Source organism: Mycoplasma simbae ATCC 49888, assembly GCF_000702705.1.
GTDB lineage: Bacteria > Bacillota_I > Bacilli_A > Mycoplasmatales > Metamycoplasmataceae > Mycoplasmopsis > Mycoplasmopsis simbae.
In genome coordinates, this window is sequence record NZ_JNJG01000005.1 from 1 (window position 1) to 115343 (window position 115343).

General features: G+C 30.6%; 84 protein-coding genes, 1 tRNA gene and 1 pseudogene (1 of these 86 running past the window's edge). 52 read left to right on the top strand and 34 right to left on the bottom strand.

Annotated features, from left to right (window positions below; all coding sequences use genetic code 4):
- A partial coding sequence (locus T329_RS0100975; RefSeq protein ID WP_029608580.1) for an ATP-dependent DNA helicase occupies positions 1-1910 on the bottom strand: 1910 nt, incomplete at its 3' end.
- Positions 1911-2170: 260 nt separating this feature from the next.
- On the opposite strand from T329_RS0100975, the gene dnaA reads away from it, so the two are divergent.
- From dnaA to T329_RS0100995, 4 genes are all read left to right on the top strand, one after another.
- Positions 2171-3589 (top strand): chromosomal replication initiator protein DnaA, encoded by a 1419-nt coding sequence (gene dnaA, locus T329_RS0100980; protein WP_051630113.1) that lies wholly within the window; start codon positions 2171-2173, stop codon positions 3587-3589.
- Positions 3590-3717: 128 nt separating this feature from the next.
- The gene (locus tag T329_RS0100985) at positions 3718-4824 is read left to right on the top strand and encodes a DNA polymerase III subunit beta (RefSeq protein WP_029608581.1); all 1107 of its coding nucleotides are present in this window, start codon (positions 3718-3720) and stop codon (positions 4822-4824) included.
- Positions 4825-5040: an RNA-binding S4 domain-containing protein gene (locus T329_RS0100990; protein ID WP_029608582.1), complete on the top strand. Its 216-nt coding sequence runs from the start codon at positions 4825-4827 to the stop codon at positions 5038-5040.
- An 80-nt stretch (positions 5041-5120) separates the two neighbouring features.
- On the top strand, positions 5121-8210 hold the full coding sequence (locus tag T329_RS0100995; RefSeq protein ID WP_029608583.1) for a GA module-containing protein: 3090 nt from the start codon (positions 5121-5123) through the stop codon (positions 8208-8210).
- A 37-nt stretch (positions 8211-8247) separates the two neighbouring features.
- On the opposite strand, the gene T329_RS0101000 is transcribed toward T329_RS0100995, so the two are convergent.
- The 6 genes from T329_RS0101000 to rpmH form a co-directional block, all read right to left on the bottom strand.
- On the bottom strand, positions 8248-9009 hold the full coding sequence (locus T329_RS0101000; RefSeq protein ID WP_029608584.1) for a PQ-loop domain-containing transporter: 762 nt from the start codon (positions 9007-9009) through the stop codon (positions 8248-8250).
- Positions 9009-9836 (bottom strand): alpha/beta fold hydrolase, encoded by an 828-nt coding sequence (locus T329_RS0101005; RefSeq protein WP_029608585.1) that lies wholly within the window; start codon positions 9834-9836, stop codon positions 9009-9011. Before T329_RS0101005 ends, T329_RS0101000 begins: the two co-directional genes overlap by 1 nt.
- Before the next feature lie 6 nt (positions 9837-9842).
- Positions 9843-10823 (bottom strand): lipoate--protein ligase, encoded by a 981-nt coding sequence (gene lplA / locus T329_RS0101010; protein WP_029608586.1) that lies wholly within the window; start codon positions 10821-10823, stop codon positions 9843-9845.
- Between the two features lie 87 nt (positions 10824-10910).
- Positions 10911-12836 (bottom strand): membrane protein insertase YidC, encoded by a 1926-nt coding sequence (yidC, locus tag T329_RS0101015; RefSeq protein ID WP_051630116.1) that lies wholly within the window; start codon positions 12834-12836, stop codon positions 10911-10913.
- Positions 12826-13152, bottom strand: a complete 327-nt coding sequence (rnpA, locus tag T329_RS0101020; protein ID WP_029608588.1) for a ribonuclease P protein component — start codon at positions 13150-13152, stop codon at positions 12826-12828. Before rnpA ends, yidC begins: the two co-directional genes overlap by 11 nt.
- Positions 13153-13166: 14 nt before the next feature.
- A complete protein-coding gene (rpmH, locus tag T329_RS0101025; protein ID WP_029608589.1) occupies positions 13167-13313 on the bottom strand; it encodes a 50S ribosomal protein L34 in 147 nt (48 codons plus the stop codon).
- 145 nt (positions 13314-13458) lie between these two features.
- Here rpmH and T329_RS0101030 point away from each other — a divergent pair, with 145 nt between their 5' ends.
- Entirely contained in the window at positions 13459-15465 is a 2007-nt protein-coding gene (locus T329_RS0101030) for an MIP family Ig-specific serine endopeptidase (protein ID WP_051630117.1), read from the top strand.
- A gap of 101 nt (positions 15466-15566) precedes the next feature.
- Positions 15567-16832, top strand: coding sequence for a serine--tRNA ligase (gene serS, locus T329_RS0101035; RefSeq protein WP_029608591.1), 1266 nt, complete (start codon positions 15567-15569; stop codon positions 16830-16832).
- A 29-nt stretch (positions 16833-16861) separates the two neighbouring features.
- Here the strand turns inward: serS and nusG are convergent, their stop codons facing one another.
- The 6 genes from nusG to T329_RS0101065 form a co-directional block, all read right to left on the bottom strand.
- Positions 16862-17467 (bottom strand): transcription termination/antitermination protein NusG, encoded by a 606-nt coding sequence (gene nusG / locus T329_RS0101040; RefSeq protein WP_029608592.1) that lies wholly within the window; start codon positions 17465-17467, stop codon positions 16862-16864.
- A 9-nt stretch (positions 17468-17476) separates the two neighbouring features.
- Positions 17477-17677, bottom strand: a complete 201-nt coding sequence (gene secE, locus T329_RS0101045) for a preprotein translocase subunit SecE (RefSeq protein WP_029608593.1) — start codon at positions 17675-17677, stop codon at positions 17477-17479.
- A complete protein-coding gene (gene rpmG / locus T329_RS0101050; protein ID WP_029608594.1) occupies positions 17677-17826 on the bottom strand; it encodes a 50S ribosomal protein L33 in 150 nt (49 codons plus the stop codon). The genes secE and rpmG overlap by 1 nt, the downstream gene beginning before the upstream one ends.
- Before the next feature lie 64 nt (positions 17827-17890).
- Positions 17891-18469 (bottom strand): sigma-70 RNA polymerase sigma factor region 4 domain-containing protein, encoded by a 579-nt coding sequence (locus T329_RS0101055; protein WP_029608595.1) that lies wholly within the window; start codon positions 18467-18469, stop codon positions 17891-17893.
- Position 18470: 1 nt separating this feature from the next.
- Positions 18471-19187, bottom strand: a complete 717-nt coding sequence (gene rlmB / locus T329_RS0101060; protein ID WP_425411726.1) for a 23S rRNA (guanosine(2251)-2'-O)-methyltransferase RlmB — start codon at positions 19185-19187, stop codon at positions 18471-18473.
- A 26-nt stretch (positions 19188-19213) separates the two neighbouring features.
- Positions 19214-20446, bottom strand: a complete 1233-nt coding sequence (locus T329_RS0101065) for a class I tRNA ligase family protein (protein WP_029608597.1) — start codon at positions 20444-20446, stop codon at positions 19214-19216.
- A gap of 95 nt (positions 20447-20541) precedes the next feature.
- Between T329_RS0101065 and parE the strand changes: the two genes are divergently transcribed.
- The 3 genes from parE to T329_RS0101080 all read left to right on the top strand — a co-directional run bounded on the left by parE (position 20542) and on the right by T329_RS0101080 (position 26666).
- Complete coding sequence (gene parE, locus T329_RS0101070) at positions 20542-22458, top strand: DNA topoisomerase IV subunit B (RefSeq protein WP_029608598.1); 1917 nt, start codon at positions 20542-20544, stop codon at positions 22456-22458.
- Positions 22459-22538: 80 nt separating this feature from the next.
- On the top strand, positions 22539-25046 hold the full coding sequence (gene parC, locus T329_RS0101075) for a DNA topoisomerase IV subunit A (protein ID WP_425411727.1): 2508 nt from the start codon (positions 22539-22541) through the stop codon (positions 25044-25046).
- Between the two features lie 270 nt (positions 25047-25316).
- Positions 25317-26666, top strand: coding sequence for a hypothetical protein (locus T329_RS0101080; protein ID WP_029608600.1), 1350 nt, complete (start codon positions 25317-25319; stop codon positions 26664-26666).
- Positions 26667-26711: 45 nt separating this feature from the next.
- Here the strand turns inward: T329_RS0101080 and rbfA are convergent, their stop codons facing one another.
- Positions 26712-27053 (bottom strand): 30S ribosome-binding factor RbfA, encoded by a 342-nt coding sequence (rbfA, locus tag T329_RS0101085; protein WP_029608601.1) that lies wholly within the window; start codon positions 27051-27053, stop codon positions 26712-26714.
- Between the two features lie 130 nt (positions 27054-27183).
- Complete coding sequence (locus tag T329_RS0101090; RefSeq protein ID WP_029608602.1) at positions 27184-27738, bottom strand: inorganic diphosphatase; 555 nt, start codon at positions 27736-27738, stop codon at positions 27184-27186.
- A gap of 136 nt (positions 27739-27874) precedes the next feature.
- On the opposite strand from T329_RS0101090, the gene lpdA reads away from it, so the two are divergent.
- The 16 genes from lpdA to T329_RS0101175 all read left to right on the top strand — a co-directional run bounded on the left by lpdA (position 27875) and on the right by T329_RS0101175 (position 56733).
- Entirely contained in the window at positions 27875-29335 is a 1461-nt protein-coding gene (gene lpdA, locus T329_RS0101095; RefSeq protein ID WP_029608603.1) for a dihydrolipoyl dehydrogenase, read from the top strand.
- 139 nt (positions 29336-29474) lie between these two features.
- A complete protein-coding gene (locus T329_RS0101100) occupies positions 29475-32297 on the top strand; it encodes a GA module-containing protein (RefSeq protein ID WP_029608604.1) in 2823 nt (940 codons plus the stop codon).
- Between the two features lie 122 nt (positions 32298-32419).
- Positions 32420-33082, top strand: coding sequence for a TyrS-associated PheT N-terminal domain-related protein TapR (gene tapR / locus T329_RS03725; RefSeq protein ID WP_156933772.1), 663 nt, complete (start codon positions 32420-32422; stop codon positions 33080-33082).
- A gap of 1 nt (position 33083) precedes the next feature.
- Positions 33084-34322, top strand: coding sequence for a tyrosine--tRNA ligase (gene tyrS / locus T329_RS0101110; RefSeq protein ID WP_029608606.1), 1239 nt, complete (start codon positions 33084-33086; stop codon positions 34320-34322).
- A 7-nt stretch (positions 34323-34329) separates the two neighbouring features.
- Positions 34330-34403, top strand: a tRNA-Thr gene (locus tag T329_RS0101115).
- Between the two features lie 267 nt (positions 34404-34670).
- Positions 34671-37613, top strand: coding sequence for a GA module-containing protein (locus T329_RS0101125; RefSeq protein ID WP_029608608.1), 2943 nt, complete (start codon positions 34671-34673; stop codon positions 37611-37613).
- 67 nt (positions 37614-37680) lie between these two features.
- Positions 37681-40749: a GA module-containing protein gene (locus T329_RS0101130; RefSeq protein WP_029608609.1), complete on the top strand. Its 3069-nt coding sequence runs from the start codon at positions 37681-37683 to the stop codon at positions 40747-40749.
- An 88-nt stretch (positions 40750-40837) separates the two neighbouring features.
- Positions 40838-43765, top strand: coding sequence for a hypothetical protein (locus T329_RS0101135; protein WP_029608610.1), 2928 nt, complete (start codon positions 40838-40840; stop codon positions 43763-43765).
- A 234-nt stretch (positions 43766-43999) separates the two neighbouring features.
- Positions 44000-44650 (top strand): hypothetical protein, encoded by a 651-nt coding sequence (locus tag T329_RS0101140; protein ID WP_029608611.1) that lies wholly within the window; start codon positions 44000-44002, stop codon positions 44648-44650.
- Entirely contained in the window at positions 44629-46320 is a 1692-nt protein-coding gene (locus T329_RS0101145; protein WP_029608612.1) for a GA module-containing protein, read from the top strand. Before T329_RS0101140 ends, T329_RS0101145 begins: the two co-directional genes overlap by 22 nt.
- A 15-nt stretch (positions 46321-46335) precedes the next feature.
- On the top strand, positions 46336-46935 hold the full coding sequence (locus T329_RS0101150) for a hypothetical protein (protein ID WP_029608613.1): 600 nt from the start codon (positions 46336-46338) through the stop codon (positions 46933-46935).
- A gap of 212 nt (positions 46936-47147) precedes the next feature.
- Positions 47148-51011 (top strand): GA module-containing protein, encoded by a 3864-nt coding sequence (locus T329_RS0101155; protein ID WP_029608614.1) that lies wholly within the window; start codon positions 47148-47150, stop codon positions 51009-51011.
- A gap of 410 nt (positions 51012-51421) precedes the next feature.
- Positions 51422-52705, top strand: coding sequence for a type 2 periplasmic-binding domain-containing protein (locus T329_RS0101160; RefSeq protein ID WP_029608615.1), 1284 nt, complete (start codon positions 51422-51424; stop codon positions 52703-52705).
- A 24-nt stretch (positions 52706-52729) separates the two neighbouring features.
- Positions 52730-53656, top strand: a complete 927-nt coding sequence (phnC, locus tag T329_RS03635) for a phosphonate ABC transporter ATP-binding protein (RefSeq protein WP_029608616.1) — start codon at positions 52730-52732, stop codon at positions 53654-53656.
- Complete coding sequence (locus tag T329_RS0101170) at positions 53619-55808, top strand: PhnE/PtxC family ABC transporter permease (RefSeq protein WP_029608617.1); 2190 nt, start codon at positions 53619-53621, stop codon at positions 55806-55808. The genes phnC and T329_RS0101170 overlap by 38 nt, the downstream gene beginning before the upstream one ends.
- Before the next feature lies 1 nt (position 55809).
- Positions 55810-56733: a DHH family phosphoesterase gene (locus T329_RS0101175; RefSeq protein ID WP_029608618.1), complete on the top strand. Its 924-nt coding sequence runs from the start codon at positions 55810-55812 to the stop codon at positions 56731-56733.
- A 67-nt stretch (positions 56734-56800) separates the two neighbouring features.
- Here T329_RS0101175 and T329_RS03730 read toward each other — a convergent pair whose 3' ends face one another.
- From T329_RS03730 to T329_RS0101190, 3 genes are read right to left on the bottom strand one after another with little or no spacing between them, the layout of a single operon-like run.
- Positions 56801-57688 carry a potassium channel family protein gene (locus T329_RS03730; protein WP_029608619.1) on the bottom strand — a complete coding sequence of 296 codons (888 nt, stop codon included), beginning with the start codon at positions 57686-57688 and terminating at the stop codon, positions 56801-56803.
- A 41-nt stretch (positions 57689-57729) separates the two neighbouring features.
- Positions 57730-58920: an acetate/propionate family kinase gene (locus T329_RS0101185; protein ID WP_029608620.1), complete on the bottom strand. Its 1191-nt coding sequence runs from the start codon at positions 58918-58920 to the stop codon at positions 57730-57732.
- A gap of 1 nt (position 58921) precedes the next feature.
- A complete protein-coding gene (locus T329_RS0101190; protein ID WP_029608621.1) occupies positions 58922-59887 on the bottom strand; it encodes a phosphate acyltransferase in 966 nt (321 codons plus the stop codon).
- A 497-nt stretch (positions 59888-60384) separates the two neighbouring features.
- On the opposite strand from T329_RS0101190, the gene T329_RS0101195 reads away from it, so the two are divergent.
- From T329_RS0101195 to T329_RS0101215, 5 genes and pseudogenes are all read left to right on the top strand, one after another.
- Complete coding sequence (locus T329_RS0101195; protein WP_029608622.1) at positions 60385-60606, top strand: hypothetical protein; 222 nt, start codon at positions 60385-60387, stop codon at positions 60604-60606.
- Positions 60607-60642: 36 nt separating this feature from the next.
- Positions 60643-61374: a 2-oxo acid dehydrogenase subunit E2 gene (locus T329_RS0101200; protein ID WP_029608623.1), complete on the top strand. Its 732-nt coding sequence runs from the start codon at positions 60643-60645 to the stop codon at positions 61372-61374.
- 2 nt (positions 61375-61376) lie between these two features.
- Positions 61377-61607, top strand: a pseudogene (locus tag T329_RS0101205) (biotin/lipoyl-containing protein); the annotation flags it as partial.
- Positions 61608-61736: 129 nt separating this feature from the next.
- Positions 61737-69743, top strand: coding sequence for an ABC transporter permease (locus T329_RS0101210; RefSeq protein ID WP_029608625.1), 8007 nt, complete (start codon positions 61737-61739; stop codon positions 69741-69743).
- Positions 69743-70726 (top strand): ABC transporter ATP-binding protein, encoded by a 984-nt coding sequence (locus T329_RS0101215; RefSeq protein ID WP_036461357.1) that lies wholly within the window; start codon positions 69743-69745, stop codon positions 70724-70726. The genes T329_RS0101210 and T329_RS0101215 overlap by 1 nt, the downstream gene beginning before the upstream one ends.
- Before the next feature lie 33 nt (positions 70727-70759).
- Here the strand turns inward: T329_RS0101215 and T329_RS0101220 are convergent, their stop codons facing one another.
- The 9 genes from T329_RS0101220 to mnmG all read right to left on the bottom strand — a co-directional run bounded on the left by T329_RS0101220 (position 70760) and on the right by mnmG (position 78903).
- Entirely contained in the window at positions 70760-71182 is a 423-nt protein-coding gene (locus T329_RS0101220; protein WP_029608627.1) for a hypothetical protein, read from the bottom strand.
- A gap of 7 nt (positions 71183-71189) precedes the next feature.
- Complete coding sequence (gene ylqF, locus T329_RS0101225) at positions 71190-72050, bottom strand: ribosome biogenesis GTPase YlqF (protein ID WP_029608628.1); 861 nt, start codon at positions 72048-72050, stop codon at positions 71190-71192.
- A complete protein-coding gene (locus T329_RS0101230) occupies positions 72050-72289 on the bottom strand; it encodes a hypothetical protein (protein ID WP_029608629.1) in 240 nt (79 codons plus the stop codon). The genes ylqF and T329_RS0101230 overlap by 1 nt, the downstream gene beginning before the upstream one ends.
- The gene (locus T329_RS0101235) at positions 72279-73007 is read right to left on the bottom strand and encodes a TrmH family RNA methyltransferase (RefSeq protein WP_029608630.1); all 729 of its coding nucleotides are present in this window, start codon (positions 73005-73007) and stop codon (positions 72279-72281) included. The genes T329_RS0101230 and T329_RS0101235 overlap by 11 nt, the downstream gene beginning before the upstream one ends.
- Positions 72997-73527: a tRNA (cytidine(34)-2'-O)-methyltransferase gene (locus T329_RS0101240; RefSeq protein ID WP_029608631.1), complete on the bottom strand. Its 531-nt coding sequence runs from the start codon at positions 73525-73527 to the stop codon at positions 72997-72999. Before T329_RS0101240 ends, T329_RS0101235 begins: the two co-directional genes overlap by 11 nt.
- An 83-nt stretch (positions 73528-73610) precedes the next feature.
- Positions 73611-75098, bottom strand: a complete 1488-nt coding sequence (tig, locus tag T329_RS0101245; protein WP_029608632.1) for a trigger factor — start codon at positions 75096-75098, stop codon at positions 73611-73613.
- A gap of 104 nt (positions 75099-75202) precedes the next feature.
- Positions 75203-76519, bottom strand: coding sequence for an HAD family acid phosphatase (locus tag T329_RS0101250; protein ID WP_029608633.1), 1317 nt, complete (start codon positions 76517-76519; stop codon positions 75203-75205).
- Between the two features lie 118 nt (positions 76520-76637).
- Positions 76638-77084: a 23S rRNA (pseudouridine(1915)-N(3))-methyltransferase RlmH gene (locus T329_RS0101255; protein ID WP_029608634.1), complete on the bottom strand. Its 447-nt coding sequence runs from the start codon at positions 77082-77084 to the stop codon at positions 76638-76640.
- On the bottom strand, positions 77071-78903 hold the full coding sequence (gene mnmG / locus T329_RS0101260; protein WP_029608635.1) for a tRNA uridine-5-carboxymethylaminomethyl(34) synthesis enzyme MnmG: 1833 nt from the start codon (positions 78901-78903) through the stop codon (positions 77071-77073). The genes T329_RS0101255 and mnmG overlap by 14 nt, the downstream gene beginning before the upstream one ends.
- 208 nt (positions 78904-79111) lie before the next feature.
- Here mnmG and T329_RS0101265 point away from each other — a divergent pair, with 208 nt between their 5' ends.
- The 6 genes from T329_RS0101265 (at position 79112) to T329_RS0101290 (ending at position 86403) form a co-directional block, all read left to right on the top strand.
- Positions 79112-80329: an ATP-binding cassette domain-containing protein gene (locus T329_RS0101265; RefSeq protein WP_029608636.1), complete on the top strand. Its 1218-nt coding sequence runs from the start codon at positions 79112-79114 to the stop codon at positions 80327-80329.
- Positions 80319-81296, top strand: a complete 978-nt coding sequence (locus T329_RS0101270; protein ID WP_029608637.1) for a carbohydrate ABC transporter permease — start codon at positions 80319-80321, stop codon at positions 81294-81296. Before T329_RS0101265 ends, T329_RS0101270 begins: the two co-directional genes overlap by 11 nt.
- Positions 81286-82092, top strand: coding sequence for an ABC transporter permease family protein (locus T329_RS0101275; RefSeq protein ID WP_029608638.1), 807 nt, complete (start codon positions 81286-81288; stop codon positions 82090-82092). The genes T329_RS0101270 and T329_RS0101275 overlap by 11 nt, the downstream gene beginning before the upstream one ends.
- 241 nt (positions 82093-82333) lie before the next feature.
- Positions 82334-84187, top strand: coding sequence for a P68 family surface lipoprotein (locus tag T329_RS0101280; protein WP_029608639.1), 1854 nt, complete (start codon positions 82334-82336; stop codon positions 84185-84187).
- Between the two features lie 69 nt (positions 84188-84256).
- Positions 84257-85075, top strand: coding sequence for an HAD family hydrolase (locus T329_RS0101285; protein ID WP_029608640.1), 819 nt, complete (start codon positions 84257-84259; stop codon positions 85073-85075).
- 2 nt (positions 85076-85077) lie between these two features.
- The gene (locus T329_RS0101290; protein ID WP_029608641.1) at positions 85078-86403 is read left to right on the top strand and encodes a C1 family peptidase; all 1326 of its coding nucleotides are present in this window, start codon (positions 85078-85080) and stop codon (positions 86401-86403) included.
- A 41-nt stretch (positions 86404-86444) separates the two neighbouring features.
- On the opposite strand, the gene T329_RS0101295 is transcribed toward T329_RS0101290, so the two are convergent.
- Positions 86445-89201, bottom strand: a complete 2757-nt coding sequence (locus T329_RS0101295) for a hypothetical protein (RefSeq protein WP_029608642.1) — start codon at positions 89199-89201, stop codon at positions 86445-86447.
- Positions 89202-89326: 125 nt separating this feature from the next.
- Here T329_RS0101295 and T329_RS0101300 point away from each other — a divergent pair, with 125 nt between their 5' ends.
- The 5 genes from T329_RS0101300 to rplS all read left to right on the top strand — a co-directional run bounded on the left by T329_RS0101300 (position 89327) and on the right by rplS (position 91941).
- A complete protein-coding gene (locus T329_RS0101300; protein ID WP_029608643.1) occupies positions 89327-89560 on the top strand; it encodes a TM2 domain-containing protein in 234 nt (77 codons plus the stop codon).
- A gap of 88 nt (positions 89561-89648) precedes the next feature.
- The gene (locus T329_RS0101305) at positions 89649-90470 is read left to right on the top strand and encodes an HAD-IIB family hydrolase (RefSeq protein WP_051630118.1); all 822 of its coding nucleotides are present in this window, start codon (positions 89649-89651) and stop codon (positions 90468-90470) included.
- A gap of 175 nt (positions 90471-90645) precedes the next feature.
- Positions 90646-90915 carry a 30S ribosomal protein S16 gene (gene rpsP, locus T329_RS0101310; RefSeq protein ID WP_029608645.1) on the top strand — a complete coding sequence of 90 codons (270 nt, stop codon included), beginning with the start codon at positions 90646-90648 and terminating at the stop codon, positions 90913-90915.
- A gap of 2 nt (positions 90916-90917) precedes the next feature.
- Complete coding sequence (gene trmD / locus T329_RS0101315) at positions 90918-91601, top strand: tRNA (guanosine(37)-N1)-methyltransferase TrmD (protein ID WP_029608646.1); 684 nt, start codon at positions 90918-90920, stop codon at positions 91599-91601.
- A complete protein-coding gene (gene rplS, locus T329_RS0101320) occupies positions 91591-91941 on the top strand; it encodes a 50S ribosomal protein L19 (RefSeq protein ID WP_029608647.1) in 351 nt (116 codons plus the stop codon). The genes trmD and rplS overlap by 11 nt, the downstream gene beginning before the upstream one ends.
- A gap of 84 nt (positions 91942-92025) precedes the next feature.
- On the opposite strand, the gene T329_RS0101325 is transcribed toward rplS, so the two are convergent.
- Together T329_RS0101325 and T329_RS0101330 are read right to left on the bottom strand one after the other, a co-directional pair.
- Positions 92026-92790 carry an MAGa3780 family membrane protein gene (locus tag T329_RS0101325; protein ID WP_156933774.1) on the bottom strand — a complete coding sequence of 255 codons (765 nt, stop codon included), beginning with the start codon at positions 92788-92790 and terminating at the stop codon, positions 92026-92028.
- 53 nt (positions 92791-92843) lie between these two features.
- Positions 92844-93431: a hypothetical protein gene (locus T329_RS0101330; RefSeq protein WP_029608649.1), complete on the bottom strand. Its 588-nt coding sequence runs from the start codon at positions 93429-93431 to the stop codon at positions 92844-92846.
- 84 nt (positions 93432-93515) lie between these two features.
- Between T329_RS0101330 and T329_RS0101335 the strand changes: the two genes are divergently transcribed.
- The 5 genes from T329_RS0101335 (at position 93516) to T329_RS0101355 (ending at position 101550) form a co-directional block, all read left to right on the top strand.
- Positions 93516-95747: a HinT-interacting membrane complex protein P80 gene (locus tag T329_RS0101335; RefSeq protein ID WP_029608650.1), complete on the top strand. Its 2232-nt coding sequence runs from the start codon at positions 93516-93518 to the stop codon at positions 95745-95747.
- Between the two features lies 1 nt (position 95748).
- Positions 95749-97041 (top strand): HinT-interacting membrane complex lipoprotein P60, encoded by a 1293-nt coding sequence (locus T329_RS0101340; protein ID WP_029608651.1) that lies wholly within the window; start codon positions 95749-95751, stop codon positions 97039-97041.
- Positions 97041-97358 carry a histidine triad protein HinT gene (gene hinT, locus T329_RS0101345; protein ID WP_029608652.1) on the top strand — a complete coding sequence of 106 codons (318 nt, stop codon included), beginning with the start codon at positions 97041-97043 and terminating at the stop codon, positions 97356-97358. Before T329_RS0101340 ends, hinT begins: the two co-directional genes overlap by 1 nt.
- A gap of 200 nt (positions 97359-97558) precedes the next feature.
- On the top strand, positions 97559-99298 hold the full coding sequence (locus T329_RS0101350) for a site-specific DNA-methyltransferase (RefSeq protein WP_029608653.1): 1740 nt from the start codon (positions 97559-97561) through the stop codon (positions 99296-99298).
- Positions 99292-101550, top strand: a complete 2259-nt coding sequence (locus T329_RS0101355; RefSeq protein ID WP_029608654.1) for a DEAD/DEAH box helicase family protein — start codon at positions 99292-99294, stop codon at positions 101548-101550. Before T329_RS0101350 ends, T329_RS0101355 begins: the two co-directional genes overlap by 7 nt.
- Positions 101551-101659: 109 nt before the next feature.
- On the opposite strand, the gene T329_RS0101360 is transcribed toward T329_RS0101355, so the two are convergent.
- Positions 101660-102220, bottom strand: a complete 561-nt coding sequence (locus T329_RS0101360) for a thymidine kinase (protein ID WP_029608655.1) — start codon at positions 102218-102220, stop codon at positions 101660-101662.
- 88 nt (positions 102221-102308) lie between these two features.
- Between T329_RS0101360 and T329_RS0101365 the strand changes: the two genes are divergently transcribed.
- Together T329_RS0101365 and T329_RS0101370 are read left to right on the top strand one after the other, a co-directional pair.
- Positions 102309-103559 carry an AEC family transporter gene (locus tag T329_RS0101365; RefSeq protein WP_029608656.1) on the top strand — a complete coding sequence of 417 codons (1251 nt, stop codon included), beginning with the start codon at positions 102309-102311 and terminating at the stop codon, positions 103557-103559.
- Between the two features lie 103 nt (positions 103560-103662).
- Entirely contained in the window at positions 103663-105516 is a 1854-nt protein-coding gene (locus T329_RS0101370) for a S41 family peptidase (protein ID WP_029608657.1), read from the top strand.
- A 44-nt stretch (positions 105517-105560) separates the two neighbouring features.
- On the opposite strand, the gene T329_RS0101375 is transcribed toward T329_RS0101370, so the two are convergent.
- From T329_RS0101375 to T329_RS0101385, 3 genes are all read right to left on the bottom strand, one after another.
- A complete protein-coding gene (locus T329_RS0101375; RefSeq protein WP_029608658.1) occupies positions 105561-107015 on the bottom strand; it encodes a nicotinamide mononucleotide transporter in 1455 nt (484 codons plus the stop codon).
- 9 nt (positions 107016-107024) lie between these two features.
- Positions 107025-107399 carry an HNH endonuclease domain-containing protein gene (locus tag T329_RS03735; protein ID WP_051630120.1) on the bottom strand — a complete coding sequence of 125 codons (375 nt, stop codon included), beginning with the start codon at positions 107397-107399 and terminating at the stop codon, positions 107025-107027.
- Between the two features lie 204 nt (positions 107400-107603).
- Positions 107604-108974 carry a M17 family metallopeptidase gene (locus T329_RS0101385; protein WP_029608660.1) on the bottom strand — a complete coding sequence of 457 codons (1371 nt, stop codon included), beginning with the start codon at positions 108972-108974 and terminating at the stop codon, positions 107604-107606.
- Between the two features lie 144 nt (positions 108975-109118).
- Between T329_RS0101385 and T329_RS0101390 the strand changes: the two genes are divergently transcribed.
- The 4 genes from T329_RS0101390 to rlmD form a co-directional block, all read left to right on the top strand.
- The gene (locus tag T329_RS0101390; RefSeq protein ID WP_029608661.1) at positions 109119-110111 is read left to right on the top strand and encodes a folate family ECF transporter S component; all 993 of its coding nucleotides are present in this window, start codon (positions 109119-109121) and stop codon (positions 110109-110111) included.
- A 16-nt stretch (positions 110112-110127) separates the two neighbouring features.
- A complete protein-coding gene (locus tag T329_RS03865) occupies positions 110128-112200 on the top strand; it encodes a S41 family peptidase (RefSeq protein WP_029608662.1) in 2073 nt (690 codons plus the stop codon).
- 29 nt (positions 112201-112229) lie between these two features.
- Entirely contained in the window at positions 112230-114071 is a 1842-nt protein-coding gene (locus T329_RS0101400; RefSeq protein ID WP_029608663.1) for a S41 family peptidase, read from the top strand.
- Between the two features lie 200 nt (positions 114072-114271).
- Positions 114272-115343: the 5' portion of a 23S rRNA (uracil(1939)-C(5))-methyltransferase RlmD gene (gene rlmD / locus T329_RS0101405; protein WP_029608664.1), read on the top strand. 248 nt of this gene lie beyond the right edge of the window; 1072 of the gene's 1320 nt are visible here — the first part of the coding sequence; the start codon lies at positions 114272-114274; its stop codon lies off the right edge, out of view.

The window sequence follows — 115343 nt, forward strand, 5'->3', positions numbered from 1 at the left end:
GAACGGCCGTAATTTACTTTTTTGTAACCAAAATCAACCTCAATTAAGTCTTTGTTGCTTGAAAACGCAGAAATGTAACCTATTTCCCCGTTATAAACGTCTAGATCATAGTCATTTTCATTTTGAACAACCTTGTCACCTAAATAAAATGTTCGCTCGGTAGGGCCTGAACCAAAACTAATAGAATTTTGTTTGTTGTCTATGTCTTTATTTCTAAACAAATTTCATCTTTGCAATATTTCATTAATGTTTTTGATACCGTGTTCAGTTTTGTGCATAGGGACTAAAACCACAACGTTTTCTAGGCCAAATTTTTCTACTTTTTCTGAATAGATTTCAACTAAAGCATCGTTGAATCTTAAACTTGTTACATCCTTTCACTCTACATCGTTTGTTTGTAGACTTGGTTCGATGTTATTTTTGATTGCTAAAAAGTGTTGCGGTATTTCGTTTTTATCTGTTCTAAAAATATCAACTAGCTTTGTAAAAGCAATTTTATTGCTATCCAAAATCCCTTCTATGAAGTTCCCTTGCCCTATACATGGTAATTGGTCATTATCGCCAACAAGAATAATTTTTTCTAGGTTAGGTGATTTTTTAAGCACTAATCAAAAAATATCAGTATTTACCATTGAAAACTCGTCAATAATTACAACTTTATGATTTGAATCTACTAGCGATGAAGTTGAGTTGTTTTTGTAATCTGACTTACCAATTAAAAAATAACTGTGAATAGTTTTAGCTTTATAACCTGATTTTGATGCAATATTTGATGCTGCTCGACCTGTAGGTGCAACAATTGCCACTTCTTTATCAATTTTGTATATTTTTTCAGCCTTGAAATAATCAACTATTGACTTAATCACATATGATTTTCCAGTTCCTGGGAAGCCAGAAATTAAAGAAACACTATTGTTTATTGCATTTTCAAATGCTTGTTGTTGTAGGTCTGATAAGGTTGAATATTTTGCAACTGTTTTGGTTTTGGAATAGGTGTGATTTAGACTTAATAATCTGGCAGCTATGTACATTTCTTTTTGTTGCATTGAATGCGTTGAAACTCTAGAAGTTTCAACATCAAAATACAATGTTTGTTTATTGATCATATCTTTAATTCTTGAAATTATTGATGCTTCCGAATACAATTTATAGTCTTTTAAGCAAAAATCAACAATGTTATCTATTTCAACCAGTGTTGAGTTATTGTTAAAGCTAATTTGCGTCACAGCTTCGTAAATTAAGGCATTTAGTCTTAAATCACTTTCTGATAAATCAAGCAGTGTTGCTAGCTTATCTATAATTTCAAACTCGTAATCTAAATTAAAAACCAGTGAGTATGGATCTATTTCTTTGATTTTGTCAAGCAGGTTATCTTTACCTAACTCAGCAGTTAAAGAGTTATATAAACGTTCTAATCCTTTGGCGATAAAAAAGTTAAGACTTGGATCCGAAAATTCGTCAATAAATTTTCTTAACGCTTCAATTTGTTTATCTTTTAAAACTGTTTTAAATGGTTCATCATCTTGTTTAAATTTATTTAGTCAATCGGTTCCGAATTTTTGTTCCATTTTTTCAACAGTGGTTAAACCTATACCTATGTTAGAACGAATAAGTATTTTTTTGAACTCATCGTTATCTTTAGGTTGGCTAAGTTGCAATGAGATCAAAACCATCGAATTGTATTTTTTACTGTTATTTTTACCTAAAACAACTTCATAAGGTGTCATCAATTTAATTGATTTTGCAGTCATAAAAACAGGGTGTGAAACTCCTGAATCAGTCACAAAAATGGCTAGAGTGTAATCTCAGTTGCTTTTTTCGCCACCGGAAAGAATTTTTTTAAACTGCCCTCTTTCTTCGATAGTTTCGCCTGCGTTTTTATTATTAATTTTTAACTCTTTTAAACTCATAATTAGTATTATTGTAAATTAAAAACGTAAATGTAGTTATGAACTGTGGATAAAGTAGTTTTTTAAGGATTAATAACACAATTTATCCACAATGTTTTTGTGAATGTATATAACGTAGAATTTTTACATATTTACCTATAAAATAGATATTTTTTATGTTAATAATTTTGTTGATAAGTTGTGTATAAGTTTTATATTCATATTATATTAACCATATAATAAAAAATTGAATATGATTTACTAATAAACACGGAGGAAATATGCGTAAAGATGAAATTGAAAAAAGCAGAAATATAGCAATTAATGAAGCATTTTTGAAGTCTATGGCGATTGAAGTCAGTGATAAAATGCTTTTTAAAAGTTTTTTTCTACCTTTGCGTATAGTTGATGTGACAGCAGGGTTTGTTACAATTGAGACTGACCTAAGTAAAGATAGCATTAATATCATCAAGTCTTCGTTTAACGACAAAGTTATAAAAGTTTTAAGCGAAATATTAAATCTTAATGCCTCTTACTCCATTGAACACAAAAAAGCGATTAAAAAAATTGTTTCTCCTGATCCAATAGTTACGCAAAAAGTTCAAGAGGTTAAAAAGCAAATAATTAAGACTTTGCGAAAAAATAACGACACATTTGTGCGTGAATTCACGTTCGAAACTTATGTTGAGGGCGATTTTAACCGCGAAGCAATAAAAATTGGTAGAGAAATAGCTGCAGGAAATTTTAATTTTAATCCGGTTTTTATTTCTGCTAATTCAGGATTGGGTAAAACACACTTACTTAACGCTATCGGTAATGAATTAAATAAGCAAGATAAAAAAGTTATTTATCTGAATCCAGCTGATTTTGTTTCGGATATATCAATGCTTTTGCAAGAAAATAATCAAGCCAAAATAAAAGCTACAACAGATGATTTAAACAATGCAGATGTCGTAATGTTTGATGATTTTCAATATTATGGCCAGGGTAATAAAAAATCAACTTTACAAATAATTAATCAAATTTTGGATCATAGGATAAACACAAACAAATTAACTATTTTTTGTTCAGATAAATCGATTATTTCTTTAAATTCAACATTTGATCAGCGTCTAATTACCAGATTAACAATGGGTTTGCAGGTTCAAATAAAAAACCCAAGACAAGCTGATTTATTGAAAATTCTTGAGTATTTTATTGAAATTAAAAATATGCACCCAGATAATTGAGAAAAAGAAGCTAAAGAATTTATTGCACGTAACTTTCACGATTCCATTAGGAGTTTGCAAGGCGCAATTAACAGATTATTTTTCTATAATGATGGTATTGCAAAAAACGCAAATGGTAGGTATACTGAGGCTATAGTAAATAAAATTCTTTCTTCTATTGCATCAAACAAAGAAAGAATAACACCTGAGTCAATAGTTGAATATGTCGCTAAATATTATCGAGTTAGCAAGAAAGATATTTTGGGCAAATCTAGACTTAAAGATATTGTGCTGGCTAGACATATAGCTATGTTCATAATTCGTGAAGAGATGGGAATATCGCTAGAAAAAATTGGTCAAATTTTTGGGAATAGGGATCACTCAACCATTATTAACGCTATTAAAAAAGTTGAAGCTTCAAGAGAATTAACCGATCAAACCTATAACCGTGCTATTTCCGCTATCTCAGAGGAGATATACAAACTTAAATAGGTTTTATCCACAATGAGTATTTGTGTAAAAAACGGATTTTGTGGTTAAAAAATAGCTAAAAATGTCGTTTTTATACTTATCCACAAATTAACAAAATATATTACTTTTATTTATTAATAAGGAGTTTTATGAAGTTTAAAATTAATAAAAAAATATTGGACGATGCATTAGAGATTGTTTCAAAATATGTAGATCCACTAAGCACATTCTATAGTTTTAGATGTGTATTGGTAAAAATTGAATCGGATTTTATTACATTAAGAGCAGCTAATGATGCAACCAATATTATTAAAAAATTGGTTGTTGATGATGTAAACATTAAAGTTGAAGAAACTGGTGAGTTTTTAGTTCAATCAAATATTTTTAAATCTATTATTAAAAAACTGTCGGGTAATATAACAATTTCAAAAACAGTAAATAATTTATTGGATATAGTTGAAGGTAATTCAAATTATCAAATTTCAACTCTTGATGAAAATACTTTTCCTGTGATCGACAGTTTATTTAATACTAAAAAAATTGAAATTAATACAAACGAACTAAAAAAAGCAATAAAAAATGTTTATCACGCTTCTAGTGAGGATAATAACTTAATATACCGTTGCATTAATATGAGATATAAAAACTCAGCAATCAACTTTACGGCTACTGATTCACACAGATTAGCTGCTTATAAAATGATAATAAATAACATGATTGATGATAAATTTGATATCTCGGTTGATGCAGAAGATTTAAAAGATTTAATTCCTTCTGATGCGCCAAAAATTGTTGAGTTGTTTTACAATGATGTAAAAGTTGGCATAAAATATGAAAACACTATAGTTGTTTCCAGAGTTGTAACAATACCTTTTAGAGATACTGATCCAATATTTAATGACATGAATATACAATACAATATTTCTATAGATAAAAATGTATTCAATAATATACTTAATAAAATTTGAATTTCAAACGGAGACAAGCAAAATAGAATTTCTATATCTGTAAATTCGAGCGAATTTAAAATTGTTAACAACGTAAGCGAAATAGGTTCATTTGTTGATTCTACTTCAGATTTTAAATTTGAAGGTAAACCGTTCCAAATGGATTTAAACTATAACTTTTTGAAAGATGCTATATCGGTGTTTGATGGTGAAATATCTATCTTAATTGACGAACATATCAAAAAAATTCTTATTCTTTCTTCATCAAATAAAAACTCTAAACAGCTTATTACACCTTTAAGGAGATAAATGAATAATATTGTATACATAAATGATGAGTTTATTACCTTGGGTCAATTATTAAAAAAAGTTGGATTGATTGACACTGGTGGACAAGCAAAATATTTTTTACTTGATAATGAAATTTTAATAAATGATAAAAAGCCTGAAGGGCGTAATTCCAAAGTTTTTTTAGGTGACGTCGTTTGAATTAATGGCTCTGCATACTTTATAAAATCAAGATAAGAAGCAACTTTTGTTGCTTTTTTCTTTAAAAATCAGTAAATTTGCGTTGATTTTGTTAAAATTAAATAAAGCGGGGTGTAATGAAATCAAGAAAAAAACAAACAATATCGGTTTTATCAATTATTGCTTCGGTTACGACAACAACAGCGATTATGTTATATGCTCATTCATGGGTGAATAATAAGGTTGAGAATCATGATTTTGATGATATGGATAATCAAATACTCTTAAAACAAATTAATATTATGTACAGAGATATTGATCAAGTTAAGAAAACTTCCATTTCAACAACAGATAAAGATAGAATTAAAAATGACTTGAGCGTGTCAAGTAAAATCTATAATCACATTAATAAGAACCAAAAACCAAAAAATAACGATAATTTAGAAAAATTAAATTCTTTAATTATTGAATTGACAAAAAGTATAAACACTATTGAAGACAAAGAAATAAAACCAGATGACAAAATTGATAAAAACAAAGATAGCGTTGATTTAAGCGAGCTAGAAGCAAAAATAAATAAGGTTTCGCAAGAAATTGATAAAGCTAATTTTAATTTATGGATTGAAAACTTGGATTCAAATTCACAACGAATAGAACAAGTTGATAAACCTCTTTATCAAAGTAAAATTGAGGCTTCAAATAACCAAAAAGATAGAGATTTATTTGATGGATTAATAGCTAAAAACAACGAAAATATCAATAAAATTCTTTTGAAATATAGAGAAAAAGCTAAAAAAGATGTTTTAGACTCTCAATTAGTTGAAGCGAGTGAAAAAGAAGAAATTCTAGATAAAATAAATCAAGCAAAAACGGTTGTTGAAATCAAGAAAATCTTTGAAAAATTCATATTTACTGAGTTTAAAAATAATAATAAAAAGCGTATAAATGAATTAGCAAATATTTCGAATACTCAAAAAGATTTGATCAATTCTTCAATTGAAAATTCAAGTGATTTTACTTCTATTTATTCCATTGTAGACTCTATGGAAATTTTGAATTATTACAAAAATTTTGCAACACAAGAAATAAATCGTTTTAGAAACTCAAAAGACGAACACAAGACGCAATATATATCAAGACTTATTGATTCGCAAACGTTAGAAGAATCTATTCGTATTTTTGAAGAAATTAATGACATCGAGAACTATAAACGAAAAGCGTTAGGTACAATCAAACAACATTTTTTCACCAACAAAACACTAAAAAACAATCTTATTCAAGACATACTTAATGCACGAAACAAAGATGAAGTCAAAAACTATTTTACTAAAGCACTAGATATAGAAGGTATAAGAAATGATATTTATAGGGAATTTTCTGACAACTATAAGATTCTCTCACAACATCAAAAAGAATTCTATAAACGTTTTCTTTTTGATGCTATCGGTAACGATGACTGGACCACAGCACTGAGTGCAGCCAACGAGTTTTGACGTGAACTTAAAAAAGCTCATCAACAACTGCAAAACTTCAACAATTTTTCAGAATCTAAAAATGTAGATATTAAAAGAGAAATTGATAATATTACTTCAACAGAGGAACTTAAATCAACAATCTCGCAATACGCTAGTGAACACCACAACTACACAATTGATTTGAATTCTTTAAAATCGCTAACTGAATTCCATGATCCTGAAGTCATAAATTATTTTTTAAGCACGCTAACCCCTGATGATTCTGAAGATTTAGCACGCGTTTTAAAAAACGCTAGAGATTTAGCTAACAAAAAAAGAGAACAAATAAATATAATAAACAACAACGCGGATATTGGCCAGGATAAAAAAGCTGAACTAATAGCACATATTAAAGCTGTATCTAAGCCTCAAGGGATAGAAAAAAACAAAAAATCTCAAGCGTTAGAAACAAAAAGATATCAGGCTTTAAACACTATTGAAAATACTGAGAATGTTGAAAATAAGCAACAATTTAAAGATCAAATTAGCAACTCTACAACAATTGAAGAAATTGAAGAAGTGTTGTATACATCTCAAACAAACATAAATGAATTAGAATTATCTAAATACAAAGCCAAAACAACAATTTCTAAATTTGATTACATATCAGAACAAGAGAAAATCGAGATGAAATCAGCTGTTGTTCAACTCAATAACAAAACCGCCATTGAGACAAAATTACAAGAATTTATACAAAAAAGTTCCGAAAAAACTGAAAAATTTAATTCAACAATTAACCTAATAACACTGTTTGATAAAGATGTTAAAAACGATATTATTGATGATTTTATTTTTGAAAAAAACACATCAGTATACAATGAGGAAGCTAACAACATCAAGGGATTGGAAGAGTATAAAAAACAAATTAACACACAGATAGAAGCGTTAGTTTCTATATCGGAGCTAGATAAACAATCATTTAAACATGAGCTAACTAGAGAAAAAAGCAGGTTTGGTGTTGAGGTTGTTTTAGGTGATGCTACCATTCGTAATAAATTCAAAGAAGTACATATTAGGAAAGTTCAAAAACTAGAAAGTTTGGATGAATCTACAATTACTAAGTACATTAATGATATGAAAAATACAACTTCAGTAATACAGGTTCAGTTGCTGAAAAAAGATGCTTATTTTCTAAACGAGAAGTCTAAACACAAGTTGGAAATCGATAATTTAAATTATTTAAGCGATGCAGAAAAAGACACGTTTAAACGTTTAGTTGATAGATCTATTAATGACAGCGACTTAACCAGTTTTGCCAACCAAGCAACAGAAATAAATCGCAGAAACCGCTACAACGCTGAAATAATCAAAAAGGTTAAAAACTTTGATAATTTATCTCAAAATCTTAAAGATTTTTACTCTAATTATTCAAATAACAGTATTGATGTTAATGATTTGGCCAATATTGACATTGACTTATCATACATTTATGAAACAAAACTTGTGAATTCGCCACTTAAATCAGACTGGTCAAACCTAAATGCAAATATTTTAGCCAAATTTGACAATGAAATTAAAAATGCTAATTATGTTGATGCAGTTAATGAAATTATCAAAAAATACAAGCACCTAAACGAAAATAAAACCTACTTAATTAATGCTATAAATAATGAGCAAAATATAACCGAACAACAAAAACAAGAACTTTTAAAATTGGTAGATTCAGTTGAAAGTGACGCAGGGATTCAATATATTTTCAGACTAACGCAATAAAAAAACCAACAAAATCAATTGTTGGTTTTTTTTGATGTTATTTATCAGTTTTGCATCTCTTACGTAAAATTCTTTTTCTAATAAGGCATTTATCCATATGAAGCAAGTAGACTTGAGATGAATAGATTAATAATGCAAGTGTTTGCCAAACCATTGCGGTTAATATATCTGATCCTGCATCGCCTCTATTAATAGCAAGTGTAATTCAATATAACATTCAGAAAATGTTTATTGCTAAAAGAGTGTATAGCATACCAGGCGACATTCCCTGGAATTTTTTTTGCTCAAGAGATTTAAAAACTACAGGTAAAAAACTTAATGTTGTTAACAACGGGAACAACACAATCATTACAGACATTAATTTGTCTGGCATGTGTAAATCAGCAACTAGTGCTCAAATTGATAAAGTTGCAGCAAGAGTTGATATTCCAAGAGAAAACATTAAAGCGAGCGGTGCCTTTTTTTGAATATTTTTTTTGTCAGAATATTTATAAGAGAAAAATATTGTATAAGATAGTATAAATGCTGAAACTATATTAGCATAAGCAGCCACAGACATTTTCACTTCGGCAGGGTCTCAAGCACCAATCAACATTCATCCTACAATTCCCGAGAAAAATACTCAAAACGTTACAAAATTTGTACCTTCAGGAGTTTTTTTAGTTTTTAGCAAGTTGACTAGTTGAGGTATACCTACCGAAACAGTACAAATAACTGATCCTAAACCAAATACAAATGCGAACCAAGCCGAAACAGGGTTTGCCTTGTTTAGTGTAAACAAACTTAAAAGAGAGTCCATTAATATAACCCTTCTGATTTTAAAATAAAATAATTAATATGTCTATGAATACGTGGGGTGTTCTTATAGAACATAGCATGACCTGAATCATTCAGTTCACACGTATCAATATTATACAGTTTTATGTATTTTTGGGCACGTGAAAAGTCAAAATAGTTATCGTTTTTGCTAATAAAAGCAGTGAAATTATGTTGTTTTGCATAAAAACGGGAATATAAGTCTTTAACAAAAACAGTATCAAAAATTTGGTTAGCCAATATTTCAAAAGTTTGTTTTCTTTGTTCGAAAAAAGTTGGTGGTGTGTTTAAAATTTTATTTTTAACTGATTCAGTTCTGATTCAATCATCATCGTAAGGACTAAATAAATTTAATTGCGACTCATAAAATTCTTCACCATTACTTGGCAACATCCATTTTGTTCTTATGGCGATTGATTCAGCGTTTTCATCTCTAGGCATAATTGGAGTTACACCAAATATATGTTTTATATTTGGATTAGTTATAGCGTTGTATAAAGCGGGAACAGTGCCCAGTGAGTGTGTAACGATATAAATCGGGCGATTTGGCAATATTTTTTCAATAAATTCATTGACAATATCACAATAATATTGCATTGTCGGTTTAGCAATATTGTTGCTTGATTGACCACAACCTGGCATATCGGGAGCAATAATTGAGTAGACACGGTTTGGTGTTTTAAAAAGGGATAAAGCACGCTGAGCTTCATCCCCAAAACCGTGTAAGAATAAAACAACAATATTACCTAAATCTTCGTCAGTTAAATAGCTTATTGTTTCGTTTGTAAGTTGTACGGTTTTTCTGATCATATCTTATTATCCTAAAATTAATTTAATAACTTCATCTTTGGTTACTGTACCAAAGTATTCTTCAAAGTCAATAGAATCAAAGACTTTTCTGATTTCGTCTTCTTTTAGCGGTAAATTGTTGAATAATGGTTCGATTTCAGCAACATCTTTTTTACTTAAAAAGTCACCTTCAAATCTGATATCTTTGATAATACCTTTTTCAATGTTACCTTTAACGTGAACGATACCACCTTTGAATTTGTCGCCGCTTCTAAAGCTAAATGTAGCTCCTTTATTGAAAATTCAATCTTCTGAGCTAACTTGTTCAGTTATTTTTTGTAGTTGATCTTTATATTTTTCGTAAGGAACTTCTAACAAAACTCCATCATTGTGCTCAACGAAATATTCGATAAGTTTTTGTATAAATGTTTCAACGTCCATTTTTTCACTAAGTTCGTCATAAACATTGGTTACACGAGCTCTAACTGATTGAATACCTTTTGACTCGTATTTAATACGCGCTGGGTTAAGAGCGTTTGAAAGTTTGGTTAAATCAACATTGTATAGAATTGTTCCGTGACTTACTATTCTGTTTTTACTTAAATATTGAGCATTTCCGCTTATTTTGCAACCATTTACGTGTACATCGTTACGGCCGTGAAACTCCGCGTTTAAACCTAATGAGCGTAAAAAACCAATAATTGGGGCTAAAAATCTTTCATAGCCACCTTGTTTGTTGTAATCGGTAATAAAGCTAAAGTTAATATTTCCCATGTCGTGGTAAACAGCGCCACCACCAGATTTACGACGCGCCAATTTGATATCGTTGTCAATTACGTATTGACGGTTAATTTCTTCGTGTGCATTTTGATTGTTACCAATGATAATCGCGTTATCATGTTGATACAAAATAAGTACATCACCAGTAATTTCTGGGTCATTTAAAATTAAATTTTCAATTGGTAAAGTAATATAAGGGCTTGTTTCTTTGATTCTATATATTTTCATATTCACCTCTTTTCTTATGAATAAATTTTATCATTTTTATGTGTAATATGTTTGTTTAGGTTGTAAAAAAACAAGCTTATAGCTTGTTTATGCAATTAGTTTTTTACCATATCTTGCTTTATAGAACTTAGATTTTTTAAAGTAATGAATTGCAATTGCTTGCAGAATTGACCAAACGTTAGTAATTACTCAATAAACTTGCACACCAGCGACAAATATTAACGTGATGAATAAGAATACAGCCATCATAATTCATTGCATTCTGTCGCTTTTACGTAGAGCTTGTTTTTGCTCAATAGTTAAGTGTTTAGTTTTGCGCTTGTTCAAAATTCTTGGCACCAGCATTGATAGAACTTGTGTAACAGTAGCGGCTAAAAGCAAGAATAAATATCATCATTCGCCATGGTTTAATAAACGTCTTCATGACAGAGCCGCAAAATCAAAGCCAAGTCAGTGCGTAGATTTCATTTCAGGTACTGATTGAATAACACGTCACATAGCAATGAAAATTGGGAATGAAATAATTAGAGAAAGAATTGAATCCATTGGACTAATTCCATTTTTTTTGTATAGATCAGCAACTTCTTGTTGTTGTCTTTGACGCATCTCTTTATTATTTTTAAAATCAGCGTATTTAGCATCGATTTTAGCTTTTTTAGCACGTAATTCTTCTTGTAGAGCCTGAGACATTGTTGCTTTTCAAGTAATGGCTAAGGCAACTAAACGTGTAATCACAACAGCTAAAACTAGAACTAAGAATGTACTTCAACCTGCTGCGTTAGGAAGCGGTGTTCTTGTAGCAACAGTTAAGGCAGCAATTGGGTAAATCACAAACGAGAAGAAAGGACCATATGATCATGTTGAAGCAAATGAGTAAAATGGAATTTGTGGTTCAGTAGCAGCAAATGGAATTGCTCCGTCGCCACCAACATTAGGACCACCTAAAACAGATGATTCAGCAGCTATTGTTGAATAAAGTTTTTCTCCAGCGTCCCCATATTTTTGCACACCCTCTTTATCAAGTAGAGGTAAATATGTTCCTGTTTTATCAAGTTTTGTGTTTTCTAAGTATGTTTTCAACACTTTATTGTAGTTGAAAAGCAAGTCGTATTGTTCAGATGTTAAAGATGTTTTTGAACCATCAATTATAGAAGTCATCAATGATTCATATGTATCGCCTGAAGTCATTACTCTTGCATAGTAGTTTTCACTATCCAAGAAAGTTTCACGATACAAGAACTCTAAAACGTCACGAGCAAATTTGCGAGCAGGAATAGAACTTAAGCCATCTTGATCACTATAAATATTGAACAATGAAGCTTTTTTAAGCACTAACCCACTATTTTCTGGGTGAGTTAATTTTAGTGCATCAGGTTTAATTGTGTAGCCACTTTCAGTTTTTTCAAAAAGGTTTTCAAATTTAAAATCAGGGTCAAGAACCTTAATTTGTGTTCATTGATTGTACACAGATTCATATTTTGTTGCTGACGAAGCAATAAATAAGTGTCTAGATTCTTTATCTGCTTTTAAAATTGGTTGGTTTTCATGTACCAATTCGCCTTTTTGGTCTAAATATTGAACAGAAGCTGAAAAACCACCTGATTTACCATATTCTCCCCCGTCGTTAGATGTTTGAGATCTAAGTGATTCAATAACATCTGCGTGGTTTTTGTAAGCTAAATGGTAGTTAGTTTCTGGTGAGTAAAATATTTCATAATACTCGCCAACTAAAAGATTATTGTCATTTTTTGGTGCTTTTGCACGCTTGAATGAAGCAACTGTTGGTGAAATGTGTTCTTTAGATTGGTAATATTCAGTACCGGCTCCAGTGAAATTAGAACTTTTAACCACCATTGTTTGAATACATCCAGCCATGGTCAAAGCAAATAACAATATGTATAAAACAATCTTTACAACAAGTCAGACCTTTTTTCAAATTTCTTTCTTGTTTTTAGATTGCTTAGGATTTTGATTATGTTTGAAATAATCAAAATTTTTCGATCTATTTTCCATATCTTATTTTTTTAATTAACCCTTCGGTTGTCAATAGTTTAGTTTTGAATTTTTGATTTAAAAACTCTTTTCTCAAGATTACTACAAGGTGAAATTTCATATCATAAATGTTTAATGAATGAATGATTGATTTCATTTGCCGTTTGTAATAATTTCTTAATACAGCATTGCAAAATTTTGTTGGAACAGTAATACCGGCTTTAAACTCGGTAGCAGGACGAAAATAAATAATCATGTACTTATTAACAACCTGTTTTTTTGTTTTTATAACAGCGTCGAATTCTCAACTTTTTTGCAATCTAAATATTTTTTTCATTTTGTTCTCTTAAACTATTTAGAACTTACAGTTAATCTTTTTCTACCTTTTGCTCTTCTAGCAGCTAAAACTTTACGTCCGTTAGCTGTTTTCATTCTTGCACGAAAACCGTGAATTTTAACGTGTTTTCTCTTGTTTGGTTGGTATGTTCTTAAACTCATGTGAACCTCCTATGTTGTTGATGTTTTATATATTAATATTTATATTTAATAAAACGTGTTTTAATTATAATAAAAAATGATATAAACGATAGGAAAAGTATAAAATTTAATTAAATAACACTGAATTATTGGAGGTTGAATAGTCATGAATAAAAAAATTCTACTTAATTTAAGCGTTATTGGAGGCATAATATCTACCTCCATTGTTGCTTCGTGTCAACAAGAAGTAAAATACAAAATTACATCTGTTGAGGTAAATAAAGACAACGATTCATATATTTTATCGATTACTTTAGATCAAAAAATATCTGAAGTAGAAATAGTCTTAGATTCTAATCAAAAGTTCAAATCTAAATTACTAAAAGATTCAAACACACTAACATTTATAATTCCAAATGACTTGAAACCCGGCAGACACGAATTTGATCTTTTTGATTCAAAAAGCAATAAAAAGATTGAAATATTATCGAATAACAATTATTTCTTGATTGAAAATACTAAACAAGAAGAACCTAAACCAACACCACAACCAGAGCCTGCTCCTGCTCCTGCTCCAAAACCGGGTGAAGGAGGTAATAATGATGACCCGATTCAACCTGAGCCTGAACCTAATCCAGTACCTCAACCGCCAGTATTTCCGCCAAATTTTCCCGACTTTAGTGAATTAAACAAACAATTACACAGATACCCTCAGTGAGCTGATAAATTTACTAAAATTAGCGAGCAACAAGCTTATGAAGAAATACATAAACGCTCATTCGCAATAAAGTTTGGTGTTGATTTTAATGAAAATCAATTTATTACATCTTCATCTGGTACTGGTTGATTGCTTGATTATCATAAAGCAAGTGAAGACAAATATAAATTGTTTATAGCAACAAATCTTCATGTTATTTCAGATTTATCAAATACATTAAGTGACGAATTAAATACTGAATTGAATTACAAAGACACCAGAGACGCAAATTATAGAGCAACAGCAATTTCAATTGGTAAAGCCGCAAATGTTAATAATAATTTTGAATCCAAAAACAATAATTTTAGATATCAAGATGACCAGGACAATAAGGTGCATTATCTAACTAACGATTCAAGATTCGCTAATCAAAGTGCAAGTGATTTTGAGGCTCTAAACACAACAAAAATCGCTGGCTTAAGCTCACCTAAAATTGTGTTCGCTGGCTATGATTTTATTGATAAAAGTTATATAAATCCAATTCAAGATGAAGTAAAACAACAAATTCGTGAACGTATAAATTACCTAGAAAATAATGAAAGCAATATTGATCCAAGTGATGACCATGCTGAAATAAATATCTTAAAAAGAACGTTAAAAAACAATGATTTTGTTCCATTTTACACCGATTTTGCAGTATTTGAAATAGATGTTGACTTCAGTTTAATGAGTGAGCAAAATGCAAAATTTTTTAAGGATGCAATCAATGGTTTAGATACATACCTAGACCGCTTAAATCGAACTGAGGTTTTACCAAACCAAGATAAATCTGTTTCAAATTATATGCTTACTGCCGATTACATTACCTCATACATTCAAAAAGGGCAAAATCAAAATAATTTATGAAATTCGCAAAATGTTTATATTGGTGGATATCCAGCTAACCCAGATCATAGAAGCGCTTTTTGATCTAGAAATAATCCATTGGAAAGAAATTCTACTGAAAATTGATACAATAGAGAACCGAAAAACGCACAAGCTTTTGGTTTGCCAGCTAATAGATTTGAAGAAAAAGTTACAAACAATAATTACACCCCATACACAAAAGTTTTTGGCAAAACATTGTTACATTATTATGGATTTAGTATGAGTATTCTGTTCTCGTCTCTTTATTATGGAGCATCAGGCTCGTTAGTATACAATGATTTTGGTCAAATGATAGGAGTGTATAGTTCAGTAAGTAGCTCATTGGAATACGGCGATTTAAGTAAAAATGCTGGATTTACTCCTTTGTTATTGTCTAAAGATTATGCAGTGGGTGAAAAAGCGATCAAAGCATACAATTTAATTGATGGCACAAACAAAAACCTTTATCCAGCTCAGACTAGAAGCTATCGTGATAATTTAAGAACTATTTATAAAAACGGTTTTGATAACGGCTCAAAAACAACTGCTTTATTCAAAAATGGATTTTAATTCCAAGTCGCAAAAGCGACTTTTTTTGTTTTGTGTTAGAACCAAATAAATGTTTCAAAAGTGATATAATTAAAAAACTATTTTACGAAGGTGGTAAATCTATGTTAAGTATCAAATTTATTCAAGAAAATACTGAAAAAGTACGCGAAAATTTAAAAAATAGAAATTTTGACATTGCTGTTTATGATCAATTAGTTGAGCTTTTAAATTCAAGAGGTCAACTAATGCACCAAGCCCAAAGCAAAAAAGCAGAGCTAAGTAAATTCAGTAAAGCGTTCGCTGAATTTAAGGATGACAAAGAAAAATTAGCTGAATTAAGATCTCAAGCTGGTGAAATTAAAAAAGAACAAGTTGCACTTGAACAAAAAGCCAATGAAATTGAACAAAAAGCAAATGAATTGTTATGAACTATACCTAATATTACGTTAGATGAAGTTCCTTATGGTGAATCAGACAAGCAAAACATTGTTATAGCTACGCATGATAAATTAGGTAGAGGCTTAATTTCACGTGTTAAACCACACTATGAAGTTGCTAAAGATTTAGATATTATTGATTTTGAACGCGGAGTTAAACTATCTGGAACTCGTTTTGTTGTTTATAAAGGTTTAGGAGCAAGACTAACTCGTGCTATCCAAAATTTCTTATTAGATTTACATACAGCAGATGGCTACACAGAATTTTCTACACCTGTTATTACTAAACCAAATATTTTATTTGGAACTGGTCAATTGCCTAAATTCAAAGAAGACTTGTTCTCAGTTGATGGTAATGATTGATACTTAATTCCAACTGCAGAAGTTACTTTGACCAACTTATTGAATAATGAATTAGTAGATTTATCAACACCGCAAAGATACACTGCATTTACTGAATGTTTTAGATCTGAAGCTGGAAGCGGTGGCAAGGACACTAAAGGAATTATAAGATTGCACCAATTCAAAAAAGTGGAACTAGTAAAAATTACATCTGAAAAAGATGCTTTAGCAGAATTTGACCAAATGCTTGAACAAGCTAAAAAAGTTCTTGAACATTTAGAACTTCCATACCGTGAATTACAATTATGTACTGGCGATACTGGTTTTTCATCAAGAAAAACCATAGATTTAGAGGTATGATTGCCTTCTGAAATTCAATTCAGAGAGATTTCTTCTGTATCATACATGGGTGATTTCCAAGCTCGTAGAGCAATGATAAGATATAAAGATGAAAACGGCGAAAATCAATATGCACATACCATGAATGGTTCAGGATTAGCTATTGATAGATTAGTTGCGGCAATCCTAGAGAACTACCAAAACGAAGATGGCACAGTTACTGTTCCAACAAAACTAATTCCATACATGCAAACTGAAATAATTAAGTAAAAAAGACACGTACGACGTGTCTTTTTCTATTATTTTTCCTGAGATTTAATTACATCATATTCAAAATCTGTAGGGACATTTCTACCGAAGTATTCAACCTCAACAGAAACCATTTTTGTTGTGTCGTTTGCTTCAATAACCTTACCACTTTGACCTTTGAATGGACCGTCAATAATTTCAACGATTTCACCAATAGTGAATTTAGTTTCCATTTTACCTTCATTGAAATCTCTCAACATTTTTTCCTCTGATTTAAAGCATTTTTTGATTTCACGAGCAGTAACTGGGGTAGGTTTTGCACCCTTACCACTTGAACCGATTAAACCTGTAACATATTGTGTGTTACGCACAACAAATCAAGCCTCATCACTCATATACATGTGAATAAAAATATATCCACTGTACATGTTAATCATTTTAACTGTGTATGGTTCACCATTTAATTTTTTCTCAGCTTCTTTAGCTGACAAACTAGGCTTTTTAAAAATTTTGAATGCACCATCGGGTGTAGCGTTGTTATCGAAACAATCATCAACTTGTTCACTAATTATTCTGTTTTTTAATGATTCAACAACAATATCTTCTTTTCCCGATACGGTACTAATCATGTATCATAAGAATTTTTTTTCTTCCATAATTTACTCCTATTTAACTCCTGCTTGACCTCAAATAAATGTTACAAATGTCGCAAAAAGAACAACAACTACTGTAAAAATAACAGTAAAAGCAACAACTTTTATAAAAGAGATTCAGTTTTCACGGTTAGATGGTCATCTAACTCTTTTAAGCTCTTTAAAAAAGCGTCTGACTCTGTATTTTTTAACTTTTGGTTCTTTATTCGCCATTATTTTTCCTCTTTATGCACGGTGTGTGTTCGACATTTTGGGCAATATTTTTTAACTTCAATTCTAGTTAAATTACCAGAGCCTTTATTTGTTGAATAATTCATTGAAAAACAATCTGAACAGCTAAGTGTAACTTTGGTTTTCTTCATAATTATATTTTACTCCTTAATTGAGGTAAATAAAAAAAGTGCCTAGCACTGATTTAATTGTACACTAATTCATAAAAGTGTTTAATTTTTTTACAAATTCTTGCTTAATAGTGTTCTTTTTACTGCTAGTTGCCAAATTATTAAACTTATTATTGCTTAATTTATCTATAAATAAAGCATCAAAATTTGTTTTTGAAAACTTAGTACACCGTAAAAAATTTGAAATATCTACTTTTTCTATTTCGCTATTCAACCCTTTTTCTCATGATGTATCAACCACATCAATATTTTCTATATTTTGCAATGTATTTACAACATGAGAACGCTTGTTGCGGCTTCAATATTTAGCTCTTGTTAAAGCAAAATTTTTCACACTTTTGAATAAATAAGATTCAAAATTTGTATCTTTTTCTACATTAAACAAATCAATTATAGACGGCAACTTGACCAAAAATTCATTATATATATCTGAGCATTCAAGCGGAATTGTTTTGGAACAACCTAGCACTTTATAAATAATAATTTTTAATCTATCCCCATAGCTTTGATCTACAACCTTAATTTGTTGTTGATTATTCAGCTTTTTAAGAAAAATGCCAACTTGTTTTACATCAAGTTGGCAAAATTTTTTGAATAAGTTCATTCTACCCCTTGGTTACTTCATTAATAAGCAAACCAGCAGCAACAGATGCGTTTAAAGATTGCACAGTTCCTTTTTGAGGAATATAAACTATTACATCAGACTCATTTAAAACAGGTTGTGAAACACCATTACCCTCATTACCAATAACTAAAATTGAAGGTTTGTTGTATTCAATTTTGTCAAAATGTTGCGCTTTATCGTTTAAAGCTGATGAATACACTCAATAACCAGCTTTTTTAAGTCTTTTTAAAGCAGCAACAAGGTTGCTTACCTTAATGATCTTAACGCCAACAAAACCACCCGAACTTATTTTTAAAACAGTTGATGTTATGCCGGCACTTCTATCTTTTGTTAAGATAATGTGCGTAATACCAAAAACATTTGCTGTTCGTAAAATAGCTCCTAAGTTTTGTGGATCCTGAATTCGATCTAAAACAAGCACATTTTCAGGTTTTTCCTTTTCAATAATAGACAAATCATAGATAGGAAAATCTCTTAAAACAGCCACAATACCTTGGTGGTTTTCGCTAGTGAGTTGTGTAAAAAATCTTTCATCCTTCACGCTGACTTTTACATTAGTTTGCTCTTTAATTTTTTGTGCAAACGAATCTGAGTTAACAAAAATTTCTAGTATTGGCAATTTAGCTTTAATTGCGTCGTTAACAGAGTTTCGCCCCCACAACATTAATTTTTCCAAATTGTTTGTTTGATTTTTCATAATATTTTCCGTATTAAACCCAGGGGTTAATATAAGCCTTTTTCTTGTAAAATAGATCTAATTTTATCAGCGTTTGTATAGTCTTTTTGTTCTATAAAACGTGTTCATTCGTCAAAAAGTTGAACGCCTTGTACAAAAGCATTTTTGTTTGATAAACTAGGGTGCACGATGTTTAAAACTGTGTGGATTACGGAAGCTGTTTTAAAGTCTTTATTCTTATTAAAGTCTTTAATTGCTTCGTTTAATAATTTATTGTATTGAGCAAAATCGAAATCAGCTAATGCGTTCATTATTTCAATAGTTTGTGATTGATTAGTTTCAAAGTCGGCTTCTAAACCAAAACTTGTGTAAATTTGAAATAAAGTTTTTTTGTATTTGGTTTCAATAGACTTTAAACTTTGAATCAATTCTTCAGTGATATTGATGGGAGCAGTAAATTTAGCGGTAAGTAAAAGAAGCTTATAAACTTCAGCTCCATGCGAAGCAAAAAACTCGTCAGGTAAAATTACATTACCTAAAGATTTAGACATTTTAACGCCCTCAAGATTAATTTGACCACAGCGTGCCCATTTTTTAGATAAAGGCGAATTATAAAGTGCAACGTGTTGAATATTTTCGTTTTCATGGTGTGGGAATGTTAAATCCATCCCACCACCATGCAAGTCAACCCCATCAGCCCCAAAATGCTTATCAATTAATGCACAACATTCAGTGTGTCAACCAGGGCGACCTAAACCAAAATGAGAGTTGTATTTAATACCTATAGTTGTGTCTTTTCAAAGTGCAAAATCAGCTTCAAAATGTTTGTTTTGGTCTGGCTCGTCAAACTCCATTTGATCTAGTTTTTGACCAGACACATCTCCATATGATTTTGCGTGTTTTTTAACATCAAATCATACATTTCCGTTTATATCTTTGTAAGCACTTCCTGAATCAACTAAACGCTTAACGTAGTTTGAAATCAGATCAATATTGTCTGTTACTTTTTCAAAATGTGTTATGGTATCAATATCAAGGGTTTTTAATAATTCAAAATATTTTTGAGTATATTTTTCACTAATTTCTTTTTCAGTTGTATTCAAATCTATTGCTTTTTTGATGATTTTGTCATCAATATCAGTAATATTATGAACAAAATTATAAGGTTTATTCAAAAACCTTAATGCTTTCAATACCAGATCATAAGTGGTTACTGCCCTTAGGTTCCCAATGTGTGGATCTTGGTAAACGGTTGGGCCACATACATAAATTTTTAACATGCTTTTATTATATTAGATCTAAAGCTGAATTGACATGATTATCAATATTTAATGTTTAACATACAAAAACAAGTTAAAAATTGTATTATTTTAATATGCAAAAATATGATGAAAGTAGTATTCAACAATTAAAAGGTCTTGAAGCCGTGCGTAAACGCCCCGGTATGTACATAGGTAGCACTGATGTTAATGGGTTACATCACTTAGTTTGGGAAATAGTTGATAACTCTATTGACGAAGCCTTGGGAGGCTTTGCTAATGAAATTTCAGTCACACTTACAAAATATGGTTCAGTAATTGTTCAAGACAATGGACGCGGTGTGCCGGTTGGTAAAACCGAGACAGGTAAAACTGCAGTAGAAAGAGTCTTTACCGAGCTACACACTGGTGGAAAATTTGATAGCAGTGCATATAAAACTTCAGGTGGATTACACGGAGTGGGTGCTTCAGTAGTTAATGCATTAAGTACAAAGTTGGTAGCAACCGTTTATAAAAATGGTGGCGTTTATGAAACAATTTTTACTGAAGGCGGCGAAAAAATCGAACAAAGAACAAAATTAATTGGAAAAACTAATAAAAACGGAACAACTGTAGAATTTTGGCCAAATTATGAAATCTTTAAACGCGCAAAATTTAGCTATGAAAAAATTTCTGAACGTTTAAGAGAAAGCAGTTTTTTAATCGCTGGATTAAAAATTATTTTAATTGACGAATCTAAAGATTTAAGAAGCGAATTTAAATTTGAAAACGGAATTAGAGCTTTTGTTGAATTTATGAACGATTCTAAAAACGCAATTGGCGAAGTGTATACTTTCTCAGAAACTAAACGTGATATTGAAGTTGAGTGCGGTTTTCAATATACTGATAGCTATAATGAAACTATTTTATCTTTTGTTAATAATGTCAAAACAAAAGATGGTGGAACACATGAAATTGGTCTAAAAACAGCCCTAACAAAAACCTTTAATGAGATTGCTATGGACGAAAAACTTATCAAAGGTAAAAACACTTTTGATGGAGATGATATTCGTGAGGGTTTAACAATTATTGTAAGTGTTAAAATCCCTGAAAAATATCTTGAATTTGTCAGTCAAACTAAAGATAAATTAGGTACGCCGGAAGCTAAGAGTGTTGTTGAGGAAGTCGCCTTAAAACATCTAAAAATTTGATCAATCGAAAACAAGCCATTAGTTAAAAAAATTCTTGACAAAATTAAAAAAGCAGCAGAAGCTAGAGCTAATGCCCGCAAAGCTAGAGCAGAAGCTCGTTCAGCGAAAAACGCTCTTAAAGAAAAACAAATTTTAAGTGGAAAATTAACCCCTGCTCAATCAAAAATCGCTAAGGAAAAAGAACTGTTTTTAGTTGAGGGTGATTCTGCGGGTGGCACAGCTAAAAAAGGGCGCGACAGAAAATTTCAAGCGATTTTACCTTTAAGAGGAAAAGTGCTAAACACTGAAAAAGCAAGGCTTTATGAAATTTTAAAGAACGAAGAAATTGCTACAATAATCAACACAATCGGAGCAGGAGTTGGTGAAGATTTTGATATTAAAAAAGCTCAATACGGCAAAGTTGTGATTATGACCGATGCTGACACTGACGGTGCACATATTCAAATATTATTATTAACATTTTTCTTTAGACACATGCGTGAATTAGTTGATGCTGGAATGGTTTACATTGCTCTTCCTCCTCTATTTAAAATTCAATCTACAAAATCCAAAAAAGAAGTTGTATATGCTTGAGAAGAGGCGGAATTAAAAGATATATTGCAACAATCTAACTTTAAAAACGCTGAGGTTCAGCGTTATAAAGGTCTTGGAGAAATGAATGCAGACCAAATCTGAGAAACTACAATGAATCCTGCCACTAGAACGCTAATTCAAGTAAAAATTAATGATGTTTCATTGGCTGAAAGAAGAGTGTCAACTTTAATGGGTGATAACGCTGAACCTAGAAAAGAGTGAATTAATGCAAATGTAGAATTCACTATGGAAGATGATTACGAAGTGTAGGAGGAATAATGAGCGAAAAAATCAATAAAAAGATTGATATTTTGGTTGATAAAATTGTCGCCGAAAATATTGATTCTATTATGGCTGATCGATTTAGCCGCTATTCTAAATATATTATTCAACAACGTGCTTTACCTGATATTAGAGACGGATTAAAACCTGTGCAAAGAAGAATTTTGTATTCTATGAGCGAGTTAGGCCTTTTTGCTAGCAAACCATTCAAAAAATCTGCAAGGGTTGTTGGTGATGTTATCGGTAAATATCACCCACACGGAGATAGTTCAATTTATGAAGCTATGGTTAGAATGGCTCAAGACTGAAAAATGGGTAAAACTTTGATTGAGATGCATGGAAACGTAGGTAGCATCGATGATGATCCAGCTGCTGCTATGCGTTACACTGAAGTAAGATTGCAAAAAATAAGCGAATATATTCTTGGGGATTTAAAGAAAAACACAGTTAAATATGCACCAAACTTTGATGATAGCGAAAAAGAACCTGTTGTTTTGCCTTCTATTATTCCTAATTTATTGCTTAATGGAGCCAAAGGTATTGCATCAGGTTTTGCTACTGAAATTGCCCCACACAACTTAAACGAAATTATTGATGCCACAATTGAGAAAATCAAAAACCCAGAAATAAATTTAGAAACCTTAATGAAATATATTAAAGGGCCTGATTTTCCCACTGGTGGAGTAATTTATGGACAGCAAGGAATTTTAGATGCTTTTGCAATGGGTAGAGGCAAAATCACATTAGTTTCAAAATATAAAATATCTGAGGATAACAAAAATAAATTTATTGAAATTAGTGAAATTCCTTATGGAGTGATAAAAAGCAAGCTAGTGCGCGACATTGATTTATTAATAAATAGTGAAAATATTAGTGGATTAGTGGATGTAAAAGATATGTCCGATAGAGACGGTATAAGCATTATAATCACTCTTGAAAAAGATGCTAATACTGAAACAATATTGAACTTTTTGTTGCAAAAGACTGAAATGCAAGTTTACTACAATATTAATAATGTTGCCATTGTTGATAATTCGCCACGTTTGTGTAACTTGCAACAGATGTTAGGTGAATATATTTTACATGTTAAAGATGTAAAAACTAAAACACTTAAGTTTGACTTAGCCAAATATAAAGCAAGACTAGAAATAGTCGAGGGATTTATAAAAGTTAGTGAAATTAGTGATGAAGTTATTAAAGTAATTAGAGAAAGCGAAAACGGTAAACAAGGCGTAATAGACAATTTGGTTAAAGAATTTTCATTTACGTTAAATCAAGCAACCGCAATTGCTGAATTAAGATTGTATAGATTATCAAAAACTGATAAACAAGCTTTTGTGGATGAAAAAAACGAACTTGAGAAAATGATTGAAAGATGCAATATTTTACTAAATCACCCTAGTAAGTTTGATCAATGAATTATTGAATTATTAAAAAATATCAAACAAGAATTTGGTACCGAAAGAAAAACAACTATAAATTCGGACGAAATCAAAATTAAATATGATGAAGCTGACTTAGTTGTGGCCGAAGAAATATTCTTAAGCTTAACAAAACACGGGTACATAAAACGCTTTTCATCTAGAGTTAATGAATCAAATTCTTGAGACACTTTTGGTTTAAAAGAAGATGATAAGGTATTGTTTTTTGGCAATGCAAATACAACCAATAATTTATTAGTTTTTACCAATTTTGGTAACTATGCTCTAATACCTATCTATAAAATTTCAGAAAGTAAATGAAAAGAATATGGCTCGCATCTTTCCGAATTTGTAGAACTTCAACCCAGAGAAGAGGTTGTGTCGGTAATTGAAGTAGACAATTTTAACAACAATCTTTATATAGCCTTAATCAGTAAATTTGGTCAAGGAAAAAGAGTTTTATTAAAGGACTTTTTTGTATCTAGAAACAACAAAACTTTTACAGCAATTAATTTAAAAGATTCAGATGAGCTGGTAGGAGCTAAAGTTTCAAATGGATATAAAGATGTTTTGATTGTAACTAACAATGGTTTGTGTTCATTATATTCTGAAAACGACATGCAAATTTATGGTACCAAATCAAATGGTGTCAAGTCTTGCTTTTTAAGTGGCAATGATCTTGTTAGCGCTTTTGTTATGGTTGAAAAAGAAGACGTTATTGGTCTTTTAACTGAGAACGCCCAGTTAAAATTAATTAAAGTCGCTAATGTTGCACCTGTATCTAAAAAACATCTTGGCAAACCTTTGTTCAAGCAACTAAAAACAAAACCATACAAAGTTATTGAAGCTGAAGTGGTTGACCAAAATACTGAAATTATAGCTAGAAACGATAATTTAACTATTCAAATTGAATCAGTAAAAGATTATCGTGAAAGTTCGGTTAATGATGGCTTTAGTAAGCTAAAAGCGGAAAATATTGTTAGTGCAAATTTTTTACAAGCAAAGTCAGTTAAAAATTTTGCGGTCAATTATCAAGTTTCTTACGGCGAATCTACACAGCAAGAGAAAAAAATAATTGAAAACGCAAAACAAGAAATTGATAATGTTTTGGAGATGGATGTTGACGCCATTTTGAAAAAATTCGAAATTAAATAATTAATTAAATTAAAAAAACCAACACAATATAGCCAATATTCAAATGTTGGTTTTTTTAATTTGTTTTAAGGTAAGCAACACATAAAAAACAATAAATTTATGTTAATTAAAGCAAAATCACCAATTTTTTTATAAAAAATGCTTTTTCAAATATTTATGATGCTATAATGCTTTTATCCTTGTTTCAAGCAATATATTATTGAAAATTAAATTGAGGATATTAATATAAAAATGTAAATAGTTTACACAAAAGGGATTTAAAAGGAAAACATGAGAAAACTAAAATTAAAAACTTTATCTTTATCTGCTTTAGCGATGGGTGGGTCGTTATTGCCACTAACAACAGTATCAGCTAGGCTAAATTCTCAACCAGAAGCAACGGAAAATTCAACAGCAAATGCTCACAGATATCAAAAACAAATTTTTGAATACTATAAACGTTTTAAATTTGTTTTGGACCAATTAACAAATAGAATAAAAACTTTATACACAGATGCTGAGTTTATTTCTTTATTAAATGAAGTGGATGCAGAAGTTACCAAACAAATAAGCGCAATTGATCAAAATAAAGAAAATTTAGATTATCTATCTCAAAATCTATCAAGTCTTATTTCTGATTTTAACACTCTTAACACGATTTTGTCGTCATTACAACAATTCCATGTAATAGTTTCTGATAGAAATGACAACAGCTTCGAAACTAAAGCGAAACAAGATCTTTATTCTCAAGCAAAAATCGCAAAAGATAAACAAGGGGCAAAAAGAACTTATGAAAACAACTTAGCTATTATTCAGTCTGCTATAGCCCAGGTTTTAAAGCAAACTGTATCTGATTATAAAACAGCTTCTAGTTCAACAACTCCAGCTACCACATCTTCACTTAATGAAAATTTAAAAAGCCACTATACAACCCTTAAAAACGGTGTCGAAGGTGTAAAAACTTTACTAGCAGAGGTTAAGTCTTCGGGAATTAAAGTTGACTTAATTGAAAAAGTTTTAACCAATTCAGAAACACGTCTAAATGCAACAAAAACGGAATTATTTGAAGAAGGCAATGAAGACAATTTAAAAGCAGACATCAACGTAAGTAAGGCTCTTGAAGAAATGCTCTACACTATGGAAGATGCGGCTGTTGCTTATTCAATGGCCGTCATTATTAAGCCATTTGTAGATGAATTAAGTAAAGATGCAGAATTGCTAAATAGTTTTTATACTGATTTAGACGCTTCAACCGAGGTGCAAGATATATATAAATTTTCAGACGCTTTATTTAAAATGATGAGCAAAAGAAATCAACAATCAGGAACTCAAACATCATCTGACTCAGTTGCTGAAAAAGTTGCTGAAATTCAAAAAATGCTAAAAGATTCTATTTTAGCCAAAGATGCAACTATTCAAAGATTAGAGCAAGAATTAGCTCAAGCCAGAGAACAATTGCAAGCATCTAACTCTAATAAAACCCAGGATAAACCAAGTTCTACACTTGAAACAAGTAAAAACACAACTATAAATCAAATTAGCATTATTTTATTAATTCTTGCAGTAATTACAAGTATTGTAACACTTGCATTATTAATTCATGTTTTATCTAAGAAAACAAAAGATAAAAAGAATAATTAATTTACAAACGAAAAATAGGGAGCAATCCCTATTTTTGTTTATCAATTATTTTTCCTCTTTGATTTGTTCCAAGATTTTTTCAATCTTCATTGCACCGTCAATAACGGTATCCAATTCAAAATGGATTTCTGGTACTTTTCTTCAATTAAGAGAGTGAGCAAGTGTTTTTCTAACAAAACCTGCTGCATTTCTAATTGCTTCAATTCCTTCCTGTGGTTTAGCACCAAAGGTGACAAAAACTTTTGCGTGTGAAGAATCAGCAGAAAGTTCACAATCAATAACTGTTGGATCGATTATGTTTACATTTGTCAACTCTGTTGAAACAATCTGTGCAATCATTGTTTTTAGTTGACTTTCTTTTCTTAAAGCGTTGATACTTTTACTCATAATTCTTCCTTTCTATTTTTTGTTATTTAGGAATTATTTCCTATATTTTAATTATATATTTTTATTCTGATTATTTTGTTACATTAAAGCTATTAAGATTAATAAAAAAATTTGCACAAGACAAATTTAATTAAGCTTCGTATTTTTCTGGGTGTTTTTGCATCATTAATTTAATAAATTCTTTTTTAGGCATTTTTCCATATTCAACCATTAAATGTTTACATTCGTCAAGCTCAGCCAATGCCCATTCAACACCTTCAAAGCCGGTAACTTTTGATGCACCTGGTTTTTTTCAATTTTTGTAGTTATTGAAAAATGTTTCTACATCTATTAGGAATGGTTCTGGTAATTGATCTAATTTTTCAATGTGATCTAATCTATAATCGTCAGCATGAACAGCTATTAATTTAGTGTCTGTTTCACCTGAATCAATCATTTTCATCGCTCCAATAATACGAACATTCATTAAAACACCAGGAATAAATTTTTCTGGTGAATAAACCAAAACATCTAATTCATCACCATCTCAATCTAAAGCATTTGGAATAAATCCATAATTTGCTGGATAAACAAAATCTCCTCTTAATATTCTATCTACGTGAATTTGGCCATCAGCACGGTCGTATTCATATTTAATGTTAGATCCTTTTGGAATCTCAATTTTAATTTCTATTGTATTTGACATACTCTAATTATAAACATAAAGCCTTTTAGATCTAATTAAGATTTTATACACATATTTATATACATTTAGCGAAATGATTTTATAATATATGGAGTATCAACATTAATATTGACGTTGAACGAAAGGGAAATAAATTATGAAAAAAGCTTTTAGCGAACAAGGTGTAGCTTACAACGGCCACATCGATGCTGAATATGAAGTTATCGTTGTTGGGGCTGGTCCTGGTGGTTACTTAGCAGCTGAAGAACTAGGTAAATCAGGTAAAAAAACCTTAATTATTGAAAAAGAATTCTGAGGTGGTGTTTGCTTGAACGTTGGATGTATTCCGACTAAAGCAATGTTAGCTTCAGCTCACGTAATTGACACACTTAAAGATGCGGCTAGCTATGGCGTTGTTGCAAATCTAGAAGATTTAAAAATTGACTTAGATGCAACATGAAGAAAAATGCACGAAAGAAAAGCAGCAGTTGTTAAACAAATTTCAGGCGGCGTAAAAATGCTAATGAAAGGTTCTAAAGTTGCTATTGAAGAAGGTGAAGCTGAATGACTAGGTTCACACGTTGTTAAAGTAAATGGCAAAGTTTACAAAGGACAACACATTATTATGGCTATGGGTAGTCGTGCACGTAGACTTGAACAGCTAAATGGATTTGAACAAGGATACAAAGACTTCAAAGTTCTTTCATCTCGTGAAGCAATTAACTTTGATAAAGAATTACCAAAAACTGTAACTATCGTTGGTGGTGGTGTTATTGGTGTTGAATTTGCTCAAGTTTTTGCAACTGCAGGTTCAAAAGTTACAATTATCCAAAACACAGACAGCCTACTAACAGGTATGGACAAAGATGTAATTAAAGAAATTACAAAACACTTTACAGCACGTGGAATTGAAGTGATTTATGGTGCTACTACAACAGGTTTAAACGAAGCTAAAGAATTAGTTTACGAAGTAAACGGTGAACAAAAAACTATTACTAGCGACATTTACTTAATTGCTGTTGGACGTATTCCTAACTCACACAACCTAGAAAATACAGGTGTTGAATTAGGTCAAAGAAAAGAAGTTCTAGTAGATGAATACCTAAGAACAAATGTTGAAAATGTTTATGCAATTGGTGACTTAACAGCTCAAAACATGTTGGCTCACGTTGCCTACCAACACGCTTTAACAGCTGTTGCGCACATTTTAGGACACGATGTTAAATATGAATTAACAAAACCAGTGCCTGGTTGCATCTACACACATCCAGAAATTTCGGTGATTGGTGTAACAGAAGAAAAAGCTAAAGAATTAGGTTTTGATGCATTTTCATCTAAATATGCATTCTGTTACCTAGGGAAAGCTATCGCAACTAAAGATACATCAGGTTTTTGTAAACTTGTAGTTGATCGTGCAACAGGATTAATTCTAGGTGCTTCAATCATTGGTGCTAACTCAACCGACTACATCGCTGAAATCGGTATGGCAATGCAACACAAACTAACTGTTTCAGACATTACCTACACAACTCACCCACACCCAACATTCAACGAAATCGTTTGAGAAGCAGCAAGAGCAGCACATCTAAAACTAGAATTAGAAAAAGCAAAACACTAATTTATTTATCTAAAACGCCTCATGGCGTTTTTTTATACTAAAATAACTGTAAATACGCCTTTTTCGTGACATCATTTTTATTTTGCTTTAAAATACAAACAAATAAAATACACATATTTGTATTCAAAATGAGGTCAAAATGAGAAAAAGAAGAAACGTGCTTTCGCTTTTAAGTGTTGTCGCGTCAGTAGCAACCACTACAGCTATAATGCTATATGCTTCCAGCTGTGCAAACGTAAATAAAAATCAAAACATTAATTTTGATTCAACCCATTCGAGCCAATACGTGCCAAATTTAGATGAACTTGAGCGAGTAATCAACGAAAATGCAGTTAATTTAACTAAAGCGAATAAATACCACGAATTAGAAAAAATTTACAATCATTCCAATTCATTAAAACAAGATCATTTAGCAAAATTGTTTAAAAATTACTACAATAAGTATCAACAAGGTGTTTTGAATAAGTTAAGTAAACTGGACAATAAAAATAATGATAACTTGTTAGGGGCTTTAAACCAATACAAATCAATCGCTAAAACAGAAGTTGACACTTTTAGTCATTTAAACCAAAATGAGCAAACAAACATCAAAAACGAAATTGACCAGGCAACTGATATTGCAAAAATTAAAGCAATACTTAAAAAACACAAAAAAGAACTAAAGATAAGCAACGCATTACATTCATTGGCTGGATTAGAGTTAATATCTAACGAACACAAACACGAAGTGGAAAATAGCGTCAATAACCCACAAGACATTTACGATGCTTTAAGCTCAATTGAACAGATAGTCAATTTTAACAGCAATAAACGCGTTATAAAAAACGAGATTGATAGTGTAGATTTAATCACAGATAACGAAAAACAAAATTTCATTGATGAATTAATTGAAAGCAAAAACCAAAACTCAGTAGATAAATTGGTTGAAAAATTTACTCAACTTGTTGTGGAGCGTAAAAAAGCAATTAATCACATAAAAAATAGTATTTTGTTGCCTGAAGAAATGGTAAATGAATACATCAAAAGTCTTAAAAAAGCACAACTAAATGAAATTAAACCTGAGTTAGATCAAGAAGAAATTTCACGCGAACGAACCCTTAAAAGTATTCAATCATTGATTGATCTTTCACAAGAGCAAAAAACTCATTTTAGTGAGCGTTTAATTGCAAATAAAACTAAAAATATTGCCAACAATATTTTAGAATCCGCAGCTGATTTAAACACCGCATTGACTCAATACAAAAATAATATTTCTTCATTTGATTACGACAATAGCATTGGCAAGCGTAAATATTTATCTAGACTGGATAATGAGAATAATTTAAACAAGTTAAAATCTCTAATGGAGGGAATTAAAGAAAATTACAGAATTAATCATGAATATCCAAAAAGTTCAATAATTAACGAACACAAAGAACTTGTACTTGATGACACAATTAGACAACAATTGCTTGAACATTTACAAAATAATTATGATCTTTATGCATCGCCTCAAGAGTATTCGAACTGATTTAGTTCTGCTAGGGAGGAGTTGAATAACGTCAATAATTTAGAAGGATTAAACCAGCAAAGAAAGAATGAAATTATTAACCAAATTAAACATTCACTTTCTAGAACAGATATAGATTTTGTAAGATATCAACTGGTTGTGGAAAGAAAAAAAATTGAAGAAATTGCAAAAATTAACAGATCTAACAAATATTCACAAGAAGAAAAAACCAGATTTATTGAGACAATAAACCAAGCTAGCACCATCCCCGGAATTAGTATCGCAACACTGCAAAATAATGAGCTAAATTCTGAATATCATAAAAAATTATTGCTAAAAGAAGAAATAAATAAACTTAAATTCGTTTCGTTAAGTCAGATTGCAGACGTAGAGTCAAATATCAATACATCTACACTTGAACAAGCTTCACAGATAAAAAATGATTTTGTAAGTTTAAATGCTAAAAAAGAAAAACATTTCAACGATCTTAATTTAAGTCAAAATTATTTTGATATTTTTGCGATCAACAAAGTAAAAGAACAATTTATATACTCCACTGATGAAAGTTATTTAAACACAATTGTTCAATCATATAGAGATCTTGTTAATAAAAAGAAAAATGCAGTTAATGAATTGGTGCAATCAAATCTTTTTGCAAATGAGACGATGACTCCATGAATAAACAAAATCAAAACATTTTCAACCAATGAAGAGTTTAATAAATGGAAAACAAATCTTGACGAATTTATTCAAGAAAAACACAATTTCGTCAACATTATTGAAGCTTTAACCAATTTAACACAAGAGCAAAAACAAGAGTTTAAAGCCAAAGTTCAACAAGTTTCATTTCTAGAAGATTTAGCATCAATTAAGATTGAATCTAAAATTGAGGACGTTGTTCAATCAATAGAGGCAAAATTATTGACTGTGTCAAGTGAATCAAATAAAGAATTAGTTGCCAAGTTTATAAGTATTATTAGATCTATTCCTTCACTTTCTGAAGTCATTAAAGTAGGGCTAAAAATAGAAAATTGAATAAATATTCAGTTAGAAATTAAAAAAGTATTGCCAATTGTTCAATCCTTAACCAATGTTAGTGACATTGTTAAAGAGCGCTACATTAATTTATTAAGTCAAGGCCTAAGTGTTGAAGATGTGAATATATTAGCAGACAAAATTAAAAAACTAGACTCATATAAAGCTCAATCATTAAAAACCATAGCTGATCTTAAAGGATTAAGTGGGCCCGATATAAACATTTTTCACGTTAAAACTAAAAATACTTTTGATATAGACGAACAACAAAGGCTAAATCAATACTTTGAAAGATTAAGTGAATCTAAACTGTTGGCACAAAACGAAATCATGAGCAATGATTCGCTTAATGAGTCACAAAAACAAGAAATTATTAAATCTATCCAGCAAACCAGCAACATTAACGATGTATATAGGATTGTGGATACCAACTTTTAATTAACACTCGAAAGGGTGTTTTTGTATTTTATTTTTCATTGAAACTTTTTAAACTTGACAGTATACAAAGCAAAATTGTGCATATTTTAACAATTTGAATCAAATTAAGTATAATAATTATTATGGCTATTTTGATTAATTACGATAAAGAGTTTAAGAATACATTTGAAGTTATATACGATGCCTCCGTGGTGGCAACTGATTATGAGGTTATTGAATCAGGTGATGCAAAATACGTTATCCATTTCCGTGATAGCGATTTTAGCGTTAGTTCAATAATTATTACTGATCCAACAATTAAATTAGCTTCAAAAACTTGAGGGATTTTGCCAGCCAAATTAGGAACGCTAGTTGAAAATTTCATTGTGAGTCAAAGTTCTCGTCATTACCGTTTTAAAGATTATGCAAATATTGAAATTGGTAAAATAATTGAGCGTGAAAATCACCCCAAAAGTGAAAAGTTATTTGTTTTAAGAGTAGATTTTGGCTACAGTACAAAAACAATAATTACAAACACTTTATATACAACAGTTGGTAAATATCTAGCTTGATACGCAAACGGCATTATTACACCAGATGGCACCGTTATTAAAACTGGCGAAGTTATGAATGTGGCTAGTGAAGCAATGTTGTGCAGTGCAACATCTTTAAACTTACCTAAATATGAGGATGAATTTAAAAACGATGTTTTATCTTCAGTTGATTTGAGCAAAAAAGACAAATATTTAGGCTCAACAATTGAATTATTTTATCCTGAATTAATTTTTGAATATAGCGAGGCATAATATGAATATTATTAATGAATTGAAGCAAAGAGGTATTTTAAAACAAATTTCAAATGAAGCAAAATTTAGTTCTTTAGACCCTAAAAACATTAGTATTTATGCAGGTTTTGACCCCACAGCACAAAGTTTACACTTAGGCAATTACATTATCATTTCTACGCTAAAAAGATTCAAAATGGCTGGATATAATGCTGTTGCTCTAATTGGTGGAGCAACCGGAATGATAGGAGATCCTTCTTTTAAAGACTCTGAAAGAGTATTGTTAAAAAATGAACAAGTTATTGCCAACAAAAACAAAATTAAATCTCAACTAGAGTCTCAAGGATTGGAAGTTGTGGATAATTATGACATCTACAAGGATATGAATGTTTTAACATTTTTAAGAGACGCTGGTAAGTTAATAAATATTTCTTATATGCTGGCCAAAGATTCAGTTTCAAGCAGAATTGAGCGTGGGCTTTCGTTTACTGAATTTACCTACCAATTGCTTCAAGGATATGACTTTTTACATTTATACAAAAACAATAATGTCAAGGTCCAAGTGGGTGGATCAGACCAATGAGGCAACATTACGACAGGATTGGATATGATTTCTACAGTTGTGGGCAGCGACAACTCACAAGCGGTGGGGATTACAATTGATTTATTAACTGATGAAAATGGTAAAAAAATTGGTAAGAGCACAGGTGGGGGAGCGTTATGACTTGACAAAAAAATGGTTTCACCCTACAATATGTATCAATACCTAGTAACAACATCAGACGCCATAGTTCATAAATTACTTCTTTGACTAACATTTATTGACTTGGAGCAAATTGAACAAATAATGTTCCAGCATAACCAAAATCCGTCAGCTCAATATGCGCAACAAAAATTAGCTTATGCCGTTGTGAGCGATATTTTTGGCGAAAAGGAAGCTAAAATTTCAGTGAACATCAGTAACATTTTATTTAATAAAAATTTTGATATATCAACATTGCATTCGAGTGAAGTAGAAGCTATGAGTGAATATTTACCAGTAGTTGAACTAGCAAAAGATGCCAACATAATTGAATCTCTGATTGAATCCAAAGTAATTGCATCAAAACGCGAAGCGCGTGAGTTTATTACAAATAAAGCTTTAAAATTAGATGGCTCAATAATTAATGAAGAAACTGTTTTTTCTCCTAAATTATTTGAAGGAAAATTTGCTTTCTTTAAAAAAGGAAAAAAACAAACAATTATTTTAAAAACAAAATAGTTGTTTTGCCGATTTCGCTTAGTGGTAAAGCAGCTGACTCGTAATCAGTAGCCACGAGTTCGATTCTCGTAATCGGCACCATATCAAAAATCGCACCTAGCGGTGTGGTTTTTTGTATTTTAATTGAGTTAATTTGAGTCAAAAAACATTAACAAAATGTAATTTTTTGTCTGAAATTATGTCCATAAACGTATTTCTGTGCATAAAATTGACATTTTTACGCAAAAAAGTGCTTTTTTGCACAAAATATTTTTGAAAAAATAAGTTTTTGTGTTTTAATGTTGAATATATTCATATTATTGCAATTAAAATTGCAAGATTAATCAAAATTAAACACAGAAAGAGACCATGAGTAAGAAATATAACGCACTTGCCGTATTATCTATTATTGCGTCCGTAGGAACTGTAACTGCAATAGTGGTAACTACTGCCGTAACAAAAACACAGCAACCTACAAATACTGCCAACAATATTGAAGCACAAGACGAATTAGAAATTCAAAATCAAATTATAAGTTTGGACTTAAAAGCATTTAAAGATAAGTCTGAACCTTCTCAAGCACAAAAAGACCAATTTAAAGCCGATGTGCAAACAGCCAAACAAATTCATACTAAGTATTCTTCAATGAACGAGTCATTGAGTCAAAACCAAAAAGAACAGTTAACACAGCTAGAGCAAAATATTATATTGCTGGAATCAAAATTAGTGGAAAAACCACAAGACAATAACTCAGCCAATGAATTGCAATTGCAACTAGACGCATTAAAATCAGATATTGACGCACAGTCTAAGTTATTGACAACATCAACTGAATCTAGTCACTATCTTGATGTTTTTAATGAATCAGAAAAGATCTTAGTTAAACGTGTTACTGAGTTAAGCAATCAAATTTCAAGCAGCAATAACGAAGAATTAAAAGCTAATTTTGATTCATTGATTGTGAAAAATAATGCGAATAAATCCAATGCTTTCGCAAAAATTAAAGAAAAAATTAAACCACAATTAGATACATTGATATTAATTTCGCAAGAATACAAAAACCTAATATCTACTGATATTAATAATGCTAATTTACCAGAAGCAGTGTTTAAATTAGTGGCTGATGCTGTGGATTTAAATAACACTAAACAAGCAATTCAAAATGATATTACGAGCAATGAATTATTAAACTCAAAAGAAAAAACTGATTTTAGTTCACAACTTATTTCTTCTAATACATCGGAAAACATCGGAGCGTTAGAACAATTAGTCCACGATAAAGTTGCTCAAAAAGCAAGTGCTATCAATAAAGTTGTTAATATGGATTTATTTGGTTATGAAACACAAAGAAATTTCATTGCACAAATTATTGAACAAGGTCCAATATTTTTAACTGAAACAGTGGATCCTATTTATCAAGCTAAATTGAACACTATTAAGGAATTAAGAAAGCTAGAATTTTTAACAGATGGCGCTTATTCTTCTATTGAACGCGATTTGATAATGTATAGAGACAATATGGACGTGTATAGTGAAGTTTTAGAAAACGCAAAACTTTTAAATGATAGTGTTAAAGAAGCTAAAAAAGAGGTTGAATCACTTACAAACATCTCACAAATTTCTAAAGATGAACACATCAAAAACATATTGTACGCAATAGATGTTTGAAAGGTTGATGAAATACTATCAAGGTTTGTGGGCAGCGATAAAAATAAATCTAATGAAATTGAACAGCTAAAAAGTTCTTTATTGCAAGCACATGTAAACGAACAAATTCGTAATTCCATTACTGAATTAGCGAAGCATTCTTCTATTGATGCAAATCTAAACCATTTCGTACTCGGCAATGTTGAAAGTAAATATAATGATATTAATGGTGCAAATGAATCTGTTCTTACACAGCAGCAAAAAGAAGCGTTATTGTCTAAATTGGCAAATGTAATTACTAACGATGATTTACTAGGTGTCGAATTTGATTTTAAAACTGAAAAAGAAAAAAATGAAGCTAAAACACGTGTTGATCAAAACCAATCCTTAGCATCTAATAAAGACGAAATAAAAAGAAATATTGATGCTGCACAAAATTACTATGACGTAAAAATAGCTGAATGAAATAATTCACAAAATCACGATCTTGAAATTAAAAGAGCAAGAGTCCAATCTGAAATTTCTAAGCTAGAATATATTTCACAAAAATATAAAAACGAGATTAATAAATTTTTAGACGCGCAAAACACTGAAGATGTATTCAATGCTAAAAAAGATGAACTTGTTAACCTTAATGAAAGCAAAAAACAGTCTTGAGCTCAGTTAAATATTAGTGAATCTAATTTCAACAAATACTTTTTCCAGCTTAAGAAATTTGAATTTAATGATGCTAAAACAAATAATGATGCAAACGCTGTAATTTCATTTATTAGTGAATTAAATACTAAAGTTACTGACGCTATTGCTGAAATTAGCAATTTACAAGTAATTTCTGACACATTAAAAAATAACTTTAAAACTGCCATTTTGAATGTTAATAGAATTGAATCAGTTGCTTACTTTTTAGAAGATTTGAGAAAGATTCATACATCTTTTGAAGGTTTTTTCAATAATGCTAGTCAATCTGAACATTTAACACAAGAACAAAAAGACGCTTTTGTGTCGCAAATTAATAATGCAAACTCATTATATGAAGGTGATGCAGTAGGTGAAAAAATTTCAATAGCTATTAAAATAAGTAAAATACGCCAATTGATTTTAAGTTCTGGTGAATTAATTGATAAAGATAAAAACACTTTGTTCAATGAATTAATTCAATCTACTATCACGTTAGATCATGCTGATAATGTTTACAAATTAATAACTACTTACATACAGTCTTTGCAAAACAAAAATCGTGAAAAAACAAGTATTGATAACCTAAAATATTCTTCTGAAAAATTAGCTCAAAAATACAAAACATCAATTGATCTTTTTGTCAGCGTAGAATCACCGGACTTGGAGAGAAATTACGTAACATCTAAACAAAGATTAGATGAACAAAAAACCAATCTTGTTAACAAATTAAATGCATTAGAACATTTAAGTCAAGAAAATAAAAACATGTTTATTGCCAAAATTAAAGATATTGATAGTGAAACACATTTAAACAGCATTTCCGCATACATTGACGAGTTTAATGCTAAAAAACAAGAGTATAAAGCCTTGATTGATAATACAAACGAAATATCACAGGAACAAAAAGACGCTTTCAAACAAAAACTTGAGGCTATAACTCAGCTACATGAGTTTGTAAAACTGGGTCGTGAAATAAAAATTTCTTAATTTTTAACCACTTCATGTGGTTTTTTGAGTATTTAGTCTATATAACATTTTTAAAAGGAAAAAAGACATGAAAAAAAGAAAAAACATAATCGCTGTTTTGTCTGTGTTTGCATCTGTGGCCACCACTACTGCAATAATGCTACATGCTAAAAGTTGTGCAAACGTGAAGGAAAATATTGAAGATTATTCAAACAATGGTAATCTAGATTTCTACATCGATTTATTGACTAAAGACTTAATTAAACTTAAAAACAGCAATTTAAATCAAGACAGCATTGATAGCATTCAATCTAACTTAGTTAAAGCCAAAAAGTATCGAATTTTTAACTCAAACAATATAAAAACAGATACTGAGATTAATAAAAATAACGCTTTAGCAAATTTAATTAAACAGATCGAAAATGAATTAAAAAATAAAGAGAATAAACCACAAGAAAATATTGATAATATTGAATTATTCATTGAAAAACTTGAGAAAAAAGTAAACCAAATTAGCAAAAACATAGAAAAAACAAATAATTTTGACAGCCTAGAAATCCTATATGAAAATTCAATATCGATTAAAACCGTTGATATTGAACAAGCTAAAGAAAGAATCAGCAAAAATGTTGATTCATCTTTAAGTACCAAGTTTGAAAATATTATTAAGAGCAACACAAATAACATTAATAATTCATTACAAAAATATAAAGACAAAGCCAAAAAACAAATTGATGCAAATTCAGGGCTAAATACCAACGATAAAGATGCATATAAAAAAGAAATTGATAATGCAACTACAATTGCAACAATCAAGGAAATTTTAAATAGAGCCCAACATACTTGAAGTAAAGAAGAATCCAAAGTGCGCATAGGTGATTTTGAATTAATCTCGCAACCACATAAAGATAAAGTTCAAAACGATATAGATCAAAGCGATGATAAAGTCTTTATAAAAAAATCTGTTGATAATTTAAGTAATTTAAATTTAGAAAAAAGCATACTAAAAGCAATTGTTGATAATCAGTCATTGCTTTCTGAACACGATAAACAAGATTATGTTAATAAAATAATAGATGTAACTACTTTAGAGGGACTAAATCAATTAGAAGGCACAATAATAGAAGAAATTAATGCAAGACGCAATTTACATAAAGATTTGCAAAGTTTGCCTTATTTATCTAACGAATCAATTAATAAGTACATAGCACGTATAACAACCGGTGAAAAAGATTCTGTAAAAACTGATTTTACAAATGAAAACAACTCTTTAAAAACAATCATTGAATCTATCAATAACATGGATTCTATTTCTTTAGATCAAAAAAGAAGCATTCTAAGCAGTATATATTCAAGCTCGGGCATTGAAGATGCTAAAGTTATATTTGCAAATGCTCAAGCCTTAAATCTAAAATTAGGGCAAGCAATTGAGCAAATTGTAAATTTTGAATATTTTTCACACGATCGCCAAAATTCAATACTTACAGCTCTTTCACATACCGAAAACGTTGAAGACGTAGAACTATTTACGGCAGAGCCAAAAAGGCAACATCAAGAATTAAAAACTCTTTTTGATAATTATATTTTAAAATTCGATGAATTAGTTTTGGACGCTTCGCTTAAACCAAATTTCTTTGACTGAGTAAAATACAGTTTTGAAAAAGGAAGTTCCTTAGATATTTATGGATCATGGCTAAACGATAAAATGACCCAAATAAATCAAGCTATGCGCGAAACAACTGAGTTTTATACACCACAAATTCGTGATCAAGTGCTACGAAAAATTAAATCAGCGTACCGTTTAAGTGAGATTGAAAATGCGCTCGAGTTAGTAAAATTAAACCTTGAAGACAAACCGCAAGCTGTCCAAACGTTTAGACAAAATGGAAATAATGAAGAAAAAGTCAATCAATTTATTGAAAAAATTCGTGGCGCAGAAAACATTTACCAAATAGCAATTGCTGAAGAAGAATTAAACTCAAATCCAAATCAAAATATAATTAACTTTAACACAGTGGCAGACATAGCTATATGATTAGAATTCTTGAATCGAGAATTTAAATTAAGAGAAATTGCTGAAGCTAGAAGTTCAATAAGTAACTTTAGCGAAGAGAAAAAACAGTCCACAATTGAATTTTTCATGGCCAAAAATCAAGAATTTAAAAACATATATGAAAGTACTTTGCCATATGCCCAATACTATTTTGATTTTGAAAACTCTCTTCAACGGGAAAATATCATATCGTCTTACTATACCGAGAATGCTCAAAGTGTCGCCAACAAATATGTTGAATTAGGTCGCAAAAAGCAAGAATTCATTGAAGAAGTTAGAAATAGCGCGGGGATTGGTGAAGAAAACAAAACATACTATATTAATATCTTTAAGGCAGATGATAATATCCATAATTTACAAGAACATTATGAGATGTGAAGTACTTTCAAAAGTCACAAAACACATGTAAAAAGCAAACTTGAGAATTTAGATCTAAGCACTGAGGCAAAAACTCTTTACTTGCAAAAACTTGCAAATGAAAAATATAGAAATAATTTTGAAAAAATATGACTTCAAGCAAGATTAGCGGCAGAAAAAGAGAAAACCATTGCATTTTTAGAGGGTATTGAATTCAAAGTTGACACAAGCGACATAAATAAATTTAAACACACCATACAAAATATAGCTCTTATGTCTGATTTAGAAAAACTAAACTCCGCTATTAGAACTTGATACACCATTGAAGAAAAACGATCGCAAGCTTTAGATATTGTTTCAGCTTTTATGAATGTGTCAACAAAATTAAAGCAAAAATTCGATAAATATATTGAATCTGCATCGCAAATAAGCGATCTTGATTCATACGTTCTGTTGCTTCAAGATTTAGAAAAACGCAAAGTAGCCGCCATAGAACAAATACAATTACTAGATGACCTTTCTGAATTAGACAAAAACAACTTTAAAGCAAAAATTTTAGATATTGATTCGGTTATTTTGCTAAACAAAAAAGTGGAAGATTTCGAGCTTTTAAATCAAGGTAAATTATTAGCTTTATACAAGCTTGAAAAAAGCGAATTAGATCAACAACAAAAAGCAAAAACTAAAGAAAAAATACGTAATGCACACGATATTTACGCCGTTTTGGCAATATTAAATAGTATTTAAAAAACAAGTTAACTAGCATTGACTCAACCAATGCTTTTATCATTTATAATCCAGACATAAAATAAAACTATTGACAAAAGGAACATCAATGGGAAGAAAAAAGAACATAATTTCAGTATTAACAGTTGTTGCTTCTGTTGCCACAACTACGGCACTCGCACTAAATTTATCGGCATGTGCAAACAATAATTCGCGAAACATTGTCTATCCACACTTTGATCAGGTTGATTTAATAAATAAAGTTTTAATTAAGGATTTAAAAGAGATTGACGCAAATAAAAAAATAAGCGAAAGTGATAAAAGTAAATATGAAAAAGATTTAGCTACCGCTAAGTCTATTTATGCTAATAACAGTTCAGCGCGCAGTGCTGTTGCAAAAAAATCCGAAGAAAAACTTAATACCTTGTCTGCTAACATTAGCGAACTGGAAAATAAATTAAATTCTAATAATGAAAAAGATGAGTTAATCGATTTATCTGAATTAGAACAAAAAATTAATCTACAAACTAAAAAATTAGCAAATTCAATTGAAAATGTTGAATTTGCCTCGGTTTTCAATAAATCAGAGCACATTATTGCTTCATATATTGAAAAGCTAACACCACTGGTCGAAAAAACAAACAATCAAGAGACAAAAGATAAGTTTAATAATTTAGTAAATTTAAATAGTTTGAACAAGTCTAAGTCTTTATCCAAAGTTAAAGATACATTAAAAAATAAAATAAGCGATTTGGATTTATTTTCAAGAAAAAATAAAGATATTTTGCTGTCAAATATTGAAAATTCAATACTTCCCGAGCAAGCGTTGGAATTATTTTTCGATGCTGAAAATATTAACGATTTAAAACAATCTATTAAAAATGATATTGCTGAAAACAATCTCTTGAACAATTCCGAAAAACAAATCCTTGAGCAAAATTTAATAAGCAGCGATGATTTAGACTCAATTTTAAATTTACAAAAAAGCTTTTTTGCTAAAGTAAAGAGCAAAAGCGATGCAATTAACAAAATATACATTATTAACTTATTTACTAATGAAAAAAAAGAAGAGTACAAAAATCAAGTAATTGAAACTGGTGTAAACGTTATTGAAGACGCTGTTATACCAGATTATAAAGCGCGCCTAAAAGCAATTAATTCCATTTTATCATTGGATATTCCTTATTCTGCTTATAAAAACAATCTAGTAGATAAAATTTATTCAGCAACTAATGAGACTGAATTTGAGCAAATAATTACTGATGCCAGGGCAATAAGCGAAAAATTAAAAGAAGTTATTAAACAATTACAAAGTCACCCTTCAATAAATAAGTTGGAAGTGGACTCTGAATTATACACAGTTGCCGACGGCAGAGAAGACAGTGTTGATTACATTTTAAATAATAAAATACCTAGAAGTATAGAATCAGAACGAAAAATCAATGAATTGATTTTGGAATTAAGAAATTTAGGAATGAATGAACAAGAGCGTGAAGCTATAATCAGATTTTGATATTCTGCATTTAATGAGTCAAAAGCTAAAGAAAATTTAAGTCATTTGCTTAATCAAATATATACTGTTAAAAGTGAAATTACAAACGCTTCTAGGGGTGTCAATGAAGAAAAGAAAGCTCTATTATTGTCTAAATTTAAGTCAGCTTATACTTTAAATGACGTTGAAGAGATTAATTTTGAATTAAAAACAATGAAGGAGCGTGATCACGCTAAGTCAAGAGTTGATAACACATCAAGATTATCTTCTGAGCAAAAACAAAAAATAAAAGAAGAAATTGACAACACTAATAATTTCTATGAAATAGTAATAGCAGAAAGAAAAGCAACAAGTGATTATATTTATCCATCAGAGCTGGCAAGAGCAAGAGCACAGTCGCAAATAAGCCAGATGGAATATTTGTCCCGTTATTTTAAAACTGAAGTAAATGGATATTTATATACAACCAATTCTGAGGAAGCTATTCAAACTAAGTTAGATGAATTAATTCAGTTAAATGAGGCCAAAAAACAGGAATGAGCTAGATTAAATGTTAATGTGGATAATTTTAATAGCTATGTTTGAAAATTTAAAAAATTTAAATTCAATGATGCTCGAACAGAAGAAGAATTTAACAATGTTATCACTGAAATATTAGAGCAAAATAGCAAAGTTGAGCAATTTAGCTCACAATTAGATAAATTAACTTACCTTTCAGAAGAATTCAAAAATGAATTGATTTTTCAAGCATTAAATGCCGCTACACCAGCATCTATAGATAGTTTACTAGAGCAAGCTAAGGATATAAATACAAATTTCTTGTATAACGTGGAAGAAATTCAATCTAGAGAATATACAACCAAAGAACAAAATCAAGAAGATATAGATAAAATTAGTGCTGCTAAATCGTTAGTTAACTTACGTGAAACTTATAATGCTATTACACTAGACTACAATAAAATTAAAACTCTAGCTTTTTTAAATGATGCTGAAGTAAATATTCCCGACGAAATTAAAACACAATTTAATTATGTTTTAAGCAATACAAATACTGTATCTAGGTCTTGACAATCTTCTGAGCTTGCTGAAAGTTTTGTTTATTTATTCACCTCATTGAAAAATGGACTTGAAAAGTTAACAACGAATGCAAGTTCGCAATCTGTTGTTAATAAGTATAAAGATATAATTGAATCAAAAGCAATTCTTTACCAAATAGACACTATTGATGCTTTTGTCGAGTCTAAACTTAAATTAATCGCACAAAAAAACGATTTAATTACTCAAATTTCTTCTAGCGTTTTAAGTGCTAACGCTAAAACCACTTTAATAAACGAAATTAAACAAATAGATACTGAAAACGGATTGAACAAATTGGGGACCAGATTTAAGCAACTTCAAAAATTCAATATCCAATTTAAAGAGTTAATAAATAATTCAAGTTATTTAAGCGATGAACAAAAAGCTCATTTTAATAGTGAGCTAGAACAAATAACCAATTTATATAATTTCATTAAATTGGAAAGAAAATTATTGAATCAAGAATAATAAATTCATAATTATTTGAAAATACTAGTGGCTAAAATACTAGTATTTTTTTTATTTTGCAACTTTAATAAATTTTTAAAGTTTTTAAAAATAAGCTATTTAGAATTTTCCCATAGGTACTTTAAAACATTGAAATTGGAAAAAACACACTGAAAAATACTGTATTTTTCTTTATTTCTCATAAAAAACACTAGTAAAAGTAATAAAATTTAAGCAATAATAAAGGAGATAATTATGAGAAAGAAAACAAAGGCATTAGCGCTTCTTTCAGTAGTTGCTTCCGTCGCCACTACTACTGCGGTAATGCTTAATATATCATCTTTTGGTAAAGTAAATCCACAATCTAATAACAACACAACATTAAAAAACATTGATTCAATAAATAAAATTTTGGTTCAGGATTTAAATAATATAAATAATAATAAGCAAGTGTCGCAAAGCGATAAAGTGCAATATAAGAAAGATTTAGAACAAGCAAAAACAGTTTACGGAGAATATAGTTCTGCGCGCACAGTTAGCGACGATAAGGTTCAAGAAAAGTTAAATATATTATTTGATAACATTGAAAAATTAGAAGCTAGATTAACAGAAAATAAGAAGTTAAAAGATACAGTTGATTTAAGTGAATTGGAAAAAAGAGTGAACGAGCAAACATACAATTTGTCCGTATTTGACTCAATTACAGAATTATCTTCAGTTTTCAATGAATTTGACCATATTTCTAGATCCCTTATTACTAATTTAAATGCGAAACTTGAAAAAATAGAAGATACTCAAATTAAAAACAAATTTAAAAAATTAGTAGACTTAAACACGCAAAATCAATCTGCTACGTTAAACAAAATTAAAAAACAGTTAAAGATATGATCGCTAATTTCGATTTAATTGCTCAAGAACACAAAGATATGCTGGCAAAAGACATTGAAAATGTAACTTTACCTGAAAAAGCAATTGAAATTTTTGCTAATGTTGAGTATATCAATAATATTAAACATGCATTTAAAAACGATATTGATGCAAACATTTTTTTGAATGATTCTGAAAAGACTGAACTACTTGAAAACGTAAAAATGAGCACAGACATGGAATCTTTCACAAAAGTTGAAAAAAAATTTACGGATTTAGCAACAGCTAAAAGTGACGCGTACAATAAAATCTATTTCTTGGAAGGTTTAACTAGAATAAAGAAAATGGAATACGCCAAAAAAATTTTTAAAGAAGGTGTAAGCGTTCTAAACGAGTTGGCAATCCCTTATAATAATCTAAGAAAAGATGCGATTAAAAGAATTATGGCTATAGACGATCCATTTTTGTATTATAAAGAGTCGTCGGTTCGTAAAATAATTGAAGCTGAAAGTAGTGATGAGTTTGATGCAATAGTTTCTCAAGCTACAACGCGTGCTCAAAAAGTTTATAAGCTTATAAAAGATCTACAAAGTCACCCATCAATTACGCCAATGAAAATTGATTTAATATTAGAAAGAATAAGAATAATGTTTCTGTCGGATGATGAATATGTCATTGAAGGTAGAATAAGTGCACATGAAAAAATGGAGAAAAGTGTAGATTTATTAATTTCAAAATTGAAAAATTTATGCCCTTCAGACGCAAATAGAGATGACATTGTTAATTATACATATACAAAATTTCATGTTGCCAGTGATGCATATGTCAACTTCAATGATTTAATAAACAAAATCACTGAAGTTGAAAACAGTATTAAAGAAGCCTCTAACGGTATTAAAGAAGAAGAAAAGCAACTGCTTTTAAGCGAACTTGCGAAATTTAACACTCTAGATGATATTGAAAAAGTTAACTTTAAGTTAAAAACTATCAAAGAAAAATATGACGCCAAAAAAAGAGTAGATAGCTCAAGCGAGCTGACTGTTGACAAAAAACAAGAAATAAAAACCGCCATTGATAATGCATCCAATTTTTATGAGGTATTCGCTGCGGAAAAGAATGCTACGCCCGAACGTTATCAAACTGAGTTAGCTAGATCCAAAGTGCAATCCGATATTTATAATTTAGAATTTTTATCATTTGAATTTAAAAATAAAATAAATAACAATTTATACTCTGAAAACTCTAGTGAAGCAATGCAAGCAAAATATAATGAATTGGCGCAATTGAATCAAGCTAAAAAACATGCGTGAGAGCAAATGCATGTTGAATTATTAAACTTTAATAATCATTTTTGAGCAATAAAATTATTTGAATTTAAAAATGCAAGAACTGAAGAGGATTTTAATAACGTTATCCGAGATCTTGTGGAGCAAAATAGCAAAGTAAATGAATTTATTACTAAGTTAGATACTCTAAGTTATCTTCCACAACAATATAAGCAAATCTATAAAACACAAGCAATAAATAGTAATAGTGTTATAAATATTGGAAAAATATTTGACGAAGCAAAACAATTAAATTTCCTTTTTTCTAACTGGTTTTCAGAGATTGAAAGAATTAATCATATAACGGAGGAAAAAAAACAAGAATTTCTTTACAGAATGACTAAGGCATCTTCGTATTTTGAATTAAATCGCATATACGAATAATGGGCGGATGCAGATTTGAAAGCAAGGGCTGTATGATATTTACATGATGAAGAAGCCAAGGTCCCTGAAACAGTTCAATCCGAATTTAGCAAAATTATACTTGAAAGTTACTCACCTTCTATAAGTTATGAATTGCTGGAAACTTCAGCAATGTTGGGTGGTATGTACCGTTGAATAAATGAAGGAATGAAAAAAATAATTGAGATTCCTTCAAATTCTGACAAACTAATTAGCAAATATCGTGTCTTTAGTAGCTGAGCAACAAATATAGAATACAACTCTGATGAAATTGATTTTATTAAATCAAAAATTCAGTTAAGTATGCATAAAAATGAAGTAATTAGCAAAATTGATGAATCAACTGTTTTAAGTGCTAAAGCTAAAGCTCTATTGATAAATGAAGTTAAAGATATTGATAGTCAATATCACTTAGACAACCAAGTATCAAAAATAAATCAGTTAGAACTATTAAATGCAAAATTTAAAGCACTAATTTTCTATTCTAACTCACTAACAAAGCAACAAAAAAATGACTTTAGCTTAAAAATGTCTGAAATTACAAACTTGCAAGATTTTATTAAATTAGAGCGAGAAATCTTATTCTATCAAGACTAAATTATTAATAATTTGAAAATACTAGTTATTCATTTCTAGTATTTTTTTATTGCAATGAAATTCAACGATTTACAGGTTTATAAATCAAAATAAATAATTCTATATTTAAAAAAATATTGAAAAAAACAGTAAAAAATGATCAATTTTCATTAAATAATAAAAAATATTTATAAAAAGTAATAAAATTTAGGTATCAATTTGAGGAGATAATTATGGGAAAGAAAAAGAATGCATTAGCAGTTCTTTCAGTAGTTGCTTCCGTTGCTACAACTACTGCAATAATGTTATACACATCGAGCTGCGTAAAAAAAGATAACACAGAAATATCAAAATACAATGCTTTGGATTATTATAATTTACTTTTGGCTAAAGATATTTCATTTATACATACTCACAAAACTACACCTCCAATCATTTTCAATAATATTAAAAATGATACAAAGAATGCAAAAGAGGTTTATACGCAAAATTATGACAAACGCGATAACTTATCTGGCGAAGATAATAAAAAATTGATTTCTCTTAACGAAAAAATTATAGAGCTAGAGAAACTATTAGCTGATTATGCTCACAATGAATCAAATGCATTAGAAGATAAACTAGCTAAAATCGAAGCAAAAATACAAAGTAATTCCAATAAGATTATAAATGCCGATTCTGACTACAACGCAATAGAAAATATCTATGTGAATTCAGAAAATATTGCCAATAAAGATTTATCCGACATTGAAAAAGAAATAAGCCAAAGTTCAAATAGCGATTTGATTGAACGTTTTAAAAAAGCCAATGTTAATAACCAAAACAACATTACCGATGCGCTAAACAAATACAAAGACTTAGCTAAAAAAGAAATAGAAACTTTTGACAACATAAATAATGAGCAAAAGCAAAACTTCAAAAATGATATCCAAAATGCCAATTCAATAATTAAAGTTAAGGAAATTTTGGATAAGGCCAAAAAAACAAATAATGCCGAGATTAATTCGTTAAATGAGCTAGAAAAAAGAGTTAATACTAACGAAAAAAGGCTTATAGATGATTCATTGGGTTATGACGCAATCGAAGCTATAATGAACGATTCAGTTTTGATAAAAGAAAGAGAAATACCAAAACATAACGATTTTGTTCAAGTTAGCGACAATAAAGCTTTAAAAGCACAATATGTCAATATAAAAACTAATAACGACCAAAATATTGCTGATGCTTTAGAAAAATATAAAGTTAAAGCAAAAGATGAAATTGACAATCTACAGCATTTAAACATCAATAAAAAAGCCAAATTTAAAGATGAAGTTGCTAAGGCAAATGGAATTGATGAAATTAAAGAAATTTTAAATAAAGCAAGAAATTCTACAGATACCCTCTCTGACCAGGTTGATGAATTAGAAAAAAGAGTCAACAACAATAAGGAATCGCTTTTAAATGAGCATATAAACACTGATCAAATTGAACAAATTTATTTAGATTCTATAAAAATAAAAGAAACTGTTTTGCCAAGTATTTCAAGCAAAGTCAATGATAGCAATAATCAGGAACTAAAAGATAAAATCGCAAACATCACTACTCAAAATGATACAAATATTGAGCAAGCTCTTGATAAATATAAAGCTAAAGCAAAAGAAATAATTAATAATAACGCTGAAATAACTCAAAATAATAAAAAACGTTATTCTAATGAAATTGATCATGCTCAAAACATAGAGCAAATTAAAGAAATCTTACGTAAAGTTGATAAGCCTTCAAGATTAAATGATGTTAACAAGGTACTAGGAAAACTAGAACTAATTTCTCCTGAACACAAGCAAAAAGTGCAATCCCAAATAGACTCATCAACTGATATTAATCAAATTGAAAAATTAGCTGATGACATCAAACAATTTGATTTGGATAAAAAGGAAGTTAAAAATATTATTGATAGTAGTGAATTATTAAATCAAAGTGAAAAAGCCAAATATATTAATGATTTAGTTAGCGCAGAAGACAAGAGCGTTGCAAATAACGTAAAAAATAAAATTGAAGAAACTATTAATAATAGATCAGACGCAATGAAAGAGCTAAATGCCAAATACTTCATTCCGCAAGAATTAAAAAATAAATATTTAAGCAAGTTAATTCAAGGGACAAATACATCAAACCTTAAAAAAGAGATAGTTGCTGAATTTAATACTCGTTTTCAAGCAATCCAAAAAATCCATAATTTATCATTTGTGTCTGATAAAACTAAAAATGAATTTATTGAAGAAGCAAAAAATTCAGCTTTAGAAAACACGGCTGAACAAATATACCAAAGAGCTTTTGAACTATCTGAAAAAACTAGAGAGGCAATACAACTAGTTTTAAATAAAAATGATTATTTATATGTTGATGATAAAAACAAGCTGTTAGATGATATATTTACAATCGCAAAAACCGCTGAACAAGCACAGGCGTTAATTGATCAATACAAAGCAAAAAATAATGCTATTTTAGAAAAAATGAAGCTTATTAGTGAGGTTGAATCAAATCATAACTCATTAGAAGTATACAAATCTTTTTTACAATATAACTATTTTGATGTTAGCGAGTTAGAAAACGAATTTAATTTTGCTAAGAAATTAAAAGAAGTTTATGAAAAAATGTCGGCAGAAACGCAAATTAATTCTACAAAAATTGATGATTTAAAAAATAAGTTGCGCAATACAAAATCTTTATTAGATATTGAAGATGCTGAATACGCATTGAGTGTTGAAAAATACAAAGTGCTAAAAAAACGTGAAATAGATTCTAGTTATTCACCTGAAAATTATTCTGTTAGTGAAGAAAACCGTAGTGTTTTTGAAAAAATAGATGCTGCAACCACTAAAGAACAAGTTGACCTAGCCGCAATAAAAACATTTGATGCCGAAAACATTGAACACATTAAAGCTCAGGTCAAAGCCACTATATCTGTACTAGAATTTATTTCTAGAGACGAAAAAAACGGTATTTATGATTCAATTATTAATCTTTCAAACAAAGATGCTATACAACAACTTTTAGAATCAACTCAAACAAAATCTAACGCCAAAAAACAACTTTGATCTAGTTTTTCTATTGAAAATTATCAAACCTATTATTCAGATTATTACGAAATAAATGAATATATCCTTTCAACATGAAAAGACAAATTTATTAAAGCTAATGCTGAAAGTGATTATCAAAAAGTCTTTGATGATTTGGTGCAATTAGAACAACGAAGAAAACAAATTCATACCACCCTTAAAACGCAATATCCAGGAACATATCCAAGCTCTGCTGAACAATATTGACGAACACCGCTTACGGTTGTTAATAATATTGAAAAATTGAACAAATTATTCAATGATTTAAGCAATTTTAAAGAAATAACTACTCGTTACTTAAATGAATGATATGGATATCACTATAATGGTCCGGGCGGATACTTAGGTGTTGAAGCGAATGATCATCCAGTATTAAGTTACTTAAAATGATTGTGAGACGAAACCATAATCAGAGATAACATTAGTAAAAATGCTGAAAAAATTCTTGAATCTACTCGAGAAATACGAAATAATAATGAAATAGTAAACTACAATGACATTGCTTTATTAATGCGTACACAAAACCAATATGATGAAATGAAAATTTCATTAAACAAGGCGGTTGAAATAGAGCGACTACGCAAAAATGCTCAAGATGAGGTTGAGAATCTTTTTGCTGATGATCCAGACTGAAGATTTGAATATAATCAACAACTCATTCATTTATACAGTATTGAAAAACTCAATAAATTTATTGAACATATAAGAGAATTTAGCGAAGTTAAAAAACAAACATTGCGTGATTTTGAAACCTTAAAAGACTTAACTAGTGGCGATAAATATCGTTTTAGAGAAGCAACGCGTAATGTCGATAATATAAGTGTTTTCAATAGAATAAAACAAAACTTTGTTGAGCTTGCTAACTCTAGAACCAGAGCAAAAGAGTTTATTTCTAGCTTGGACAATTTAGCTCCTGAGCAAAAATACTATTACACAAACCAAGTCAACTCAGCAAACGATAAATATTCTGTTGAAAGCATTATCGCTCAAATTTAAACAAAAAAACAAGGCCTGAAATCGGACCTTGTTTTTGTATTAAATGATTTGCCTAAAAATTTTAGTGTATGCAATTTATAGTTGTGATGAATGAGTTTAAATTCCGAAACTTTATAGAATTTATTTTTCGCAAAAATATGTAATTTTTTCAATAGGCATTTAATAATTCATTTTACTGCTTGAAAATTAGAATTTTAGAATGCAAAAACACTGTTGTTAATCATATTAATCTGCGTTAATTTTTATGTAAAATTCCTGAATTTGGAGCACTTTTCGGGCTTATTTTTTAGGCTGGATTTGATTTCATAAGTTTTTATAGTTTGTCTTTGTTTTCTAATATAATTAACGTTGTTGCAAAACAACTAAAATAAAATAAAATTCAATTTAAATCTATAAGAATATGAGGGAAAATGAAAAAATTAAGTAAAAAATTTTTAATACCATCTGTGAGCACAGCGTCACTAGCTACTGTTGCATTTGGTTTAATTTCATCACAGTGTACAAACACTAAGGAAACAACTCCAGAAACAATCAAAACAAGTGGATATGCTGACTCATTTAACAAGTTAGCAAACAAAACCATTACCGCAGCTGGTGCATGAGCAGATGCTAGATTCTACGCCGGAGAACACGCATCAGAAATTGAAGTTATTGGTGCAACCAGCTATATTTCAAATGACGGTGTTCAAGCAAGACCAGGCCTAAAAGCTGGAGATATTAAAGCAATTCAACAATTATTAATTACTGCCGTTAATGATGCTCAAGCTGAGGCTAAATCAGGAACCGAAGGTAATTTAACATACACAGACAGCAAGAAAAAACTACAAAGTATTTTTAAAGTTTACAACCACGACGGTTATACACCAGTCGGATATGAATCACAAATTACTTACGACGCAGAAGGAAATTCTAAAAAAGCATATGATCAAACACCTACAGGTGAAAGCGAATATGTTACATATACAGAAGCAACTAAAACTTTTGCAACTGTAGAAAATGCTAAAAAATTAAAAATCCAATTTATTCCTTCTTCAGATCCTACATTAGTACAAAAAGCGACTGAAAAATTGCAAGCATACATTGCTTCAAAAGGAATTACAAACATTGAAATTTCGGTTTCAAGTGACTATAACGCCGCTGCTTCAGCTTTAAAAGCAGGTTCAGTAGATGTTGCGTTTTTACCAATTGACACATGAGCAAAACTATCAGGAAAATCAAGCTTTATTTTGCAAGCTGGTAGAAATGTACAAATTATTGACCCTTACCTAAGTAGAGAAAATACTTCAGCACCTAAATTTACAGACGAAAAATTATTAGTTGAAGCATTTAATGGCTACAAGACATTCAATAACAACAATTTATACATTAACAAAGACGCGGCTTCAAACCCGCAAGCTGTTGCAAAAGGTTATTCAGCTGAAATCAAAGCACACGTTGACTCACTAGCAACAGGCGAAGAATTACCTAAAGTTGGTTTCTATCGTGCTTACATTTACGCACGTAAAGATTCGCAATTATACAAACTTGTGATGAAAGCCTTATCAGAACAAGGTTCAAATTGAAAATTGAATTGAGAAGATGTAAGCGAACATGTAGTTTACGGTTACACATCAACAACATCTGCAGGTTCATATGTTTACCCAGAACTTTGATTTAAAACTCACTTTACAGGTTTCAAATCATTTTTAAAATAGTTGTTTTTAAGCGATTTACATAATATGAAAAAAGATATAAATAATAATTTAAACTCTCAAACATTAGCTCAAGATTGAAATATTGTTTGGGAAAATGCATCTAAAGTTTACCCCAACGGGACAAAAGGATTGACTGATGTCAATCTTTCTATTAATCAGGGCGAGTTTGTTGCTGTTATTGGTTTATCTGGGGCAGGTAAAACAACATTAATTAAAACAGTTAATAAAATTAGCGGTATTACATCAGGAACTTTAAAGGTAGGTCCCTATTTAGTTAATGACTTAAAAGGCAAAAAATTAAGACAATTTAGAACAAAAGTTGGATTTATTTTCCAAAATTACAACCTTGTTGAAAACATCTCAGTTTTACAAAACGTTCTTTCAGCAAGATTGCCTCAAATGAACAAATTAAGAGCATTTTTTGGAGTATATAGCAAAAAAGATATTGAATTAGCTTATCAATGTTTAGCTAAAGTTAATATTTTAGAAAATGCTTATGATATGGCAAAAGATTTATCTGGTGGCCAAATGCAACGTGTTGCTTTAGCTAGAACACTAGCGCAAAAACCTAAAATTATTTTAGCCGATGAGCCAGTTGGTGCACTTGACCCAATCATGGCCAAAAGTGTTATGGACGGTTTTTTAGTGGCGAACAAATCAGAAAAAATTACAATTGTTGCCAATCTACACCACGTAGATTTAGCGTTGCAATACGCCGACAGAATTATTGGCGTTAAAAAAGGAAAAATTATTTTCAACGACAGTTGAGAAAAAGTAAATTTAGAACAATTAAAAGAAATTTACGGTGAAAAACTAGAACAATTCGACGAAGAACAATTCATTGAAAATAGAAGAAAAAGACAGATTATTCAAGACGAAGTCCTAGAAAAAATTAAATTATTGGACCAAAATAATGAACAAGATAGACAAAACCCAAACAGCCGAAAATAAAAGTAAACTAAAGCTATTTGGCGAGTCTTTAGTAAACTATTTTAATCCAAAATTTATTGATATTAACAATCAAAAAGTTACCAAACAATTTCCTTGATTAAAGATCTTTGGTGGCCTAATCATCTTCTTTGTAGTCATTACAATTATTGTGGCTATCAAACCCGATTTTCAAAATTGAAATGAATTTTGAAGACAAATTGGACATTTTTTTGAAACGAATAAAAATGCAGAAATAGGTGCTACATCATTTACGCCTTATGAAACATTTTTACGTAGTTTAGAGTATTTATGAACAACAATTTCCTATTCAATTTTAGGAACATTGTTAGGTATATTGATTTCTGTACCCACAGCTTTATTAAGTTCTAAAAACTTTATCAAAGATAAAATTATTTATCTGCCATTTAGAGTTATTATGTCAATCATTAGAGCTGTTCCGCCCGTTGTATTTGCGTTCATTTTCTTCTTTTTATTCTCGAAATCATTAGCAGCCACATTTTCAATCGCGATATTTGTTGCGTCACTAATGACTAAGTGATTATATGAAGACTTGGATACATATGATATTAGTGCATATCAAGGTGCACAAGCAATAGGGAATAGTAAAGCACTAGCTTTCAAAAGTGCAATTTTGCCTTATTTGATGAAAAGAATTGTTTCTTATGGATTTTATTCATTTGAAATGGTTGTTAGATTTGCAGCAATTTTATCAATTGTTGGAATTGGAACAATCGGACAATTATTATCTGATCAATATGCTGTCGAAAACAATTTCTCTCATATGTCAATTGTTTTATGAGTTCTAATTGCTTTAATGATTATGATTGAGGCATTAAACTTTGCAATCAAAAAATTTATTCTAGATTATTCACAAAAACACCCCAAAATTGATGAAAAATTACCATACGAACAACAATTAGCACAACTAAAACAGCAAAAATCAAAAATGTATATTTTCAAAATATTTATTATTTTGTTAATTGTTGCTTTAGTTATTGCTTCTTTAACCCAAATTGATTGATCTTTAGGTAACTCGATCAAAATAAACCAATTCAAACACGGTATTAAAAAGTTATTTAGCCCTGACTGAAGTTTATTTGGTGGAGACTGATCATCAACTAAAACAAGCGTTATACCTCTTGGAATTGAAGCATTTTTAGTTGCCATTGCTTCCTCAGTTATTGGTTTAATTTTTGCATTCGTTTTAGGTATTTTAGCAGCTAGAAATATTAATAAGTTTTTTGCATACCCATTTAAATTAATTATTATTGTTTTACGTGCAATTCCTGCTTTTACATTCGCATTATTATTCTTAATTCTTTCGAAAGATTCAAAATTATTTGCTGGTGTATTAGCTCTAGGTATTCACTCGATTGGTATGCTAGGAAAATTAATCATGGAATCTGTGGAAAAAATACCTAACAAAGTCTTTCACTCATTGGACTCTCTAGGTGCAACTTGATTCCAAAAAGTAAAATTTATTGTTATTAAATCAATACTTCCTCAAGCTTTATCAAACTTTTTATACAGAGTCGAAATTAACTTCAAAAGTACTGTAGTTATTGGTGCTGTTGGAGCCAGTGATTTTGGTTTCCAAATCAGTACATATTCATCTGACACAAGCAACTGAGATAAATTGTCTTCATACCTAATTTTTACAATTGTAGTTTTATTAGTGTTAGAGCAAATCTCAAATATTGTTCGCTCAAAACTGATGACAGGCTACTTTTTCACGCAAGATGTTTGATTTAAGAAATTAATGAAAAGAAAAATGATTATGAAATCATTAGCTATTTGTTTAGCAAATAACGATAAGTTTTTAAACGAATCTCGTTATGCAAAATACGTAATTGCAAAACACGAATTTGATAAATTATTTGTTTACAAATACTGATTAGAAAATTCAATAATTCCAAACACCGAAGCACTGAAAACACTGCAAATTAACAAACAAGAATATCAAAAACTTTATCGCGACACATTAGCTAAAATTAAATCCGATATTGACGTTGTTTATAAACAAACATATGAATTAACAATGAACAATCAAAGCAATGTTAAAAACATATTTAAGAAAACTAAGGTAGCTAAAAAATCAGCAAATATAGCTGTTGATCAATACTTTGAATCTTACGTTAAGGAGATAGCATAGCATGCACGATTTAACTGAAAAATTTATCAGATTTTGAGACTATATTCAAAAAGCTGACAATATAACAATCTGTACACATGTTGAACCAGATGGCGATACGCTAGGATCAGCAGTTGCCTTAAAACAGCTAATTTTATTGAATTTAAGCAATAAAAATGTAGAAATATCTGGCGGAGATTATCCAAGAAATTTACTTTTTTTAGCAGACAAAAAAATCAAATTAGTTAGCAAAAAGTTTTTTGATAATTCCTTAAAAGTTGTTGTTGATACCTCAACAAAACGAAGAATTTTTGATCAAAGAGTCAAAACAGAAGAAGCAATTAAAATTGACCACCACCCTTTTGAAGGTCAATGACTATTCGAAATTGGTGGAGACTTTTGACCAGCAACAGGGCAAGTAATGACCAAAATGGTGATGGATTTAAACCTAAAAGTCAATGAGAAAATTGTTGAAGCTTTGGCAGTTGCTATAATTACAGATACTGAATTCTTCAAAGAAAGAAACGTTAATGAAGAAACCTTTGAATGCATGAAATTTTTGCTTGCAAATGGGTTAAATTACAATCTTTTATTGAAGAAAATGCAACTCAATGCCAAAGAAAATAAGTTTATCTTTGATGCAATTAGTGGCCTAAAACAAAAAGGAATTGTTACTTATATTATTGTCGATGAAGTTGTTTCAAATGACGTTGCTAGACCCTTAGTTGCTAAATTTGCTGAAGTTTCTACAACTGAAGTTTCTTTAGCGTTCCTAAAAAGATCGCAGGGTGATTATCGTTGTGAAATAAGATCAAAAACAACATATGATGTATCAAAAGTAGCGAATAAATTTTTGGGTGGTGGACACTTGAATTCTTCAGGTTTTATTCAAAAAGATTTAAAGGAATTGAATAAGGTTTTAAGTTTTATTAACAAAAATAAATAATAAATACAAGCTCAAAAAATCAACATCGCGCAGATGTTGATTTTTTCTCGTAATTTAAATTTGACTTTTATTTGTTGTGTGGATCATTATTTTTATCATTTTTAGTGTCAATTTGAGATTTTAATTCACTAATAAATCCACCGGCAATAACACCACTTGGAATTGCAAATATTCCAATACTAATGATTGAAAGGACAATAACCATGATTTTACCTGTTTGAGTTGCTGGGGTTAAGTCACCATAACCTATTGTTGTCATTGTTACCGTTGTAAAGTATATTGCTTTTAGAAATTGGTTGCCATCCGGTTCGAGCTGGCCATCTTTTTTCATAAATATACCTGTAGCCTTATCAACTTCTTCTGTATAGAAGATGATTGAGAAAATTAAAATAATGAAAATTATGAATATAAATGTGTAAAAAAGTACAACTTTTTCTTTTTTAAAGACATTAAACAAAGCAGCGAAAGGTCTAAAGAATTGTAGTAGCATAAACAAACGTAAAATTCTGATTAATGCTAAATATCTTAGTACTCAGCCTTGAGCACTGTTCAAACCGCTTAAAACAGCGATTTGATTGATCGCTGGTACGGCTATTAATAAAAGCAATAAACCAACAAAGCTAAACGGGAATTTAATTACATTTCAAAGTGGACGCTTACCCTTATATGAAATTATTAACCAGAACGAAAAATCAGCTAAAGTTAGTATCAAAACCAGCAATTCATTAATGGCGAAAAGAACCTTCATTCATGGATAACTAGTTAAAAATTCAGCTGTAGCCGCCACTGAACTAAGAGATAATCCATAAACAAAAATCAATAAAAACATGTATAAAGTTCTGAAAAATCTAGTGATTTTGACATACTTATCATCTATTTTTGATGTGTCTTTGCTTGAGGTTACTATTACTTCGAGAATATTCCTAAAGGTATTTCAATTTTTTTTGTGTTGCATGCTTTAATTATAAAGCAAACAAAAAATGGGTCTAACCCATTTTATTTGTGTTTTTTGATTAATTCTTTTGCGTAACGAGCAATAACAATTTCTTCATCAGTTTTGACTTTGTAAATTGGGAATTTTGAACCAGTTGTTGAAATTTCAAGAAAATCATCATAGTCTTGTTTATTTTTTGGTGCTGACAATTTAAAACCAAAAGCGTGCAATCCTTTAACAACCATATCTCTAACTATTGTGTCATTTTCACCAATACCAGCTGTAAAAACTAATGCGTCAATACGTTCACCAATTTTATTTAGATAGCTTGCGACATAGTCAACTACACGAGCCACAAAGATGTCAATAGCAAGTTTTGCTCTTGGATTTGTTTTGTACACAGCGTGTAGGTCTCTAATATCGTTTGATACACCAGAAACCCCAAGTAGACCTGATTTTTTAACCATCATGTCTTGAACTTCTTGAATGTCTTGTCCTTCAACTCTAACTAAATAATCGGTAATTCCAGGGTCAATAGCACCAGGGCGTGTACCCATCATTAAACCGTCAAAAGAGCTAAATCCTACTGAAATATCATATGAATTTGAGTCTTTTACAGCACAAACTGAACTACCTGAACCAAGGTGAGCTACAACAATATTGATTTTTTTCTTGTTCAATACTTTTTGCATTTTTCTGGTTATATAATCATGGCTCAAACCGTGGTAGCCAAATTTTTTGATGTGGAACTTTTCAGCTCATTCATGATTAATTGGGAATGTTTGGTTAATTAAAGGCAATGTTGTGTGGAAAGCTGTATCTTGACAAATTACCTTAGTAACTTTTGGTAAAGCTGCTTCAAATCCTTCAACTGCGTCTAATGTAGCGGGAGCGTGCAAAGGAATAAATTTAGCTGCCTCTTGAATACCGGCTTTAACTTTTTCATCATAAATTACTGGTGATAAAAAGTCATGGCCTGCATAAGGAGTTCTAAATCCAACAACTGCAATCTCACTATAATCTTTAATTACGCCGTGTAGCTCTCATAATTTTAAAAGTTGTTCAACAGCAGTGGTGTGATCTGGTAAATCCACTTTGTGTTCATAAGTTCCTGAGTAAGTTTTAATAATAATATTGCCATCAAGTCTGATTCTTTCACACAATCCTTTGGCCAATAATTCTAATTTTGTGTATGAATATAAAGCTCATTTTAAACTTGAGCTTCCAGCATTAACAGTTAAAATTTTTCTCATATTAAACGAACTCGTATCCTTTCAAAATCGTAATTGATGTTACGTCAATAACATCTTGTACAGTTGCTCCACGGCTGAAGTCATTAATAGCTCCGTTTACACCAACCATGATTGCTCCAACAGCACCATAGCCTCCCATACGTTGAGCAATTTTACATCCGATGTTACAACTTTCTAGATTAGGGAATACATATACACCAGCTGGTTGTTGTGATGCTTGTGGGAATTTTTTGCCTCTAACTCCTAAATCGTATGCTGAGTCAAATTGCAATTCGCCTTCAATAATATTTAATGATTTTTCTTTTGCTAACGCAACAGCAGATCTAACTAAGTCTGGGTTTTCGCCTTTTCCTGATCCATTTGTTGAATATGTTAAAAATGCAGCTAATGAATTCATATCCATTGAGTTAGCGAATTCAATTGCATTAGCAGCTAAGTCAACAAGTTGGTTAACATCTGGTTTTTGCACTGTTGAAGGGTCTGTAAAAATAATTTTTTCTTCACCTTTGTGCATAACAATAACTGAAGACATTGTTTTAATGCCAGGTTTAGGCCCTACGCATTTAAACGCAGCTCTTAAAATATCTTGTGTTGAGTAGATTAAACCACCAACCGCACTGTCAACATCTTTATTTCTAATCATCATTGCACCAAAATATGGACGGTATGCAACAAGTTGACGGCAAGTGTCTAAATCTTCTTTGCCTTTTCTAATTTCGGCCATTAATTGGGCGTATTTTTCAATAGTTTGTGCTTGTTGAGTAAGGATAATGTTTTCTAGTCCATCTTCAACAACTTGAGATTCGTTTTCTAGCAACATTATTGGTTTAGCTAGATTGTTGTTTTTTAAAAATATAGCGGCTTCTCTTGATCTTTTATCGTCGCCATCAATGAAAAGAACTGATAGTACTTTTTCTTTTGCTTTTTTAGTTAAAAGGTTTTGAATGTGTTCACTAAAATTTGCCATTTTAATACTCCTTAAAATAATGTTTCGTATTGCCTAAATTTTACATTTTTTGGAGTGGATACTAGTAAAAAAGTGATTTTGGAAGCCTAAAAAAATTAACTAAAAAAAAGTTTAATTTTACACTGTTTCCAATATATCTATAAAATGTGTAAATATGTAAAAACACCCTAAAAAAGTCTCGTTTAGAGAATATGAAAAATTTTTCACAAATTTAATTATTTAGCTAATTAGCTCGCCTAAAACGCAAACATATGTCAAAATAAGCAACGCTTTTTATTGAAAAAATTCAGTAAAAATGTTAAATTTTTCCCTATTCAAAATTAATCCAGAATATTTATTTTTGCCAGGGATCATTTTTTGCTTTTATATTATAATTAAAATAGCAATTTATATGCAATCCTGTGATGCATCCAGAACTAAATTGCGTTGAATTGCTGAATAATAAATTCGAATTTAAAAGATTCAACTTATCTATTTTTAATACATAGGAGGCTAATATGTCAAACACTGAAGACAAAAAACAAGAAAGTGCACCAGCAGTTGTTGGTCAAATTAAAGTTTCAAACGAACTTTTAGACTTTTCATGCTTCAACAAAAAAAGAACATGCAAAAAAGATGACGCTAAATGTATCGAAGAAGCTAAATCAGAATGCGAACTAACTCCACGTGAAAAAGCTATTCTAGAAAGAAAAGCTAAAGCTGAAGCTGAGGCAAAATAATAATCTAAAAAAAACAAAACAAAAAAAGGATATAAAATGGCAGAATTTGTACAACCTAAAGCTTTAGAAGCTAAAGTTGAAAAAATAGCTCCAATCCGTAAAGCTATTGCAAAAAACTTAAAAACAGTTATGGATACTATCGCATATGTTTCACTTGTGCGTAAAGGCGAAGTGAACGCATTATGAGATTTCCGTAAAAAACATGTTGCAGAAGTTCAAGAAAGAGAAGGTGTTAAATTAACTTTCCTATCATGAATTCTAAAAGCAACTGCGATTGCTTTAACAGAATTTCCAGCATTTATCGGATCATGAAATGATCAAACTGGAGAGGTTACATACCCAGACACAGTTAATATCAACATTGCTGTTGACACACCATTTGGTCTAGTTGTTCCAGTTATTAGAAGTGCTGAAAAATTATCAATTGTAGAAATACAAAAAGAAATCGTTCGTTTAGCAGGTCTAGCACAAGCTAGAAAACTAACTATGAAAGACATGTCAGGCGGACACTTTACAATTACTAATGTTGGTTCAGTTGGCGTTCTACACGGTTCACCAATTCCTAACCTAGGGCAAGTAGCAATCTTAGCTGTTGGTGCTATTGCTGACGAAGTAAAAGTAAACAAAGATGGATCATTCGCTCCTACAAAACAACTATACTTATCGGTTGCTGCTGACCACCGTTGAGTTGATGGAGCTGACATGGCACGTCTAAATAACAGAATTTATGAATTATTAGAAAAACCAGAATTATTAGGAGAATTATAATTATGTTTAGAATGAAATTTACAGACATCGGAGAAGGTCTACACGAAGGAAAAGTTGCTGAAGTTTTTGTTAAAGTTGGTGACTCAGTTAAAGAAGGTGACTTACTATTCTCAGTTGAAACTGACAAAATGACATCAGAAATTCCTGCACCTACAACAGGTGTTATCGCTGAAGTTTTAATTGAAGCTGGAAGCGAAATCACAGTTGGTGACGAAATCTTTGTTATCGAAGAAAAATAATAAGACAATTAAACGCCACAAAAAGTGGTGTTTTTTATACATTTTTTGCTAATTTTATCAATATGGTAATTTTTCGTTTTAATTTATATTAATATAAAATATTAATATTGTTTAAGGAGCCATATGTGAAGATTATTTAAAGAAGTTTTTAAGTCTCTAAGTAAAAACAAAGTTGTGGTTATTGGACTAAGTATTCTAGTATTTTTAACCTCTGCTATTTTTACTTTGCTTTCTAGCGTACGTAACGTTATAGTTGGCGGTTATGATAACTACAAAAATGTTTCAAAATTACACGATATTAGTGTAGATTTAAACCTACCAACCCAAGGAAATGCTTTTAACCAAGGCTATTTTATTAACGGGGAAACTCTGGAATCATTAAGCAAAGAGAACAAAAAAACTTACTCGCCAATTGTGTATTATGTTGACGAAAGTGCACAATCACAATATGGTTCTTTTGCTCAAGAATATCTAACCAGCAATGAAAATGTTTTATCTTTAACTGAAGCTCCAGAATATATTCCATTTTCAACAATTGACTCAAACAACACTGATTTTGTCAATAAATTCTTTAAAAAATCCGATTTAATTCAACTTTATAGTATTGCTCGTAGTGAACAAAAAAACTCAACTAAAAACCCTAATGTTATCTTTGACATCAACGATGTTAACGCATTAAGTTTTAGAGTAAATTCAGACAAATATTATTTACAAGCATATGTTAAAAATAATGGCCAATATGTTGAAGATTCTAACGTTTTAACCTTAGCTAATAATTCGCAACTTAATACTCAAAAACCAATATTTTTGGGTGATATTTTGTCTTTAAAAACAATTGATGGCAAGCTTTATGCATCTCAAATTTCGAATCTATACGTTAATTTACAAACAGCCGAAATAACTGACGATTACGCAATTGGACAACATTGAATTGAAGAAGAATATGGAGCTACTATAAATCCAGCTCAAATAGCTAAAGCTCTTGGCTTTGTTTATTCAGATTTAAATGCAAACAATAATTTATTTATTTATGAGCAAGATACAAACAGAAAAGATTTGAGCACAATAATTGAAGGTGATTGACAGAACCTAAGTGAAACTTCACAATTTAAAAATAGTTTTTTACTTTCAGAATTCGTGGACCAAGACCTAAGTGTACAACAAGGCGTTTATTTAGATTTAGTTAAAAATAAAACATATTCACTAAATCCTGAATGAATTAACAATGTTGTTACTAAAACTGAGTTTTTACGTAATAACTACTACACAAGCTATGTTGACAAAGATAACAGCAAAAACAAATGAACTGGTGCTTTTAAAACATATATAGATTCGCTAGGGCAAATTAGAGTAGCAAACAGAAATTCTCAATGAGATAGTCTTGAGACCTTTTCAACCTGAAAAAAACAAAAAGTATCAACAAAATCTAAATTTAAATTTGATGCTGATGGCAATAAATGAATAATTGACTCAAACACACAAAAAACAACAACATCAGTATTGCCTTTAAGTTCTAGTTTTGATTATGCTGATATTAAATCAGTTAAATTATGAACCAATGATACAAGATTAAATCCAATTGATCAACCATACGAATTATTGAAAAAAGATTCAAAAACTATTGAAGATATTGAACTTTTATCAATGTATGATAGTGCTCAAAATAATTTTAGACAATTAAGTTATGCACAAAAAAACGATATTCTTTCAAACGAAAACTTATTAACTGAAAAATATACTATCATTAATTCAAAAGCTTATGAAGCTACCAAAGATTTAATAATTTCTAAAATTATTGAAAAAGTAGGCCCAGAAAACGTAGGTATTAGACAAAGCGTTACGGTAAGCGCAGTTGATGATGAAAATGGTGTTAAAAATTCATTCCATTTCATTAATGCTGGGGATCAAAATTATACAATTTCAGGCATTAAATTAAACATTGGTCAATTGTATAATGAACAACAAAGTCCTACGGCATTGACTCAATTATCAAGCTCAAGTGCTAATAACTACAACACAACACAATTAAGTCCATACGTTTCTTCATTGTTGCTGCAATCAATTTTTAAAAACCTTTATTCAGACCCCAACTACATATTGCCAATGTATGATTTTGCGTCTGTTACTGATTTTAATATTGAAACTGGTGAAGCAAGAGTTGAATACAATAAAAAAGTTGTTAGGTTAGCCGACTATAAAAATGATGGTCAAGACCACAATAATCAAACTACCCTTTTTGGAATTGTTGGCGTTAATAGTAAGTATAAATTAGTTCGTTTTGATGAAACAACCCGCTCATACAATGTTGTTTATCCGCAAAACATGCCTCAAGAAGGTATGGATGCAGGTTTACTAGCTCAATTTTTAAATCTACATAATTTAACAATCGCAACTAAATTTATTAAAACAGATGGCACAGGCTGAGTAGTTATTGATAAGGATTACCCAAATGTTAGCTACATCCCTACTTTTTATCTAGCGCCTAGATCTGATTTAATGCAAGATGTTTTGAAAAATGGACGTATTGATATACTTACTTCAACTATTGAAAAGTTTTTGTTAAATACTGATTTAGTTAAAAAGAACTTTATCAGCAGTGAGAATGTTCTAGAGTTATCGAACACATTGAAAAAAGTGTTAAATAATCACAATTTTGCATCTGTGTTTGCGAATGGTAAGATAAACAAAGGAATTATCACTGAAGTAATTTTTGATCTTGTTTACGAGTTAAGTCACCATCCAAAAGGTGATTTAGCAAAAGAAATTATTTTCAATATTATCCAGCAAGCAATTTCGCAAATTTCTACAAGCTCAGATTTAGAAACTCAAAAACATAAATTAATTTTTGAAGTAGATGCAATCTTTAAAAATGTACAGGCACTAACCCAAATCAACTTATCAAAATATATAACTCCAGAAGGTTTGGTAAATGCTTCAAGAGATCCAAAAATCGTAGTACAAGCTATCCAATCATTACTTGGTTCATTCGATTTACGTAAATTTAGTGAGCAGTCAAGAGAATGATTTAAAACACAAAACAACAAAGTTGTATACAATCAAGACAATCAACCGTATGTAACTAAATTGAGTACTGGCAACATAATTAAATGATTATTTAGCTCAATTGATTCAAAAACATTTAAGCAAAGTCTAGCATTATTAATCGAAAATTTAGACATACCAAAAATCATTAATTTAGATGATGATAAGTCAATTTTGTATCATTTATTGAATAATTTAGCTCCCGATTTAATAGCTCCATTAAGACCTATTATTGCTAAAATGGATGCTAAAATTGAAGGAAAGCAACCATATAGCAACTTTAAAGACGGTTTAATTAACATCATTAAAAATGTTGACTTTAATATCCTAGTTAATGAACTGAACAAAGTAAGCAAGAAACAATTTATTGATTATCAACAAAAAGAAGTTGATGCCAACAATAAAACTATTACTAAAACATACAAAATCATTTTAGATACTATTTCGCCACGTGATGGGTTGATTTCATTCGTGAAATCAATGTTTTCTCTAAGCGGTTCTAACCGTACATTTAAAGAAAACATCATTAAAATGTTTAATCTTTCAGCTAAAACTTCGCAAATTCAAATTGAAGGAAGCGATGATATAGTTTATATTCCTGCCGAAGATGACGAAAAGGTTTCATTCTTTGATTTTCTGGGTATTTTTGGCTCATTACTACAAGGAAAAGATTCATCAATTTTCAAAAATTATGTTTATGAACAACAAATCAATGAATTAATTCAAAATATTTCTAAGCAAACAACTGAGACAGTTGATTTTGGTTTATTATCGCCTGAATCAATCAAATTTATTGGTAAATTTACATTATTTAACCAAAAAACAAATAGACTAGAAGTTATTAATAAGCTAAACCTATTAAATAAATTTATTCGCCAAACCAAAGGAGGAACTAACTCATTTTTAGATGAAGTTGATAAAACAGGTACTGATTTATTGGCTGATTTGGCTAAATTCGAAGATGGTAACACTTCATGATTAATAATCAAAAAAGTTATTGAATCTGCTGCAGGTCTTGAAATTAACAATGAATATGCTTTAGCGCCGCAAGCATTTGATATTTACAAACCTTATATTCAAATGTTTTTAAACACTAAAGCAAATCAAGAGCAAGCTAATAAATTTGTTCAAGACTTTTTAGCACTTTCTGTAAAACCTTCAATTCTGCAATTAACTCAGAAAAAATCTACTGGGGACAACATCCCATTTGAGCAAAACTTAAATTACTACATTACAGAGTTTTTACAAAACCCTGAAACTGTAACGTTGTTTGCTACACAAAACAAACAATTTAAAAACGCAGATATTGAATCGTTTGCTAAAGCAAATGAGCAATATAGAGACTTTATTATTGAACACAAAAACACCTTGATTCAGCAACTTGCACTAATTGGAGCAAGTGCCAAATTTAGTTCTAATACAACAACACACAAAAACGGTATTTATCACCACACAATTAATAAATTTGTACAAAATTACCTTTCAAGTGCTGATTTTTATCAAGTTCGCGAAAATGTTTGAAACATGATTAATGAAATCAACCCTTCATTTTCAGTTCAAGCTTTTGGGATTTCAAACATTTTAATTAATCCAATCCTTAGATCTATTTTCCCTGAAATTCCTTTAACTTTCTTAGCTTCACAAAAAAGTCAACCTGGATTGATAAATGGTAACCTAGCTTACCTAGTGCTTAATAAATTAGGTGATTTTGAAGCACTTGCTCAAAGTAATTCTGAAGCAAACTTATTATTATCTTCTTCATTAGATAGTGTGTTTGCTGATGAAAATTCTGCCTATAAACCATTGAACTTAGATTCATCTTCAAATCTTTCAATTGACTCACCTTTTATTGATTTTATAGCACAAAAAGCAAAAACATTGCCAACTGTTTTTGGCATTAACCTTATTCAAATGGTGCCAGATTTACTTGGTAATATTGTTGAACCTAGAGCACTAAATGAAATCATATTCAATAGTTCTTCTAGCTACGTGGCAAAAGCAAACTTTGCATACTTAGTCAATAACAACAAGGAAATTTTCAACGGCTCAATTCCAACGGACCCACTAGAAATTGGTGATTTTGTCAATAATTTAGATCAAAAATACCTTTTAGACATTAATGGTGTTAAATTTATCATCGTTGGACAAGAAACCACAGTAGACTATATGTATCCTGTTCTTGATGAAAACAATTTACAAGTTAACACCCAAAATCAAGCCCTTGTTTATGTAAATCAAGAAGGATTTGCAAGAATTAAACTGGCGTATGGTGGTAATGTAATTAAGCAAGCACTGCTAGTTAAAAATAATGATGCGCAAGATTTAGCTACATTAAAAAAAGACATAACAAAAATTGTTGACCAATCAATTAGCGACTCAAACAAATTACAGCGTGTATTTTACGCCAATGAGCTTGACCCAATTAACCCAGAACGTGCATTGCGTTTAAACACCGTTGAATCAATAATTAAACTTATTTCTGTAGCAACACTAACACTGCTTGTAGCATTCACTGTCGTCGTTAGTGTGTCAATTATTTTCATTATTAAAAGATATATAGCTAATAAAAACAAAGTTTTAGGTATTTTACTAGCACAAGGCTACAGCGCCAACAGAATTGCTTTATCATTGACTGTTTTTGCTTTGGTTACATCAGTTATTGGTGGTGTTCTTGGCTATACAGTGGGTAATAGATTGCAATTGTTATTGCTAAATGTGTTCAGCAGTTATTGAACATTACCTAAGGAAACCCTGAGTTTTGACTGGGCTTCAATGATATTCACAGTCTTTATTCCATTCATTGGAATGAGTTTATTAATTTATATTGTTGCATTAATTTCTTTAAGATTTAAACCAACTGATTTAATGAGTGGTACGCTGGCATTGCCTAAATCTAAATTAGTGCAAAACTATGGCAAATTATTCAAAAAAGCCACAGTAAAAAGACGTTTCTCATTGATGTTATTGATGAGCAACTTCTGAAAATTAGTTGCTTTCAGCACCAGTGCATTGCTAACTTCAACAGCCACAATTTTTGGTATGGCAACTAATAACATTTTCAATGAAACGATCTCAAACACATACAAAAATAGACATTATACGTTTAGAGTTGACATGGAAACACCTTCTTTAGAGGGTGGCCCATACAAACTTTACACCCCTGATGAATTGCAAAAAAGTCTTTACACACCAATAGGTATATCTGTTGAAGCCCAAAGGGAAACAAATGATTACTTTAGACCTGGATATTCATCAGTAATTAATGCGCACGGTCACAACGGTATTAAAAATCATGCCGATTCATTCTACGATTCGCACGTTGTTACTCAATTCTCTGCATCAATTAAGGTAGATGCTGGTGTATCTGCAGATCCATGGTTAGTTGCTTATAACTCAATGCCTGACTCACAAAAAGCTAAAATTGACAAAGCAAGAGACAAAGTAGGTATTTTACTAGAAAAATCTCAAGCAGACTCAACACGCTTCTTTGTTGCAGATAAAACAACAAAACACTTGAAATTTATTGATCAAAATAACAAAGAATTAAACTTTTTCAAATACTACAAATCACCTTTTGAAAAATTAGGTAGATTTGTGCTAGCATGATGAAATGGTGAAGAATATGAACAAAAACCAATCACAACTGATCCATTTATTCGTGAAGAATATAGAAACTTCTTAGTAAAAGGTTACGCTAAATTACAAGCTAGAATTCGTGAAGAACGCCAAAATCCAGCTCTAATTGTTAAAGCTCCAAACGGTGTTGAGCCTGATTATGCTAACTTTGATTACTGATTGCAAGATGCTGGACCAATTTATGGCCCAACGCTAAACGATTATTTTATCAGCTTTGGTGGTGTATACTACAACGCTGATTATGATGAAGTTTATACATATATATTGTCAAATTACAACAATAAAGACATTAAAATTTATGGTTATCGTCAAGATACTAAACTAGTTGACTTAACCGATGCGAACAATGCTGATTTATACGAAAAATTGAATAATTTCAATAAAGAATCAGTATATCCATTGATTATTAACGAAGTTGTATCAAGACAAAACGGACTTTATGTTGGCGATACTATTGAACTAGATATCAACAACCACATTAAAAGATTTTATGACAAAATTAAAGTTGCTATTGATCCAACTCAATCACAACAAAGAAAAGCTAAATTTGAAATTATTGGTATTAACCAAACATTTATCAATAGTGAATACATTACAACTTATGAAGCAGCCAACGAATTAGTTGGTTTCAATGAATTGAACTTACCAGATAATTTTGTTAAATTTAACGGCGTGTTAACCAACAACGCAAACCCAATTCAAGTTACTGGTTCGACTGGACTATACGCACCAAGTGGTTATTGATCTGGTTTAGATAGTTTTAACCTTTCTTCTGCCTCAATTGAGTCATTGCAAGCTATGTTTGATCAAATATTTAATCCGCAAACTGGTGTGCTAGCACGTACAATTAGTGCTAATGAGATAATGAAATTTATTGATCCTTCAAGCTCGACATTTGATCAAAGCAAATATGATTCGATTAGAGAACAACCACAAGAAGCATTGGCTAAATTTGCATCAATATACAACAATAAGATTTATATTGCTTTAAGTACATCGATAGACTCAAGGGATATTGAATCAGGCTTTGCAGCTCAAATCGGTAACACAATCCAAACAATCACTGTTGCTGTAATTGCATTAAGTTTTGCGATTTCGCTAATTATTCTAGTCATTATGTCAACAATAATGATTGGTGAAAACCAAAAAAATATTGCAATTTGATCGATTCAAGGATATAAACAACGTGAAAAAATTAATATGTACTTCTCAGTTTATATTCCATTCATCTTACTGGCTATTTTAATATCTATTCCAATAGCTGCCTTAGTAATGTATGGTTTTTCAGCCAGCTTACTCGCATTCACGAATGTGTCGCTAATGCTAACGCTTAGCCCAACATATGTGTTCTTAACCACTGCAATTATGTTTGGAATCTTCATCGTCACATCATTCATCACTTGACTAACAGTTAACCAAATGAAACCTGTAGACTTATTGAAAGGAAAATAATGTTTAAATTCAACAAAAATAAAAAATCAGAAGACAAAAAACCACATATTAACAGCGTTGATGATCAACTTGAGATTTTGCAATCTCAAACAAGTGAACACAGTGTTAAATATAAGCTTTCTAAGTCTAATGTATTTGAAATAATGGACAATACTCCGCAAATAAAAAACATTGTTGCTCCTAAATCTGTTTGCAGATACATTGTGAAATTAGGGCGTAAAAAACGTCGTAAAGATGCAGGAATTAATCTAAAAAACACTGGCGATAATATTATTGAAGTAAAAGATGTAAGTAAATATTATGTAACAGGTCAAACGATTACTAAGGTTTTAAAGCATGTTAATTTAGAAATTAAACGTGGCGAAATTGTGTTAATTTTAGGTGTTAGTGGTGGTGGTAAATCAACACTATTAAACTTAATTTCTGGTCTGGATAGACCAACTCGTGGTGACATAGTTATTGAAAACCTTAACTTGCCATATTATTCAAATCGAGCTTTAACTAAGTTCAGACGCGATAGCGTTAGCTTTATTTTCCAAAACTACAACTTGCTTGAAAATTTAAATGCATTTGACAACGTTTTAACAGGTGCGTGATTACAAAAAGATGTAAAAAGAAGACTTCCACTTGATGAGTTGTTTAAAACCTATGAAATGGTGGATGAAATCAACAAATTTCCTCCACAAATGTCAGGGGGTCAGCAGCAACGTGTCTCAATCATGCGTGCATTGGCAAAAAATGCACCTATCATCTTTGCTGATGAACCTACAGGTGCTCTTGACGAACAAACAACCAGAATAGTTCTTAACTCTCTTTACCAAGCGAACAGAGATTGAAAAACAACTGTAGTTATGGTGTCACATAACCCTGCAATGTCTTCAATGTGTCATAAAGTTGTTCATATTGATAAAGGTGTTATTAAAAAAATTGATATCAATCCTAACCCACTTCACCCAGATGAAATTGGGTTATATAATGAATAAAAAATTAGGTCTCCAAAACCTAATTTTTTTCGTTTATTTACTGAATTTTTCAATATCATCTTCAGTTGGCAGAATGTACTTGCTTGGTCAACGAATTAATCCTAAGCGGATTCACAATTGTACTTGCTTACGCATTTTAAAAATATCTGCGCCTTTTTCAACACGTTTTACTATTGAAAAAAAGAAAATGTTGACGCTTACAAAATACCAAACCGCAATAGCACAAAGCCCTATAATTACGACTGCTGAAATATTTGTTGCTGATACAGTGTTAGATGTAGCTGGTCTCACTAATGCGTAAATTAAAAGACCAAACACGGCACTAAACAGCAACGCAATAATGCTAGTTGATTGAATATTGAATCAAGTTCTTGACTTTAAAATGTGATAATTTTTATCAATGACTTTTTGCCAAATATCAACTTTTTCTTCAAATGTATGTTTTTTTCTCTTCATTTTTCTCCTAATCGTATGTCACGCCTTTTAACTCACGAACCCAGTTTAAGAAGTATTTATAAGCTCGTGGCAGGTCAATTTTATTATTAATTTTAAAGTTTTTATTGTTAGCTATAGTGCTAAAGATATTGTGTTTTATCACTTCATCTAAGACTGAATATTGATTAATATCAACACCAAATTCTTCGTTGAATTTGTCAGGATAATATGTATGGATCACATCAATATAACTATTAGCTAAAAACACAGTTGGAAAAATTTTTGTTTCAATTGAACCAATCATTGCCAGCTTAGTAGCAGCGATCTGGTCTTCTTGTTTAGGGATTAAAATCCCTGGTGTATCCATGAAAAAGAATTCGTCAATTGCTACTCATTGCTTAGCGCGCGTAACTCCTGGGTAGTTAGCCACTTTTAAAGATTTTTTCTGACTTATCAAATTAATTAAAGTGCTTTTTCCAGCGTTTGGCACACCTAAAACGAATGCTTTAACCTTTGGATTTAATAGGCCTTTTTGTTTATCTTTTTGAATTTTAGGCTGCATTATTTTTTTGATGTTATTTAAAATGATTTGACGTGAGGACTGCTTTCTTAGGTCTAATCATAAAATTGTTGAACCTTTAAATCTGGCTTCAATGTGCTGTTTTTTATTTTTATCCATTAAATCAGATTTAGTAATCACAAATAAACGAGGTTTTTGTGGAGCGATTGAATCAAAATCTTCGTTATAGCTACTAATTGGGCAGCGCGCATCAAGAACAATAATAAAAATATCGGCTAAAGTTGCGTTTGTTTTAATTTCCTTCATACCCTTAGCCATATGGCCTGGGTATCAGTTAATTAAGTTGTTGTAATCTTCTCCAATTTTCATTATTTTTCATCACTTTCTAATTTATTTTGGAATTCAAGACGACTAACTTGTGCTTTAAGAGCATCTATTTCGCCTACTTGTTTAGCTATAATTTCCTCTAAGTTTTTGATTTGAATTTGCTGTTGTTCACATAAATAAACAAATTCATTAATAACTTCATGAATACCAGGGACGCTATAACCGTTTAATTCACGCTTAGTATTATTGAATTTTTCAATAATTTTCTCTTTATTGTTCATTGTTACCTCGCTTACATTCATTCAATATTATTCCTGCGGCCACGGCTACATTTAAGCTTTCAAAATAAATTGGGATATATATTTTATTTGTTGCATATTTATATAGATTTGGATTAATCCCTCTGCCCTCATTACCTAGTACTATCACCTTATTTTGGGTTGGATATGAAATTGAATCATATGCGACAGAATCAGTATCTAATGTAGTCATATACACTGCATGAGTTTGTTTTAGCTTCATTAATTCTTGTTCAGCAGCAGTGTATTTAACAACTTTAATTTTGAATATTGCGCCTTGAGTTGAACGAATTATTTTAGGATTGTATACATCTACATTCGTGTATATAGTATCGAAACCAAAAGCCAAAGCAGTTCTAATAATTGTTCCAACATTGCCAGGGTCTTGAACATTGTCACAAAACACAATATTGTTTTCTACATTTGTGTTTTGGGGTTTACGAACTAAAGCAACACTGCCTTGTGGTGTTTTGGTTGTTGATATTGAATTAAGCACGTTATCAGTTATTTTTATTGAGTTTGGGAACAAATTTTGAGTATTTAACTCAAATATTTGTTCAATTTTAGCTCCGCTGTTTACTGCTTCGTTGATTAAGTGTTGACCTTCAATAATAAATAAATTTTCATCGCCTTTGGCCAGTATTTTTTTGACTCGTTTAATGGTTTCGTTAGCGGTGCTGGAAATAAATTTATTCTCCATCTTGCTCCAAATAGTGTTTACCTTTTTGAGTTTCAAAAAAGCTTAATCCGTCAAAATTCAACTGTCTCATCACTTCAAATCCAATGATGCTAACGCAGTTAGCTAAATTCATACTACGCATCGCTGAAACCATTGGAATACGCAAGCAATTTTCAATATTTTTTGTCAAAATTTCTTTGTCAATCCCTGTTGATTCACGTCCAAACATCACTCAAATCTCGCCATCTTTTTTAGCAACACTTTTATAATTTGGTTCCACATAACTTTTTAAGCCGTAGCGAGTTATGTAAAAAATGTGTTTATCTGAGTATTTTTGTGCAAAATCTTCATAACTGGCATGGACTTCGTGTTGAATATCACTTAGTAAACGTCCTGCTGCAGGTCTAGAAAGTTTGGATGGTAATAATTCAAAACCTAAAGGTTTGATTATGTGCAATTTAGCTCCCAAGGCATAGCAAGTTCTAATTATATTGCCAGTGTTTGGCGAAATTTCAGGTTGATATAAGACAATGTGTAGCATTTTCACTCCTTAATATTTATATATTTTAACAAAAAGAACACTAAGGCGTTGTATATAAAAATGTCGCTAACGCGACATCAATATTATTTTTCTTCTTTTGCTTTGTTTTCAGCTTCTTTTTTAGCTGCAGCTTCAGCAATTTCTTTTTCTCTTTGAGCTTTTAATTCTTCAGCTCTTTTGTTTCATTCTTCAGAAATTTTGTTTGCTTCAGTAACTAATTCTTCTTCTAATTTAGCAAGTTTTTCACCATTTTTAGCATCTTTAGCTAGAAGTAATGCTTTAATGTGTTTTCTTTCTAAAATACGTTCTTCAATTTGTTTTTTGTTAGCTTCATCTTGCAAGAAGAAACCAGTTAGAAATACTGTTGGCAATCCTGTACTCATTGAAGTTAGGCTAGCTCAAGTTTGAATTTCTTCTTTTGAAAGTTCTTTACCTTCTGAAACTGATTTTAGTAGGTGTTGAGCAACTAAACTGAAAGCAATGTTTTGTTTTTCTTCTTCAAACACTAATTTATCAAATTCTTCTTCAGTTTTGTCTAAAACGTGTAAGTATTCTTCAAATTTAATGTTTTGTTGTTTAAGTTGATCAACAACTTGTTTACGTTTTTGTTCAACTTGGTAACGAATGAATAGATCATTTATTTTAACTTCGTTTTTAGCAACTGTTTCTGAAACGTATGCTTCGATAAATTTGTTTAATGATAATTCAATCTCGTTATTTAAAATAACTCATTTTAGAACTTGTTTTGCTTCTTCAACTGTTTTAGCTTGGCCAGCTCTTAAAGCATATAAGTTTTCTTCAGTTAATTCAGTTTTTTCAGGTCTTTTTGCTGCAACAATTTCAACATCAAAAGTAGCTTTTTGGCCCGCTAATTTATCAACTGGGTATGTTTTAGGGAATGTAACTACAACTTCACCTTTGTAACCTACTGTTTTGTCAACAAGTTGTTCTTCAAATGTGTCAATAAATGTTTTTGAACCTAATTTAAGATCAAATTTTTCAGCTTGACCACCGTCAAAAGCTTCATCGTTTACATAACCCTTGTAGTTAAGTGTAACTGTGTCGCCTAATTGAGTTTTATCATTTGCTTCAAGCGGCAATTGGATAGCTGTTTCTTTTAATTTTTCTTCAATGTAAGCATCTACATCTTTGTCAGTAACTTTTGGTAATTCAAATTTAACTTTAACATCTTTATCATCAATTTTTGACAAGTCAGCATCAAGTGGATAAATAACGTCAAATTTAACTGACTCTTTGCTAATTTCTTGAATGCTAATGTTTGGTTGAACAGCAACAACTCTGCTTGTTTCCGCTTTTAATTCTTCAAAGATATTTTGTAATTCGCTAGCTAAATATTTGTTTAGTGCATCTTCAAACACTTGACCTTGTGAAATGTATTTACGAGCAACATCAGCAGGAACTTTACCTTTTCTAAAGCCTTTAATTTTTAGGTTTTTAATTAAATCTGTTGTTGATTTTTCTTGGTATTGTTCTCAATCTTTACCTTTTAATTCAACAGTTTTTTTGATTTCTACTTTGTTTTCATCAATAGTGATGTTTTTCTTTGACATAAATCTCCTTAAATATCTAACTTGATATATTTACTAATTTTATAATAAAATTTTTATTTTTATATTGAATTTACAACAAAAGCAACCTTAGTGTTGCTAGTGTATTATTGTCCTGTTGTGGTGCTTTCTTTAGCATCATTTGAGTTTGCATTAATTTGTTTTAATGCTTCTCAAAGTTTTTTGTATGAACCATAACTAAATTCTTTTTGTCAACCACCATACATTGCGTTTCCTGGTACTTGCACGTTAAATTGGTGTCAACTTAAATCTTGAATATTAGCGTTTACACCAGTAACATATCCAGACTCATTTGTTTGGTATGTTGCTGTCACTTTTACACCTTGAGCGCCTTTATAATCCGTGAAAAGTTTTTGAATTTTCTCATTTTTTGAAAATTCAACATTTTTATCATTGCTTTCTAATGGTTTATACGCATCGTCATAAAAATCGTTGAAATCGTCACCAATTTTCATAATAACCTTGGCAACAATTTTATCTCCTGAACCAGTCTGACTAGCTCCAAAGTTTCAGCCTGCAGTGTTGTCACTTACAGCATTCATTCTTTGGTTTTTGCTTGTGGCTTTAGCAAGTTTTTTGCGTTCTGAAGAATCTTCAGTGTTTTTGAAGGCTTCAATAGCTGTTTTTCATGGTGTTTTATCGCTAAATTGACCATCTTTATCAACTGGAATAACACCTGAACATCAAAACATTCAATCGTGTACATATTTTTCAGGTAATCCAGCAGCAATTAAATTCTTTTTAATTCCTTGAATTGAAGATTCAAGTTGTCTAATTCCTGAGTTAAATAAAACAACACCACCATTTTCAAACACGTGTTTGATAAATTCAATTGCACCAGGAATAGCTCTTCTTTGCCCTTTGGCATCAACGCTATCTTTTAAGTCTTCACTGAATTTTCCATTGTTTTTAACAACTGTTCAACTTTCAGTGTATTCATTCATGAATACAGTTTCGTCAATATCCATAAACACAACCGGAATAGCTTTTCCTTCTGTTGGGTTGGATACAATACCTGTTTCTTTGTTTACTTTGTCGTATTCGATATTATCGTTCTCAGCCTTAAGTTTAAGATTATCAAATGCAGCAGTTGCTAACGCGTAAGCTTGTAAAGAAGCCATTCTTTGTTCGGCTGATTTCATGTATCAAACAATAGCTGATACGATTCCAGCTCCTGAGTTTAATTTTGAAATTAATTCAGCTTTTTGGTCAGCATCTGTAAATAATTTATCAATTAGTGCTAATTGATCTGATTTTTTTAATTTCTTGATTTCAGTTTCAAGATATTCTTTTTGTTCAGCTTCGCTTCTAACTTTTTGATCGTTTGTACAAGCCGCAGCCAACATTGGCATTGAAGCCATTGTAACTAATGAAGAAAGTAAAAATTTGTATTTTTTGCTCATATATCCTCCAATTTATTGATTAATTTAATTATATTAAATTATCAAGCTAATTTGTTTGTTAACAGATTAAATTAATAAAAATAAACACAAAATTCAAGTATTTTGAGTAAATTTGTGTTTATTTATGATATTTTTTGTTTGCCAATATTGTGTTTGCTCTATATATTTGCTCTAGTAACATAACTCGAAAAAGTTGGTGTGGAAAAGTCATTTTAGAAAAGCAAATTTTTAAATTGTGCGGAATTAAATCTTCTTGCATCCCGTCAGAACCGCCAATAATAAAGGTTAAATCTTGATTACTATCAACATATTGACTTAGCTGTACAGAGTCAATTTGTTTACCTTGCAACGAGCATAAAACTACAAAACTAGACTTATCAATATGTTCAATAATTGAATTAGTTTCTTTTAGCTTTTTAACTTCAGAATTTTTTTCGTTGCTTTGCTCTTTGACCTCAATTATTGAAAAATTTGAGTATTGAGCAACACGTTTTTCATAATGTTGAGAAATTTGTTTAAATTCGCTAGAGACTGACCCAACTACAATAAGTTTAATTTTTCTCACTATTTCTGCTTTCAATGTGGAACATTAACATTTGGATATCAGCTGGGTTAATTCCACTAATTCTACTTGCTTGACCAATGGTAAGCGGTTTAATTGCCATGAATTTTTGTTTGGCTTCAGTAGCAATATTTTTAACTTTTTCATAGTCAATGTCTGCAGGAATTTTTAAGTTTTCCAAACGCACCATTTTAGTTGCATCAGTTTTTTGTTTTTCAATATAGCCGTGCAATCTAACCATTATTGTTAATTCACGCTTGTATTTAAAATCGCCAATTACATCATCAGGATCTACATCGGGACGCGATAAAACTTTTAACATGGTTACACCATCATAAATTTTATATTTGTGTGCTAGTTCCGATTTTCCAGATAAGAATGTGTTGTGTAAACGTTCAATTTCAGCATCAATTACTGCATATTTATCAATAACTTCTTGGTATTGTTCTTTTGACAATGTGCCAGCATAGAAGCCGTATTCTGCTAATCTAATATCTGCATTATCATTACGCAAAAGAAGTCTGTATTCAGCGCGTGATGTAAGCATTCTGTAAGGTTCCTTAGTTCCTTTTGTTACTAAATCATCAATCAATACACCTAAATAACCATGGTTACGCAAAATAATTACGGGTTCTTTATTTTGTATTTTTAATCCAGCATTAATCCCGGCAATAATTCCTTGACCAGCAGCCTCTTCATAGCCACTTGTACCATTAATTTGGCCCGCAGTGAATAAGTTTTCAACAACTTTTGTTTCTAATGATGGTTTTAACTGCAATGGATCAATTGCGTCGTATTCAATAGCATAAGCTCATTTTTGTACTCTGGCGTTTTTTAAACCTGGGATAGTTCTGATTAGTTTATCTTGCACGTCAATTGGCAATGATGTTGATAAACCATTCACGTATGTTATTGAGCCATCAGCTGTTTCGGGTTCAAAGAAAATTTGGTGACGAGGTTTTTCGGCAAATTTAACAATTTTGTCTTCAATAGAAGGACAATATCTTGGCCCAATACCTTCAATTAATCCTGAATACATTGCACTTTTGTGTAAGTTTGCATTAATTAATTCGTGTGTTTCAGGAGTTGTGTAAGTAAGATGGCAAGCAATTTGAGCAGGTGTGTCCACGTGCGATCTAGATGAAAAGCTCAAGTTGATATCTTCCAGAACTTCTTGCTCAACTTCTGTATAATCAATTGAATCTGATCAAATTCTGGGAGGTGTACCAGTTTTAAGTCTTTGCAAACTAAAACCTGCTTGTTTTAATGATTCGGAAAGATTTTTTGTTGTTTTTTCGTTATCTGGACCACTTGATACTGACTCAGATCCCCTTAAGATTCTTGAATCCATGTAGGTGCCTGTAGTAATAACTCCAACTTTTGCAAAAATTTGCTCTCCAGAGTCAATCACCACACCTTTAAAAGTTCCATTTTCAACAATTAAAGATTCAACTCCTGCTTCTAGTAAGTCAAGATTCGGCTCTTTTTCAACATATTCACCAATAATTTGCGAGTATTTTTCTTTATCAATTTGTGCTCTTAAAGCTCATACCGCAGGACCTTTAGATTGGTTTAGCATTTTAAGCTGAATTGTAGCTAAATCAGCTCATAAACCTTGCATACCGCCTAAAGCATCAATTTCACGTGTTATTATTCCTTTAGCGGGACCTCCAATTGAAGGGTTGCATGGCATCATTCCTAACCTGTTTTTATTGAAAGAAATTAATAGTGTTTTGTGTCCTTGGTGTGCTAAAGCAAACGCAGCCTCTAGACCTGCGTGCCCCCCACCAACAACTAAAGCATCATATGTTTTAATATTCATGTTCTAAATTTTAATTTAAAAATAAATTTATTGCTAATAATAATATTAAGAATAAGTTTATATTTTTAGCAGTATATGTTATTGATTCTAGTTTTTACATAAAAGCCTATAAAATGAGTATAAATAATAATTTTTAGATATAAAAAAACAAAGTTATTTAATATCTTTATACATTTTTATATGGTATTTGACTTATAATTTAAAGATTATGAAAGATAAATTTATGAATGATGAATATTATTTGGTTAATATTAAGGACTTGAAATTTAAGTACAATAAAAAGTCTGATTTTATTGATGTAGATATTGATGAATTGCACATAAAAGGTGGTGAAATTGTATCATTGCTGGGTCCTTCGGGTTCTGGTAAAACTACCTTGCTTAACCTGTTGCTAGGTTATTTAAAACCAAATTCTGGTTCAATAAAGATTAAAAACGATCCCAAAACACATGAAATTGCTTATATCATGCAAGAAAACTCAATTTATGAGAATGTATCTGTGTTCGATAACATTTTTTTGAGTGCAAAAAATCACGCTAAATGAATTGATAGTGCTCGTATTAAATATTTTGATTCATACTTTGAAGAAAATATAAATTTTGAATTATTGAAAAAATACCTTGTTTATGCAAACTCTTTATACTCGAATAAACCAAATCTCCTTGCTAAGAAATGAAGATATTTTAAATTCTTGTGTCAGTTAATGTTTTCTAAATCAGTGAATCGAAAATTTAAGATTTTGAATGATTTAAGGTTGAAAAATTTATTTAAAAAAGAGCTTACTGAAGTGGCAACTAAGCTAGGAATCGAAAAATTTATTTACAAAAATGTTAATGAGCTTTCTGGTGGGCAAAAACAAAGAGTTTCTTTTGCTAAGGGAATTATCAAAAAAACAAATCTTGTTTTAATGGACGAGCCTTTTTCAGCATTAGATGCCAAAATTAAAGAATCAACAATTGATTGGCTACTAAAAATCAAAAAAGATTTTAATTTAAGCATCATTATCGTTACTCACGATCAACACGATGCTATGAAAATAAGCGATAATATCATTTTGCTTGACAAAGGTAAGGTGCAGCAATTCAGTACTGCAGACCAACTTTATGACAATCCAAACAATTTGTTTGTTGCCAAATTTATTGGTTCTCCTGAAATTAACTTCATTGAATCAGATGATAAGCGTGAATACTATATACGTCAAAATAAAGTTGAAGTTAAACCTGTTAAAAACGGAAAATACAAAATTATTGGCAAAAAACACTTTGGTGATAGCGTTCATTATCAAATCGACATGGGCTCAAACATTACTTGAACTGTTGTGTTAAAGGAATCTGATATCAAAATTGGACAAAGAGTAAATGTTAAATATTTAAAATCTGATGTATTAGTCTTTGATAAAAACGGAGACAGAGTTTATGCAAATTAAAATAAATAAACAAAAAATACTCACATTCACTCAGATTTTATTGCTAGTGATGCCACTTTTGTTGTGCATATTGATCTTTACATTGATTCCTATTTATAATACTTTTGAAAAATCATTGAAGTTTCATCCATATGAATCAAATAAAACAATTTATCAAATAAACTTGGGTAATTACAACAATATTTTGCATGATCCTAGTTTTAAAAGTGCTATCCTAAATACAACAATTACATTGTTCCTCGGAACTGGCGTTTCAATGATATTGGCTTTAATTTTTGCTATAGCAGTAGAACATTTGATCGCTAAAAGAGCTAGAAGTGCATTTTTGAGCCTGATTTATTCACAATTCTTTATTTCTAGTTTTGCCGTTGGTATTGCATTCACACTATTTTTTGGTAGCAAAGGTGTTTTCTTCAGACTAATAGGAGCGCCTACATATGGTTTTACCGCTAATGAAAACAGATTACCTATTTGGCTTTATTATTCATTATTTCAAGTTTGAAGGTCTTTACCATTTAACTTAGTGTTATTTGCTTCTGCAATCAACCGTGGAAAAATGAAGTATTCTAAATTAGCTATAAATGATAATTTAAACACTTGACAAAGATTTAGATTTATCTATTTAAATGAAATTTCAAAAGTTTTCTTTGCGATTTTATTTACTAACTTCATTTTTGCTTCATTATTGCTTCCAGAAGCAATTTTGGAGCCTACTTATAACATTGACGTTGAAAAAGCACATACTCTAACTAGTTATACAATTAAGTTTATGGGTGGTGGTAATTACGGAGTTGTTACTAAGTACGAAAAGGGTTATGCTGCTGCATTCTTTAGCTTTATTTATTTAGTCTTTTTATTAATAGTTGTTTTAGCTTTAAGGCCTAGTTTTATTCGCAAAATGTATAAAAAAATCAAAAATTTTGCTACTAAAATCAAAATCAGAAAGGATCTAAAACATGAACTATAAATTAATTGGCAAGGAAATATTGCGTTATGTTTCGATTGGTTTATTAATCATTTTAATCCTTTTCCCACTATACTATTTATTACTTAACTCGCTACTTTCAACTGGATCTGTACATGAGGGAAGAACTTATCTAGTTATTAAAGAATGAAATTGATCTAACTTTGGTGGTTTAGCAACTCCTGAATTTTGAAGTGCTGTAGGCTATACATTTCTTTTTGCAACAATTATGATACTTTTAAGAATATTTACTTATTCATTGGCGGTGGCTGGACTATTGAAAATGAAACCTGTATTTCAAAAAGTTTTCTTGTATTTCTTTTTAATTATTAGCTTAATACCTGAATTTTCTATCTATTTAAGCTTGCAAGTTGTTTTGAATAACCTTGAAATCAAAAACACTATATTTGCTGCAATAACAAATGCTATCTTTTCGTTCTTTACATTCACTTATGTGTTTAATTTAGCTAAATCTACAGCTGATCAAAAATCTAAACTAATGATTAATGACAACCTAAAATGACATCAAAAAATTCGCTATGTTTATTTTCCTAAACTTAAATTAGCATACTTTCTTTTGGTAATCTTTACATTCATAGCTGTTTGAAACGATTATTTATGACCTTTATTTTTACTTCGTGGAACTTCCATGACCAATATTACAATTTGATATTTAACGCTTGGAGTTACATCTGCAGGAGCTTTAACAAACATTCAATCAGCTGGTGCTGTAATCTCAGTTTTGATCCCATTAACTATTTATTGAATTTTTGCTAAAAAAATAAATAAATTTAACTAACATCTCAACAAAAGAGATGTTTTTTTTAATGTTTTTACAATACTTAATGGGTGGCTATTGAACAATATTTTTTGACTTTTGCTCCCATAATTAAGTTGTTTTAATAAATTCAATAAGCAAAAAATGGCACCGATTCCAGATTTTACCAATTCAATAGTTAAATAGGCTTAAAAATCAAATTTCATTGTATAATTTGTAAAGTATTTTGAATACTATCGCACTAATTTTATTAGGAGAAAACATGAAAACAAACAAAAAAATGTGATTGTCAATATTACCTTTGGCAACAATAGCAACACCTTTAATTGCTGTTTCTTGTGGTGAAACTAAAAAAGTTAATACTCCAAAAACAGTTAAAGGAGCAGATGACGAAGTTATTTTCCGTTTAGCACAAGGATCAAACTGACCTTTAGCTCAAGCGTTAAGCCCACTAATTGATTACTACAACAAAACACAATCAACCAAACCAGACTATGTTAAAGTAAATGCAGAATTTGGTGAAAAAACAAATATTTACAAAGAATTTGATTTAATCAAAAACATTAAAGATAATTTTGAAAATGGAACTCTAAAATCACTTCCTAACCTAATTTTAGGCGCTCAATCAGGAGCATATGTAATTAACCAAGATGGGAGATTATTAGATGTTGCTGACACTGGTGTGAATAAAGCACTTTTTGACGACAAAATTGCTAACCTACACTCAAGACTGTCAGGCCAAGAAGATGATAGACTATACAACATTCCTTTTGACAATGCAGACGTAGACTCATTAACATTAAACCTAGACCTACTACACAAAATGTTTGAATTAATTAAACAAGGTGGTGGTACAGTTGATGAAACAGCTGAAATTGTTATGAAAGCAAAAGAAGCTTCAACAAAAGGTTCAAGCATTCCAGCACACAGCATTTGATTAGCTCTTAGAGTTAAAAACAATAACGCATATGCAGGTTTAACTGTTAATGACGCAACCTTTACCTCATTAAAAGGTGTTCGTGACCTATCAGCTAAATTTACTCAAGGTGTTGCTTTAGATGAAACTAAAGTTACAGATAAAACAATTGGTTCGGAAGTTCTTTCAATTGACTATCAAGAAAACACATTCTTAAAAGAATTACACGCTAATATTCCAGCAAACAAAAGTGTATTTGAACTAGAAAAAACAGGTGATGTAAACCAACCAACAAGAATTAAATACAACCTTGTTGAAGATGCAACAGTTCAAGCTGCATTTAAATCACTTTGAACTGCATACAATGAATCAATTGTAAGACATGAAAAACGTGTTGGGGAAGACAATAAAGTATTCCAATCAGTAAAATACATGCAAAACCTATACTCAGAATGAGGTTCATGAGAAGTTATGCTATACAAAAGCGCTATCAGCTACGCAGCCAGCGTTGGTGCAAACCAAAACAAAAAAACTCCATGATCAAAAGCATTCTTTACACAAGTTCTTAAAAAACAAACCGTAGAACAATTCGAAACTAATGCTTCAGATGAAGATGTATTGATGAAACCTCAAATTACTTTAGCAGAAACTGGTAAACCAGAATTCTTCCAAGAAGGTGGTTCAAGTATTATTCCAGTTGACGTTAAAAACGAAAGACTAAACAAAGCTACAAAAGCATTTATTAAATGATTATACACAGGTCAAAATGACATCAACACACCTGGAACTATGGAAGAAAACTGAAAAACATTTGCAAAAGGTTCAGGCTACATTATTCCTCTAAAATCAGTAACAACTAAAGAAACTGAAACATGAATTAAATCTGAAATCGAAGCTTTAGATGCAAAAATTAAAGCAGTTCCAGCAAACACAACAGACGAAGCTATTTTAGCTAAACAAGCAGCAGATATTAAAGCTAAAAACTTCCTAAAATCTTCTCTAGTATCACTACAATCAATCCTAAGATTAAGCGACACAACAAACCCAGTTAAAACTATGGATCTAGTGACTGATGATAAAACAGCAGCAATGGAAACAGCAATTGCTACAGCAATGTTTGATGCAACTAAAATTTCAGGTAATTCTCAAAAAACAGCCGACGAAATGGTTAGAGTATTTACAAGCGCAAAATCTCAATAATTCATAAACTTAAAGCACGTTAGCGTGCTTTTTTGTTCATTTTTGAGTTAAATTTTGTATATTTATTGCATGAAAACAAATAAAATTGAAGGCTATTTTATAGACCTGGATGGCACAATGCTTGATAAGGGCGATGATTTTGGTTATATGTCTAAACAGAACCAAAATTATTTACTAAATTTACAAAAGCAAAAACCAGTAATTATTTCTACAGGTCGCAGACCTGCGGGCGCGGTTGAAAAAATTATGAAAATGATCAATGCTCCGTACGCGGTTTGTTCTACGGGTTCACTAATTGTTGATAAACGTGGTAAAATTATTCACAGTGTTGACATAGAAAATAAGACAAAAGAACAAATTGTTCAATATTTTATGAGTAAAAATCTGTATTTTATGGCAAATGGTACTGGAATAATTTACTACAAAGACCACTTTAATTGAAATATTAGAGACTGAGTGAATCGTTTCGCAAAACATAAATATACTGATTTTGATACTAAGCAAAACATTAGACAGTTTCTAGTTTTTGGGCCAGATATTGAAGGAATCAAGGAAATTGAACAATATTTACACAATAATTATCCAGATTTAAGCACTCACATAGTTTCGTATGGTTATTCTATTGAAGTTACTCACAAAGACGCAACCAAAGGAACCGCTAATGAAATAGTTGCTAAATTACTAGGTATAGATATTAAAAAATGTGCACACATTGGTGATTCAAAAAATGACCTAAACGCTTTGCCACAAGTAGGTTATTTGGTTGCTATGGGCAATGCGCATGAAGATGTTAAAGCCTATGCTAGCTACATTGGCTCAAATTGAAAAGATGCTGGATTAAGTAAAACTATTAATGATTTTGAACAATTTATCAATAAAAAGGAGTAAAAATGAATCTAAAAAAAGAAGTTATAACAAAATTTTATGAAAATTATAAGGCTGATAAAAGCAATAAAGTTGTTGAAAATGCAGTAACTAAAAACGGTGTTTTAAATGCTGTATACAACAATGAAGTTAGAAGTTTCCACAATAATGAATTCAATATTCAAACCAAAAAAGCTGGAATGACAAACCAAAAAGCATCAGGTCGTTGCTGAATTTTTGCGGCCTTGAACATCTTAAAACCAAGTGCACTGGAAAAATTAAATGTAGAATCATTTGAATTTTCACAAGCATACACAATGTTTTGAGAGAAAATGGAAAAAGCAAATACATATTTAAATTTAATTATGGAACACAACGAATTAGATTATCAAGATCGTTTGTTTGAAATGTTTTTACGTTTTGGTCACGAAGATGGTGGTTATTGAGAATGAGCTGAAGGTCTAATTACTAAATATGGCGTTGTTCCTAAATCGCTAATGCCTGAAACTTTTAACGCCTCAAACACATCTCAACTAAACTCAGTATTACAAATTTTACTTTTGAATGCAACTAAGGAATATAGATTAAAAGCTAAAGATTTAACTACTCAACAAAAAGAAGAATTTAAAGATGAAGTATTGCAAAAAGTGTTTGAAATTTGTGCTAAATCATTAGGGCTTCCACCAGTAACTTTTGACTATGAATATAGAGACAAGGATAAAAATTTCCGAAGAATTAGCAACATTACACCACTTGAATTTTTACAAAAATACGCAAGAAATGATTACACCGAGTTAGTAAATCTATATGCTGATCCACGCGATATTTATGAGCATAACACAAAAATTGTTGCCAAATATTTCAAAGGTCCTATTGAATCTAATACATTATCATTCATTAACGTGTCAATGAATGTGCTAAAAAAAGCAACAATTGATAGTCTTAAAGCAGGTCAACCAGTGTGATTTGCCTGTGATATGGGTCCACAAATTGACCGTAAACAAGGTCTAATGGATTTAAGATTATATGAACTTGATCAAGCTTTCAATCTAAATGATAAGTTAAGCAAAGCTGACAAATTAAGCTTTAAACTTTCACAACCTAACCACGCCATGACTTTTGTTGGCGTTGATTTAGATGAAAACGAAAAATCATTAAAATGAGAAGTTGAAAACTCATGAGGCGACGAAAACGGCAACAAAGGATATTTTTCAATGACGGATGAATGATTCGATGAGTATGTATATAGTGTAATAGTCCACCCTGATTTTATTGAAAAAGCAGTACTAGAACAAGCTAATTCTAAACGAACTGTTGAGATTGAACCTTGAGATCCACTCTCATTAATTTAGCAAAATTATGTACAAAAATCACTGAGCTTTCAGTGATTTTTTTAATTCAGTGCTATATCTAAAAATGCAGAAACAGTTGAAGTTAATTGCTTAAAAGCGAATGTGATTTGCAAACTATTTTCGTCAGCTAAGTCTAAATTATCTTGGGTAAAAGTATGATTTGGTTGAATTATTTGTTCATAAATACCTAATACAATATTGTATTTATTTAGTTCATTCACAGTTAAAGGAATTTGAATTGTTTTGCCATTAACGTCAGTTAATTTGAGCGAATTGTTAGCGAAATCAAGTTGGTTGCCAACTGAATAATCAGTTTTGAATGTTTCTGCGTTTACTAACTCAATTTTAGTGATGTGTTCTTTATCAAATTTAGAGTTAGATTGATTTACAAATTTGAATTTATTGTCTTGTTTGGTTATTTGTAAAGGGGTTAGTGGAGCTTGTTTAAATGTCAGGCTAACATTGACGTTTTGTTCAATATTATTCACTACCGAAACTAAAATATCGTTCACTTTTGGATCAGAATTGTAATTATCAAGTTCAATGTTGATTGAATTATTCATTTGTTTTAGGTTTAGATAATTATTTACAGGTAACTGGACAACACCTTCACCTTTTATTTGCCCTATATTTATCTTAAAATTATTTGGCAAGTCTGAAGTGTCGTTGTTTATTTCTAGTCTTGACGTTGAATCAATTGAAAGGGTTGAATCTAAACCAAAACCTACAAAAACTGGGGTTCTACTCAATCTTATTATTGCATTTTCAAGAGTTAAATTGGATACCTTATTTGGCATAACAAAATTATTAATCACAAGTTGCTCAGAAGCATCTGAATAAAACTTAATTGTTAAATTACTATTTGATTGATTATTTATTAATCCAATTTTGTTGGATTTTGATTCAATAACACTGCTCACAGAAGAATTATTAGCAACAATTCCATCGAAAATTTCAGTGTTTTTGTTCTTAATTTCAATAAAAACTGAGTTAATATTGCCGCTTGCATCTAAATCTATTTGTTTAAATTTAGACTGATTATTTGTTCCTTCTACAATTAAATGCGATTTTGTACCTTGAAGGGAATTATTGAATGAAGAAGCACGAATTATAGGTCTTTCAAATTGTTGATTTTGAGATAACAAGGTTGAGACATTTTGCATTTTTAGCATATGACCAGATAAATATATATTTGAATTAGCGTTCTCCGCAGTAAAGCTTAAATTCATATCTTTAAGAGTTAAATCTGAAGCAAGCACTAAATTATTACCTCTAATATTCAATGAATGACCACGACCATCTATGACAACATTTTTATTGATTCTATATGAATTATTGTTACTATCAGTTTGCAAAATAACATTATTTTTTAGAACTATTGTATCGTTGTTGTTGGCAGCGTTAATCGCATCTTTTATATTTCTAAATGGATTTTGCTCAGTCCCATTACCGCCGCTATTTTGACCAGGGAAATCTTGTACAAATATAGTTCTAGTTTCTTGTTCATCAGCAGTATTACTGTGTTGGTCGGTACTGCTTTGGTTATCAGGGCCTTGATTTGGTCCATTGTTAGGGGCTTCTTGCTGGTTATTGGTATTGTTTTGTATAGTAATAGTGAATATTTGGTCTTGGTTGCTGATTGCATCACCTATTTTAAATTGAACAGTTGCTCCATTTGAATATTGTGAAACATCGTCTTCATTAAATGTGTGGTTAATAGCAATTTCATTGCCAGAAAGCAGGAATTTTATTGAATAAAGCGCAATATTTTCTTCATTAATTTCAATGGTTTTTGTGTTTCCATTACTATCTGTTAGTAGCAATGATAAATTTGAAAAATCAAATGCTTCACCCACTAAATAACTATGTTTTGCACTATCAGCAGCCACAAACTTAATAGATTTAATGTTGTTATCTTCGAACGTTGTGTTAGAGTTGTTAGCTTGGTTACTTAAATAAAATTTGTTGCCTTTACGAACTAATTGAGGTTTAGGAAATTTTGTTGAAAAATAATTATTAGGCACTTCAAAAGACACATTAACGTTGATATTTTCACTAAATTTTTGATTAACTGACAGAATTTCTTCATCTATAAATTCATGCTTACCAGCACCATAATCTTTAATAATAATGCTAATATCATTATTTAACTGATTTAAATTTATTTTTGAACCTCGATCAATAACTATTTGCCCTCGTCCTTTAATTTGATTCAAAAATACTTCAGGATTTGTGGTGTTTGGTGAATAAATTAATTTAGAACCTTCATTCATCACTAAGTCAACATTTTGTGAATGAATTAAGTCAATTTTACTGTTGCTAATGTGTAATTTTTTCAATGATCCAATCTCTAGCTCCCGAAAAATAGGGTCAAAAAACAGGTTTGCGTTAGAAATATAAAAATCATTATCAAATAGTAAACGGGCATTTTTGAACAATATATTGTTATTGTTGCCATATACTTTAATTGCAATGTTATTCAAACTATTGATTGTGTTATTAGGCGCAACTAAATCTGAGTTTTTGTTCAGATATAGGTTAATTTCTTCAAGTTTGGTGCTTTTTTTGTTGTTTTTATTTTTCTCAAAATATTCAAAAGCAGATTTTAAACTCTCAAAATCTGCTTGGTTGATATTATTAGCCCCGATTTGATAGTTATTGACTAGTATTTCTTGGGTATCAACAGGTTTGCTAACTGCTGCATGATCCTTTTTAGATTCATTTGTGCAACTAGTTGTAACAAATGTTGGCGCAATAAACCCAAAGCTGGCTAATAATGCAAAATATTTTCTCTTCATCGTACCTCTTTTGGTTAATTTTATCACTATATTTATGGCTTGTATTAACTGAATTTTGGATAAATTTATCAAAATATTAGTTTCCAATGTATAATGGAGAAATAACAATATAGGAGGATAGAATAATGAGTACAAACTTAACAGTTTCACCAAAATCAAGATTAGTATTAACTTTATTATCATTTTTTGTTGGCGCATTTGGCGTTGACAGAATGTACGCCGGAAGCTTTCTTTTAGGTTTAGTTAAACTTTTAATTGGATCTTGAATTACACTTGGAATTTGACCACTAGTTGATTTCATTCTAGCAATTGTTGGAAAAATGAAAGATGGTCAAGGCCGTGTAATTTCTAATTGATAATTTGCATCACTTGATGCATTTTATTTTTGCTTTTTTGCCATAAAAAGCAATGCAAAAATTATTTTTTTAACTTTGATATAATACACCTATGAAGAGTTTAAAGAATCAAGCTAAAGCATACTTTTTAGATCTAGATGGCACTTTTCTAGACAAACCTCAAGGTCATGAAACCGTGAGTGAAAGAAATGTTTTAGCAGCTATTGAAGTTAACAAAATTAAGCCTGTAATTTTTTCAACCGGGCGTGGAAATACTGAATATACAATGAATTTAGCTCGTAGAGTGGGCTGTAAATATATAGTTTGTTTGAACGGGGCGTTAATTTTAGACATTGACAACAACGAACTATACCGCAAAACACTTGATCCCGATTTAGTTCACCAAGTATTGAAAATTTTTAAAGAAAAAGAGATGTTTATTTACCTAAACGGTATTAAAAACATGTACACTAAAGGCAATGTTGATTCACCTTTTATGAAATCTTGAGCAGCCAAAAACCCAAGATTTACTTATGAAGATATGGATCAAGTAACCACATATTCAAAAATTTTAGTTTTTGGCCTAAGTTTAGAAGACACTTATGCACTTTGAGAAGAATTAAAACAACGTTTCCCTCAACTAGCATTTTATTTAGTATCAAATGGAACTACAATTGAGGTTGGTCCAATTGATGCCAATAAAGGTTTAGCAAACAGTGAAGTATGTAGACTACTGGGTATAGATCCTAAAGAAGCTTTTCACATCGGTGATTCAGCTAACGATATGCCAGCAGCTGATTATTTAGGTAAATTTATTTGTATGGACGGAGCCTTAGATTTTGTTAAAGCAAAAGCTGATTTCATTGGTCCTGATTATGCTAATGCTGGTTTATCAAAAATCCTTGAGCAATTAGAAGATATTCACATTGATTAATTAATTGGAATTGGGTAACCAATTCTTTTATTTTTTCTCATTTTGGTGTCAAGCAAAAATGCTTGACATTATTTGTTTTGCTTTTAATTTTTTTAAGTTAAAATATATATGCAAATTGCTTGATGTCAAGCACTTTTGCTTGACAGATGTCGCATAAATTTTTAAGGAGAAATACATGGTAAAAATTAGACTAAAAAGAACAGGTTCTAAATTTAACGCTCAATACAAAATCGTTGCTGCTGATGCTAGAGCACCACGTGATGGTAGATTTATTGAAGCTTTAGGACAATACAACCCACACACAAAAGAATTCTTTGTTAAAGAAGAATTAGTGCAAAAATGAGTAGACAATGGAGCTCAACTAACACAAGTAGTTTTTGATTTATTTAGAAAACACGGCTTAAATGCTAAACTAGTTAAAAATTCAAAACACGCTCAAAAATAATAATGAAAATTAATTTTTTGACTCTTTTTCCAAATTATTTCAAGCCGTTTAGTGAAGAATCAATAGTGGCCAAAGCTATTGAAAAAGGTCTTATAGCCATTCAAACAGTTGACTTTAGAATGTTTAGTAAAGATAAACATCGCAAAGTTGATGATGAAATTTATGGTGGTGGACATGGGTTATTATTGCAAGTGGAACCAATTGATTTAGCCCTAGATTCATTAGAAAATAGAGGCGGATATAAAATTTTGGTTACGCCACAAGGCAAAAAATTCGATCAACAAATGGCAAACAGACTTGCACAACATGAACAAATAACCTTTATTTCTGGACGTTATGAAGGCTTTGACGAACGCGTTGTTGAATTAGTCGATGAAGAGATTTCAATTGGTGATTATGTTCTAACTGGTGGAGAATTGCCATCAATGGTTATGGCGGATTCAATCATTAGATTAGTTCCTGGCGTAATTAAACAAGAATCATACCAATTTGATTCATTTCAAAATGAAGGATATTTAGATTATCCTCAATACACACGCCCTAGAGAATATAAAGGAATGAAAGTTCCTGAAGTGTTGTTTAGTGGCAATCATGCTGAAGTGGATAAATGGAAAAAAGAAGCTCAATATCAAAAAACATTAAAAAACAGACCCGATATTATCGAAAGGATCAATAATGAGAAATAGATTAATTGAATTAGTAGAAAAATCACAACTACGTAAAGACCACCCAGAGTTCCGTGTAGGGGACAATGTTAGAGTACACGTTCGTATTCGTGAGGGTGAAAAAGAGCGTATTCAAATTTTTGAAGGTTTAGTAATTAGCAAAACAGAATCAGGAACTCGTGAACACTTCACAGTTAGAAAAATCTCATTTGGTATTGGAGTTGAAAGAACATTCCCACTTCACTCACCATTCATTGCTACAATCGAAGTTGTACGTTCAAACAAAGTACGTCGTGCTAAATTAAACTACATTCGTGAAAGAAGTGGTAAATCAGCAAGACTTAAAGAAATCAAACGTTAATTTCTTTAATCATTATTTAATTATGCGACCCCAAACTCACAAAATTGTGAGTTTTTTTGTACAAATTTATACAAAAAAACAAGCCTAAGCTTGTTTAGTGCTGCGTGTTTTGCATCCACGTTTGCATTCAATTTTAATACGCAACACAGCTTTTCAAAAGAACATTAAGCCAACTGGAATTGCAGCTGCTAGTACAAACACAAATATGTCTAGAATAACCACCAACGCTGTATTGCCGCCTTTATAGAATAAAGGTTTATAGAAGTTTAAGAATGTGTAAATTACCACACCTTGATCTTTTGCATATACGTTGTAGGTTGCAAAGAATAAGATCATTGCAAACAAGAAATAAACCATCACCATAACAATTGAAGCTATAAATGTATTTTTACTAATGATCACTTCTTTTCTGATCATGATCAACACAATAAAGCCAATAATTGGATTAACTGCATGCGTAATAGTTGATCTAAAACCAGAATAAAAGCTAGCTCAAGTTTCAGCTTTATACGAGATTAAGGTTCAATAAACTAAAAAAGTTATTGTAATCAAAGTTACCGAAATAAAGAATAAGCGTTTAACTAGCGCTGAATTACGCATTCAAGCCAACACAATCAACATAATACCTAAAAAGAAGTTAGTTATGTACGTAAAGAAGAATAGTGTACCAAAACGCTTAAATGTTGAGTATAAAGTTGGCACTCCTTGATAAAAATCATCAACCTTAGGGTCATATTGAATCATGTCTGTAATTACAAAACTTAAAGCTATCAACACTACGAATATACCCAGAAATAAAAACGCCATATTTTGAACAAAACGTTTATCTAAATTTTTAATTTTTTTCATGATCGTAATTATATAGCAAAAATAAATTAGCAACATTGACATTGCTAATTGGATTATTTTAAATACACATTTTCATGGTCAAATTGTTCAAAATAAGGAAATACTACCTCCTCTACACTTATTGTCTTCATTTGGTTTCAATTTAAATTATTTCACAATGTAAACTTAAGCAAATTTGAATCAGTAATTACAAAATGAGTGTATTTTTTGGCGTGAAATATGCCCACTAAATCAACAGGTGTAACGGGTTCACTATTTATCATCTTTAGATTAAAAAATCATTTTTTTGTATTATCACCTCAGTATAAAAGTCGATTTTTAATTTTTTTAGTCATTTGTTCAATATTAATTTTTCTGTCTGTGCCTATAATTAAACTTAAAAACATTTTGTGACCATTAAAATCAAAATAAGGCATCAATGTTTTGTCTTTACCTGCATACGATTCGTACTTAAACATTTCAGGTTTATCAATACTTAAACGAGCATAATCTTCTCAATAAATACTGATGCTAAAGTTGTCGACAACTCTAGAATTATTTTTAATTTGCCAATAAGTTTGTGGCGAAAGCGATCAATGATATCTACGTTCAGCCATAATAATTTCAAATTGAGCCATAATGCTTTGCAATGTGTAGTTCATACATTCATTATAGCAACATTTATTAATAATTAAGTTTAGTATATAATTATAAAATTATATGTATAAACAAAGAAAGGATGGCTTATGGGTAAAAAGAAAGAAACCTTTTTTGAGCGTTTAACACGTAAAAATGCTCAACAAGCTGATAGTCAAAATCCAAAATCAAAAAAATCAAAGAACTGAAAATTCTGATTAATTAGTTCATTGCTAGTGGGAGCTGTTACAGCTGGAATTACAATTCCTTTGGTTGCAAATAGTGTAATCAAAAACTACAACGACCCAATTAAAGATGACACCGTTATTTTTGAATTTACTTCTCCTGGTGAAAATGGCAAAAAAATTGAATTCAAAATGAAAGATCTTAAATCTTCAGAACTAATTGATGATGCTAAAGATCCTAAAAAAGTGTTGCAACAAGCATTCAGATTGGCACTATTCTATCTATACGAACAAGAAGTTAAAGCTTCTAAAGAGTACCAAAGACTATGAAATGCATCACGTAAAGATGACGATAAAGAACGCAGTGATATTGCTCTTAAATCAGTGTCAGAACTTAAACAAAAACACCGTGACTTGCTTTTAGATGTGCAACAACAAATGATTAAAACATACGGCTTTTCTAAATGGGAACAAGCTTTTAACGATTTATTAATCAAATCATTTGATGGTGCTAAAAACATTGAAGAAGCAGCTGATTTTAGAGTGTTTGCTGAAATTAGAAACGATGCTTTACGTCGTTTCAACTTAAATACTCAATTCAACATTAAAGACATTGATAGAACTGCTAATAACGATATTTACAAGTTAGATGATAAAGGTGAACCAACAAGCGAAATTTTATTCCGTGCCGGCGAAAAAGTGTTCCCATTCTTCCAAAAAGATGTGAACTACTTTGAACTAGATCAAATCAAAGAAAAAATGACCTTTATGACTAATAGCTTTGTTGTTTCAACTGCTACAAATCCTAAAGAATACAATCAAGCCTACAAAAATGCCAGCGCATTTATTGAACATTATCTAAAACAAAACAATCCTGTTCTAATTAGCCAATTTACTCTGCCAGGTGTAGCTCCAGCTAAAAAAGAAGCTTCAACTGAAACAAAATGAACAATTGATAAATCAGCATTTAAAAAATTAATGTTCTATTGACCAGTTGAAACAGATTCAAACTTCCAAGCAATTAGTTCATTCGACAAGGTTAAAACAGGTTTTAAAAGCTATGAAGAATATGCCGAGCAAGCCGCTAAAGATACTTCAACCACTTTGAACAAAGATATTACCAACTACAGCACAGTTTTAGCAACCTTAGGTTTAGATTCAGCAGAAGTTAAATCTAACTGAGGTTCAAATGGGTTAAACTCATTAGGTAACTTGCTGAAAGCTGGTGGTGATGATACTCTTAAAGCTTTCTCAACTTTAGATAAATTAATTTTAGGTGAAACCGAACAACTAAAAGAAGTTGATTTGTTTGGCAAACTTGAAGAAATTAAAAATAAAATTGTTGAATATTTAAGTATTCAAGACCCTAAATCATCAATTTCGTCTTCAACCAATAAAAATGAAGCGCAAACTAAACTAGCTGATTTTAACAAGGCTATCAAGAAAGCGTTTGATGAAGCAAGTGATGTGAAAAAAGAAGGGCTTTACACTGAAAAATTCAATGAATTAGTAGCTAAACCTTTAACTCAATTATTTGAGCAAGACGGCAAAATTCAAACAGTTTATAAACTTAAAGGTTCAGATGATACCAGAATTATTTTAAGTTCTACTGGCATTACTTTAGTTAAAGTTTCTGATTTAGCAAGCTTTAAAAAAGACAATAAAACTAGCGAACAAGTTATTAAAGACATGATTAAAAATGACTTCTTGCTATCAAACAAATACAAAAACAGTGTCAATGGTAAAAAATACAATGCTTTAAGCTTGATTAACACATCAATGTCAGCTCCAGAACTAGTTCTAAACTCATTAATTGATGATGCGAACTTTATTAAATATCTAAAAGAACAAAATAATATTTATGCACTAAATGAACAAGGTGCTTTAGCAAGTGATGCTAAATACGCAGACAAAGACATTGCTGACATTAAAACAATGAACCAAAACGTTGTTTTAGCAAGCGATACTAGATCGACTTTAGAATTGACTAAAGCTATTGATAAATGAATCAAAGAACGTGCTGAAGCAGGCTACGATGCTAACTTTGAATTAAAAGAAGGTAAAGTTTACTTCAAACACAATAATTCTTCATACTCAAAAGATGCAAGCTCACTAATTTTTGAACAATTAAACAAACTAAGAAAGGCAGGTGAATAAGATGAAAAAATTCAAATTATTACTTTCAACCACTCCTGCTTTCGCTTTGCCTTTAGTGGCTGTATCATGCGGCCAAAACATTGACTCAACTGAAAAAATTAAGCAAGATGAAGAAATCAAAAAAACTGCTGTCAATAAACTTAAAGCTCAATTTACCAATGCAACTATTCTTTCTTTATACAATATTGACTTCCAAAACTCAGAATCATTAGACTCCACTTACATAACTACTTTTAAAAACGAAGAAAGCCAGCTTTTCAAAGATACATATAAAGCTTTTCAATTATATGCGCAAAATAAAATTAGTTCAGATGCATACTATTTTGCACAAAAAGTAGTTGATTGAACTTCAGATCGTACACTTAACGCAGCCGATATTCAAGCTCTAGGCGTAATTGAGCCAAATACTACCTTAACTAAAGAACAATTTAAAGTTCTATGATTAAACGAAAAAACTGAATTGAGAGCTGAATTGGAAAAAATGCTTTTTGTTAATAAGTACTTCCAAATTTCAGATAAAGACAATTTAAAGAAAATTGACAAAAACTTTAAATACACTAAAGATCTTAAATACGAACTAAAAAATTATTTACTAGCTAAATACGCTGTTGATAAAAAATATGCTCAAATTTGATCTAAAGATGCTGAAAACGCTAGCGATGATGCATTCTTTACTCAAGGTTACAACAACCTTAAAGATGTAACTACCTTTAATGATTTTTGAAAATTTTCTAACCAAGTTAAAACTAAATTAACTGCAGAAATTGAATTTATCTCAGGTCATGACACTGATAAACAACTGTTGGGCTACAAAGGCTTTAAGTCTTCAACTAGTTCATATGCTCTAAAATGAGACTACGATTCACTAAAAAACAAAACTCACAACAAAGAGCTTTATGGCTACTATGACGTTAACAATGAACGTTTAGTAAATAGCGAAATTGAACATGGTTTTGTAATCAATCCTTACAAAATCGCTTCAAGCCAAAGCAACACACCTACAATTGTGTATGTTAACCAAATTGCACCTATTGCTGCAACCAGCCAAACAGAATTACCTAACGTAGAAAATGATGACAAACAAAAAACTAGCGTAACCTTGCTTTCTTTTGACAACACAATGTACAAAGACAAACTTGATGTATTATCATTTTTATTCTACCTAAACGATTCATCACTATACGAAAGTGCAATTAAATCATTTGCTGAAATTGGCTACAAAATTAAAATTAATAACGTTAGCCCTGCTTTACGTGAAGCAGCTAAAGATTTAACCTTTGTGGAGCTTGTATAATGGACAATATTTTTCTAGATATTATTGAGGGCAAAGCTGAAGCCCAATTCATTTATCAAGATGATAAATGTGTAGCCTTTTATGACAAATTCCCATTTAGACCAGGACACTTTTTAGTAGTTCCTCGTGTTAAATCAGCTAACATCACCGAAACAGATGATGAAACCGCAGCACACCTAATTAACGTTGCACGTAAATTAGGCAAACAAGAAGTGTTAGATAAAGGCATTGGTGGCTTTAAAATTGTAATCAACACAGGACGCAGTGCTGAACAATCAATTTTTCACACCCACGTACACGTAATTCCTTTTAAATAATTACTGAGTCAACGCTTAGGCGTTGGCTTTTTTGTATTTTGAGGTTTAGCATTGTTTGTATGTTTGCGTAATGTAATTAATAAATAAATAATATTTGCCCCCGCGAATTCGAGGGGTTTTAATCACACAAATTTATTTATATATTTGATGTTATAGTAAATAAATTAAAATATTACTATAACCTTATTTAAGGAGGCAATATGGCTAATATATCACAGCAAAAAAGACAAAAAATGCTTGAGTTTTTAAACAAACTTAAGCAAGAATTTCAAGATGATGATAAATTAAGAGCTATTAATGAAATAGAAATAGCTCTTAGCGAGAAAAAGTATGGTTTAGTGTGAGAAAAACATACTGAAAAAGTAGATGAAATGTTAGAACACAACATTCCTGTTTTTAAAGAAGTAAAAGAAAGAAAAATAGTAGCAGATGAATCTAAATTATATAACTTTTTACTGGAAGGAGATAATCTTCATTCTTTAAAACTACTTTTAAAAACACATAAAGGTAGAATTGATGTTATCTATATTGATCCTCCATATAATACAGGCAATAAAGACTTTATCTATAACGACAGTTTTGTAGACAAAACTGATGCATATTCACACAGTAAATGATTAAGTTTTATGAGTGAAAGGCTAGAATTGGCTAGAGAGTTATTGAGTGAAGAAGGTGTTATTTTTATTAGTATTGATGATAATGAACAAGCACAGTTGAAATTACTTTGTGATGAGATTTTTGGGGAAGAGAATTTTGTGGCTAATATAGTTGTTGAGAGTGGTGGAGTGTACGGCCCAAAAACTGCTCATAAATACAAGACAATACTTAAAGTAAAAGATTATTGTTTATCATATTTCAAAAACAGTTCAACAGATAAACCTAGATCACCACTATACGATAAGGTTAGTGAAGCGTTTGATCCCAGGTATGGTTTTTATATAACCGATAACACAATACTAAGCCTTTCTGAATATTTAAACACTGATAAAGTTCTACATAAAGGATTTAAAAAATATAATTTGGAACCAAGCAAGAGCAACATAAATAGACTTCTAACTATTGATAATGATATTCGTGAATATTTTTACTCTAGTCTTGCAGATAAAATATATAAAGACAGTCAATTTACTTTAAATTTACCCCTCGAAGTCCTTAATAGTTTTAATCCAGGTGAAGTTATAAAGTTCAAAAATTATACACTTATGAAAATGAGTACTGGTAATGTAAGACATTTGCAATCATTTGCAGAAGTTATCAGAAAAAATGACGAAATAAATGAAGAAATTTCAAGATGTGTAGTAAGAGGAGATTTATGGAAAAACTTTTCAAAAGATATGGGAAATGTTGCGAAGGAGGGTTCGACAGACTTTAAAAATGGAAAAAAACCAATTAGATTAATAAAACAATTTATAAAATGATCTAACATGGGTATAGACTCAATCATTCTCGATTTCTTCGCGGGCTCCGGCACCACTGGTCACGCAGTTGCTCAACTAAACAAACAAGATGGTGGTAACCGTAAATACATCTTATGCACCAACAACGAAAACAACATCTGTGAACAAGTTACTTACCAAAGATTGAAGAATATTCAAAGCGATTTACCACACAACCTTAAATACTTAAAGACTGAATTTATACCTAAATTTGATAACGATGATACTTCAATATCAAGTAAAATGCTTGAATTTATTAAGGAATTAATTGAGTTGCAACACCACGTCGAATTAGATGATACAAAACATATTATCGTTAATAGTGAAGAAGAATTTAATAATGCAATTTCATCCGTATTAGATAACGGTAAAATCTTTATTAGATCAGGTATTCTAGTTTCAAGTGATCAGCAAACCAATTTAAAAGCAAGAGGTGTAGAAATAATTACTATTCCAGATTATTACTTTAAAGAAGAACTTAAAGAGATAGGAGAGCTATGATAGGAATTAAATTAAAAAGATTCCAGGAACAAGCAGTGGATTTTCTATTCGATAAAACTACTGATTCTAATTCTAAGCCTAAAATTGTTTTACAAAGCCCAACAGGTAGCGGTAAAACCATTATCTTATTAGCCTATATTGAAAAGTATCTTCAATATAACGATAATGATATTATTTGTTGACTTAGCCCTGGTAAAGGTGATTTAGAAGAGCAATCTAAACAAAAAATGTCTAAGCTTTTACCTTCTTTAAAATCTGGTTCTTTATTTGATATTTTGCACCGCGGTTTTGAATCTGCCACCACTTACTTTATTAACTGAGAAACAATTACTAAAAAAGATAACACAGCTCTAAGAGAAAGTGAACGTAAAAACCTATTTGAACGTATTGCTGAAGCTCATAACCAACAAAAACGTTTTATCATTATTATCGACGAAGAGCACCAAAACAACACTTCTAAAGCTGATGATATTATCTCTAGTTTGAATGCTAAATATGAGATTAGAGTTTCAGCTACACCGGGTAAAAGATTAGGTGCTGAACAGTACGAAATTAATGAAATAGATGTAATTAACGAAGAGTTAATTACTAGATTTATGTATATCAACAAAGATTTAGATAATATCAATATTTTTGATTCAAAAAGTGAAGCTGATATTTTGCTTGAAAAAGCTGATGAAGTTAGAAAGCAAATTGCACAAGGTTATAGCGAAGTAAATGAAAATATTAGACCGCTAGTACTAGTGCAATTTCCAAACCTAAATGATGAATTAATAGAATATGTTGAACAAAAGCTAAATTCAATGGGATACACCTATGAAAACAAACTATTAGCTTCTTGATTTAGCCCTGAATCTAAGCAAGACAAAGATGCTAAATCTAAAAAACTTGGCAAAATTAACATCGGTACAAATCAAGAAGATAGCATCACCAACAATGATGCTAGCCCTGTGTTTTTACTTTTCAAACAAGCCTTAGCCACTGGATGAGACTGTCCTAGAGCAAAAATTCTAGTTAAATTACGTGAAAATATGAGTGAAACCTTTGAGATTCAAACTTTAGGCAGACTAAGACGTATGCCAAAAGCACGCCACTATGATAATGATTTATTGAACTGCTCATATTTATACACTTTTGATGATAAATATAAACTAGAGGTAATTAAATCAGGTGCAGGTGCTCCAACACAAAGATTATTTCTTAAAGAAGAAGCTAAATCAATTAAATTGATTAAGCAAACAGGCAATAATGATGTTAGTTATGCTGATCCAATCCTTATCAGAAAAGTGCTTTATGATGGTATTAAAAATAAATACAACTTAGTCGAAGATAAAGCTCAAAATCAAAAAATACTTGAAAATAATGGTTATATTTTTGGTACAAGTATCATCAACGAATTCTTGAAAGGTAAATATGTTACCTTATCAGAAATTGGCAACAATCAGATCTTAACATCACAAATTAATGTTGAAGTCAACACTCACGTACATGGTATTGAAAAGCAAAATAGAGTAGATAGAATCAAGAAAATAATAGGTTTAAATTATGAAAACACAAACATCATTCTAGCTACCTTCTTTGTCAGAGATTATGGCAACCCTGATTTTAAATTCTTGAATTTAAACAACAAACAGTTTTATGCTTTTATCATAAACAACTTTGATAAATTAAATGCTTTGATGCTTGAATTCACTGGATTTACAGGCGATTATGCACCGATTTTGGACATTAAAGAAGTCGAGTTTAAAATTCCTCTGGATGAACATTTCAGTTTTATTCCATTTGAAACAAATACTGAAATTATGCATAAAAACGTGTACAAAGACTACAATTTTTCAATGATTTCAGAGCAATTTAGATCAAAATCAGAACGCTTATTTGAAAGATTTTGTGAACAAAATGATTCAATTGATCTAGTTTACAAAAATGGCGATAGTGGTAAACAATATCTTTCGATTGTTTACACAACAGGATTAGGTAAAAATAGATTATTTTATCCTGATTATGTTGTTAAAACAAAAGAAGGTAAAATTTGACTAATTGAAACCAAAGGTGGCGAATATAAAGGCGAAAGCAAAGATATTGATCTTCAATCTGGGAATAAATTTAAAGCCTTAAAAGATTTTTGTCAGCAACATAGCTATAATTTTGGTTTCGTTAGAGACAAAAATGATTCACTTTTAATAAATACCGTTGAATACACAGATAGTTTAGACACTCCAAACTGAATTCCTATTGAAAATAACAAGTGATAATTCAACACTACAATAACAAAAAGTTAACGCCTCACACGTTAACTTTTTTGTACTACATTTAAATTCAATAATTCGACATAAACACACGTTTTATGAGTATTGACGCAACTTAATTTTGACAACCTTTAATGTGGCATTCACGACAACGTGCTTCATATTCATTGTCCCCCAGCAGGTTTTGCTCCATGCTTTTGTGTTTTCTAAATGAAAAGCCAGCTGGTTGTTTACATACTCTACATACGGCTTTTAGTTTGCTAACTTCATCTGCTATGGCCATTAATTGTGGACCCACACCAAAAGGTTTACGCAAAAAGTCTAAGTCAAGACCAGAAATCAAAACATTTACATTTTTACTCAATAGCTCCTCTACCACAGCTGGTAAATCAGCATCAAAAAAGTTCATCTCATCAATAGCTACTGCTTTGTAGCTAGAGTTTCACAATTCTAGAATTTGTTTAGAATGAGTTACATTATGAGCTGGTAATTTAGCACCTGTACGACTAACCAATTCACTTTCACTAAATCTAGAATCAAATTTAGGCTTAATAATTAAAGTCTTTACATCAGCTCATTTTAATGTATTAACTCTCTTTAATAACTCTTCAGTTTTCCCTGAAAACATTGGACCTGTTATCACTTCCAGTCAACCTTTAATACTTCCTCTATTCATAGCTTCTATTATAAGCACAAAAGTTGTAATAAAGAATTTTTTATCAAAAATATGTTTATGCCTTAGAATTAATAAATAAGGATTATTTATGGAGCAATTTATTAATATTATTTCAGAGCAAAGTATCTACGGTGCTGTTATTACTACGCTTTTGTTTGTGGGATTAGGTTATTTAGCTTCTAAAGCTGGTTTAATTAGTACACAATTCAATACAAAATTGTCAATTTTTACAGTTAATTATCTATTGCCAATTTTGTGTTTAGGAGCATTTATGCAAAATGCAAGTGTGGATAATGTTTCTACAATTGTAAAAGTGCTATTTATGAGTTTAGCTTTCTATGTTTTGATGGCTTTATACACTAAAATTGCGGTTAATTATTTTCCAAGATTAATTTCAAAACGTATTCATGCTAAGGCTTTAGCTGCTTGAGAAAAGAATCAAAAATCAGGTGAATTTGAAGCCTTTAAAGAGTATCATATCAAACAATATAAAGCTAGAATACTGGCCATAGAATTAATGATAATGTATGGTTCATTGCAATACTTTGCCTACCCATTAATTAAAAGTCTAGGTCATCCTATTTTTGATGATTTTGCTATTGCTTTATTGCAAATATGAAACATACCATTTTTAATCGCTATCAGCACTCACATGCGCATGAGTTTTCAGGGCATTAAAATAAGTAAAAAAGACATGAGCAAAGTTGGTAAAGCACTAGCTCACCCAATGCTAATCACTTTGTATATTTCGCTATTTTTATATGTATTGCAATTTGCGATAAAAACTCAATTTATTAACCCTAGTTCTTATCATAAAGTTGATGCTACCGTAAAAAACATTGGTTTTTATACTAAAATTTATGATCCACTGGTGCACACAACACTGAATAGTAAAGATGTGGCTCAATTTTGAGGCGGTTTTAGAAATCAAATCCCTATGCTTGGAACTGGTATCAATTTAGCGATGGCTGTAGTTTCTCCATTCGCTTGAATTTGCATTGGTGTATCGTTACAAAAATCAAATCTTAAAGCAGGTATCAAATCTAAATCAACATGAATCAGTGTGGCACGTAAACTTGTGTTAGCACCGCTGTTAATATTATTGCTTGTTATTCCCCTTGTTAAAGTTGGTTTTATACATTCTTCAACTGGTGTGTTGCTAGTGCTATTAATGGCGTGTCCGCCAGCTACTGCAGCTTTAACTTACTCATTAGCTTCAAACCATTCTGAAAGTGAATATATAGCCCACGTATCATCAATTTCAACGTTAATGTGTTTAATTACGATACCAATTTGAGTTGTTGGTTCACACAGTTTATTAAGCACTATCGCATCATAATCAACAGAATTATAATTCTGTTTTTTTATTTACTATATCCGCATTCTAGTATATAAATTTGGTATTATTTGACAGATAAATAAAGTGAGGCTAACAGATTAAAATGTCAAAAAAAATACTGAAAATATTCAATAAAATACTGTTTGGATCTAGTGTTTTAGCAACGCTATCAACAACCTCGTGTGTTAACGCTTGCGATAAAAATAATGATAGAACTGACACTAAAAAAATACCTGATCCTGCTGATACACCTGGGGCAATAAAACAAACAAAAGAAAATATTAAAGAACCTAACAAAGGTGAAGAAATTAAGTGAGTGGACCAAACCTTAAAAAATACTTTGTTAAATCTGGGTCAAAAGCAATATAAAACAATTACATCTAGTGTTAAAACAGCCGCCGAAGCTGTGAATTTGTACAAACATTTAAAAAATGAGCAAATTTATATCAATGTTGCTGAAGCGATGGCAAAATTCAAAAACACAGCTATCTCTGATAAAGTTAAAAGCATAACGCACAATGATACTGTAATTACCTATGAACTAGAAAACAATAATATATTGAGTTTTGACGAAAAACTGGACAGCATTAAATTCACCTCTATTTCTAATTTTGGTTGAAATGGTAACAAGCGTGAACTACCTAAACCTTCACGCATGTTATTTGACAAATACTTTCTACATTCATTTGATAATTGAAAACCCAAAACGCTAAATTTAAAAGATTATTCTATAGATATTATTATTGACAATGGTAATGTATTCTTACCGTTGTCAACGTTTAATTTGATTTTTACGGCTAACGTGTTATACAATGCAGATGTATTATTTAGTGCTGATTATAATGCATCTAGAATTGAGTTAGATAAACTTGAACCTTTTTACGAAAATACACGTTTTAGTGTTGAATCGAATGCACAAAGGATTGAAAATTACAATCATTTGGCCTTGATGATGGATAAATTTTATGGTCCTGCTAAATTAATGTATGCACGCAACAATGTAAATAACTTTTACGAACTGATTCAAAAAGCAAATTTACAAAATTATATTTTAAGCACTGATCCTTCAGTGTATGCTGAAGCGTATCGTAAACTTTGGTATGTGTATTTAAATGATTTACACGCCTATGTTGCTACGCATTCATTGTATCGTAAAGATAATCCTATTGCCAATCTGGAAGGAATTAAATACTCAACAAAAGCCAATAAATATATTGCGACAAAAACAAAATTAACTAAACTTAGAGATTCAATTACTTTTACCAACGGCTCAAGTTATAACGATACAATGTTAAACATAGTGGGCGATACTGCACGGATTATTGTTGATGGTTTTATTAGTGACTCAGTAAATGGCGTTGAGCGCAATAACTGGTGAAAACGAGATACATACTGATTATTCAAAGATGCAATGGATCTGATCAAAGCGGATAAAAATGTTAAAAAGATAATAGTAGATATTTCTTTAAATAGTGGTGGAGTTACTGATGCTATGCAAGAAGCCGCAGGATTTATAGCAGATAAAGATGTCAATGTTTATGTGGCGAATACACTATCACAGGAATATTTAGATTTAAACTTCAAAGTAGACACAAACGATGATAAAAAATTTGATGCTAAGGATATTTCACCAAACTATGAGTGATATGTACTGACAGGAGCTAACACCTTCAGTGCTGCGAATTTGTTTGCTCACTGAGCAAAAAGTTATGGTAAAGCCAAAATTATTGGCAACAAAAGCAGCGGAGGTATGTATTCAATAGCTGGAACCGTGTTGCCGGACGGTACGCAAGTTGATATTTCAAGTTTCAATGCTTGAACGGCAGCTCCTAAAATAACACCTTCTTCGTTTAATGACTTACCAAACACAGAAGAAGGTATTGAAGTTGATTTTACCTTAAACTATGATGACTACTATAAAGACAACATTTTAGAGTTAATGCAAGCAGTAAATTAATAAAAAAAGATTGAAAAAAGTCAACGTTTTGTTGACTTTATTTATTATTTTTCGTTGTTCAAGTTTTCCAGCACTATTGTTTTGATCATTGGAATGGTTTCATCTTTATCTCAATCAATAAACACATAGTATTTTTTTGAATATTTCTTTAGATTTGATAATAATTCTGGTGACAGCGTGTTATTTTCTGAGTTAAAGTATTCAGCGTTTACTGCTCTAAAGAAATCTTCGTTTTTTGCTTCAATTTTGCGACGATTTCTTTCGAACTCCACGGCATGCTTTTTACTTGCTTCAATTCTATTTTGCTCTATTCAATTGTAGTTTTTTAATATAACGAATGCTAAATCTACTTTAGGTTGCATTGATAGCTTAATTTTATAAACATATTTTCAAAAGTAGTTTCATTTCTTTGATTGATGCTTATCAAATGCATTAATTCTCATCAACGCATTTGGAAAAATGAAATCATCTATTAAATGCCTATCAATTAAAGTTCTTTCATTTAGTTGCATTTGTTTTATTTGTTCATATCTATCTTTAAAAAAGTTTTTTTGAGCTTGGTAGCCGTACTTTTTCAAGTCTGACATATAATCAAAAAACATTTGTTCACTGGTTTTACGCTCGCTTATGATTTCGACATTATTTTCTTTTCAAAAATCTTCCATTGCTTTAATAATTGTTGATTTACCGCTTGCGCCCATACCAATAAAAGCAATTTTAAATTGTTTATCATTTGATGTAAAAGCGAATAAATATATTGATAATAGAAAGTAAATAATGTTAATTACTAAAACGGTAATGTTTAAAAATCCTACTCCAGAGAAAAATACAAAGCAAAATATATTTTTGAAGCATCAAACTACTCAACTCTCTCTAAAACCTAGAGCCATCATAATTAAAGCAACCACCGATATTGCGTTTATAGTTGCGAGAATTATACTCGCTGGTATTTTGTAGTTGAAGTTAGAACCAAATTCGATGTAATTATTAGAAAATAGCAAAATAATTAATTTATTTGTATAAGGGTTGACAAAGAAGAAAATAATTGCAATAATAACAGTTAAAAATGAGTAAAAAATCGTTGAAAATATTGAATTTCTATAATAAATAAAACGTTTTTTGGATTCAAGTTTTTTACTTTCTTGTATTGATTTCATTCATAAAATAAAAAGAATAACAATATAGCTGATTTGAATTGTAAAATCAATAACGAGTCCATAAACGATGCAAAAGAGTGAATAAAAAAGTGCATTTGTTATTGCCATAATAAAAGCTAATTTATTCTTTTTGGCAAATAAAATTATAGAAATTACGCCTAAAATACCAGAGATCGCCACGGTTACTGCGACTATTTTTTGAATTAATGTGTCATTAGTTTGTCAAACTCAAACATTTTGATCAATACTAAATATAGATAGAAAAAACAGTAATATAGATACTGCTATTACTGCGATTAATTCTAAATTTGTCTTAATAGTTGTTTGTTTATTTTTGTTCATATATTTAATCTAATTATTAAACTTAGTTGGATCATACACAAGAACATCTTCATCTCCTGTATTAATTCTTCAAATTTGGTACATTGATGAACCTTTTTTCTTTTTAATTTGGAAATATCTATATTTTCCATCGTTATATTTTTCTTTTCATGCTGTTTTATCAGCCTTGTTATCATTAGTTAAAACGTGGCAAATAAGGAGATTCTCTTTTCTATCAGTTCCACCTTTTGATTCTGGGAATAAGTGGTCAATATCTCATGCGTATGGACTATTGGTACCATACTCATTAAAACGAATTAATCTACCAACGTAATCTCTTATTTCATTTCTATCACCGTATCTTTCTCTTCAAAGAGTTTTAGCTTTTTCTTGATTAATAAACATGGTTATTTTCCTTTCAAATATAAAGTGTTGTGAGAATTTATGATTTTTTATATCAATGTTTACATTATTTATTTTCTTGAAGGTATCCCTTAGACTCATTATAAAAAAAAAAAAAAAATGAAAGAAAATAGCCAAAATATATAATAAAGTGGAATTGTTTTTATAATAAAAGGCATAAAAAAATCTGGCAGTGCCAGATTTAAATTAGCTTAAAGCAAGTTCTGTTAGAGTTTTAACCATTACACCTTGTGGCACTTCGCTGATTTCGGCTGTACCAGCAATGTCTAGGTGAATGTATTCAACATCTTCGGTGAATTCTTTTAGAAACATTGCAGCTGAACATGATCCTGCATTTCCTGATAAGTCAGTGTTTTTTAGATCAGCAACAACTGATTTTTTGATGTTAGCACCAAATGCTTCATCAAAAGGCATTCTTCATACTAATTCTTGAGCTGAATCAGCGGCTTTAGAAATGTCTTCTCAAGCTTTTTCACTTGTAGCTCATACACCTGTGTATGTGTGACCTAAGGCAACAACAATAGCACCAGTTAGAGTAGCAACATCAATAACACGAGTAGCTTTTAGGTTTCTAACTGCGTATGTGATACCATCAGCCATTACTAAACGGCCTTCTGCGTCTGTGTTGTTGATTTCAACAGTTTTACCATTCATTGATTTTCAAACTGAGTCAGGTAATGAAGCATCACCGTTTACACGGTTATCTGTAATGCACATTACAGCAGTAAAGTTTTTGTGAGGTTTTAGTTGAGCAATTGCTTTAAGTGTAGCAGCAACAATTACTGAACCTGACATGTCAAATTTCATTCCTAACATTGAACGAGATGGTTTTAGTGAGTATCCACCTGAGTCAAAAGTAATACCTTTACCGACTAGAACTGTTTTTTCTTGTGATTCAGGAGCGCCGTTGTATTCAATAACTACAACTCTAGCTTCGTACATTGAGCCACGGTTAACTGAAAGCAATAGACCCATACCTAATTCTTCGATTTGTTTTTTGTTTAGAACGCTAACTTTTAAGTTGTCATATACTTTAAAATCTTCTGCAATAATTTCAGCTAGTTTTTCTGAGTTTAAAACGTTTGGTGGAGTAACTTGTAAGTTACGTGCGTAATTTGTAGCTTCAGCTAAAATTACTGCTTTTTCAATAGCTTTAGTTAAATCTTCATCAACTTCAGCTTTGTAAGGTTCTAGTTTAAATTCAGCTTTATCTTTAGGTGCAGTTTTTTCGTTATATAGTTCTGCTTTTTCAAAATATACACCTCTAATGTATGCTTCCAATACTTGAGCAGCACTTAATTTTGAAGTTACAAAGCTTTCAACGTCAAATTGGTAGCTTCTTGGTAATGATTTAGATAAAGAACCAAATAAGCTAACCAATGTTTTGAATGTTAATTTATCTTTTTCACCTAGATAAACTAATGCTTCATTTTTGCTTAAAAATTCAGTAACAGCATTGTTTTTTTCAATTAAGTGTTCTACTGAGCCATCTTCTTTAAAATGTGCTCTTAATAAAACATCTTCACTTCTATTTTGATTGATTTTGTTAATTAACATATTTCTCCTTCTATTTGTAATATCAATATTTTAGCACTATACAAAATTAACAGCCATAAAATTGCATTTTCAAGACTTATTTACGCAACCATAAATTGCATAAATATCCTAACCGCATATATATTATTGTTTTATAATAAGGGCATGAGAAATCATGGTACTGATGACGATTTCAAAACCTTTTCGAAATGGTCAATAAGAAAAATAACTTTTATTGGTATTTTGATTGCAATTTCAGTTGCATTTTTTTTGATTGTGTTCCAGTTAATGCCATTTATTTCTTTACCTGCCTATAAAATAAGTATTATTGGCTTGCCAATCAAAATCACCGGTTTTATTTTTGGGCCTATTGTTGGTGGTTTTGTTGGTGCTGTATCTGACTTAATTTCATTTATGTTTGTGCCTACTTATTTTAATGTTTTATTCTTAGTCGCCGCAATTCTAGATGGAGTAATACCTGGCATTGTTAGTTGAATTTTCCTAAGATTAATTAAATTCTTATTTGGTGGTAAATTCCGTGATTCAATTTATGAAGAATCGATAAATCATCTTTTTAATAAACTTGATATATTAAAACAATCACCACAACGCAATGAAAACAAAATCAAAAAGATTGAAAGAAAAATTATTAAGCTTTATTATGATCGCAATAAAAAACAAGAAAAACAAAGCAAAAAGACTGAATTAATGAACATAAATTTGATTGTTTGTGTATCAATACTAACTCTAGTAATGCTATTAGTAACTTATCTAATTGGATTTAAAATTAGCGAAAAAACAATTGCTTCAGGCATTATTCCTAACCGTTGAATTCTACTTCCATTAATGCTTTCAGGTTATCTGGCAATGCTTGTGTTTATAGTATTTGCTAGATTCAAGCTTAAATCTTCTCTATATTTAATAATTGTGCCAATTGTTGTGTTTTCAGCTCTAATTGAATTATTTAATGTGCCAATTCTTTCTTTTGCTGAAAAACAAAGTATTGAAGCTTCAAGCGCTTCATCTAACCTATTTGTTTATATGTTCCAACATATAATTCTTAGCCCTGTAAAAATTTGGTGAAATATGTTTATTATTTTCTTTACATATAAAATTGTTTCGCCATTAATCTATAAAAATCACAGTATTACATACTAATTGTTGAAAGGTGTTTATGCCTAGAAAAAAATTCTCTAAATTCAATTTATTGGTGCCTGCGGCACTGGTTTTTCCTTCACTTGTAAGTGTTGCTTGCTTCAATTTTGACCGCAAAGATAATATTGAAAAACCAAAGCCAGACCCCAAACCAAATCCCCAACCAAAGCCAGATCCTAAACCTGTTGATCCAGTAGTAAAACCTACCCCTGAGCCTCAACCCGAGCCTGCTCCAAACCCACAACCAACACCAAACCCAGAACCTTCACCCGCTCCTGAGCCTCAACCTGAGCCAACACCAAGTCCTAACCCTGAACCTGTAACTCCCAACCCGGGCACAGGTACGCAAAATCCACCAACAAATGAACCAACCCCACCAAATGATAATGTTGATGTTGAGCAACCATGAGTTGATCAAACTCAAAGTAATACGCTAAAAATATTAGGTGAAAAACCTTTTAATTCGTTGTCTTCTTCAGTATTTATTGAAAATCAACGAATTAATTTATACGAACACAACAAAACTAAAGAACCATACATCAACTTTACTGAAGTGACTGGTAAATTTCACGTTTTATTCGACAGATATGGTGTAAAAAACAAAGTTAAAAATGATACTGAATTAACCTATGATTTAGGTCGTCAAAACAAACTAATATTCAACGAGGAAAAAGACACTATTGAATTTACATCAACTAATAACTTTCAATTTTCAAACGACATCGCTGCAATTCCTCAGTACCCACGTATAAAATTTGATCGTTATGATACCGTTACATTCAAGAAAAATAAAACCGATTTAAATGTACTTAATCTAAAAAAATACAATATTGACATAATTGTTGATAAAGAAAACATTTTTATGCCTTTATCAGCATTCAACCTTGTGTTTGTAGCAAATAATTACTACAATTTAATGTACAATGGTGAATCATTCTTGGGTGTAGATTACAACAATTCACGTATTGAACCATACAATCTTGAGACATATTATGATGTAACTAGAAATCAAACTGAAACTGAGCAACAAAGATTAAATAACTACAATATTTTAGCCTTAATGTTTGACAAATTTTACGGCTTAAGTAAACCCTTATATAAACGCAATGGTGTTAAAGATTTCTATGAATTTTCAGAGAAAATAGGATTGAAACCTCATTTGTTGAGCACTAATCATTCAACGTATACAGAAGCTTACCGTCAATTATGATACAAACACTTAAATGATTTACACTCTTCAATAGTAACTCATTCTTTATATCGTAAAGCTGATTCAATTGTCAATAATACTGGCCAAAGATACTCAGAAAAACGCAAAAAATTTGACAAAATTTCTAACGATTTACGTTATTTACGTTCAACTACTACTTCACCAAACGGACACAATTATTTAAACAAAATTACACACGTATATGGCGATACTGCCAGAATTGTGTTTGATAGCTTTAATAGTGGCTCAACTCAGGGACTTGACCGTTCAGAATGATGAAAAGTAGATACATATTGATTATTTAGAGATGCTATTGCACGTATCAAGAAAGATGATCCGCAAAATAGAGTTAAAAAAGTAATTATTGACATGGCGTTAAACGGCGGTGGATCTTCAGTGGCCATGCAACAAGCTGCAGGTTATTTAACCAACAAACCTATAAATATCTTTGTACGCAATAACCTTTCTGAAGAATACACAGATATGAGCTTCAAAATTGATACAAACGGTGATAAAGTTTTTGATCGTCGTGATGCGCACCCAGAATATGAATGATACGTTTTAGCTGGAATTAATACATTTAGTGCCGCTAACTTGTTTACACACTGAGCAAAAACGTCAGGAGTTGCAAAAGTTATTGGTAATCGCAGTGGTGGTGGAATGTACTCGATTTTACCAGCAGTACTACCGGATGGAACCAATGTTAATATTTCAAGCATCAATGCTTGAACCGCAGGGACTAACACTAAACCTGCTTCATTTGATGATTTACCATACACTGAAGATGGTGTTGATGTAGATTACACACTGGATTATGAAGATTATTATAGAGACAACATTCTAGATTTAATCAAACCTGCCAAACCTCAAAATAGCAATTAGGCTATTTTTTTATTTGTTATACTTTAGACATGACTAAAAGAATAATTTTTACCGGTGCAATTTCAGTTTTAGTAAGTGTTGGCTCGGTAGCTGCTGTTATAGTAGCTAGAAAATTAGCAGATGGAAGCTGAAGTTTTGATTTTTCTAGCTCTGAGCTACCACATGATGATAAAAAACCAGCTATGCTTCAAAAACTTGGTGCAATGGATTTTGAAAGCCTAAGTAAAGAATATACAGTTGCAAAAAGTAAAATTGATGTTTTTATGCACAATAATTCCAAAGATTATTACGTAAATATCAATCAAGCAATCAATGTATTAAACGGATTTTTTGATACTGGAAGCATTAAATTAAAAAGCAATAAAGATGGTGTAATAACCTATACAGTAGGCAACCACTTTATTTCATTTGACACCAATAATGAAGCTGTTAGTTTTGATGATGCTGACGCATTTGAGTTTACAAAAACTACGCAAAATACTGATTATGGTCAGTATTTGCAGTACAAAACTTATAATTCTAATTCACTGTTGAGCGATAATAATTCAGCACAAATCAATTTAAATAAATACAATATTGACGTACTTTCTGAAGGTGATAATTTATTTTTGCCTATAAGTGTATTCAACTTAATGTTTTGTTCGCCAAATTACTACAACTTGCAATTTAATGGCTCTAAATTTTTGGGTGTAGATTATAAATACTCACGTGCAAGATTTGATTCTAATATGCCGCAGGAGTATATTGATTTTTATAGAAAAGGCATTGCAGATACAAAACAATCTAGATTGAATAATTACAATTTCATGGCTCTTTTATTTGATAATTATTATGGTCTGGCAAACTCATTTTTTAGCTCAAATAACGCAACTGACTTTTACGAATATACACAAAATATAGGCATAAAAAACAAATTATTGAGCACCGACTATAATGTGTATAAAGAAGCGTATCAAGATTTTATTTACGGTAAACTTAATGAATTGCATTCAAGAATTATTTCTAAATCATTTGCGGAAAAATCTGGTACTGTAGTGTCTTATGATGGACGCGATAAATCGCAAAAACGTACACAATTTTCGCAAAGAAGAGATCAGTTAGAAATGCTAAGAGAGCAAAATAACATTAACTCGCGAGTAGTGCATATTTATGATGATACTGCACGTATTGTTTTTAACTCATTTGAGGTGGGCGACAAAGACGAGCTTAAACAAGACGACAAATGGCGTTATGATACCTACTGATTATTTGATGCTGCATTAGCAAAAATCAAAAACAGCGAGAATGCAAGTAAAATTAAAAATATAGTTCTTGATATTTCGCTTAATGGTGGTGGCTCTTCAGCAGCGTTACAAAAATCGTTAGGATTTTTAACCAACAAGCCAGTGCATTTATACATTCAAGACAGGCTTTCGCAAAAATATGATGATTTATCATTTGTAACTGATACTAACAGAGACGGTAAATACAACAGTTATGATGGCTACACACAATACAATTGGTTTGTGTTAGCTGGTTTAAATACATTCAGTGCAGCTAATTTATTTACCCATGTTGCTAAAGCTGATAAATTAGCAACTGTAATCGGTAATAAATCGGGCGGCGGAATGTTTGCTATTTTGCCAACTGTGTTGCCTGATGGCACCAACATTGATATTTCAAGTTCCACCGCCTATAGTGGCAAATCTAATAGCAAGCCAACAGATGTGAATGAATTGCCTTACACCGAAGATGGGGTTGAACCAGATATCTACTTGAATTATGAAGATTATTATTCAACAAGGCTTTTAGATAAAATTAGAGAGTGAAATCAAAAAAATCATAAAGATCAATACCCTAAAAAAACTGAATTAATAAGTTTTGGTCTGTAGATTTTTGATGCTATAATATAACCGATGCGTTCCCAATGTGAACGATTACGATTTCCATAGGAATCGTTGCTTAAGAGTATATTACTCCTTTCTAATCAATAATTAAATAAGCCTTATGCGTGATGCTTATTTCTTTTACTTATCTTATATGTTAATCACTAAGACGCTTTTTGCGTCTTTTTTATTATAATTAGCAAGTTATGAAATATGCACAAGGCCAAATAATTAACAATGTTAAAGCAGAACAATTATCATTTGAGGGTTTAGGAGTAGTTAAAGCTGATAATTACTCAATTTTTGTTGAAAATTTATTGCCAGGCGAATCTGCTGACATAAAAATTAAAAAAGCAAATAGTAAATTTGCTTTTGCCACTGTTGAAAATAGACACACTACGTCAAATAAACGTATCAGCATTGCTAACGAAAAATTAATGTTAACGGGCTCAACTTCTATAGCCATGCTTTCATATGAGGATCAGCTTGAGTTTAAACAAAACTTTGTAGAATATTTATTTGGCCGTAATATCCATTTCGAAAAGGTGAATAAGATATTGCCTAGCCCGCAAAAATGACATTACAGAAACAAACTCACAGTATTTTGTAAAGTAGTTGATAACAAGGTTAAGCTCGGATTATTTGCAAAAAATACACACGATTTAATTCATCAAGATAGCTACGATTTAGCGCACCCTCAGATCAATAATGCAATTTTGGCGTTTGAAAACATAGTTAACAAAAACAATCACTTTATTGATAATTTTAAATTTGTTCACAGTGTAACTTTCAGATATTCTCTTTTTGAAAATAAATTATTAATTATTATAAATTCGGCCAAAAATATTGCTTTATTCAGTAATTTTATTGAATTAATTCAACAAAATATTCATATTACAAAAAACATTATTATCAATATAGAAGCCAAAAAACCATTTTCAAGAAAACTATTGAATTCCCCTGCTTCTCTAACTGACTATATCGGAGATACATTAATTTCGTACAATTGAAATAGCTTCTTTCAAGTTAACTCATTGCAAACCAACAATCTTTACAATCTTTTGATCGATAATTTGGCACTAAATAAAGAAAATGTTGTTATTGATGCATATTCAGGTGCAGGTTCAATATCGTTGAAAATTGCGCCTAAGGTGAAAAAAGTTATCGGTTTAGAACTAGTTAACGAAGCTGTGGAAAATGCAAAAAATAATGCAACAAAAAATGGAATAAAAAATGCATCTTTTTACGCTGGCGATGTAAACAAAACTATTTTGAATG